General features: G+C 66.2%; 91 protein-coding genes (1 of these 91 cut by a window edge). 53 read left to right on the top strand and 38 right to left on the bottom strand.

The window, feature by feature from the left end:
- A protein-coding gene (locus tag PMO31116_RS02185; protein WP_150565255.1) for an ABC transporter ATP-binding protein crosses the window boundary here: on the top strand, positions 1-84 show its 3' end. 609 nt of this gene lie to the left of the window's left edge; the window shows 84 of its 693 coding nt (coding positions 610-693); the start codon falls outside the window, past its left edge; it ends in the stop codon at positions 82-84.
- Between the two features lie 133 nt (positions 85-217).
- Here the strand turns inward: PMO31116_RS02185 and pgi are convergent, their stop codons facing one another.
- The 3 genes from pgi to PMO31116_RS02170 all read right to left on the bottom strand — a co-directional run bounded on the left by pgi (position 218) and on the right by PMO31116_RS02170 (position 5,485).
- Positions 218-1,876 (bottom strand): glucose-6-phosphate isomerase, encoded by a 1,659-nt coding sequence (gene pgi, locus PMO31116_RS02180; RefSeq protein WP_150565254.1) that lies wholly within the window; start codon positions 1,874-1,876, stop codon positions 218-220.
- Between the two features lie 111 nt (positions 1,877-1,987).
- Positions 1,988-3,691, bottom strand: a complete 1,704-nt coding sequence (locus tag PMO31116_RS02175; protein ID WP_150565253.1) for an NAD(P)H-hydrate dehydratase — start codon at positions 3,689-3,691, stop codon at positions 1,988-1,990.
- A gap of 225 nt (positions 3,692-3,916) precedes the next feature.
- Positions 3,917-5,485, bottom strand: coding sequence for a D-amino acid dehydrogenase (locus PMO31116_RS02170; RefSeq protein WP_281350072.1), 1,569 nt, complete (start codon positions 5,483-5,485; stop codon positions 3,917-3,919).
- Between PMO31116_RS02170 and purL the strand changes: the two genes are divergently transcribed.
- On the top strand, positions 5,484-9,515 hold the full coding sequence (gene purL / locus PMO31116_RS02165) for a phosphoribosylformylglycinamidine synthase (protein WP_150565251.1): 4,032 nt from the start codon (positions 5,484-5,486) through the stop codon (positions 9,513-9,515). The genes PMO31116_RS02170 and purL overlap by 2 nt on opposite strands.
- A 188-nt stretch (positions 9,516-9,703) precedes the next feature.
- On the opposite strand, the gene PMO31116_RS02160 is transcribed toward purL, so the two are convergent.
- The 6 genes from PMO31116_RS02160 to PMO31116_RS02135 form a co-directional block, all read right to left on the bottom strand.
- Positions 9,704-10,498, bottom strand: coding sequence for a peptidylprolyl isomerase (locus PMO31116_RS02160; RefSeq protein ID WP_150565250.1), 795 nt, complete (start codon positions 10,496-10,498; stop codon positions 9,704-9,706).
- A gap of 62 nt (positions 10,499-10,560) precedes the next feature.
- Positions 10,561-10,824 carry a BolA family protein gene (locus PMO31116_RS02155; RefSeq protein WP_023595751.1) on the bottom strand — a complete coding sequence of 88 codons (264 nt, stop codon included), beginning with the start codon at positions 10,822-10,824 and terminating at the stop codon, positions 10,561-10,563.
- 29 nt (positions 10,825-10,853) lie between these two features.
- Positions 10,854-11,387 carry a septation protein A gene (locus PMO31116_RS02150; protein ID WP_023595752.1) on the bottom strand — a complete coding sequence of 178 codons (534 nt, stop codon included), beginning with the start codon at positions 11,385-11,387 and terminating at the stop codon, positions 10,854-10,856.
- Positions 11,388-11,543: 156 nt separating this feature from the next.
- Positions 11,544-11,954: a YgiW/YdeI family stress tolerance OB fold protein gene (locus tag PMO31116_RS02145; protein ID WP_150565249.1), complete on the bottom strand. Its 411-nt coding sequence runs from the start codon at positions 11,952-11,954 to the stop codon at positions 11,544-11,546.
- A gap of 171 nt (positions 11,955-12,125) precedes the next feature.
- Positions 12,126-12,548 (bottom strand): peptide-methionine (R)-S-oxide reductase MsrB, encoded by a 423-nt coding sequence (gene msrB / locus PMO31116_RS02140; protein ID WP_150565248.1) that lies wholly within the window; start codon positions 12,546-12,548, stop codon positions 12,126-12,128.
- 118 nt (positions 12,549-12,666) lie between these two features.
- Positions 12,667-14,184, bottom strand: a complete 1,518-nt coding sequence (locus PMO31116_RS02135; RefSeq protein WP_150565247.1) for a protein adenylyltransferase SelO — start codon at positions 14,182-14,184, stop codon at positions 12,667-12,669.
- 310 nt (positions 14,185-14,494) lie between these two features.
- Here PMO31116_RS02135 and PMO31116_RS02130 point away from each other — a divergent pair, with 310 nt between their 5' ends.
- The 9 genes from PMO31116_RS02130 (at position 14,495) to PMO31116_RS02090 (ending at position 24,693) form a co-directional block, all read left to right on the top strand.
- A complete protein-coding gene (locus PMO31116_RS02130) occupies positions 14,495-16,123 on the top strand; it encodes a 3-(methylthio)propionyl-CoA ligase (RefSeq protein WP_150565246.1) in 1,629 nt (542 codons plus the stop codon).
- A 273-nt stretch (positions 16,124-16,396) separates the two neighbouring features.
- Positions 16,397-17,350, top strand: coding sequence for a branched-chain amino acid ABC transporter permease (locus PMO31116_RS02125; protein ID WP_150565245.1), 954 nt, complete (start codon positions 16,397-16,399; stop codon positions 17,348-17,350).
- Positions 17,351-17,358: 8 nt separating this feature from the next.
- Entirely contained in the window at positions 17,359-18,612 is a 1,254-nt protein-coding gene (locus PMO31116_RS02120; RefSeq protein ID WP_246185101.1) for a branched-chain amino acid ABC transporter permease, read from the top strand.
- A gap of 20 nt (positions 18,613-18,632) precedes the next feature.
- The gene (locus PMO31116_RS02115) at positions 18,633-19,436 is read left to right on the top strand and encodes an ABC transporter ATP-binding protein (protein WP_150565243.1); all 804 of its coding nucleotides are present in this window, start codon (positions 18,633-18,635) and stop codon (positions 19,434-19,436) included.
- Positions 19,429-20,190: an ABC transporter ATP-binding protein gene (locus PMO31116_RS02110; RefSeq protein ID WP_150565242.1), complete on the top strand. Its 762-nt coding sequence runs from the start codon at positions 19,429-19,431 to the stop codon at positions 20,188-20,190. The genes PMO31116_RS02115 and PMO31116_RS02110 overlap by 8 nt, the downstream gene beginning before the upstream one ends.
- Positions 20,191-20,279: 89 nt before the next feature.
- Positions 20,280-22,376, top strand: coding sequence for a 3-hydroxyacyl-CoA dehydrogenase NAD-binding domain-containing protein (locus PMO31116_RS02105; RefSeq protein ID WP_150565241.1), 2,097 nt, complete (start codon positions 20,280-20,282; stop codon positions 22,374-22,376).
- An 89-nt stretch (positions 22,377-22,465) separates the two neighbouring features.
- Positions 22,466-23,071: a bifunctional nicotinamidase/pyrazinamidase gene (gene pncA / locus PMO31116_RS02100; RefSeq protein WP_150565500.1), complete on the top strand. Its 606-nt coding sequence runs from the start codon at positions 22,466-22,468 to the stop codon at positions 23,069-23,071.
- 126 nt (positions 23,072-23,197) lie between these two features.
- Positions 23,198-23,638 (top strand): PaaI family thioesterase, encoded by a 441-nt coding sequence (locus tag PMO31116_RS02095; protein WP_150565240.1) that lies wholly within the window; start codon positions 23,198-23,200, stop codon positions 23,636-23,638.
- 59 nt (positions 23,639-23,697) lie between these two features.
- Positions 23,698-24,693 (top strand): NADP-dependent oxidoreductase, encoded by a 996-nt coding sequence (locus PMO31116_RS02090; RefSeq protein WP_150565239.1) that lies wholly within the window; start codon positions 23,698-23,700, stop codon positions 24,691-24,693.
- Between the two features lie 62 nt (positions 24,694-24,755).
- On the opposite strand, the gene PMO31116_RS02085 is transcribed toward PMO31116_RS02090, so the two are convergent.
- The 3 genes from PMO31116_RS02085 to ygfZ are packed head-to-tail and all read right to left on the bottom strand — an operon-like array spanning position 24,756 to position 27,027.
- Positions 24,756-25,586, bottom strand: coding sequence for an NRDE family protein (locus tag PMO31116_RS02085; protein WP_150565238.1), 831 nt, complete (start codon positions 25,584-25,586; stop codon positions 24,756-24,758).
- The gene (locus PMO31116_RS02080; protein WP_150565237.1) at positions 25,577-25,891 is read right to left on the bottom strand and encodes a DUF4936 family protein; all 315 of its coding nucleotides are present in this window, start codon (positions 25,889-25,891) and stop codon (positions 25,577-25,579) included. The genes PMO31116_RS02085 and PMO31116_RS02080 overlap by 10 nt, the downstream gene beginning before the upstream one ends.
- A gap of 20 nt (positions 25,892-25,911) precedes the next feature.
- Positions 25,912-27,027: a CAF17-like 4Fe-4S cluster assembly/insertion protein YgfZ gene (gene ygfZ, locus PMO31116_RS02075; protein WP_150565236.1), complete on the bottom strand. Its 1,116-nt coding sequence runs from the start codon at positions 27,025-27,027 to the stop codon at positions 25,912-25,914.
- Positions 27,028-27,227: 200 nt separating this feature from the next.
- On the opposite strand from ygfZ, the gene mltG reads away from it, so the two are divergent.
- The 5 genes from mltG to PMO31116_RS02050 all read left to right on the top strand — a co-directional run bounded on the left by mltG (position 27,228) and on the right by PMO31116_RS02050 (position 31,607).
- Complete coding sequence (mltG, locus tag PMO31116_RS02070) at positions 27,228-28,223, top strand: endolytic transglycosylase MltG (protein ID WP_150565499.1); 996 nt, start codon at positions 27,228-27,230, stop codon at positions 28,221-28,223.
- Positions 28,220-28,891 carry a dTMP kinase gene (tmk, locus tag PMO31116_RS02065; protein WP_150565235.1) on the top strand — a complete coding sequence of 224 codons (672 nt, stop codon included), beginning with the start codon at positions 28,220-28,222 and terminating at the stop codon, positions 28,889-28,891. The genes mltG and tmk overlap by 4 nt, the downstream gene beginning before the upstream one ends.
- A 128-nt stretch (positions 28,892-29,019) precedes the next feature.
- Positions 29,020-30,060 carry a DNA polymerase III subunit delta' gene (gene holB / locus PMO31116_RS02060; RefSeq protein ID WP_150565234.1) on the top strand — a complete coding sequence of 347 codons (1,041 nt, stop codon included), beginning with the start codon at positions 29,020-29,022 and terminating at the stop codon, positions 30,058-30,060.
- Between the two features lie 29 nt (positions 30,061-30,089).
- Positions 30,090-30,872, top strand: a complete 783-nt coding sequence (locus PMO31116_RS02055) for a TatD family hydrolase (RefSeq protein WP_150565233.1) — start codon at positions 30,090-30,092, stop codon at positions 30,870-30,872.
- Positions 30,873-30,932: 60 nt separating this feature from the next.
- Entirely contained in the window at positions 30,933-31,607 is a 675-nt protein-coding gene (locus PMO31116_RS02050; protein ID WP_150565232.1) for an ankyrin repeat domain-containing protein, read from the top strand.
- Between the two features lie 29 nt (positions 31,608-31,636).
- Here the strand turns inward: PMO31116_RS02050 and PMO31116_RS02045 are convergent, their stop codons facing one another.
- The 3 genes from PMO31116_RS02045 to otsB are packed head-to-tail and all read right to left on the bottom strand — an operon-like array spanning position 31,637 to position 34,660.
- Entirely contained in the window at positions 31,637-32,446 is an 810-nt protein-coding gene (locus PMO31116_RS02045) for a crotonase/enoyl-CoA hydratase family protein (RefSeq protein ID WP_150565231.1), read from the bottom strand.
- Between the two features lie 55 nt (positions 32,447-32,501).
- The gene (gene otsA, locus PMO31116_RS02040; RefSeq protein WP_150565230.1) at positions 32,502-33,920 is read right to left on the bottom strand and encodes an alpha,alpha-trehalose-phosphate synthase (UDP-forming); all 1,419 of its coding nucleotides are present in this window, start codon (positions 33,918-33,920) and stop codon (positions 32,502-32,504) included.
- Complete coding sequence (gene otsB / locus PMO31116_RS02035) at positions 33,917-34,660, bottom strand: trehalose-phosphatase (protein ID WP_246185130.1); 744 nt, start codon at positions 34,658-34,660, stop codon at positions 33,917-33,919. The genes otsA and otsB overlap by 4 nt, the downstream gene beginning before the upstream one ends.
- Positions 34,661-35,103: 443 nt before the next feature.
- Between otsB and PMO31116_RS02030 the strand changes: the two genes are divergently transcribed.
- On the top strand, positions 35,104-37,701 hold the full coding sequence (locus tag PMO31116_RS02030; RefSeq protein ID WP_150565228.1) for a PepSY domain-containing protein: 2,598 nt from the start codon (positions 35,104-35,106) through the stop codon (positions 37,699-37,701).
- Between the two features lie 119 nt (positions 37,702-37,820).
- A complete protein-coding gene (locus PMO31116_RS02025; RefSeq protein WP_023595778.1) occupies positions 37,821-38,105 on the top strand; it encodes an acylphosphatase in 285 nt (94 codons plus the stop codon).
- A gap of 138 nt (positions 38,106-38,243) precedes the next feature.
- On the opposite strand, the gene PMO31116_RS24225 is transcribed toward PMO31116_RS02025, so the two are convergent.
- The gene (locus tag PMO31116_RS24225; RefSeq protein ID WP_281350071.1) at positions 38,244-39,875 is read right to left on the bottom strand and encodes a methyl-accepting chemotaxis protein; all 1,632 of its coding nucleotides are present in this window, start codon (positions 39,873-39,875) and stop codon (positions 38,244-38,246) included.
- A 218-nt stretch (positions 39,876-40,093) separates the two neighbouring features.
- Here PMO31116_RS24225 and PMO31116_RS02015 point away from each other — a divergent pair, with 218 nt between their 5' ends.
- Complete coding sequence (locus PMO31116_RS02015) at positions 40,094-41,827, top strand: ATP-binding response regulator (RefSeq protein WP_174970748.1); 1,734 nt, start codon at positions 40,094-40,096, stop codon at positions 41,825-41,827.
- Here the strand turns inward: PMO31116_RS02015 and trhA are convergent.
- The 3 genes from trhA to PMO31116_RS02000 form a co-directional block, all read right to left on the bottom strand.
- On the bottom strand, positions 41,818-42,483 hold the full coding sequence (gene trhA, locus PMO31116_RS02010; RefSeq protein ID WP_150565225.1) for a PAQR family membrane homeostasis protein TrhA: 666 nt from the start codon (positions 42,481-42,483) through the stop codon (positions 41,818-41,820). The two genes, PMO31116_RS02015 and trhA, sit on opposite strands and share 10 nt — an antisense overlap.
- Before the next feature lie 14 nt (positions 42,484-42,497).
- Positions 42,498-43,055 (bottom strand): peroxiredoxin, encoded by a 558-nt coding sequence (locus tag PMO31116_RS02005; protein ID WP_217424708.1) that lies wholly within the window; start codon positions 43,053-43,055, stop codon positions 42,498-42,500.
- A 162-nt stretch (positions 43,056-43,217) separates the two neighbouring features.
- Entirely contained in the window at positions 43,218-43,712 is a 495-nt protein-coding gene (locus tag PMO31116_RS02000; RefSeq protein ID WP_150565224.1) for an Lrp/AsnC family transcriptional regulator, read from the bottom strand.
- Positions 43,713-43,884: 172 nt separating this feature from the next.
- On the opposite strand from PMO31116_RS02000, the gene ilvB reads away from it, so the two are divergent.
- The 6 genes from ilvB to astA all read left to right on the top strand — a co-directional run bounded on the left by ilvB (position 43,885) and on the right by astA (position 51,024).
- Positions 43,885-45,705 (top strand): biosynthetic-type acetolactate synthase large subunit, encoded by a 1,821-nt coding sequence (ilvB, locus tag PMO31116_RS01995; protein WP_150565223.1) that lies wholly within the window; start codon positions 43,885-43,887, stop codon positions 45,703-45,705.
- 230 nt (positions 45,706-45,935) lie between these two features.
- Entirely contained in the window at positions 45,936-46,715 is a 780-nt protein-coding gene (locus tag PMO31116_RS01990; protein ID WP_023595785.1) for a basic amino acid ABC transporter substrate-binding protein, read from the top strand.
- Between the two features lie 150 nt (positions 46,716-46,865).
- Positions 46,866-47,618: an amino acid ABC transporter permease gene (locus PMO31116_RS01985; RefSeq protein WP_023595786.1), complete on the top strand. Its 753-nt coding sequence runs from the start codon at positions 46,866-46,868 to the stop codon at positions 47,616-47,618.
- Positions 47,602-48,324, top strand: a complete 723-nt coding sequence (locus PMO31116_RS01980) for an amino acid ABC transporter ATP-binding protein (protein ID WP_150565222.1) — start codon at positions 47,602-47,604, stop codon at positions 48,322-48,324. The genes PMO31116_RS01985 and PMO31116_RS01980 overlap by 17 nt, the downstream gene beginning before the upstream one ends.
- 212 nt (positions 48,325-48,536) lie before the next feature.
- The gene (locus PMO31116_RS01975; protein WP_150565221.1) at positions 48,537-49,778 is read left to right on the top strand and encodes an aspartate aminotransferase family protein; all 1,242 of its coding nucleotides are present in this window, start codon (positions 48,537-48,539) and stop codon (positions 49,776-49,778) included.
- Positions 49,779-49,983: 205 nt separating this feature from the next.
- The gene (gene astA, locus PMO31116_RS01970; protein ID WP_174970802.1) at positions 49,984-51,024 is read left to right on the top strand and encodes an arginine N-succinyltransferase; all 1,041 of its coding nucleotides are present in this window, start codon (positions 49,984-49,986) and stop codon (positions 51,022-51,024) included.
- A 6-nt stretch (positions 51,025-51,030) separates the two neighbouring features.
- On the opposite strand, the gene PMO31116_RS01965 is transcribed toward astA, so the two are convergent.
- The 4 genes from PMO31116_RS01965 to PMO31116_RS01950 form a co-directional block, all read right to left on the bottom strand.
- A complete protein-coding gene (locus PMO31116_RS01965; RefSeq protein WP_150565219.1) occupies positions 51,031-51,999 on the bottom strand; it encodes a Csu type fimbrial protein in 969 nt (322 codons plus the stop codon).
- Positions 51,996-54,431, bottom strand: coding sequence for a fimbria/pilus outer membrane usher protein (locus PMO31116_RS01960; RefSeq protein ID WP_246185129.1), 2,436 nt, complete (start codon positions 54,429-54,431; stop codon positions 51,996-51,998). Before PMO31116_RS01960 ends, PMO31116_RS01965 begins: the two co-directional genes overlap by 4 nt.
- A gap of 73 nt (positions 54,432-54,504) precedes the next feature.
- Entirely contained in the window at positions 54,505-55,263 is a 759-nt protein-coding gene (locus tag PMO31116_RS01955; protein WP_150565217.1) for a fimbrial biogenesis chaperone, read from the bottom strand.
- 15 nt (positions 55,264-55,278) lie between these two features.
- Positions 55,279-55,806: a Csu type fimbrial protein gene (locus PMO31116_RS01950; protein ID WP_150565216.1), complete on the bottom strand. Its 528-nt coding sequence runs from the start codon at positions 55,804-55,806 to the stop codon at positions 55,279-55,281.
- Positions 55,807-56,378: 572 nt separating this feature from the next.
- Here PMO31116_RS01950 and PMO31116_RS01945 point away from each other — a divergent pair.
- The 6 genes from PMO31116_RS01945 to PMO31116_RS01920 all read left to right on the top strand — a co-directional run bounded on the left by PMO31116_RS01945 (position 56,379) and on the right by PMO31116_RS01920 (position 64,357).
- Positions 56,379-56,951: an HdeD family acid-resistance protein gene (locus PMO31116_RS01945; protein ID WP_150565215.1), complete on the top strand. Its 573-nt coding sequence runs from the start codon at positions 56,379-56,381 to the stop codon at positions 56,949-56,951.
- Between the two features lie 131 nt (positions 56,952-57,082).
- Positions 57,083-57,568 carry a DNA starvation/stationary phase protection protein Dps gene (gene dps, locus PMO31116_RS01940; protein WP_023595796.1) on the top strand — a complete coding sequence of 162 codons (486 nt, stop codon included), beginning with the start codon at positions 57,083-57,085 and terminating at the stop codon, positions 57,566-57,568.
- A 324-nt stretch (positions 57,569-57,892) separates the two neighbouring features.
- The gene (locus tag PMO31116_RS01935; RefSeq protein WP_150565214.1) at positions 57,893-60,598 is read left to right on the top strand and encodes a bifunctional acetate--CoA ligase family protein/GNAT family N-acetyltransferase; all 2,706 of its coding nucleotides are present in this window, start codon (positions 57,893-57,895) and stop codon (positions 60,596-60,598) included.
- Between the two features lie 78 nt (positions 60,599-60,676).
- Positions 60,677-61,654: a magnesium/cobalt transporter CorA gene (gene corA / locus PMO31116_RS01930; RefSeq protein WP_150565213.1), complete on the top strand. Its 978-nt coding sequence runs from the start codon at positions 60,677-60,679 to the stop codon at positions 61,652-61,654.
- Positions 61,655-61,869: 215 nt separating this feature from the next.
- Positions 61,870-63,174, top strand: a complete 1,305-nt coding sequence (locus tag PMO31116_RS01925) for a CaiB/BaiF CoA transferase family protein (protein ID WP_150565212.1) — start codon at positions 61,870-61,872, stop codon at positions 63,172-63,174.
- Between the two features lie 238 nt (positions 63,175-63,412).
- On the top strand, positions 63,413-64,357 hold the full coding sequence (locus PMO31116_RS01920; RefSeq protein WP_150565211.1) for a sulfite exporter TauE/SafE family protein: 945 nt from the start codon (positions 63,413-63,415) through the stop codon (positions 64,355-64,357).
- 383 nt (positions 64,358-64,740) lie between these two features.
- Here PMO31116_RS01920 and PMO31116_RS01915 read toward each other — a convergent pair whose 3' ends face one another.
- Positions 64,741-65,025 (bottom strand): hypothetical protein, encoded by a 285-nt coding sequence (locus PMO31116_RS01915; protein ID WP_150565210.1) that lies wholly within the window; start codon positions 65,023-65,025, stop codon positions 64,741-64,743.
- Between PMO31116_RS01915 and PMO31116_RS01910 the strand changes: the two genes are divergently transcribed.
- From PMO31116_RS01910 to PMO31116_RS01900, 3 genes are all read left to right on the top strand, one after another.
- Positions 65,024-65,341 (top strand): hypothetical protein, encoded by a 318-nt coding sequence (locus PMO31116_RS01910; protein WP_150565209.1) that lies wholly within the window; start codon positions 65,024-65,026, stop codon positions 65,339-65,341. The two genes, PMO31116_RS01915 and PMO31116_RS01910, sit on opposite strands and share 2 nt — an antisense overlap.
- A 266-nt stretch (positions 65,342-65,607) precedes the next feature.
- Positions 65,608-66,282, top strand: a complete 675-nt coding sequence (locus PMO31116_RS01905; protein WP_023595804.1) for a response regulator — start codon at positions 65,608-65,610, stop codon at positions 66,280-66,282.
- A 29-nt stretch (positions 66,283-66,311) separates the two neighbouring features.
- Positions 66,312-69,695 (top strand): hybrid sensor histidine kinase/response regulator, encoded by a 3,384-nt coding sequence (locus tag PMO31116_RS01900; RefSeq protein WP_150565208.1) that lies wholly within the window; start codon positions 66,312-66,314, stop codon positions 69,693-69,695.
- 24 nt (positions 69,696-69,719) lie between these two features.
- Here the strand turns inward: PMO31116_RS01900 and PMO31116_RS01895 are convergent, their stop codons facing one another.
- The gene (locus PMO31116_RS01895) at positions 69,720-70,625 is read right to left on the bottom strand and encodes a LysR family transcriptional regulator (protein WP_150565207.1); all 906 of its coding nucleotides are present in this window, start codon (positions 70,623-70,625) and stop codon (positions 69,720-69,722) included.
- Between the two features lie 114 nt (positions 70,626-70,739).
- On the opposite strand from PMO31116_RS01895, the gene hmgA reads away from it, so the two are divergent.
- Both hmgA and fahA read left to right on the top strand, forming a co-directional pair.
- Positions 70,740-72,059 (top strand): homogentisate 1,2-dioxygenase, encoded by a 1,320-nt coding sequence (gene hmgA, locus PMO31116_RS01890; RefSeq protein WP_150565206.1) that lies wholly within the window; start codon positions 70,740-70,742, stop codon positions 72,057-72,059.
- Between the two features lie 104 nt (positions 72,060-72,163).
- Complete coding sequence (gene fahA, locus PMO31116_RS01885; RefSeq protein WP_150565205.1) at positions 72,164-73,438, top strand: fumarylacetoacetase; 1,275 nt, start codon at positions 72,164-72,166, stop codon at positions 73,436-73,438.
- Between the two features lie 696 nt (positions 73,439-74,134).
- On the opposite strand, the gene ydiK is transcribed toward fahA, so the two are convergent.
- Together ydiK and PMO31116_RS01875 are read right to left on the bottom strand one after the other, a co-directional pair.
- On the bottom strand, positions 74,135-75,370 hold the full coding sequence (gene ydiK / locus PMO31116_RS01880; RefSeq protein WP_246185100.1) for an AI-2E family transporter YdiK: 1,236 nt from the start codon (positions 75,368-75,370) through the stop codon (positions 74,135-74,137).
- A gap of 129 nt (positions 75,371-75,499) precedes the next feature.
- Entirely contained in the window at positions 75,500-76,627 is a 1,128-nt protein-coding gene (locus PMO31116_RS01875; protein ID WP_425494752.1) for a hypothetical protein, read from the bottom strand.
- A 156-nt stretch (positions 76,628-76,783) separates the two neighbouring features.
- Between PMO31116_RS01875 and PMO31116_RS24385 the strand changes: the two genes are divergently transcribed.
- Complete coding sequence (locus PMO31116_RS24385) at positions 76,784-77,035, top strand: hypothetical protein (protein ID WP_425494751.1); 252 nt, start codon at positions 76,784-76,786, stop codon at positions 77,033-77,035.
- 599 nt (positions 77,036-77,634) lie between these two features.
- Here the strand turns inward: PMO31116_RS24385 and astE are convergent.
- Positions 77,635-78,675 carry a succinylglutamate desuccinylase gene (astE, locus tag PMO31116_RS01870; RefSeq protein ID WP_150565203.1) on the bottom strand — a complete coding sequence of 347 codons (1,041 nt, stop codon included), beginning with the start codon at positions 78,673-78,675 and terminating at the stop codon, positions 77,635-77,637.
- A gap of 199 nt (positions 78,676-78,874) precedes the next feature.
- On the opposite strand from astE, the gene astD reads away from it, so the two are divergent.
- The 6 genes from astD to PMO31116_RS01840 all read left to right on the top strand — a co-directional run bounded on the left by astD (position 78,875) and on the right by PMO31116_RS01840 (position 83,642).
- Positions 78,875-80,356, top strand: a complete 1,482-nt coding sequence (gene astD / locus PMO31116_RS01865) for a succinylglutamate-semialdehyde dehydrogenase (RefSeq protein WP_150565202.1) — start codon at positions 78,875-78,877, stop codon at positions 80,354-80,356.
- A gap of 56 nt (positions 80,357-80,412) precedes the next feature.
- Positions 80,413-81,777: an N-succinylarginine dihydrolase gene (gene astB, locus PMO31116_RS01860; protein WP_150565201.1), complete on the top strand. Its 1,365-nt coding sequence runs from the start codon at positions 80,413-80,415 to the stop codon at positions 81,775-81,777.
- Positions 81,778-81,847: 70 nt separating this feature from the next.
- On the top strand, positions 81,848-82,414 hold the full coding sequence (locus PMO31116_RS01855) for an NADPH-dependent FMN reductase (RefSeq protein WP_150565200.1): 567 nt from the start codon (positions 81,848-81,850) through the stop codon (positions 82,412-82,414).
- A gap of 200 nt (positions 82,415-82,614) precedes the next feature.
- The gene (locus PMO31116_RS01850) at positions 82,615-82,917 is read left to right on the top strand and encodes a DUF1488 family protein (RefSeq protein ID WP_150565199.1); all 303 of its coding nucleotides are present in this window, start codon (positions 82,615-82,617) and stop codon (positions 82,915-82,917) included.
- A gap of 177 nt (positions 82,918-83,094) precedes the next feature.
- On the top strand, positions 83,095-83,304 hold the full coding sequence (locus PMO31116_RS01845; RefSeq protein WP_023595816.1) for a DUF2964 family protein: 210 nt from the start codon (positions 83,095-83,097) through the stop codon (positions 83,302-83,304).
- A 146-nt stretch (positions 83,305-83,450) separates the two neighbouring features.
- Positions 83,451-83,642, top strand: a complete 192-nt coding sequence (locus PMO31116_RS01840; RefSeq protein WP_150565198.1) for a DUF2964 family protein — start codon at positions 83,451-83,453, stop codon at positions 83,640-83,642.
- A 66-nt stretch (positions 83,643-83,708) separates the two neighbouring features.
- Here PMO31116_RS01840 and PMO31116_RS01835 read toward each other — a convergent pair whose 3' ends face one another.
- On the bottom strand, positions 83,709-84,458 hold the full coding sequence (locus PMO31116_RS01835; RefSeq protein ID WP_150565197.1) for a class I SAM-dependent methyltransferase: 750 nt from the start codon (positions 84,456-84,458) through the stop codon (positions 83,709-83,711).
- Between the two features lie 247 nt (positions 84,459-84,705).
- On the opposite strand from PMO31116_RS01835, the gene PMO31116_RS01830 reads away from it, so the two are divergent.
- Positions 84,706-85,998 carry a TIGR03862 family flavoprotein gene (locus PMO31116_RS01830; RefSeq protein ID WP_150565196.1) on the top strand — a complete coding sequence of 431 codons (1,293 nt, stop codon included), beginning with the start codon at positions 84,706-84,708 and terminating at the stop codon, positions 85,996-85,998.
- A 79-nt stretch (positions 85,999-86,077) separates the two neighbouring features.
- Here the strand turns inward: PMO31116_RS01830 and PMO31116_RS01825 are convergent, their stop codons facing one another.
- The 4 genes from PMO31116_RS01825 to PMO31116_RS23580 all read right to left on the bottom strand — a co-directional run bounded on the left by PMO31116_RS01825 (position 86,078) and on the right by PMO31116_RS23580 (position 90,163).
- Positions 86,078-87,238 carry a methyltransferase gene (locus tag PMO31116_RS01825; protein WP_150565195.1) on the bottom strand — a complete coding sequence of 387 codons (1,161 nt, stop codon included), beginning with the start codon at positions 87,236-87,238 and terminating at the stop codon, positions 86,078-86,080.
- A 104-nt stretch (positions 87,239-87,342) separates the two neighbouring features.
- Positions 87,343-89,268 carry an FUSC family protein gene (locus tag PMO31116_RS01820; protein WP_150565194.1) on the bottom strand — a complete coding sequence of 642 codons (1,926 nt, stop codon included), beginning with the start codon at positions 89,266-89,268 and terminating at the stop codon, positions 87,343-87,345.
- A gap of 22 nt (positions 89,269-89,290) precedes the next feature.
- Positions 89,291-89,941, bottom strand: a complete 651-nt coding sequence (locus PMO31116_RS01815) for an HAD-IB family hydrolase (protein WP_150565193.1) — start codon at positions 89,939-89,941, stop codon at positions 89,291-89,293.
- A gap of 6 nt (positions 89,942-89,947) precedes the next feature.
- A complete protein-coding gene (locus tag PMO31116_RS23580) occupies positions 89,948-90,163 on the bottom strand; it encodes a hypothetical protein (RefSeq protein ID WP_174970742.1) in 216 nt (71 codons plus the stop codon).
- A 287-nt stretch (positions 90,164-90,450) separates the two neighbouring features.
- On the opposite strand from PMO31116_RS23580, the gene bcsB reads away from it, so the two are divergent.
- The 8 genes from bcsB (at position 90,451) to PMO31116_RS01775 (ending at position 105,470) form a co-directional block, all read left to right on the top strand.
- Positions 90,451-92,820: a cellulose biosynthesis cyclic di-GMP-binding regulatory protein BcsB gene (gene bcsB, locus PMO31116_RS01810; protein ID WP_174970739.1), complete on the top strand. Its 2,370-nt coding sequence runs from the start codon at positions 90,451-90,453 to the stop codon at positions 92,818-92,820.
- Complete coding sequence (gene bcsZ / locus PMO31116_RS01805) at positions 92,821-94,068, top strand: cellulose synthase complex periplasmic endoglucanase BcsZ (protein WP_174970736.1); 1,248 nt, start codon at positions 92,821-92,823, stop codon at positions 94,066-94,068.
- A 29-nt stretch (positions 94,069-94,097) separates the two neighbouring features.
- Positions 94,098-97,958: a cellulose synthase subunit BcsC-related outer membrane protein gene (locus PMO31116_RS01800; RefSeq protein WP_174970733.1), complete on the top strand. Its 3,861-nt coding sequence runs from the start codon at positions 94,098-94,100 to the stop codon at positions 97,956-97,958.
- Between the two features lie 89 nt (positions 97,959-98,047).
- A complete protein-coding gene (locus tag PMO31116_RS01795) occupies positions 98,048-98,830 on the top strand; it encodes a cellulose synthase operon protein YhjQ/BcsQ (protein ID WP_150565190.1) in 783 nt (260 codons plus the stop codon).
- A complete protein-coding gene (gene bcsA, locus PMO31116_RS01790; RefSeq protein WP_150565189.1) occupies positions 98,827-101,484 on the top strand; it encodes a UDP-forming cellulose synthase catalytic subunit in 2,658 nt (885 codons plus the stop codon). The genes PMO31116_RS01795 and bcsA overlap by 4 nt, the downstream gene beginning before the upstream one ends.
- A gap of 12 nt (positions 101,485-101,496) precedes the next feature.
- Entirely contained in the window at positions 101,497-103,131 is a 1,635-nt protein-coding gene (bcsG, locus tag PMO31116_RS01785) for a cellulose biosynthesis protein BcsG (RefSeq protein WP_150565188.1), read from the top strand.
- A 148-nt stretch (positions 103,132-103,279) separates the two neighbouring features.
- Positions 103,280-104,275, top strand: a complete 996-nt coding sequence (locus tag PMO31116_RS01780) for an aldo/keto reductase (protein WP_150565187.1) — start codon at positions 103,280-103,282, stop codon at positions 104,273-104,275.
- Positions 104,276-104,531: 256 nt separating this feature from the next.
- Complete coding sequence (locus PMO31116_RS01775) at positions 104,532-105,470, top strand: universal stress protein (protein ID WP_150565186.1); 939 nt, start codon at positions 104,532-104,534, stop codon at positions 105,468-105,470.
- A gap of 97 nt (positions 105,471-105,567) precedes the next feature.
- Here the strand turns inward: PMO31116_RS01775 and PMO31116_RS01770 are convergent, their stop codons facing one another.
- Positions 105,568-106,833 carry an NAD(P)/FAD-dependent oxidoreductase gene (locus tag PMO31116_RS01770; RefSeq protein ID WP_150565185.1) on the bottom strand — a complete coding sequence of 422 codons (1,266 nt, stop codon included), beginning with the start codon at positions 106,831-106,833 and terminating at the stop codon, positions 105,568-105,570.
- Between the two features lie 281 nt (positions 106,834-107,114).
- Here PMO31116_RS01770 and PMO31116_RS01765 point away from each other — a divergent pair, with 281 nt between their 5' ends.
- The gene (locus PMO31116_RS01765) at positions 107,115-108,371 is read left to right on the top strand and encodes an MFS transporter (protein WP_150565184.1); all 1,257 of its coding nucleotides are present in this window, start codon (positions 107,115-107,117) and stop codon (positions 108,369-108,371) included.
- 90 nt (positions 108,372-108,461) lie between these two features.
- Here the strand turns inward: PMO31116_RS01765 and PMO31116_RS01760 are convergent, their stop codons facing one another.
- From PMO31116_RS01760 to PMO31116_RS01745, 4 genes are read right to left on the bottom strand one after another with little or no spacing between them, the layout of a single operon-like run.
- The gene (locus PMO31116_RS01760) at positions 108,462-109,163 is read right to left on the bottom strand and encodes a TetR/AcrR family transcriptional regulator (protein ID WP_150565183.1); all 702 of its coding nucleotides are present in this window, start codon (positions 109,161-109,163) and stop codon (positions 108,462-108,464) included.
- Positions 109,160-110,713, bottom strand: a complete 1,554-nt coding sequence (locus tag PMO31116_RS01755; protein WP_150565182.1) for an efflux transporter outer membrane subunit — start codon at positions 110,711-110,713, stop codon at positions 109,160-109,162. The genes PMO31116_RS01760 and PMO31116_RS01755 overlap by 4 nt, the downstream gene beginning before the upstream one ends.
- Positions 110,710-113,829, bottom strand: a complete 3,120-nt coding sequence (locus PMO31116_RS01750) for an efflux RND transporter permease subunit (protein WP_150565496.1) — start codon at positions 113,827-113,829, stop codon at positions 110,710-110,712. Before PMO31116_RS01750 ends, PMO31116_RS01755 begins: the two co-directional genes overlap by 4 nt.
- Before the next feature lie 59 nt (positions 113,830-113,888).
- Positions 113,889-115,064 (bottom strand): efflux RND transporter periplasmic adaptor subunit, encoded by a 1,176-nt coding sequence (locus tag PMO31116_RS01745; RefSeq protein ID WP_150565495.1) that lies wholly within the window; start codon positions 115,062-115,064, stop codon positions 113,889-113,891.
- Positions 115,065-115,343 lie beyond the last annotated feature (279 nt).

Here is a 115,343-nt window from a genome sequence, read left to right as displayed (position 1 = left end):
ACGCACGATCTGGCGATCGCACAGCGCTGCGATGCAACGGTTCAGCTCGCGGGCGGGCGGTTGGTCCAGCGCGAACCGAGCTGATCCGGCGACGCACGTCCCACCCCACGCAGCCCGGGTAATACACACGCTACGCGGCACGCCAGGGGCATGCGAGCCACGGATGTCGCTCATGTCGCGTCCGTCGCCACGGGCGCGGCGGCGGGTGCGTGAACCGTCAGCGTTTCCCCTTGAGCACCTCGCCGGCCAGGCGGATCAACGAGGCCGTCGAAGCGTCATGGGCATCGGGCCGGAGCGAATCCGGGTCGAGGAGCTCCGGTTCGATGGCGCGACACAGCGTCTTGCCGAGTTCCACACCCCATTGATCGAACGGATTGATATTCCAGATGGCGGCCTGAACGAACACCTTGTGCTCATAGAGCGCGATCAGTGCACCCAGTCGCTCCGGCGACAATTTGTCGATGACCAGCGTGTTGCTGGGGCGATTGCCGTCAAAACGGCGTTGTGCGGCCAGCGGACCGCCTGCCTGTTCCGCCGTCGCCATCGAACCGCCCTGCAGCAACGCCTCGCTTTGCGCGAAGCAGTTTGCGAGCAGCTTGCGGTGGTGATCGAGCAAGCCGGGCGCGTCGTACTGCGGCTCGAGCACGGCAATGAAATCCACCGGTACGAGCGTCGTGCCCTGATGGAGCATCTGGAAGTAGGCGTGTTGTCCATTCGTTCCCGGCTCGCCCCAGATGATGGGCGCCGTTTGCCACGCCACGGGGGTTCCGTCGACCTGTACCGACTTGCCGTTGCTCTCCATGTCCAGTTGCTGGAGATAGGGGGGCAGCTTCTGTAGCGCGTCGGTATAAGGCGCGATGGACAACGTCTGGGCGTCGAAGAAATTCCGGTACCAGACGCCGAGCAGGCCAAGCAACACCGGCATGTTGGCCTCGAGCGGCGCGTGCCGGAAGTGCTCGTCCATGGCATGGGCCCCGGCGAGCAGCGCCTCGAAATTCCGTGCGCCGAGATACAGCATGATGATGAGTCCGACGGACGACCACAGCGAATAGCGGCCACCGACCCACTCGCCGAACTCGAAAACGTTCTCCTTGCGGATGCCGAATCGCACGGCCTCTTCTGCATTCGTCGACACGGCGACGAAATGCCTGCCCAGTTCGCTTTCCGGAATACCATGGTCGACGAACCAGGCGCGAATCGTGCGTGCGTTCGTCATCGTCTCGAGCGTCGTGAACGTCTTCGAGCAAACGACGACCAATGTGCTTTCGGGGTCCAGTGCGGGAAGCGTACGGGCGAGTTCCGTGGGATCGATGTTGGCGATGAAGTGCGCGGACAGGTCGTGACGTCCGTAGACGGCGAGCGCGTCGCAGACCATGCGGGGGCCGAGATCCGAGCCGCCGATGCCGACATTGATGAGATGCCGGATGCGCTTGCCGGTGGCGCCTACCCACGCGCCGCTGCGCACGCTGTCGCTGAACGCGCGCATCCGGGACAGCGTGTCGCACACGCCTTGGCTGACGTCGCCCGAGGCGTCGCGAAAGGCCATCGAGCGTGGCGCTCGCAAGGCGACGTGCAGGGCAGCACGATCTTCCGTGACGTTGACGTTTTCCCCCGCCCACATGGCATCCCGCTTGGCAGGCAGCCCGCATTCGCGCGCCAGATGCGTGAGCAGCGTCAGCGTCTTGTCGGTAATTCGATTCTTCGAGTAGTCGAGATACAGGCCGGCCGCACGCAATGAAAAGCGCTCGACACGTGTGTTGGCCCCCGTGCCAGCGAACCAGTCGCGCATGTGCTGCCCGGCGATTTCGTCGCGATGTTCGAGCAGGGTACGCCAGGCGGGGAGTTGATCCAGACGAACGGATGACTTGTACGGCATGTGCGATAGGAACATTTCGATAAGGCGAAGTATAACGGGAGTCGCCGTGCATACGGCCCGAAATCGGGCGCGGGCGGCGCGGTTACAGGCTTTTGCGCCGCCGGGGCCGTCTTATCGGGAGCTGCGTGGCGTCCCACGAGCGGGCGGAACGCTTCGCGTCGCACGCGTCGAGTCGTTCAGCCGCAGTCCCAGTTCGGTACGGATGGCGGGCAAAAGTTCAGATGCCGTGAGCCCTGCCGGCCCCTGTCCCTCGCTCACGCACCGTTCGGCGGCCCGACCGTGAACCCAGACGGCGCCCAGCGCTGCGGGTGTCGCGGGCATGCCCTGGGCGAGGAGGGCGCCGATGATGCCGGTGAGCACGTCCCCCGTGCCTGCGGTGGCCAGTCCGGCATTGCCGGTCGTGTTGATCCAGGTGTCGTTGCCGTCGTCGATGACGGTGCCCGAACCCTTGAGCACGATCGTGGCGCCGAAACGTTGCGCCAGCGCGCGTGCGCACGCCAGCCGGTCGGACTGAATGTGCGCCACGTCGCAGCCTGCCAGGCGAGCTGCCTCGAGCGGATGCGGCGTCAACACGGTGGGGCCGGCACGGCGGCGCACTCGCTCGGCGAGCGAGGGCTCTATGGCGAGCAGATTGAGCGCATCGGCATCGATGACCAGCGGCGTATGCTCCAGCGCCAGGGCCCGGGCAAGACAGGCGGTTGACGCCGCCGAGGTGCCGAGTCCCGGTCCGATCGCGACGGCCTGCATGTTGGCCGGGTCCAGGCTTTCCGCCTGGCGCAGCATGAGCTCGGGATGAACGGGATCCCAGGCGGGGCCGTGCTGGGCGACGAAGCCGACGTAGACGCGCCCGGCGCCCGACATCAGCCCGGCGCGTGCGCAGAGCAGTGGCGCCCCGATCATGCCCTCGTGGCCACCGAACACCGAGAGTGATCCGTAACTCCCCTTGTGGGACGCATGATGGCGTTGCGCCAGATGCGACGCGAACGCATGCGGTGCGTTCGTGCGGATGCTGCTGGCGGCGAGCGCCTCGTCGGCCCCGAGCGTAGCCACGAGCACGTCGCCGGCCAGGTCGCGTCCGACACCCGTGAACAGCCCAGGGCAGGCGCCGAGCATGGCGATCGTGACGTCCGCCCGGATGGCGGGACCGTCGGTGATGCCGGTGGCTGCCATCAGTCCGCTCGGGATGTCGATCGCCAGCACCGGTGTGCCTTGCGCTTGGGCGTAGTCGATGTTCTCGACCAGCGTGGCGGCCGCACCGTCGAGGGCACGCGACAGGCCGATGCCGAACAGGCCATCCACGATCCACGCGTAGGTCGAAGGCGCCGGCCACGTCGTTGGCGCCGGGCGCACCGGCACGCCGGCGGCGATCGCTTCGTCATGCGCCCAGGCGGCGTCAGGCGCGGCGGGGGGCGCAAGCTGCCAAACGTCGACGAGCACGCCACGCTGATGCAACTCGCGCGCCGCCACGTAGGCGTCGCCTCCGTTGTTGCCGGGCCCGGCGAGCAATAGGACCGGATGGCGACCGGCCGTTGCGAGCGAGGGCAACTGGGCGTAGAGCCAGCCGGCGACGGCGGCTCCGGCGCGGGCCATCAGGGTGTGCGGCGCCAGTCCGGCCGCGGCGGCTCGTTCGACTTCGCGAAGGGCTGTGGGAAGATAAAGGTCGCAAGGGTCGAAAGGGTCGCAGGGGGCGCAGGCGGCAACGGTGTCGCCGAGCGCCACGGAAGTCTCGGGAAACCGGGGGCGACTCACGGGCCGCGCGAGCGGATTCGGGCTCGCGGGGGCGGCAGGGACGTTGGTGTGCAGAGGGTCGGACATGGCTGGCGAAGCTCCCGTGGGCCTGGGCATTACCGCATTACCGCGTTACCGCATTATCGCGCTGACGCGCGCTTGCCTTGCGCGGGCCGGGCGCCATGCGAGGCGCGGCGCCACGGACGCAATGGCTGACACCCCAGGTGTCGATCAACAGATTATGCCGATATTGCGCCATTCTGCCTGCCGGTGTGTCTCCCGAGTCCCTGTCGGCGGCATCCGACGGGCCGTTCAGCGATCGTACCGCGCGAGTGTCAGGCCGTTCAGGTCGATCTCGGGCGTCTGTCCGGAGATGACGTCGGCGAGCACACGCCCTGAACCGCAGGCCATGGCCCAGCCGGTCGAGCCGTGGCCGACGTTAAGGAAGATGCCCGGGAGGTGCGTTGCCCCGAGCAGCGGCGGTCCGTCGGGCAACATCGGCCGTGCGCCGACCCACGCCCTTGCTTCGCGATACTTTCCCGCGCCCGGGAACCAGTCGGTCGCCACCTTGTAGAGCGTGGCGATGGCGCGTTCGCGCAGCACCAGTTCGGTGTCGCCGAGTTCCGCCGTCCCGGCAATGCGCAGCCGGTTGCCCTGCGGCGTGATGGCGGTCTTGTACGACTCGTCCATGACGGCGATGCGCGGGCTGAAGAGTTCGTTCTTGACCGGGACCGTGATCGAGTAGCCCTTGATCGGCCAGAGCGGCAGATCGATGCCCAGCGGGCGCAGCAGTTCTGTGCTCGCTACCCCTGCCGCGATCACGACGGCGTCGGCGTCGAGCGTCGCACGCTGGCCGCCTTCGGCGTGGCTCGAGGTCTCGACGGTGACCCCGGCGCGCCCAAGGTTCGGGCGCACCGACAGCACGCTCGTCTCCGTCGCCAGCGTCACGCCCATGTCGCGAGCGATCTGGGCGAGGCGCTTGGTGAATAGCGGGCAGTTGCCGGTCTCGTCGCGCGGCAGGTGCAGGCCGCCCGCGAGTTCGGCGTCGGTGGAAATTGCGGGCTCGAGCTTGCGGCACTCGTCGGCCGTGAGCAGGCGGTGCGGCACCTCGTTCTCGGTGAGCATGGCGCGCGCCGGCTCGTTCATCTTGATTTCACGCTCGGTGCGGAACAGTTGCAGGTAGCCCTGCGTGTGCTCGTATTCGAACACGTGGACGTCGCGCAGTTCGTGAAGACAGCGCTGGCTGTAGAACGCCAGGCGCTGCATGCGCTCGCGGTTGGCGCGATAGCGTTCGAGCTTGCATTCCCGGAGCCAGCGCGAGGCCCAGCGCCATGTCCCCGCCGACAGGCCCGGACGGAAGATGAGCGGGCTGGCCGAGCTGAACAGGTAGCCGAGCAGCTTGCGCGGCATGCCGGGTGCCGCCCATGGCGTGACGTAGCCCGGCGCGATGACGCCCGCGTTGCCGAAGCTGCTCTCTTGCGCGACCGTGCTGTTGCGCTCGACGAGCGTGACCGTGTGCCCCGCGGCGGCCAGATAGTAGGCGGTACACGTGCCGATAACCCCGCCGCCGATAACGATGACCTTCATTCCCAACCGTCTGGTGTGTGGCGAACGCCCGTTCGTTCGCTTGTTAGTGTCGTATTGGTGTCTTGCCAGTGACGTTTTGTGCCGGGCCGCGTCCCCGGGGTGGCCGGGCGGCGCGAGCCGTGTTCCGATTTCGAGTTCGGTACGGGGCGCATAGGTTACCAGAGAGAGGCCGCGACAGGGCGGCAGTGGGCCAGAATACGTGTTGCGCACTCGGGTATAACCCGGGGTAAGCAGGGTATAATCCCGGTTTGTCGTTCCCCCGCGTTTTGAACGCCTCGCCTTCCGTCCTTCCATGAATCACATTGCCTGCTTCGCCGGCGCCTTGGCGCTCTCCGAATTCCGCCAGCAACGTCTTCTGCAGACCCTGCAAGCCATCGATAGCTCGATCGTGCGTGTCGACGCGCGCTACGTGCACCTCGTGGCCAGCGTCGAGCCGCTCTCGAGCGAGGATGTGGCCCGTGTCGCCGGTCTGCTTACCTACGGTGAGCCGGTACGTGAAGAGCCGGTGGGCGATCAGCTGCTCGTGATCCCGCGGCTGGGGACGATCTCGCCCTGGGCGAGCAAGGCAACGGACATCGCCCGCAACTGTGGCATCGATCATGTGCGACGCATCGAGCGCGCGGTCGAATACACGATCGGCGTGAAGTCAGGACTGCTCGGCGGCAAGAAATCGCTGCCGGCCGACGTGCTCGCCCGTGTGGCCGCCGTGCTGCACGATCGCATGACCGAGACGGTCGTCGCCTCGCGCAAGGACGCTGAAGCCCTGTTCGTCGAGCTGCCGGCCAAGCCGCTGCAGACCGTCGACGTGATCGGTGCCGGGCGGGGCGCGCTCGAGGCTGCCAACCGTGACCTGGGCCTCGCGCTGGCCGACGACGAAATCGATTACCTGGTCGATGCCTTCACGAGCGTGAAGCGCAATCCGACCGACGTGGAACTGATGATGTTCGCGCAGGCGAACAGCGAACACTGCCGTCACAAGATCTTCAATGCGCAGTGGACCATCGACGGCCAGGCGCAGGACAAGTCGCTGTTCCAGATGATCAAGAACACGCACCAACTGCATCCGCAGGGCACGGTGGTTGCGTATTCGGACAACGCTTCGGTGATGGAAGGCGCCGAAGTCGAGCGCTGGTATCCGCGTGGCGCCGACGGCAAGTACGGCCGCAGCGTGGAACTCACGCATACGCTGATGAAGGTCGAGACGCACAACCATCCGACGGCGATCTCGCCGTTCCCGGGGGCGTCCACCGGCGCGGGCGGCGAGATTCGCGACGAGGGGGCGACGGGGCGCGGCTCCACGCCGAAGGTGGGGCTGACCGGCTTTACCGTGTCGAACCTGGCGCTGCCCGACGCCCGCGAAGCGTGGGAGAACGATCTTGACGTGGCGGTTCCGCCGTCGCTGCGCAAGCCCGACGCCACCGGCGCGGACTATGGCCGTCCGGACCGCATCGCCTCGCCGCTGCAGATCATGATCGACGGTCCGCTGGGCGGCGCGGCGTTCAACAACGAATTCGGCCGTCCGAACCTCGGCGGCTACTTCCGCACCTACGAACAGAACGTGGGCGGTCGTGTACGCGGCTATCACAAGCCGATCATGATCGCCGGTGGCATGGGCAACATCGCCGCGCAGCACACGCACAAGCACGATCTGCCGGCCGGCACGCTGCTGATCCAGATCGGCGGCCCGGGCATGCGTATCGGCATGGGCGGCGGCGCCGCAAGCTCGATGGCGACGGGCACCAACACCGCGGAACTGGACTTCGACTCCGTGCAGCGCGGCAATCCGGAAATCGAGCGCCGTGCGCAGGAAGTCATCAACTGGTGCTGGCGCCAGGGTGAGGCCAACCCGATCCTGTCGATTCACGACGTGGGGGCGGGCGGTATTTCGAACGCCTTCCCCGAGCTGGTCGACGGTGCGGGCAAGGGCGCGCGCTTCGACCTGCGTCAGGTGCAACTGGAAGAGTCGGGCATGTCGCCGGCCGAGATCTGGAGCAACGAGGCGCAGGAGCGTTACGTGCTCGCGATCGCACCCGACAGCTTCCCCGCGTTCCAGGCCATCTGCCAGCGCGAGCGTTGCCCGGTGGCGGTGGTCGGGGTGGCGACCGACGAGCGCCAACTCAAGCTCGTCGATCCGATGCATCCGGAGTCGCCGGATCCGGTAGACATGCCGATGGATGTGCTGTTGGGCAAGCCGCCTCGCATGCACCGTGACGTGACGCGAGTGCAGGCGGCACTACCCCCGGTGGACGTCACCGGCCTGTCGCTCGACGACGTGGCGCGTGCGGTGCTGCGTCATCCGACCGTGGCAAGCAAATCGTTCCTCATCACCATCGGTGACCGCACGGTGGGCGGCCTGACCGCGCGCGATCAGATGGTCGGTCCGTGGCAGGTGCCGGTGGCCGACTGCGCCATTTCGCTGATGGACTACGCCGGATACCGCGGCGAGGCGATGACGATGGGCGAGCGCACGCCGCTGGCCGTGATCGACGCGCCCGCATCGGGCCGCATGGCGGTCGGCGAAGCCATCACGAACATTGCGGCGGCGCCGATTGCGTCGCTCGACCAGATCAAGCTGTCGGCCAACTGGATGGCGGCCTGCGGCACCGAAGGCGAAGACGCGGCGCTTTTCGACACGGTCAAGGCGGTGGGCATGGAGCTGTGCCCGGCACTGGGGCTGTCGATTCCGGTGGGCAAGGATTCGCTGTCGATGCGCACCAAGTGGGAAGACGCCGGTCGCGGCAAGGAAGTGGTGGCGCCGGTCTCGCTGATCGTGTCGGCGTTCGCGCCGGTGGAGGACGTGCGTGGTCATCTCACGCCGCAACTGCGCCCGGCCGCCGACGTTGGCGAGACAGTGCTGATCGCCATCGATCTGGGGCGCAACAAGCACCGCATGGGCGGCAGTATCCTCGCTCAGGTGACGCAGCAGATCGGCGACGTGGCGCCGGACCTCGACGATCCGGCCGACCTCAAGCGCTTCTTCGACGCTATCCAGAAACTCAACCGCGACGGCAAGCTGCTCGCGTATCACGATCGTTCGGATGGTGGTCTGTTCGCCACGGTCGCGGAAATGGCGTTCGCGGGTCATGTCGGTGTGTCGCTCAACGTCGACATGCTCACGCTCGACGACGGCTTCGAGTCCGATTACGGCGACGCGAAGGACTGGGCCAAGCAAACGGCCGGCCGCCGGGAAGACAAGACGCTGCGTGCGCTGTTCTCGGAAGAGCTCGGCGGCGTCATTCAGGTGCGTGCATCGGAGCGCGACGCCGTGCTGCAGGCGCTGCGTGAAGCGGGTCTGTCGGCCTGTACGAATGTGATCGGCAAGCCGAACACGACAGACGTCATCGAGATCTACCGCGACGCGAAGAAGGTCTTCGGCGCGCCGCGCGCGGAACTGCAACGAGTGTGGTCGGAGGTGAGCTGGCGGATCGCGCGTCTGCGCGATAACCCGGCCGCGGCCGACGCCGAGTACGAGGCACTGAACGACACCAGCGATCCGGGCCTCTCGCCGAAGCTGACGTTCGACCCGAGCGAAGACGTCGCGGCACCGTTCATCGCGACGGGTGTGCGTCCGAAGGTGGCGATCCTGCGAGAGCAGGGCGTGAACTCCCACCTCGAAATGGCTTATGTGCTCGACAAGGCCGGCTTCGACGCGTACGACGTGCACATGAGCGATTTGCTCGCGGGCCGTCACTCGCTAGAGGCGTTCAAGGGCTTCGTCGCCTGCGGCGGTTTCTCGTACGGCGACACGCTGGGCGCTGGCGAAGGCTGGGCCAAGACGATCCTGTTCAACCCCTCGCTTGCCGAACAGTTCGCCGGGTTCTTCAATCGCGCCGACACGTTCGCTCTGGGCGTGTGCAACGGTTGCCAGATGATGAGCAATCTATCGAACCTGATTCCGGGCGCCGCGGCGTGGCCGAAGTTTACGTACAACCAATCGAAGTACGAAGCGCGTCTGACGCAGGTCGAGGTGCTGCAATCGCCGTCGCTCTTCTTCAAGGACATGGCCGGCTCGCAACTGCCGATCGTGATCGCGCACGGCGAGGGCTACGCCAACTTCGGTCAGCAGGGCAACATCGACCAGGCGATTGCCGCAATGCGCTTTGTCGACCATCGGGGGCAGCCGACGGAGCAGTATCCGTACAACCCGAACGGTTCGCCGCGCGGGCTGACGTCGGTGACGACGGCCGATGGTCGCTTCACGGTGATGATGCCGCACCCGGAGCGCGTGTTCCGTACGGTACAGATGAGCTGGGCACCCGCCCAGTGGGGCGAAGACAGCCCGTGGATGCGCATGTTCCGCAACGCGCGTCGCTGGGTCGCCTGATCGGCGATTCGCGAGGGCGACGTGCTGTCGCCCTTGTCGGCATGCATGAAGGCCGCTTGCCTCGTTCGACAGGGCAGGTGTTTTTCCTGGCGCCGGCGTGGATAGCGGATCGCCCGGTCAAGCCGGGAAAGCCACAAAAAACCCGCCTGTCGGCGGGTTTTTTTCGTTCAGCGATGCCGTTGTGGCGGTTACTGAATCTTGGCCTTTTTCTCGAGGCCTTCGATGAAGCCTTGCAGCTTCTCTTCCTGCATCTGCTGCACGAGTTGCGGCTTGACGTCGGACAGCGGCGGGATTTGCGCATCGCGCACGTCGTCGAGCTCGATCACGTGGTAGCCAAACTGCGTCTTGACCGGGGTCTGGGTGTATTGGCCCTTCTGGAGCTTTTGCAGCGCATCGGCGAATTCGGGCACATAGGCATTGGCTGGCGACCAGTCGAGGTCGCCACCGTTCTTCGCCGAACCCGGATCCTTCGAATACTGTTTGGCGAGATCTTCGAACTTCGCGCCGCCCTTGAGCTTCGCGATGATCTCCTTGGCGGTGTCTTCCGCCGGCACCAGGATGTGGCGCGCGTGGTATTCCTTGTCGCCGAACTGCTTCTTCAGTTGATCGTAGCGGGCTTGCACTTCGGCGTCGCTCACCGGCGAGGTCTTCTGGAAATCGGCGATCAGAGCGCGGATGAGCACGCCTTGCTCGGCGAGCTTGAGCTGCGCCTTGACGTCCGGTTGCGAGGCCAGCCCCTTGCTGACGGCTGCCTGCGCGAGCACTTCGCGCTTGACCAGTTCTTCACGCACCTGCTGTTGCAGTTGCGGCGAGTTTGGCTGACCCTGACGGACCATTTCGCGCACCATGGCGTCAGCGCGCGACACAGGCACCGGCGTGCCGTTCACGACGGCGATGTTCTGGGCGAGGGCAGGGAGGGAGACGGCGGTCAGCGACACGGCGGCGCCGAGCGCCATGGCCGTGCGGGCGAGTTTCAATGCCATGCTGTTTTTCCTAACGAATGACGAAGGCAGGGTTAATCGACGGGGGACGCGTCGCATGCGGGTCACGCTTCACCGGGGGCGAGCGCGACGATGGCGAGGGCGTGAATGCCGTTCTGCATCAAATCGGCTAGCGCATCATACACCAGGCGATGACGGGCCACGCGGTTGCGTCCGGTAAAGGCCGCCGAGACGATGCGCAGATTGTAATGACCGCCCGAGGCGGCGCCGGCATGGCCTGCATGGCGGGCGCTATCGTTTTCCAGTGCGAACTCGAGGGGGGCGAGGGCAGCCGTGAGGCGCGCTTCGATTTGCTGTTCCATACTCATGACGGAGGCTTCCTGACGGACGTTGGACCTTATTCGTCCTGCTTGATGTACTTCGCGAGCCAAAGGCTCTGCACGACGATGAACACGACCATGAGGCCCATGCCGCCGAAGAGCTTGAAGTCGACCCAGGTATCGGTCGAGAAGTGATAGGCGATTACCAGGTTGAGCGCCCCCATGGCGAGGAAGAACAGCGCCCAACTGAAGTTGACGGCGCGCCACAGGTTCTCGGGCAACGCCATCTGCTTTTCCATCATCGCGCGGATCAGGTTTTTGTCGAACACGAGTTCGGCGACAAACAGCGTGATGCCGAAGAGCCAGTAAAGTGCCGTGGGTTTCCACTTGATGAAGGTTTCGTCGTGCAGCAGCATGGTGGCACCGCCGAACACCACGATGATCGCCAGACTGACCCATTGCATGGGCTCGACCTTGCGGTGTCGCAGCCACATCCACAGGACCTGAGCAATCGTCGTGGCGATGGCAATGCCGGTAGCGACGTAGATGCCGGCGAACTTGAAGGCGACGAAGAACAGGATGACCGGTAACAGGTCGAAAAGAAATTTCATGAAGTCTCGGCTTGGGGGCTTCGGGAGATTTGGCGTCCTGAGCCCGAGAATATCGGAGGGCCGGGCGCAAACCCGCATTATATTTCAAAGCCCCGGCGGGCGAGCGCGGCGACGCGCGAAACGTGCGGCGCGCACGCGCGTCGCGGTCGCCTCGAATTACTCGATGATCTCGATGCGTTTGACGTCGATATCGTTGGACTTGAGTTGATGCTTGTCGACTTCGCCCCAGATGCGCACGTGCGTCTTCTCGGTGATTTCGCGACCCGGCGGCAGGTGCTTGTCGTCGAGCTCGATCTCGATGGTCTTGCCGGCGGCGTCGCGGAAGGTGTAGTGCTCGTGCTTGAGCTTGTTGACGATGTAGCCCTCGATGACAGCTTCGACGTCGTTCGGTGCGGCGAGTGCCTGCTCGACGGTCACGGCGCGCGGCATGACGGCGGGCACGGCGACCGTGCCGCCGGCCGGCGGCACGTTGATCTGGGCCTGCGCCGGCGAGGCGAAGACGAACGCACCGGCGACGAGCGCGGCGGCGAGGGGCAGGATGGCGAAGCGATTCGATTTTCTGGGCACGACATGGACTCCCTATCAATTTGGGTGGACGCAAGCCTACTGCCAAAAAACGCCGATTCAGGGTGAAATGCCGTCGATTTCACGCCATTTCACCGGTATTTTGTGGCGCATGACCACTGTTTGAATGCCTCGAACCGCCAAAGTTCTGCGCTTGGCCGTCACGCATGGCGTTCAGTCTTCGTCCGGCGCCGTCGTCTGGCCGTCCTTGTCCTCGAAATCGAGCGAAGCGGAATTGATGCAGTAACGCAATCCGGTCGGCTGCGGGCCGTCTTCGAACACGTGACCGAGGTGGGCGTCGCAATTGTGGCAGCGCACTTCCACGCGCACCATGCCGTGACTGTAGTCCATCACCTCGTCGATGCCCGATTTGTCGATGGGTTTCGAGTAGCTCGGCCAGCCGCAACCGGCGTCGAATTTCTCGGTCGACTGGAACAGCGGCGCGCCGCAACACACACAGCGATACGTGCCGTCCTTCCAGTGATCCCAGTAGCGGCCGGTGAACGCGCGCTCGGTCGCGGCGTGGCGCGTGACCTGGTATTCGACGTCGTCGAGTTGGGCGCGCCATTCGGCGTCGCTCTTTTCCACTTTGCTCATGAGGTTCTCCTGATGGGTGACGACCGGTGGTTGCCGTCACGCGTCGTATGACTGCGCACTCGCCACAGATGGGGGCGGCGTGCGTGTTTTGCAATGCACCGCGCTGGCGCGAGGCCGCTCAGGACGAGCAACTGACCTCGAGTTGTCCGGCCCAGTCGGGGGGCAATTCGGCGTAGCGTTCGAATTCCGGCTGTTCGTCGTAGGGGCGCGAGAGCACCTTGAGCAAGGTGTCGACTTCAGAGAAATCCTTCTCGTTGGCACGCCGGATCGCCATTTCGGCCAGATGGTTGCGCAAAATGTACTTGGGATTGACCAGGCGCATGGCCACCGCGCGCTTCGCATCCGTGCTCCCCTCGTGTCGCAGGCGGGCGCGATAGTCGGCGGCCCAGACGTCGAAACCCTCGCGATCGATGAACATGTCGCGCAACGGGGTGTCGGCCGACGGGTCGTCGAGACGGAGCGTGGAGAGCTGGCGGAACAGATAGGTGAAGTCGACGCGTCCTTCGTGCATCAGCTTGAACAGCCGGTTGATGAGCGTCTCGTCATCCGCATGCGACTCGCGCAGACCGAGCTTGGCGCGCATGCGCAGATCGATTTCCTCGGCGAAGCGGGTCTTGAACACGGGCAACACCGACTGCGCCTGCTCGATGGCCGCGTCGCCTTCGCCGAGCAGCGGCAACAGCGCCTGCGCGAGGCAGAACAGGTTCCAGTAGGCGACGTTCGGTTGCGCCTGATAAGCGTATCTGCCCTGCGAATCCGAATGATTGCAGATGTGGTGGGCGTTGAATCCGTCGAGAAATCCAAACGGACCGTAGTCGATCGTCAGTCCGAGAATGGACATGTTGTCGGTGTTCATCACGCCGTGACAGAAGCCCACGGCTTGCCAATGCGCCACCAGTTCGGCCGTCGCGTCGCACACCGCCTCGAGCATCGCGAGGTATGGATTGGCGGCATCGCGGCAATGCGGATAGTGGTGATCGATCGTGAAGTCGGCCAACTGGCGCAGCGCCTCGTACTGATCGGCGGCCCAGAAATGTTCGAAGTGTCCGAATCGAATGAAACTCGGTGAAAGGCGCGTGACGACCGCGGCCGTCTCGATGGTTTCTCGACGCACGGGGGCGTCGGAGCCGATGACGCATAGCGCGCGCGTCGTCGGCACGCCCAGATGAAACATGGCCTCCGAGCCGAGAAATTCGCGGATCGACGAGCGCAGCACCGCGCGGCCATCGCCCATGCGTGAATAGGGCGTCAGTCCACCCCCCTTGATCTGAATTTCCCAGCGCCCCCCCGGACCGTCCGATTCACCGAGCAGCAGTGCACGACCGTCGCCCAACTGCCCGGCCCAGACACCGAATTGATGCCCGGAATAGACGCTCGCGAGCGGGTCGCCGCCGTTCAGCGGCGCGTTGCCCGCGAAGGTCGCGAGAAACTCGGGGTCGCGCGCCGCATCGGGCGACCAGCCGAGCAACCGTGCAGCCTCGGCCGAGAAACCGACCAGATACGGCTCGGGCAACGGTTGGGGTGACACGCGCGTGTAGAAATCCGTGCCGAGCGTGGCGAACCGGTTGATCAGACGAAGCGGTCCGAACGGTTCGAGCGAATGAGGCGCAGCAGTGCAGCGGTCGTTGGCCGGCATTGGGGACGTTCCTGATGGTGAACAAACATTCTACTTGAGGTATCCGTCGTGTGCTGCCGGGGCTTGGCCCCGGCGGGCTTGCACGTGACAAGTGCAGCTTTGGCGCAAGGTGTGTCGCGGTGTTGCGGCGCACAAGCGAAGGGCGTTGACCCGCCGCGCGCGCGCGTCAAGAATGAGTCTCCGCGGTGCTCACGAATGCACGCATCCCTCGTGCCAGCTCGCGCGTCATGCGCGACGCACGAATGTCGATCGCTGTTCCCGACGTATCCCCGTAATTCCGGTTTTTCCGACTTTTCTGGAGATTCGACGCATGGCAACACCGCTCCTCGGCCAGATGATGGCCGCGCCGCTGCTGATTTCCTCGCTGCTCACGCACGCTGCCCGTCACCACGGCGACACCGAGATCGTGTCGCGTCGCGTGGAGGGCGACATTCACCGCTACACGTGGCGAGATGCCGAGCGGCGGTCGCGGCAGCTTGCCCTGGCCTTGCGCCGGCTCGGCGTGGGCGACGGCGAGCGTGTGGGTACGCTGGCGTGGAACGGCTATCGCCATCTCGAGCTCTACTACGCCGTCTCGGGCATGGGCAGTGTGATTCATACCGTCAACCCGCGCCTGTTCCCGGAGCAGATCGCCTACATCATCAATCACGCCGAGGATCGCTTCGTCGCGTTCGACATCAACTTCCTGCCGCTGGTCGAGGCGATCGCGCCGCAGTGTGCGGGCGTCGAGGGCTGGATTGCCCTGACCGACCGGGCGCATCTGCCGCCGTCGCAGTTGCCGTTGCTGTGCTACGAGGACATCGTCGAAGCGGAAAGCGGCGACTTCGACTGGCCGGCGCTCGACGAGAACACGGCGTCGGGCCTGTGCTACACGTCGGGCACGACCGGCAATCCGAAGGGGGTGCTCTACAGCCATCGCTCCACCGTGCTGCATGCCTTCGGTGCGTCGTTGCCCGATGCGATGGCGATGTCGGCCCGCGATGCCGTGTTGCCGGTGGTACCGATGTTCCATGTGAACGCCTGGGGACTACCGTACTCCGCCGCGCTCGTCGGCGCCAAGCTCGTGCTTCCGGGCAAGGATCTGGACGGCAAGTCGCTTTACGAGCTGTTCGAGGCCGAGGGGGTGACGTTTTCGGCCGGGGTGCCGACCGTCTGGCTGGGGTTGCTGACGTACGTGAAGTCCATCGGTGCGCGTTTCTCCACGCTGGAGCGCACGGTGATCGGGGGATCGGCTTGTCCGCCGGCCATGCTCCAGACATTCGAGAGGGACTACGGCGTGCGCGTGATTCACGCCTGGGGCATGAGCGAGATGTCGCCGCTGGGCACGCTGTGTCATTTGCGCAAGCATCATCGTGACCTGCCGGCCGAGGCGCAGCAGCATATTCTGGAGAAGCAGGGCACGGCGATCTATGGCGTCGACCTGAAGATCGTGGGACCCGACGGCGAAGCGTTGCCGTGGGACGGCAAGGCGTTCGGAGACCTTTATGCCCGGGGGCCGTGGGTGCTGGAGCGTTATTTCCGCGCTGACGCGTCGCCGCTGGTCGACGGCTGGTTCCCCACCGGCGACGTGGCGACCATCGATGCCGAGGGATACGTTCAGATCACGGACCGGAGCAAGGATGTCATCAAGTCGGGCGGCGAATGGATCAGTTCGATCGACGTCGAGAACATCGCCATGGCGCATCCGGAAATTCACGAGGCGGCATGCATCGCCATGCCGCATCCGAAGTGGGAGGAGCGCCCGCTGCTCGTGGTCGTGCGCAAACCCGGCTCGTCGCTGTCGCGCGAGGACGTGTTGGCGTTCTATCAGGGGCGCGTCGTGAAGTGGTGGATTCCGGACGACGTTGTCTTTGTCGACGAAATCCCGCACACGGCCACGGGGAAGATGCTCAAGCTCAAGCTGCGCGAGAAGTTCCGCGACCATCAGGCGGCATCGTAGGTTCGAGCTTCGCGCCGCCACCCCGGCTGCCAGGGCCGGCGCCTGTCGGACTGGGGCGCCGACCGTGGTGGCCGGAGTGGCGGCGCGCCCCGACCGGTGACCGGGAAGGCGCTGATCGCCGCCTCGGACGCCTCCGAAATCCTGTAATGACGGCGCTTTTCGCGCGATTCGTCAGCGATCGCCGTGTCCGTCACCTCTATAATGTCAGCCTGAAATTCCCTCGACGCGGCGGCTTGCGCCGCGTCGTTCCCCGACAATTCCGAAGGAGACGCAGTGCATCTGCTGAGTGCCACCGCCGGCCTCGTGCTCGTGAATGGGGTGAGCTATGGCTTGCTGCTGTTCATGCTGTCCAGCGGACTCACGCTCATCTTCAGCATGCTGGGAGTGCTGAACTTCGCGCATGCCAGTTTCTACATGCTGGGCGCGTACTTCGCTTATGCGCTGTCGGCAAAGATCGGGTTCTGGGCGGCGCTCATCTCGGCGCCGCTGCTCGTCGGCGCTGTCGGGGCATTGTTCGAGCGCGGTGTGCTTCGGCGGCTGCGGGCACGCGGCGCGCTGGCGGAGTTGCTCGCCACATTCGGGCTGGCCTATGTCGTGGTCGAGCTGGTGCAGTTGGCGTGGGGCCGTGGTCCGGTGGACTATGCCGTGCCGGCCGCGCTCGACGGGACCCTGATCGGCATCGCAGGGGTGGCGGTACCTGCCTACCGATGGTTCCTGATGCTGCTGGCATGCGCGATTGCGCTTCTGGTCTGGGTAGCGCTGCGTGCGACGCGCGCCGGGCTCGTGCTGCAGGCCGCCCTGTCGCAGCCCGCGATGACGCAGGCGCTCGGCTACGACGTGCCTGCGCTATACACGGGCGTATTCGCCTGCGGCGCGGCGCTGGCGGCGCTCGCCGGCGCGGCGGGCGGCAACGTGCTCGTCACGGAGCCGGGGATGGCGGCAACGGTGGGCAGTGTCGTGTTCGTGGTAGTGGTCGTTGGGGGGCTTGGATCGTTGGGCGGTGCTTTCGTGGCATCGCTGCTCATCGGACTGTTGCAGACGTGGGCCGTCACGAGCGATGCGAGCCTGGCGGCGTGGTGGCCGTCAGCGCAGGCGGGCGCGCTCGCCCCTCTGGCACCCCTGGCCCGGCTGAGCGTGGCGCAGCTCGCGCCCGCGGTGCCATACCTGTTGATGGTGGCGGTGCTGTTATGGCGCCCGCGCGGGCTTCTTGGCGTGCGGGAGGGATGATGCGGGATATGTTCGCCGCAGCGGCTCCGATCACGCGTCGGGGCATCGCGTGGGTGTGCTTTGCGCTGGCACTGGGCATTGCTCCCCGGTGCTTTCCTTCCGACGCCGCCCTGACACTCATGACGCAGATGGGAACGGCGGCGATTCTCGCGCTGTCGTTCAATCTGCTGCTCGGGACGACGGGACTGTTGAGCTTCTGCCACGCGACCTATGCGGGCGTGGGCGCCTATGCCGCGGTGTGGTGCATGAATCGTATCGGCATGCACGGCTGGCCCGTGTCGATGGCGCTGGTGCCGTTGGTGGGCGCATTCGCCGGCGGCATTGCAGGGGCCACGCTGGGCTATGTCACCACGCGTCGCGCCGGCATGACGTTCGCCATGATTACGCTGGGTGTCGCGGAACTCGTCTGGGTGATGGCCGCCATGCTGCCTGAGTGGTTCGGCGGCGAGCGCGGCATACCGACGGACAGAACGCTCGGCGCGGCGTGGTTCGGCGCGACGTTCGCGACACAGCGCGAGGTCTATGGGCTGGTCGCCTTCTGGTGGTTCGTCTGCGCCGGGCTGATGTATGGCGTGACACGCACCCCGCTCGGGTTTCTCGCGCGCGCGGTGCGGGATAACGACGGGCGGGTCGCGTTTCTCGGACAGTCGCCGGCCGCGGTGCGTTACCGCATGCAGATCATCGCGGCGGCGTTCGCGGGTGTGGCCGGCGCCCTGGGTGCCCTGAATTTCGAGCTGGTCAGCGCCGATACGTTCAGCCTTGAGCGCTCGGGCGTCGTGCTCGTCTTCACGGTGCTCGGCGGCACGGCCTACTTCGTCGGACCGATGATAGGGGCCGTGATCGGGGTGCTGGCGACCGTGGTGCTCGCCACATTCACGCGGGCATGGCAGCTCTACGTGGGGCTGGGGTTTCTCGCCGTGGTGATATTCGCGCCTGGGGGCGTCGCGGGGTTGATGGCGGGGCACATACAGGCGTGGCGTTGTGGCGCGGTACGTCGGCTGTGGAAGCCCTACGCCGGCGTTTGCGTCGGCATGGCGCTGTTTGCCGGTGGCCTGGTCGCGATCGTCGAGATGACCTACGGTTCGCGTCTGGCGGCCGACGCCGGGTTGTCGACGAACGGCGGCGTTAGCACGCCGGGCGCTGGCGCATGGACGCTGGCCGCGCTGGCGGCCGTGGCGGGGCTGGCGGTGCTTGCGCGCGCGAGCGCTCGATTGCGTCGCGCCGTGGCCGCCGTGCGTCTGGCGGCGCAGGGGGGACAATGAGACACACGACGAGGCGCACGATGGCCGTCGAGACGCCCTCACCGTTGCTCAGCGTTCGTGGGCTGCACAAGTCGTTCGGCAGAACGCAGGTGTTAAGCGGTGTCGATCTGGCGCTGACGGCCGGGGAGCGTCTGGCCATCATCGGACCGAATGGCGCCGGTAAAAGTACGTTGTTCGACGTCATCACCGGACGGACGCAACCCGACAAGGGCCGTGTCTTCCTGCATGCGCGCGACGTCACCGGGCGCGCGCCACACGTGATCAGTCGTCGCGGGCTGTCGCGCAGTTTTCAGACGTCGCAGTTGTTCGGACACATGAGCGTGATCGACCATCTGCGTTGCGCGGGACTTTGGCCGAGCGGCCACCGCTACACCTTCTGGCGGCGCATGCGTGGACTCGACGACGTGACAAGGCGCAGCGAAGCGTGGCTGGCGCGCCTTGGACTGGAGGCTCGGCGCGACGTGCCGGCGGGCGCGTTGAGTTATGCGGAACAGCGCGTGCTCGAAGTCGGGATGTGCGCGGCGTCGGCGGGCAGCGTGATGTTGCTTGACGAGCCGACCGCCGGGATGAGTCAGTCGGAGTCCGCGCGCATGGTGGCGCTCATTGCGGAACTGAGCCGCGGGCGAGCGTTGCTGATGATCGAGCACGACATGCAAGTGGTTTTCTCGCTGGCAGACCGAATCGCCGTGCTCGCGCGAGGCGCGGTCATTGCCTGCGACACGCCGGAGCGAATTCGTCAGCATCCGGATGTTCGCACTGCGTATCTGGGCGACTATGCCGATGCGCTTGGGCCCGCCGGCGCCGGGGAGACCCGCGATGCTTGAGCTGATCGACGTCCGTGCGGGGTATGGGGGAAGCCGTGTCCTGCACGGCGTCACGCTGCGAGTGGCGCCCGGGGAGATCGTGGCGGTGCTCGGCCGCAACGGCGCGGGGCGCTCCACGTTGGCCAGGGCGATCATGGGGCAATTGCCGCGAGAGGGGGAAATTCGCTGGCACGGACGATCGCTGGTCTCGCTCGCGCCGCATCGAATCGCACGATTGGGCATTGGCTACGTGCCGGAAACGCGCGATGTCTTCGCACCCCTGACGGTGGCGCAGAATCTGCTGCTGGGCCAGCGGGCAAGTCGGGGGCTGGTGGGAGGATGGGGACGTCTGCGCGCAGCGTGGCAGCGCCCGGGTGAGGCCATTGCGCATGAGCGTCGTGCGCTTACGCTCGCGCAGGCATTCGAGCGGTTCGAGGAGCTTGCACCGCGCCGGGACACGCCGGCGGGGGCGCTCTCCGGCGGCGAGCAACAACTGCTCGCGCTATGTCGGGCCATGATGGCCGGGCCGTCGCTCCTGATCGTCGATGAGCCGACCGAAGGTCTGGCGCCTCGCGTCGTTGCGCGAATCGGGCGAATCCTCACGGATCTTCGGGCCACCGGCGTGGCGATCCTGCTGATCGAACAAAAGCTGTCGCTCGCGCTCACATGTGCGCAGCGGGTTGCGGTCATGGGCCGAGGCAAGCTCGTCTTCGAGGGCGAGCCGGAAGCATTGGTCGCCGCATCCGCAGTCCGGCGCGAATGGCTCGAGGTCTAGCGCTGCGCTAGAATCGAACGATCGTATTGCCGCGGCCGGCGCGCTCGCGGCACCCCCAACGAACGGACAATACAAGGAAAGAGACAACGATGAGCACGGCTTACGAGGTTCGCGACGGCATAGCGGTCATTACGCTGGAAAATCCCCCTGTCAACGGCCTGGGACATGCGACCCGCGCGGGTATCGCCGAAGGATTGGCCCGCGCCCAGGCCGACGCGCAGGTGCGAGCCATCGTGCTGATCGGTGCCGGCAAGGCATTTTCCGGCGGGGCCGATATCCGCGAGTTCAATACGCCGAAGGCCACGCAAAGCCCGCTGCTGGTGGACGTGATTGCCGCACTCGACGCCTGTGCCAAACCCGTGGTTGCCGCGGTGCATGCCGTTGCCATGGGCGGTGGCCTGGAGCTGGCATTGGCTTGTCACTACCGGGTGGCGCTGCCCGGGGCGCAGATCGCGCTGCCGGAGGTCAAGCTCGGGTTGTTGCCCGGCGCGGGAGGCACGCAACGACTGCCGCGCGCCATCGGTGTCGCGCGTGCGCTCGACATGGTCGTGACGGGCCGCGTGGTGAAGTCGGAAGCCTTGGTCGGCACGCTCTTTTCGAAACTGTTCGAGGGCTCGCATGACGACCTGCTGACTGGCGCCATTGCCTTCGCCAATGACGTGGCCGCGCGCGGCGAGACGTTGCCGAGGTTGCGCGATGTCGCGATCGAGGACACCGACGGCGCCGCGAAAGCCGCCATCGACGCCGCGCGAGAGAGAGTTCAGCGAGAGCAACCGCACTTCCCCGCGCCACACAAATGCGTGGCGGCCGTGGAGGCGGCACTGTCGCGTGCGTTCGACGACGGCGTGAAGTTCGAGCGCGAATGTTTCGTGGCACTGGTCAGCTCGCCCGAGTCCAAGGCCTTGCGCCACGCCTTTCTCGGCGAACGCGCGGCGGGCAAGATCGCGGATGTGCCGGACGATACGCCGGTGCGCACGATCGAGCGCGTGGCCGTGATCGGCGCCGGCACCATGGGCGGCGGCATCGCCATGGCGTTCGCCAACGCGGGACTCCCGGTCACGCTCGTCGATACGACCGACGCGGCACTGGCGCGCGGTCTCGAGACGATGCGCGGCAACTATGCGCGTGCGGTCACGCGCGGCAAGCTTGCTGCCGATGAGGCGGACAAGCGCCTGGCCCGCATTCACGGCAGCACGGATTTCGCGGCGGTCGCCGATGCCGACCTGATCGTCGAGGCGGTCTTCGAGGACATGGCGATCAAGCAGGTTGTCTTCCGCGAGCTCGACAAGGTGGCCAAATCCGGCGCGATTCTCGCATCGAACACGTCGACACTCGACCTCGACGCGCTTGCGCGGACCACGTCGCGGGCGCAGGACGTCGTCGGCATGCATTTCTTCAGCCCGGCCAACGTGATGCGCCTGCTCGAGGTGGTGCGAGGTGCCGACACCGCCAACGACGTGTTGGCCACCGTCATGAAGCTGGCCAAGCGGATCGGCAAGCTGGCCGTGGTGGCGCGCGTGTGTGACGGTTTCATCGGCAATCGCATGCTCGAGCCGTACTTCAAGCAGTCGCAGTGGATGGTCGAGCAGGGCGCAACGCCCGCACAGGTCGATGCCGCCATCGAGCGGTTCGGCTTCGCGATGGGGCCGTTCCGAACCAGCGATCTGGCCGGCAATGATGTGAGTTGGGCAATTCGAAAGCGTCGTCACGCCGAGCATCCCGGCATTGTGTATCCGAAGATCGCCGACGTGCTGTGCGAGGCCGGCCGTTACGGACAGAAGACGCACGCTGGTTGGTACGACTACGCCGAAGGCGACCGCACGCCGCGCGAATCGGCAAAGGTGGCGCAGATGCTCGACGACTACCGCCGCGCGAACGGTATCGCTCCGCGCGTCTATTCCGACGAGGAGATCGTCGATCGCCTGGTCTACGCGCTCGTCAACGAAGGCGCCAAGGTACTGGCCGATGGAACGGCGGCCCGCGCGTCCGACATCGACATGGTGTATTTGAATGGTTATGGGTTCCCCCTCTGGCGCGGTGGTCCGATGCTCTATGCCGACAGCGTCGGCCTCGATAACGTGCTGGCACGCGTGCGCGAGTTCGCCCAGGGCGAGCATGGCGAAGATTGGACCCCGGCGACACGACTCGTCGAACTGGCCGAGGCGGGCAAGCGTTTCAATGGTTGAGCGGCGCCCGGCAACGGCTGAGCGACACGATGCCGGGCGCCGGGTTCGCCGGATCGACGTGGCGCCATGACGGGACAAGGGACGTGGAAATGAAGCCAATGGACGAAGTGCTGCTCGTCATCGACGTGCAGAACGATTTCATGCCCGGTGGGGCATTGGCGGTGCCGAACGGTCACGAAGTGGTGCCGGTAATCAATGGGCTTGCGAGTCAGTTCGCGCATGTCGTGCTCACGCAGGACTGGCATCCGGCCGACCATGTCTCGTTTGCGCGGAGCCACGCTGGGCGGCAGCCGTTCGAGACGATCGCGCTGCCATACGGCGAGCAGGTGCTGTGGCCGACGCATTGCGTGCAGGACACGCACGGCGCGGCATTGCATGCGGATCTCCACGTTCCGCACGCGCAGGCCGTGGTGCGCAAGGGCTATCAGTCAAGCGTCGACAGCTACTCGGCATTTGTCGAGGCAGACCGGCGCACGCCGACGGGGCTGGCCGGATACCTGCGCGAGAAAGGTGTGCGACGCGTGCATTGTGCCGGCCTTGCTACGGACTTCTGTGTGGCGTGGAGTGCGCTCGACGCGAGGGCGGCAGGCTTTGATGTCTGCGTGATCGAGCGCGCGTGCCGGGCGATCAATCTCGATGGCTCGCTGGCCACCGCGTGGGCGTCGCTTGCCGCAGCCGGGGTGGCGCGGGAGTAAAAAATCTGGGCGCCGGGCGCGTGGCGTCGGCGATCAAAGGCATGACGGACGCTGCGTGCGAGGCGCGGTGCCGTCAGTGGGCAAAGTGACAATGAACAAGCAATTTCGGCAGTTTCGGAGTGGCCAATGAGCGCGGTGACGATTCACTCGGGTTTTATCGATCTTCTCGGCATTGAATTGCTGCGCGCCGAGAATGGCGAGTCGGAGTTGCGTTTGCCGCTCGCACCGAAGCATCTCAACAGTTGGGAGGTGATGCACGGCGGTGTGACGATGGCCCTGCTTGACGTTGCGTTGAGTACGGCGAGCCGCAGCGTGGCGCCAGAGGGCACGGGGGTGGTCACCATCGAGATGAAGACGAGCTTCATGCAGCCGGGCTCCGGCGAGATGCGCGCCTACGGTCGCTTGCTGCATCGTTCGACCACGATGGCCTATTGCGAAGGCGAAGTGCGTGATGCCAATGGCAAGTTGGTGGCCAAGGCGATGGGCACGTTCAAGTATCTGCGACGCCTTGCGGTAGGACGCGATGTGCGCGAGCAACGCCGACCCAGCGAGCCGCGAGGCGACTGACCGGCCGTATGGGCCTGGTGAAGCGTGCCTCGGAGCGCGCATGACACGGAGGAAATGCCATGACGATCAACCGTCAGATTCTATTGGTTTCGCGCCCGAAGGGCGAAGCCACGCTCGATAACTTTCATCTCGCGGCCCCCGAGCTGCCGGAACTGGGAGAGGGCCAGGTGCTGGTCCGAAATTTCTATCTGTCGCTCGACCCGTACATGCGGGGCAGGATGAACGACACCAAATCGTATGCGCCGCCGCAACCGCTCGATACCGTGATGATCGGTGCAACGGTCGGCGAAGTGATCGAATCGCGCCATCCCGAATGGCAGCCGGGCGACGCGGTTTCCGCGATGTTCGGCTGGCAGGAGTACGGCATCTCGGATGGCAGCAATCTTCAGCGACTTCGCGACTCGCGCGTACCGATGAGCGTGTATCTCGGGGCGGCCGGCATGCCGGGCGTGACTGCCTGGTACGGCCTGAACCGAATCATCTGCCCGAAGCCAGGGGAGACGGTGGCGGTCAGCGCGGCGTCCGGGGCGGTGGGAAGTGTGGTGGGGCAACTCGCCAAACGCGCCGGATGTCGCGTAGTCGGCATCGCCGGTGGCGAACAGAAGTGCGACTATGTCGTGCAGACGCTCGGCTTCGACGCCTGCGTCGACTACAAGGCCGGCAACGTGTACGAAGCGCTGCGCGCGGCGGCGCCGGACGGCATCGACGGATACTTCGAGAACGTTGGCGGCGAGGTGCTCGACGCCGTCATGCGCAACCTCAACGCCCATTCGCGCATTGCGTTGTGCGGCATGATCTCGGGCTACAACGGCGACCCGATTCCGATGAAGCATCCGGCGCTGCTGCTCACGAATCGGGTGCGTCTCGAAGGCTTCATCGTGACCGAGCACATGGACGTCTGGCCGCAGGCGCTCAAGGAACTCACGGATGCCGTCGCCGCCGGAGAACTGCGCTACCGCGAGACGATCACGCAAGGCATCGAGAACGCGCCGGCCGCGTTTCTCGGCCTGCTCAAGGGCGAGAACTTCGGCAAGCAGATCGTGAGACTGGTGTAGGCGCGCATCACGTCGGGCGCCCTGGCGTCGCGGCGCGCCCGATGTAACGCAGCGAAGGCGCATCAGGTTCGCGCAATCTGGAAGCGATACCGTCGCAAATCGTTCAGATCGTTGGCGCTTTGCCCCGGCGACACGGTCGACTCGGTGAGTTCGAGCGTGCCATCGCGGTGATAGCGCAGCAGCGTCGTGCACCGGGTGCCATAAGCAGGAGACGCGATGAAGGCGGCGGACAGCGCCTTCTCCCACGCGGGCGTCACGCCGGTTTCGGGCAACGCGTCGTCGGGCGCCTGAGTCGGATCGCGCATGAGCGTGAGCAACGTCACGTCATCGGCGCCTTCGGCCAGGGCGGCCCGCAGCGCGTGGCGACGGCTCACCAGCTTCGGCCAGGGCGTGTCCAGCAGGGCATTCGAAAGCCCATGAATGCCCGCGGCGATTGGGTGGGCGACGGGGAGCGCGCGCCTGGGGGAGTCGCCGTCCCGGCCGGTGCGAGCGTGGTCGCGATTGCCGAGCCAGAACAACTTGCCCGCGGGTAGGTCGCCGGTCAGCAGGTTGAAACCCGCATATTCATGGGCATGCTTCTCCACGCGAGCGAGATCGTCGTCAAACGGTGTCGCGTCGAGCATTGCCGACACCAGCAGTCCGCGCGAAGGCGCGTCCTTTGGCGCCATCGGCGCCCTGCCGTCGCGGAAGTTCGTGAGCGCGGCAAACCGTCCCGAGCGATTGACGCCCAGCCACGTTCCGCCACCGCGCAGGTCCCGTCCGGCCAGCACGTCGGTGCGATCGCGCCACCAGTGCATCGGCTCGGCGGGACGCTCGAAGAACTCGTCGCGGTTGGCCAGCAGAACCAGCGGGGTGGGGGCGTCGGGTGTCCAGGAAAAGACGATCAGGCACATGGGGGCGGGGCGTCGGTCGCGTCGACAAAACACTCGACATGGCGCTCGCCCTGCACCAGCGTGGCCAGGCCGGATTCGGCAACCAGCGAGGGCAGGGCGGCGACGAAGGCGTCATCGACCTGGTCGTAGCGCTCCATCCAGGTGGTGCACAGGGTGGCGGCGTGGCTTTCCGGCGCTCCCACCCGCCATTGAAGGCGGCCCCTCACACCGAAGCGTGCGGCCGCCAGCGCGAGCAGATGCGCGGCGGCGAGCCGTGCGGGGGCGGCATCGTGTGTCGAGACGCGGTAGTACACGTAACAGTCCATCGGTTGTCGTGGCGCGCCGTTCAGGACGCGGCTGTCGACGAGGCGGGAGCTTCGGTGGGGTCGACGATGTCGTAGGGCAGTTCGGCAAACGCAAGTGCCGGGCCGTCGGCCGCACCCAGGCGCACATCGTTCGCTTCGCGCGCGGCGAGCTTGAGTTCGACCAGCGCGTCGTAGCCGCCGTTCGGTGCGATGGCTGCCTGCACGACCATGCCGCACGGCTGCTCGGGGTCGCTTGTCTCGACGAGTTCCTGTCCCGGTTGCGGCGGTGCGCCGTCGATGTGGGCGAGATGCAGACGTCGCTTGATCGTGCCGCGATACTGACTGCGAGCCACGACTTCCTGCCCGGGATAGCACCCCTTGCGGAAATTCACGCCACCCACGACTTCCCAGTTGATCATTTGCGGCACGAACTGCTCTTGCGTCGCGCTCGTGACGCGTGGCACGCCGCTATGCACGTCCAGCCAGGCGGCGATGTCGGGGGCGACCGCCACGACCCCGGCCGCCTGCGTGAGCGATGCCCATGCGGCACCGGCCTGCGCGACCGGCACGCTCCACAGGAAGCGCGGCAATGCGCGGGCGGTGCCTGCGTCCGGCAGACGCACGAGGCTCGTCGGCGCATCGCCGAGCGTGCCGTGCACGGCAGCGAGCGCTGCGCCCGGCAGCGACGCGAACGTCTTGGCGAGCACGGCTTCGGCGGCCGGGCCTCCGACCTGGAACAGTACGTGGGTCGCCGTGCCGTCGCTGAGTTTTGCCTTCGCGCGCAGCACGAACATCGACAGACGCTTCTGGATGGCCGCCTGCACATCGGCATCGCATGCGAGGTAGATCGTCGCGTCGGCGGAGGTGTCGCGCCACATCAGGAACGTGGCGAGCAACCGACCCTTCGCGGAGCAATAGCCCGCCAGGCGAGCCTGCGCGGGTGCGAGCCGCTCGACGTCGTTGGTCAGTTGTCCATGCAGGAAGGCGCCGGCGTCGGCGCCGTTCACGGCAATCAGTCCGGTATCGCTCGCGAGCGACACGAAACTGCCGTTGCGCATTGCGTCGAACTGGGCGGCGAGCGCGGCGGCGTCAAGCAAGCGTTCGGTGGAAGATGCGGCTGCCGCATGCGGCAGAAGGTCACGCCATTGGGAGGTCATAAACGAGGGTGCCTGTCAATCTGTGAGGGTTCGGCAAGTCAAAGTATTATATTGGGTCTTCCGCCAGGACGTGCGAGCCCGGTTCGATGCGCGAAATGCGCCGCGAGTCACCCGTGCGGCGCATTTCGCCCCGGCTGACCGAGTCCCCCCCGAACCCGCGGTCGCCCTCGATTGGCGCACGTGGCTTACTCATGCAATTCATGTATTTCATCAAACGCCTGTTGGTATTGTCGATCGTCGCGGCGCTGGCGGCGGGCGGCGCCTTTTACTATTGGGCGCAGACGCCGCTGCAATTGGGCAAGCCGACGCTCGACGTCACGATCAAGCCCTACAGCTCGGTGCGCAGCGTGGCCGCGCAATTGCGCACCGGTGGTGTACCGGTGCACCCGCTGCTGTTCAACCTGCTGGCACGGGTCATGGACGTGGGAACCCGTCTGAAGTCTGGCAACTACGAGTTCGCCACGGGCGTCACCCCCATCGAAGTGATGGAAAAGCTCGCGCGCGGCGACGTCAATCAATACGTCGTGACGATCATCGAGGGCTGGACCTTCAAGAAGATGCGCGCCGAGCTCGACGCGAACCCGGCGCTGCGTCACGACACGACCGGCCTGCCGGACGCCGACATCATGCAACTCGTGGGCGCCGACCGGGCCGAAGCCGAAGGCATGTTCTTTCCGGACACCTACCTGTTTCCGAAAGGCACGAGCGATATCGACATCTACAAGCGCGCGTATCGCCTGATGCAGAAGCGTCTGGACGAAGCGTGGGCCGCGCGCGCACCGGGGCTGCCGTACACCACGCCGTACGAGGCGCTTATCATGGCGTCGCTCGTCGAGAAGGAGACGGGGCAGGCGGTGGAGCGCGCCCAGGTGGCGGCCGTGTTCGTGAACCGTCTGCGCAAGCGCATGCTGCTTCAAACCGATCCCACAGTGATCTACGGCATGGGGGACCTGTACACGGGGCGTCTGCGCAAGCGCGACTTGCAGACGGACACGCCCTACAACACCTACACGCGCGCGGGCTTGCCGCCGACACCCATCGCACTGCCGGGCGTGGCGTCGCTCGCGGCGGCGCTCAACCCCGCGCCGACCGACGCCTTGTACTTCGTGGCGCGCGGCGACGGCACGAGCCACTTCTCGACGAACCTGCAGGAGCACAATCGCGCCGTGGACAAATATCAACGAGGTGAGCAATGACGCATTCTCCCGAAACGCCGGCCGTCGCGCCGGGCAAGTTCGTGACGTTCGAAGGGATTGACGGCGCGGGCAAGAGCACGCACGTGAACGCGTTTGTCGACACCTTGCGTCAGGGACTTGCCGCTGCGGGGCGTCATGTTGTCGCCACGCGCGAACCGGGCGGCACGCCGCTGGGTGAAGCGCTGCGAAAGCTGGTGCTCGACGAGCCGATGGAGCTCGAAACCGAGGCCTTGCTGATGTTCGCCGGACGCCGCGAGCATCTGGCCAAGGTGATCGAGCCGGCGCTCGCGCGCGGCGACTGGGTCGTCTCCGACCGTTTTACCGATGCCACGTTCGCTTATCAGGGCGGCGGGCGCGGGCTGTCACAAGAGAAGCTCGCGATTCTCGAACGCTGGGTGCAGGGCACTCGCCAGCCCGATCTGACCATTCTCTTTGACCTCGATCCGGCGATTGCCGCCGCCCGCCTGGCGGGCGCTCGTGCGCCGGACAAGTTCGAGCGCGAATCGGCGGCATTCTTCACCCGGGTGCGCGAAGCGTATCTGCGCCGTGCCGAGGCATCGCCCGAGCGGTTCGTCGTGATCGACGCCGCCCAGAGCATCGACGCCATCGCCGCACAGCTCGCCGGCATCTTCGCCCGCCTGGGCGTGCCCGCGCACGGGACGCGCTGACGCGCTGACGCGCAATACGCGCGATAATCCGGTCATGTCGCCGACGGGTGCGGCACGACCGGGGCGTTGACGCCCAGACCGGCGTGGCAATTTCGCGCCGCTTTCGCTCTCCCGGCCAAGGAGCTCACATGCTTTATCCGTGGCAGTCACACGACTGGACACGCCTGAACGACCTGCGCGCCCAGATGCCGCATGCCTTGCTGCTGCAAGCCGTGCCCGGCATCGGCGAGATCGCGCTGGCCCGTACGTTTGCACAGGGCTTGCTTTGCGAATCCCCGCGTGACGATCGCCTGCCGTGCGGTACGTGCGGCGCCTGCCAGTGGTTCGCCAGCGGCAATCATCCGGACTTTCGCGCCGTCTGTCCCGAAGCGCTTGCCGACAGCCTGCCCGGCGCCGAGGCGCGCGCGGATGGTGACAGCGAGAAGAAGACCAAGACACCGAGCAAGGAAATCAAGATCGAGCAGGTGCGCGAAGTGATCGACTTCGCGAGTCTGGGCTCGCACCGGCAAGGGCGTCGCGTCGTGCTGCTGTATCCGGCCGAGGCGCTCAACGTACATGCGGCGAATGCCTTGCTCAAGACCCTCGAAGAGCCGCCCGAGGGGCTCGTGTTCCTGCTGGTGACGACGCAGCCGGATCGTCTGCTACCCACCATCCTCTCCCGCTGCCGGCGCTTGGTGCTGACCCGTCCGGACGCGCAACAGGCTACGCAATGGCTGATGGGAGAAGCGGGGCTCGATGCGGCCACGGCCGCTGCGGTGCTGGCCGAGGCGGGCGGTGCGCCGCTGGCGGCGCGCTCGCTCGCGGAGCCCGACGAGCGCGGCTGGCGCGACTGGATGCTAGGCCAGCTCGCGCAGGGCGCCGCCATCGACGCGTTTGCGTGCGCCGAACAGCTCCACAAGGGCAATTTGCCCGGCATTCTGGAGACGCTCCAGCGGTGGTGCTTCGACGTGCTCGCCGAGCGCATGGCCGCAACGGTACGCTTTTTCCCTGGGCAGGCGCAGGCGTTGCGTCGCTGCGGTGAGGCCACGGACGACGTTCGTCTGCTCGGGTTCCTGCGCGAGCTCGCGCAGCAGCGTCAGGTGCAGAACCACCCGCTCAACACGCGCGTGCTGCTCGAGGCGCTTTTCCTGCAATACAAACAGTTGTTCGGTGGACCCGCGTCGCTTTGACGCAGGGCACCGACAACCGATCGCACATCATGTTCATCGATTCGCACTGTCATATCAATTTCCCCGAACTGGCCGAGCAAATGCCCGACCTGCTCGCGCGCATGCGCGAGAACAAGGTGAGCCACGCGCTGTGTGTGAGCGTGGATCTGCCGACGCTGCCGCAAGTGCTGGCGATCGCTGCACAGCATGAGAATGTGTTCGCGTCCGTCGGGGTGCACCCCGATTACGAGGACACGCCGGAGCCGAGCGTCGACGATCTCGTGCGACTGGCCGCCACGCCGAAGGTCGTGGCCATCGGCGAGACGGGGCTCGACTACTACCGGCTGGAAGGCCGCAGCATCGAGGACATGGCGTGGCAGCGCGAGCGCTTTCGCACGCACATCCGGGCCGCGCGCGCAACGGGCAAGCCGCTCATCATTCACACGCGCTCGGCGGCCGAGGACACCTTGCGCATCATGCGCGAGGAACACGCTGGCGAGCCGGCGGGCGTAATGCATTGCTTCACCGAGAGCTGGGAGGTGGCCCAGGGCGCGCTGGACCAGAACTTCTATATTTCGTTTTCGGGCATCGTCACGTTCAAGAGCGCCCGCGATTTACAGGACGTGGCGCGCCGCGTGCCGCTCGAGCGCATGCTGATCGAGACGGATGCGCCGTATCTGGCGCCGGTGCCGTATCGCGGCAAGCTCAATCAACCTGGCTACGTGCGCCATGTGGCTGAATTCATTGCGGACTTGCGCGGCGAGCCGCTGCAGAAGATTGCCGAGGCGACCACGGAAAACTTCTTCCGGCTGTTCGCCGCGGCCAGGCCCTGATCGTCAGGGCGATCCGACATACCCTCCATCCCATTCACGAACGACCGACAGGAGCACCCGATGCGCAAATTTTTGATGGTCCGAGCCTGGATGTTGCTTAGCGTGCTTTCGCTGACGGCATGCGCGACAGCGGCCACCTCCAACACGGCGCTGGTCAAGGCGGTCGTATTCAACGACACCAAGGCCGTGGCGCAGGCGCTCAAGGCGGGCGTCGACCCGAACACCCGCGACGAGAAAGGCAATCCGCTGCTCGTCATCGCCATGCGCGAAAAGTCCACGGATGTGGCGAAGCTGCTCATCAACGATCAGCACACCGACCTCGATGCGACCAATGCCGCTGGTGAGAACGCGATGATGATCGCGTCGCTCCAGGGCCTCACGCCCATGGTCAAGCTGCTGATCGACAAGGACGCCGAGGTCAACAAGAAAGGGTGGGCGCCGTTGCACTATGCCGCGACCAACGGCCACGACGACATCGTGCAGATCCTGCTCGACGCCTCGGCGTATGTCGATGCCGAATCGCCGAACGGCACCACGCCGCTCATGATGGCCGCGCGCGGCGGCCACATCACCACCTGCAAGGTGCTGCTGGACGGCGGTGCCGATGTCCGCCTGAAGAACCAGCTCGGCATGACGGCCATTGATTTTGCAATGCAGTCCAATCAGAAGGAAATCGCGGACGGCTTGCGCAAGCGGCTGGAGCAGGTCAACGCAGCGCGTCCGGCGGGCAAGTAAGCGCGAGCAAGCCGGCGCGGCACTCGCCGTCAGGAAGGGTCGCGCGGCGCACCGTGGCGCCCGGCGCCGCCGAGAAAGGCGCGGGCGCCCGCGATGCCTTCCGAGAACACCACGTCATGCCCGGCGGCGCCTTCCTGGCGCAAGGCCGCGTCAAGCGACAGATCCCACTGCGCGTAGGCCGCACGACGGTCAGCGCGCAGCGCCCCCTGCGGCAGCGCGGCGAGTTGTTGCGCCAGGGCCAGTGCCCCCTGGCGCGCCATGCCTTCCGGCACCAGCCGGTTCACCAGCCCGATCTCGAACGCTTCTTGCGCGCCCACGGCGCGGCCGGTGAGGATCATGTCGAGCGCGCGGCTCATGCCGATCAGGCGCGGCAGGCGTACCGTGCCGCCGTCGATGAGCGGCACCCCGAAGCGGCGGCAAAAGACCCCGAACGTTGCGGAATCGTCCGCAACGCGCAAATCGCACCACAAGGCCAGCTCGAGGCCGCCCGCCACCGCATGACCGCTGACGGCGGCAATCACGGGCTTGTCGAGGTGGCGGCGCGTGAGCCCCATCGGGCCGTCGCCGCTGCCATCGGGCGTCACCTCATTGCGTCGCTCGGGGTCGTCGAACGCCGAAAGATCAGCGCCGGCGCAAAACGACGCGCCTTGTCCGCACAACACCGCCACACTCGTATTGGCGTCCTGCTCGAACGCAAGCAGCGCATCGCGCAGGGCGGTCGCCATCACGCGATCCACCGCGTTGCGCCGCGTGGGGCGCGCGAGGGTAATGATCGTCACAGGCCCGTCGGTCTCGACTTCCAAGCACGGGGCGGCTGGACGCGAGGAACGTTGGCGCATGGCATCTCTCCTTGCGAGGGTTTGCCCGGTGCTCCCGGGCGGCCTGAGTCTCCGGTCAGGCGGCAGCGGGTTGGGCGCAGCGCAGCAGGGCCGGTGTTTTGGCCGCCGGCGCGCGCAGGTCGGTAATGAAGCGATCGCGCCAGGCCGACAGGTCGTGTTCGCGCAATATGGCCATCATGCGTTCATGGCGGGCTTGCCGCTCGGACAGCGACATGTTCAGCGCAGTGCGCAGCGCTTCGGCCATGCCGTCGATGTCGTAAGGATTGACGATGAGCGCGCCGTCGAGCTCCTGCGCGGCGCCGGCGAAGCACGACAACACGAGCACGCCCGGATCGGCGGGGTCCTGCGAAGCGACGTATTCCTTGGCGACCAGGTTCATGCCGTCGCGCAACGGTGTGACGTAGCCCACCTGAGATGCCCGGAAGAACGACATCAGTACCTCATGGTCATAGCGCTTGTTGATGTAGCGCAGCGGGGTCCAGGCCAGATCGGAAAAGCGCCCGTTGATATGACCGGCCTCGGCTTCCAGCTGACGCCGAATCTCGCCGTAGCCGGCCACGTCGGAGCGGCTGGGCGGCGCCACCTGCACGAAGCTCACCGTACCTTGCTGGTTGGGCCACAGTTCGAGCATGCGCTCGAACGCACGGAAGCGCTCGAGCATCCCCTTGGAATAATCGAGCCGGTCCACGCTCATGATGAGCTTGCGTTCCTGCAGGCCTTGCTTCAGATCGAGAATGTGCTTGACAGTGGCGCGCGCGGTCGCCTGTTGCTGAATCTCGTCCGGATAGACGCCGATCGGATAGACGCCCGTGCGCAGTGTGCGTCCATATGCGGTGATCACGTCGTCGTCGTGACGTGTCGCGTCGGCATGACGCAGCAGGTAATCGGTGAACGCGGTGCGGTCGGTCTCTGTCTGGAAGCCGACGAGATCGTATTCGCACATGGCGCGCACGAGCGCTTCGTGAGGCGGCACGGTCATCAGGACCTGCGGCGACGGGAATGGGATGTGCAGGAAGAAGCCGAGCCGCTGTTGCAGCCCGATCTGCCGGCATGCCTGTGCGAACGGGAGCAGATGGTAGTCGTGGACCCAGATCAGGTCGTCGTGCTTGAGCAGCGGCGCGAGCAGCGAGGCGAACCGCGCGTTGACGTGACGGTACCCGTTGTAGTCGTCGCGCTGGAAGCGTGTGAGGTCGTCGCGATAATGGAACGTGGGCCAGAGCGTCGCGTTTGAGAAGCCGCGGTAGTACGTGTTGTAGTCGCGCCGCGTGAGCGGCACGGTGGCGAAGGTGACGTTGTTGCGATGCGCTATCTCGGGCGCGGTCGCCGGTTCGGCATCGATTTCTCCGTTCCAGCCGAACCACATGCCTCCGGTGTCCTTGAGCGCGTCGAACACGCCGATGGCCAGACCACCAGCCGTGGGCTTGCCCTCGGTGATCGGGGCAACCCGGTTCGACACGATGACTAAGCGACTCATACTCCATCCTCCTGTTGGGTTTGGCGCGGGGAGCCCTCACGCAAGGTGAGCAGCCAGGACGTGAGCGCATCCGGCGAGGGCAGCCGGTAGCGGGCGCAGGTCTCCCCCTCGCCGATCTTGATCGTGACGCCACCCAGGGCGTTCACGTCGGCAAATCCGGCCTCGTCGGTCAGGTCGTCTCCGGCGAACAGTGGCCTGCGTCCGGCGAACGGGGCTTCCCTTAGCAGTGTAGTAATCGCGTGTCCCTTGCTGACATGCCGGGGGCGCAATTCGAAGACGAGCTTTCCAGGCTGAAGGGCAAAGCGTTCGTCATGCAGTGCGGCAAGCGCCTGCATGGTCTCGCGCGCCACGCCCGCGAGCTCAGGCGCGCCGCGGTAGTGCAGTGCGAGCGCGCTGCCCTTGTTCTCGAGCAACAGGCCGGGATGCTGGGCAACGAGCGCCTGCAGCGGCGCGACCATGGCCTCAATGGCCGTCGTGTCGGCGGCATGACCCGGGGCGCGCACGAGTACGCCGTCGCCATGCCGGATTTCGGCGCCGTGCAGACCGGCTGCGGGTATGCGCAGCGGGGCGAGCAGGCCGTCGATATTGTCGATGGCGCGTCCGGAAACCACCGCCACCGCGCCGCGGGTGCGTTCGAACAGACTGGCCAGCACGCGGGTGGTGTCGAGCGGCAGCCTCACGGCATCCGGGCGCGGGGCGAGCGGGGCGAGCGTGCCGTCGAGGTCAAAAAAGAACGCCATCGCGCTGACATCGACATCGCAATGATCGGCCGGCGTGGTGACCTGCGGGGCGGGAGGGGAAGACGCAGTGGGTTGCATGGCTCTCCGTCGCTGTCGTGCCGCAGGTCGACAGGTCATATCCGGGGCCGGGCGTCAGGCGCGGGGGAGGGAAGACGAGATGTGACTTGCGGCGATTCGGTGGGCGGGAGCGCGGACATCCGCGCGGATAAAACCATCGTAACGCTTCAAAAAGCGGTAGGGCGTCGTCCGATGTATGAAATTCCTGTCGGATGATACCTACAACAATCGGAAAGTTTAATTGGTATTGAATATGAGAATCGTTTGCAATACCATTCGTTACTTTCCGTAGCACGCTCCATCGGGGACGCGGCATACGGTACACCTGCCGCGCGCGCGTGCCGGGCACGTCCTCTCGGCGCCCGGACGTGCGCTGCACGACAACAATGATGAAAAGACTGTGGTTTCAATTGCATTGGTGCTTCGGCATCACTGCCGGGCTGGTGCTGGCGGTGGTCGGCCTGACCGGCGCACTGCTTTCTTACTATGAGGAACTGACGCGGACTTTCAGTCCGGGCGTGATGACGGTCGCCGTGCGTGACACGGCGCCGCTGTCCGTGCCCGAACTGGTCGCGCGCGTGCACCACGCCGAACCCGGGCGCCGAATCCTGCTCATGACCCTCGCGCGCTCGCCCGAAGACGCGGTAGGGGTGCGCCTGGCCGTTGGCGACGGGCGACGTGGCGAGACCTACTTCGTCGACCCCTACACCGGGCAGATGCTCGGGCGCTCGACGGCCGATGTCGTGTTTCGCTTCATCATGGACATCCACCGCTTTCTGACGGTGGATGGCATCGGCAAGCAGATTACCGGCGCGGCGACGCTGCTGCTGTTCCTGCTTGCGTTGAGCGGGCTGTACCTGCGCTGGCCACGCCGTATCGGCAACTGGCGCGCTTGGCTCCACATCGACTTCAAGAAGCGCGGCCGGCCGCTCCTCTGGAACTTGCATGCGGTGATCGGCACCGTGGTGCTGGTACCGTATCTGCTGTCGGCCACCACGGGGCTTTACTGGTCGTACGACTGGTGGCGCGGCATGCTGTTCACGATGGCCGGCGTGCCGCAACCGGTGCGCAACAAACCGTCCTCGCCTCCGGGGACGGCGGGCAAGGGGGCCGAGACCGAGCCCGCGGGCGGAGGTGCGGGGCGCAAAGCCGCGCTGCCGGACCTGGCGGCGACGCCCGCGTCGGATCTGGCCACCGCGTGGCGCCAGTTCACCGTGCGGGTGCCCGATTACACGAAGGTGTATCTGCGCCCGGCGCAGAAGCCGGGCGGCGCTCTGCAAGTGACCTGGCTCGACACCTCGGCACCGCACGAGCGCGCGTTCAGCCGCATGGACATTGCACCGATATCCGGTGAGATCCGCAACGAGGAGCGTTACGCGTCGAAGACGACCGGCGGCCAGTTGATGACAAGCATTTACGCACTGCATCGCGGCAGTTTCTTCGGTCAGGCGGGCATCGTCGTGATGCTGCTCTCGAGCCTGATGATGCCGGTGTTCTTCGTCACGGGCTGGATGCTCTACCTGGACCGTCGCAGAAAGAAACGGGCGCTGGCGGCGGCGCGGCCGCCGCGCGGTGCCAAGGTCGGCACGGCGCCGGAGGACGGCGTGCTCATCGGCTACGCGAGCCAGAGCGGTGTGGCCGAGGGCCTCGCGTGGCAGACGGCCGGCATGCTGCAGGGCGCGGGCGTGCCGGCGCAGATTCAGCCGCTCGCCCGCATCGGTCAGGCCCAATTGGCGGGCGCCCGGCGGGCGCTCTTCATCGTCAGCACATTCGGAGACGGCGAGCCGCCCGACAGCGCGCGCCGCTTCGCGCAGCAATTGATGAACCAGGCGATGGCCCTGCCGACGCTTCGCTTCGCGATGCTGTCCCTGGGCGACAGTCATTACGACCGCTTCTGCGGATTCGGACGCAAGCTTGACGACTGGCTGCGGGCGCAGGGCGGTGTGGCTGCGTTCGAGCCGATCGAAGTCGACCGCGGCGATCCCGGCGCATGGGCCCGCTGGCAGGCGCGCCTGGGAGAATGGCTGGGGCGTCCGCTGATCGCTGACCGGGCCGCCGGTGTCCCTGGTTTTCAGTCATGGCCGCTGGCCGAGCGCAACGTCCTCAATCCCGGTAGCACGGGGCTGCCCGCCTATCATCTGGCGTTCACGCCGCCCCCCGGTGCCCACTGGGTCGCCGGCGACCTGGTCGAGATGCTGCCGCGCCATGCCGAGGCGCGCATCGGCGCGTTCCTGCGATCAAGCGTATGGACTGCCGACGTGCGTGTGAGCGTTGCCGGGTGCGACACCACGTTGGGTGAAGCGCTGCGAGACCGTGTGCTGCCCGAGGCGCCGCCGCCGGCCGGCATCGATTTGCAGGACTGGCTCTCGCGTCTGCCGCCGCTGCCGCAACGCGAATACTCGATCGCGTCCACACCGGCCGAGGGCCGCCTGATGCTCCTCGTGCGTCAAGCGCGCAATGCCGACGGCTCGCTCGGTTTGGGTTCGGGATGGCTTACCGAGGGCGCCGCGTTGGGCGAGGCGGTCACCATGCGCGTGCGTCGCAATCCGGGCTTTCACGCGCCGTCCGACGCGAGCGGCATGATCCTGATCGGTAACGGCACCGGGCTGGCGGGCCTGCGGGCGCATCTTGCACAGCGCATCGCTCAAGGGCATACCCGCAATTGGCTGATCTTCGGGGAGCGCCAGGCCGCTCACGACAGCTTTTACGACGCGACGCTGCGCGAGTGGCGGGCGCAGGGCGGCATCGAGCAACTGGATCGGGTGTACTCGCGAGATCAGGCGCAGCGCGTCTACGTCCAGGATCGTGTGCGCGAAGTGGCGCCGGAGATTGCGCAATGGGTGGCCGACGGCGCGTCGATCTATGTCTGCGGCAGCCTCGCCGGCATGGCGCCCGCAGTGGATGCCGCGCTGTCCGACGCCCTCGGCGCGGAGGTTCTGCTCGATCTCGGCGCGCAGGGCCGCTATCGGCGCGATATCTATTAGACGTGAACCAGTGGTGTGCTAACGTAACGCAAGGGCTCGACGTCGATCGGGCCCTTTTTCCATGACGCGGCATGGGGATCCATGGTTCCTGGCTTTGGGCCATCGCACGAGGAGGGGCAATGACGGCAACTTGGCAAATCGTGGTGCATGGGCTGGTGCAGGGCGTCGGCTTCCGCGCGGCGTGCGTGGTCGAGGCGCGCAGGATTGGTTTGGCCGGATGGGTGCGCAACCGGCGCGACGGCACGGTCGAGGCCATCGCGCATGGCGAGGCGGAACAGTTGCTGGCGCTGTGCGAATGGATGCGTCAGGGGCCCCCCGGCGCCCAGGTGTCGTCGTGCGATGTCGACCGGACGTGGGTGGCGGAGTTGCCGCTCAAGGGCTTTGAGCAGCGCGCCAGCATCTGATGCGTGGGGGCAGGTCCCTTCGCCGCCATCGGGGCGCCCGGCATGCCGACAGAGCGCCCGATGGCGGATGCCGGGCGAGGCGCCGGGCGCAGGCGCCTGTCTCCGGTGCCTCGCGGGCGGGAACCGGGGCTCGGGCGTTCAGGCTGCCAGGGGCAGGGCGCCGGCGTGGGCGCCAAGAGCCGGCTCGCCTCTGGCTCCGGCCGGGGCATGCGCCGTTTCGTGGGTCGAGAGGCGGAACAAGGCGACCGACTCGCGAAGCCGTGCGGCCTGGGCTTCAAGCGCGGCTGCGGCTGCCGAAGCCTCTTCGACGAGCGCGGCGTTCTGCTGGGTCATTTCATCCATCTGGGTGACGGCGCGATTGACCTGCTCGATGCCGCTCGACTGCTCGACGCTCGCCGCCGAGATCTCGCCCATGATGTCGGTGACGCGCCGCACCGACTGCACGACCTCCACCATGGTGGCCCCGGCGCGTTCCACGAGCCGCGTGCCGGTCTCCACGCGATTGCCCGACGCTTCGATCAGTCCCTTGATTTCCTTTGCCGCCGACGCACTGCGCTGGGCCAGCGTGCGCACTTCGCCCGCGACCACGGCAAAGCCGCGGCCTTGTTCGCCGGCGCGCGCGGCTTCCACTGCGGCGTTGAGCGCGAGGATGTTGGTCTGAAACGCGATGCCATCGATGACCGTCAGAATGTCGGTGACCTTCTGCGATGCATCGGCGATGTCGCGCATCGTCGTCACGACTTCCTGGACGACGTCTCCGCCGCGTGTGGCGGTCTCCGAGGCCGTCACGGCCAACTGGCTTGCCGCACGGGCGTTATCGGCGTTCTGCTTCACCACCGCGGTCAGTTCCTCCATGCTCGCGGCGGTCTGCTCCAGCGACGAGGCCTGCGATTCGGTGCGTTGCGAGAGATTGGCGTTGCCGTCGGCAATTTCCCGGGCGCTGGCGTGGATCGCTTCCGTGCTCTCGCGTACCGTTCCCACCGTGCTCGCGAGCCCGTCGCGCATCCGGCCGAGCGCCCCGAAGAGCTGTCCCATTTCGTTGTTCGTGCGTTGTTCGACGCGCTGGCTCAGATCCCCGGCGGCCATACGCTCGAAATGCGTGATGACTTCCCGAATGGGACGCAGCACCGCGCGCGCGAGCATGGCGCGGCCCCATAGCGCGAGCAGCAGTGCCACGGCCAGCGTGGCGCCCAGGGCGATGCGCATCACGTTGTAGCGTGACTGCGCGGCTTCGAAGCGGGCCTTCTGACGCGCGATCTGGATGTCCTGCAACTCACGCATCAAGCCATCGAGAGCGTTGTATGCGGCGGGGGCGATGCGCGCCTGAATCTGATGAAAGCCGGCCACGTCGCCCTGCTTCAGGGCATTCTGGGCCGGCGTGATGACCTTGTCGAAAAAGGCACGACGCTTGTCGTCCGCCGCCTTGGCGACCTCCGCTTCATGCGCATCCTCTTTGGGACGATTCAGATAGCGCTTCCACAGCGCGTCCGACGTGGCGACATATTCCGCGCCACGCTTGAGAACTTTTTCTGATTCGTCCGGATCAGCGCCGAGGCTTACGTAAGACGCATAGGTCGCCATCGACATCCGGGTACGCAGAATCTGCTCGCCGGTTCCCTTGAGTTCCGCCAGCGCGGGGGTGTCCTCCTCCGCCATCTTGCTCAGGGATTGGTTGCTGGAACCGAGTGCCTGAAGGCCGAGCACGCTGACGAGAACGAGTAGTGCACCAAGCAAACCGAGGACCAGTGTCAGGCTGGTCCGAATCGTCATGTTCTTATACATATGGATTGGTGGATTGAATGCCCGGGTCGCGGATTGAGAGCGTGCGGCCTCCCCGTCGATCGGTGTGTGCAAGGCGGGGCATAGGGAATATCGGCAGATGAGAGGCAGAACTTGAGTCATTCGGCTCGGGCGATTCCGAAAACGCAATGCCGGGAACGGAAGTTCAGAATTTGCGCAGCCGCACAAAACCGGCAAAAGGCGAGACTTTGAAGCTCGTTTGGTTTCTTCAGTACGCCGAAGCGCGCGAGCCGCGACTTGGCGTCAACGATGCGATGAATCTTGGTAAATTCAACAGCCCGCAAGATCCGGCCTGCGCCGGGCGGTGCGAAGTGGGCGGCATGCAGGCGCGGGGCGCCGACAGGCACGCCATGCCGGATCCCGATACGTTTCGGCTGGCGCTGGTGCACGAATTGCGCGCACCGCTCCAGGTGCTGCAGGGACACCTGGAGGCGCTGCGGGCGGAGGCGTCGGTGCCGGTGGCAGCGGAATGCGGCGGCCGCACCGCCGACGGGGTCGACGACGGCGGCCGGCTGCGGCGCTCGAGACTGAACGCCATGGGCAGCATGCTTCGCGTGGCCGCCGGAGTGGTGGACGACGTGCTGCATTTGAAGTGCTTCGGGGACGGCGGGGCGGACCTGCCGCTTCAGGCGTCGGAGTTCGAAATTCGGGCCTGCCTGGACGAGGAAATCCATGCATTCGGCGAGATCGCCCGCCTCAAGGGCCTTGCGCTGGAATGCGACATCGCGGATGACGTTCCCCTGTGGGGGACGGGCGACGCGGTGCGGTTGCGTCAGATCGTGCGCACGCTGGTCGACAACGCGCTGAAATTCACCGTCTGTGGCGGTGTGGCGGCGACCGTGTCGTGGCGGGCGGACGCCCCGGAAGCCCAGGGCGTACTCGACGGCCCGCTCGGGAAAGACGGAACGGGCAGCGCGGGCAGCGCAGGCAGGACCGCTGGATCGCCGCAGTCAGGCTGGTTGACCGTGCGCGTCAGCGACACGGGGCCGGGTATTCCCGCCGGCATGGAAAACACGGTGTTCGCCGCATTTTCCCGGGTCGATCAGGCGGTGCCGGGCACGGGCCTTGGATTGTGGATCGCACGGCAATGGGCGCATCGCATGGGCGGGGCTTTGTGCGTCGAGCCGTCGACGACGGGCGCCCGCTTCCGGTTGTCCCTGCCGTTGGCCACGCCTTGCATGTCGCCTCTGCGGCGCTCGATGCCCACGCCGGTCGACATGGCGCTCGCGCCCGTGAACGTGCGTCCGGGGTTGCACGTGCTCGTGGTCGACGATCATGTGATGAATCGCGCCGTGCTGGCCGACCAGCTGGCGTCGCTCGGTTGCCGTGTCGAGCGCGCGCAGGACCTTACGCAGGCGTTGCTGCAATGGGTATCGCACGAGATCGACGTGGTGCTCACGGACGTGCAACTCGGCGGGGCCTGCGGCCTGACGCTCGCGAAGACACTTCAGGCACTGGCGCCGGTGCTCGGCCGTCGGCCACCCGTGGTGTTTGCCGTGACGGGGTCGATCATTGCCGCGCGGGCGGCCCGGGAGGCCGGCATCGATGCCGTGCTGACGAAGCCGGTGTCGCGCGCGAAGCTGGGGCGGGTGCTGGCGCTGCGCTGGCCGTGCGAGACGGGGGAATGGTCTTCGTCGCCAATTCCCGTGGCGTCGCCAGCGGTGAGGCGGTCGCCCCTGTCCGAGGACCCGTGCGCCCGACGTCTGATGCGTGACGAGATGGCCAAGGATCTGGCGCGCTTTCGGCGCCTGATGGGCCGGCGCCGCCGGGAAGACCTGGATGCGGCGCAGGCGTTGCTCCATCGCATGCGCGGCGCCTGCCGCATGTTTGGCGATCCGGCGTTGACTGCGCGCTGCGACCGGTTGAGCGCGAAGCTGGCGGACTGCCGGCGCCTATCGGTCGATGGCGGGGGTCAGAGGTAGCGGCATACCGCGAGGAAATGGCAGGCAGTACCGCCGATGGCGAACAAATGCCAGACGAAATGCCCGAACTTGATGTGGCCGTCGAGCGAATAGAAGACGGCACCGATCGTGTAGGCGGCGCCACCCGCGTAAAGCCATCCGGCGCCGGGCCCCGGAATCGCCGCCAGCACCGGGCCCGCGACCAGTACCGCCATCCAGCCCAGCCCGATGTAGAGCAGCGTCGAGACCAGCGGCCGGTCAAGCAGGCCGAACGCCTTCGCGAGCAAGCCGGCGATCGCCATGGTCCACACGCCGGTGAGCAGAGGCAACCCCCACGGATCGTTCAGGATCTTGAGCGTGAAGGGCGTGTATGTGCCGGCGATGAACAGAAAGATGGCGCAGTGATCGACGCGCATGAACAGCCGCTTTGCGCGTCCGTCCGGCAGCCCGTGATAGAGCGCCGACGCGAGGTAGACGACGACCATCGTGACGGCAAACACGCCCAGGCCGATTTGTTCGGCCGTGTTCGGCAACGGCAGGCGATTGGTGCCGAACAGGAAGGGAATGGCTGCGAGCGCGGCGAGGCAGGCGACGCCGTGACTGATGCTGTTGGCGAGCTCTTCGCTGCGGGTCTGTTCTCGTGCCAGTGCCTTGGCGCGGGATTCGGCAGTGAGCATGACGACGGAAGTCCTTATGCGGGATGCGTCTTGCGCCACTGGCGAACGGCCTCGAGCGTGTTGGCGACATGTTTGTCGGGATTGAGACTGACGTAGCTGTAGATCACCTTGCCGTCGGGTGCAATCACGTAGGACACGCGATTGGCATAGTCCGGTTTGAGCGACAGCACGGCGTCGTAGGCGCGCATGATGTGCTGGTCCGTGTCGGCGGCCACGGCGAATTTGCTGCGGCACTCGGACACGGAGAACTTGTTGAGCGTGTCGATGTTGTCGTGCGACACGCCGATGACCGTCGCGCCGAGCGACTTGAAGGTGTCGGTGGCTTCGGCGAAATCGTGCGCCTCGATGGTGCAGCCCTGGGTGAATGCAGCCGGATAGAAGTACAGCACGACAGGGCCTTTCTTCAGGGCGTCGGCCAGCGAGAAGGTGAAGACCTTGCCGCCCAGCGAGGCTTGCGCCGAGAAGTCCGGTGCGGGCGATCCGTTCTTGAGTGCCGCGTGGGCAGGGATGAAGCACCAGGCCGTGACACCGATGATGGCGGCGGCGGCCGTCAGTCCGAACCAACGTTTCATTCGAGGCTCCCGGAGTGGATGCTTAAGGATAGAGACTTGTGCGCGCCCTGTCCAACGCGGCCCTCGCGCCCGACGGAACGCGCGCGCCGCTCCCATCCGCGCACCGACGCCCCCGACGCGTTCGATGCTCGCAGTGCTGGCGAAGCCTGTGCGCCTGCGACGTCACGACGCCGAGGAGCTGCCGCCCGTTTGGCCGTCGCCGATCGGCAGGACGGTGGTCGACTTGATCTGCGACAGGGCGATCATCGAGTTCACCTCCTGGACCATCGGCAGTTGGGAGAGGCGCTCGAAGAAGAAGCGCTCGTAGGCATCGACGTCGCGCGTGACGATGCGCAGCAGGAAGTCGACATTGCCCATGAGCACATGGCATTCGAGCACCTCCGGGAACGCCTGAATCGCCTTGGAGAACTCCGGCAGGGCGTTGCGGTTGTGGCCTGCGAGCTTCACGTGCGCGAAGAGCATCACGTTCAGGCCAACTTTCTTCCGGTCGACCAACGCCACCCGACGCTCGATCACGCCCTCCGCGTCGAGGCGGTCGATTCGCCGCCAACATTGCGACTGCGACAAACCGATGCGCTCGCCGATTTGTGCCGCGGAAAGCGAGGCATCTTCCTGCAGGATTGCGAGGATTTTTTCGTCAAATTCGTCGAGATGCATGATTCATTCCTGGAATTTCCAATATTTGAATGAATCATGTGAAATTAATCGGGAATTGTCAACGATACGCGAAGCATTTACCGGGAGGTTTCCGTAAGCTGGAGCTTCATCAGGCAAATTTGCCGCAACCATCCGTCGTCTTCCGACGGAACCCGCAGGAACACAAGACATCATGAAACTCGATCTGACGCTGCCCGCCACCGAAGCCGCAACCGGAGCCGTTGCCCAGCCTGTCGCCCCGTTGTCCGCCAAGGGCGCCGACCTGATTGCGCGCACGCTGGTCGAGATTGGCGTGCGGACGGTGTTCTGCTACCCCGGCGGCGCAAACCTGGAGATGCTCGATGCGCTCTCGCGCGTGGCCATCACGCTGGTGCGCACCGAACACGAGCAAGGGTCGGTCTTCGGTGCACAGGGTTACGCGCGCGCCACCGGCAAGCTCGGCGTTTGCCTGGCGACCTCGGGCCCTGGCGCAACCAATCTCGTGACGGGTATCGCCGACGCCGCCAGCGACTCCGTGCCGGTGCTCGCGATCACCGGCAACGTGGCCACGCATTGGCTTGGCAAGAACGCGTTCCAGGAAGTGGACATCGTCGCCATCACGCGGCCGGTAACGAAACTGGCTCGTCAGGTGCGTGAGGCGCGCGACATTCCGGCCGCCATCCGCGAGGCGGCCGCCTGCGCGCTGGCCGGGCGTCCCGGTCCGGTGCTGCTCGATTTCCCGAAGGACATTCAGCAGGCGCGTCCCGAGCAGCCCACCGACAAGCGCTTCACGGCCGCCGTGCCCGCCGGCATGAGCGATGAGACCGCGCAACGCATCGCCGCGCTGCTCGCGCAAAGCGAGCGTCCCGTCATCTATGCGGGCGGCGGGGTCATTGCGTCGGGCACCGGCGCCCGGCTCGTCGCGCTTGCCGAGGCGCTCGACTGCCCGGTCGCACTCACGATGATGGGGCTTGGCGCCATGCCCGATGACCATCGTCTGCTGCTGGGGCCGCTGGGCATGCATGGCGCCCATGCCGCGAACGTGGCCGTCAACGAGGCGGATCTGGTGCTGGCGCTCGGCGTGCGCTTCGACGATCGCGTCATTGGCGATCCGGCCGCGTTCGCGCGTCACGCGAAGATCGTGCATATCGATGTCGACGCCGCGGAGATCGGCAAGAACAAGCCCGTGACGCTCGGCGTCCACGCCGATTTGCGAGATGCGTTTGCGGGGCTGCTGGCACACGCGAAGCGCCGCGACGTGCCGGGCTGGCACGCGTATCTGCGCGAGCGTCGCGAGGCGCACCCGCTGCGCGCGCCGACAGGCGTCCCGGGCGGCAGTGCGGGCGTGCTTACCGGTGTCGACGTGATTTCGGCGCTTGCGGTGCGGCTTCCGCCCGAAGCGGTTGTCACGACAGGTGTGGGCCAGCATCAGATGTGGGCGATGCAGCACCTGCGCCTGCGCGCGCCGCGCACGTTCCTGTCCAGCGCGGGCTTCGGCACGATGGGCTTCGGTCTGCCCGCGGCCATCGGCGCGAAGGTCGCGCTTCCCGAGGTGCCGGTGATCGACATCGACGGCGACGGCAGCCTGAACATGTCCGTCAACGAACTGTCGACTTGCCGCCGCTACGGACTGGGGGTCAAGGTGCTGGTCATCAACAACCAGTGGCTCGGCATGGTTCGACAGTGGCAGGACATGATCTACGCGCGCAATCGCGTGGCCTCGTCGCTGGTCGATCCGAACGCGCCCGACGGTGCCGACGACGGCCGTCCGTACCCGGACTTCGTGACCATTGCTGCGGGCTACGGGGTGGCGGGCGCCCGGGTCACGCGGGCCGACGAGTTGTCAGGCGCCCTGGACCGCATGCTGGCCGATCCGAGCGAGCCGTACCTGCTCGATGTGCTGGTCGCTCGCGAGGACGACGTCTATCCGATGATTCCCGCAGGCAAGACGTATCGCGACGTGGTGTTCGGTCCGGGGCAGGCCGCCGGGCCAATCGCGGCGGGCGCGTTCTGACGCGCGCCGGGCAGGCGGGGCGCGGGACGCCGACCGGCGCGACGAGAACGACCGGGGAGCGCCAGCGTGGCGGACATCTGCGCGTGAGCCAGGCATTACCGTCCGGTGAGAATTCGATGTCTCGTCGCGAGATCACAACGACAAAACCCGCTTCGGCGGGTTTTTTTCGTTTCCCGGTCGGCCAGGAGTATCATTGCGCTCTTTCAAGAATTCTCGCCAAGGAAATCAACATGTTGACGAAGCGCCTCGTGCTGGCCGCCGCCTGTTTTCTGACGACCTTCGCCGCGGTGCCCGCAGCGCAGGCCGCCGAACCGACCTACACGGTCGGCGCCGGCGGCACGTATCGTCCGTTCGAATTCGAAACACCGCAAAAGGAACTGGTGGGTTTCGACATCGATGTGATCAAGGCGGTCGGCAAGGCAGGCGGTTTCAACGTGAAGCTGGTCAGCACGCCGTGGGAAGGCATTTTCGCCACGCTCGACCAGGGCGACCGCGACATCATCATCTCGGGCATCACCATTACCGACAAGCGTCGTGAGATGGTCGACTTCTCGGCCCCGTACTTCCCGGCCGACCAGGTCATCATCACCGCGCCGGGCGCCAAGGTCGCGAGCCTGGCGGATCTCAAGAAGCTTCAGGTGGGCGTGGTCAACTCGAGCACGGGCGACATCGCCGTCTCGGAGGAACTGGGCCGTGCAAGCACCGCGATCCGTCGCTTCGACAACACGCCGCTCATGCTCGAAGAGCTGTATCGCGGCGGTGTCGACGCCGCCGTGGGCGACGTCGGCGTGATCAAGTTCTATATCAAGAGCCATCCGGAAAAGCCGTTCAAGCTGGTGTATGACAGCAAGTTCAAGCGCCAGTACTTCGGCATCGCCGTGAAGAAGGGCAACAAGGTGGTCCTCGACAAGATCAACACGGGCCTGAAGAAGATCGTGGCCGACGGCACCTACGCCAAGATCTACAAGCAGTGGTTCGACTCGGAAGTACCGACGCTGCCGCAGCAATAAGCAACGCGTGTAAGATTCGCGCCACGCGCGCCAGATAGCTGGCCTCTCGCGGCCCGTGAGCTGATCGTCGAATTCCGACGTCAACCCCCGGGCCGCGAGCGTTTTTCTGCCGGGCAACCGGTTCGTTTCATTTCGTGAGAAAGGTGCTTCATGGGTGGGTTCCAGTGGAACATCATCAGCGAGTACATGCCCCTGTTCGTCGAGGGCACGCTGATGACGCTCAAGTGCACGGTGATCTGCGTGATCGCCGGTACGCTACTTGGGCTCGTGCTCGGCGTCGGCCGTCTGGCCGAGGCGCGTCACGGTTTCTACAAGTATTTCCTTCGCTACGTGGTGCAATACCCCGTACGCTTTTATGTCAGTTTCTTCCGCGGCACGCCGCTGTTCGTTCAGATTCTTCTGATTCACTTTGCGTTGATGCCTGTGCTGATCAATCCGTCGGAGGGATTGATCGTGAGCGGCGATCTCGCGCGTGAAATCCGCTCGCAGTACGGCGCGTTCATGTCGGCGGTGCTGGCCATCTCGCTCAATGCCGGCGCCTACGTTTCCGAGATCTTCCGTGCGGGCATCCAGTCGATCGACCGCGGGCAGGCAGAGGCCGCGCGTTCGCTGGGCATGACCTACATGCAGACGCTGCGCAAGGTGGTGCTGCCGCAGGCGTTTCGCCGCATGCTGCCACCGCTGGGCAACAACGCCATCGCCATCGTGAAAGACTCGTCGCTCGCGTCGGCCATCGGTCTGGCGGAACTGGCGTACGCGGCGCGTACCGTCTCGGGCGCGTATGCGCGCTACTGGGAGCCGTACCTGACGATTTCGCTCATTTACTGGGCGATCACGCTGGTGCTTTCGGCTTTTGTTCAACATCTGGAAACGAGGTACGGCAAAGGTGATCGTCGTCAATAACCTGCAAAAGCAGTACGGCGATGCGCACGTGCTGCGCGGCATTTCCTGCCGCATTGAAGAGAAGGAAGTGGTGTGCGTGATCGGCCCGTCGGGCTCGGGCAAGAGCACCTTCCTGCGCTGTCTGAACGGGCTGGAGGACGTGAGCGGTGGTGAGGTGCTCGTGAACGGCTTTCACGTGGAAGATCCGAAGACCGACATGAACGCCATGCGTGCGAGCGTCGGCATGGTGTTCCAGCGCTTTAACCTGTTTCCGCACATGTCGGTGCTCGAGAATCTGATTCTTGCGCCGATGCAGGTCAACGGCATCAAGCGTGCAGAAGCCGTGACCATTGCCGAGCAACTGCTGCGAAAGGTCGGCCTGATCGACAAGATCGACGCCTTTCCGAACCAGCTCTCCGGTGGCCAGCAGCAGCGCGTGGCGATTGCCCGCGCGCTGGCCATGAAGCCCACCGTCATGCTCTTCGACGAGCCGACCTCGGCGCTCGATCCGGAACTCGTGGGCGAAGTGCTCGAGGTCATGAAGTCGCTCGCCGACGAGGGCATGACGATGGTCGTGGTCACCCACGAAATGGGCTTTGCGCGCGAAGTCTCCGACCGTGTCTTTTTCATCGACCAGGGGGTCATCATGGAAGAGGGCAAGCCGGACCAGATCTTCTCGGCGCCCAAGCACGAGCGCACGCGCGAATTCCTGCGAAAAGTTCTGTAAATCTCGCGGTGACGGGGCGCGCGAAGGTATATGCGCGCGCCGCATCTGATTACAATGCGAGGGTACGCGCGTCGAGTGCCGCGAAGGCAGCGGCACCCGTCACCCCGCAGGCACCCTGAGCGCCCAGCCAGGATTTTTTCTCACAGGGCAGTGACCCGTCTCCCGGACCTGCCCCGCAATCCCAGATTGCATTCCGATTTCACGAGGAAGTCATGAGCCAGCCAATCGCTGTGACCCGCCAGACGTTCGACGACGTGATGGTGCCCAATTACGCTCCCGCCCAGATGGTGCCCGTGCGCGGCGAAGGCTCGCGCATGTGGGACCAGCAGGGCCGCGAGTATGTCGACTTCACCGGTGGCATCGCCGTCAATGCGCTTGGCCATGCCAATCCGGAACTCGTGAAGGTCATCGAGGAGCAGGCGCGCAAGGTCTGGCATATTGGCAATGGCTACACCAATGAGCCGGTGCTGCGTCTGGCCAGCGCGCTCACCGAAGCGACCTTCGCCGACAAGGCGTTTTTCTGCAATTCGGGGCTCGAGGCGAATGAAGCCGCGCTCAAGCTCGCGCGCCGCTACGCGTACGACCACGCCGCCGAGCGCGGCGGCAAGGAAAAGAGCGAGATCGTTTCGTTCTACAACTCGTTTCACGGTCGCTCGTTGTTTACCGTCAGCGTGGGCGGCCAGGCGAAGTACACCGAAGGTTTCGGTCCGATTCCGGCCGGCATCATGCATCTGCCGTACAACGACCTGCAGACGGCCGAAGCCACCATCTCGGACGCCACGGCGGCCGTCATCGTCGAGCCGGTGCAGGGCGAGGGCGGCGTGCTGCCGGCCGATCCGGAGTTCCTGAAAGGCCTGCGCGCCCTGTGCGACAAGCATGGCGCGTTGCTGATCTTCGACGAAGTGCAAACGGGGGTGGGTCGCACGGGCACGTTGTATGCCTATGAGCAATACGGCGTCACGCCGGACATCCTGACCACGGCGAAGGCGCTGGGCAACGGCTATCCGATCGGCGGGCTGCTGACCACGAGCAAGATCGCCGCGAGTTTCTCGCCGGGCACGCATGGCTGCACCTATGGCGGCAATCCGCTCGCCACGGCGATCGCCGGCCGCGTTCTCGAGCTCATCAATACGGCCGAGATGCTCGGCGGCGTGAAGACGCGTCACGATCACTTCGTCAAGGGCATCGAGGCAATCAATGCGCGTCACGGCGTGTTCGCGCAGGTGCGGGGCATGGGGCTGCTCATCGGCGCCGTGCTCAAGCCGGAATTCGCCGGTCGTGCGAAGGACATCGTGGCCGAAGCCGAGAAGCAAGGGCTGATGTTGCTGGTGGCGGGCGGCGACGTCGTGCGCTTCGCGCCGTCGCTGAACATTCCATTCGCCGATATCGACGCCGGCCTGGCCTCGCTGGAGAAGGCGGTGGCTGCCGTGGCCGCCACGGCAAAGGCAGCCTGAGCGCGCTCGGGCGCCGACGTCCACTCGCGCCAGCCCTTGCCGCAGGCTCGGGACTTCGGGCCGGGCCGGCGGATCGCGCCGCTCCGGCCCGTGCCTTGACGGCGTGCCCCAGTCTTCCTCTTCGCCGGATATGTCCATGAACCGTCAATCGAAACTGGTCGCGCCGACACAGGCGCCGGACGAGGCACACGATGCGTCGACATCGCTGCGCGTGGTGCGTCTGGCGGGGCCAGCGGATCTGCCGGCGTTGTTGACGCTCGCGGCGCTGGCCGGGCCGGGCATGACGTCGTTCAAGCCCGACCGGGCGGCGCTCGAGGCCCGCCTCGCGCGGGTGGCAGCCACGCTCGACGGTCGGGCCCCGACGGCCGAGCAGGGCTACCTGTTCGTGATGGAGGACGTCGCGACGGGCGGCATTACGGGCGTATGCGGGCTGGAAGCCGCCGTTGGGCTCGATCAGCCGTTCTACACGTATCGCAAGGATACGATCGTGCACGCCAGTCGCGAGTTGAACGTGTGGTCGCGCATGCTCACGCTTTCCCTGTCGAACGACCTCACGGGATACAGCGAACTCTGCTCGCTGCTGCTGGACCCGGCCTGGCGCGGGCACGGCAACGGCGCGCTTCTGTCGAAGGCCCGTTTTCTTTTCATGGCGCAGTTCCCGGAGCGCTTCGGCCCGCACGTGTGCGCCGAGTTGCGAGGATTCTTCGACGACGACGGCCGAAGTCCCTTCTGGCAATCGCTCGGGCAGCATTTCTTCAAGATCGACTTCGATCAGGCGGACTACCTGACGTCGATCGGCAAGAAGTCGTTCGTGGCCGAATTGATGCCCAAGTACCCGATCTACGTCGACTTTCTCTCGCCGCAAGCCCAGGCGGCCATTGGCGTCACCCATCGCGATACGTTGCCCGCCCGCCGTCTGCTCGAGCAGGAAGGCATGCGCTCCGGCGCGCATGTCGATATTTTTGACAGCGGCCCGGTGCTCGAGGCGCGCGTGGCCGATCTGCGCGCGGCGCGCGACAGCCGATATCCGAGTGTGAACATTGCGCACGACGCCAACGTCGCCAATCCGGAGCCTTATCTGGTGGCGCGTCTGGGGCTCGCCGACTTCCGTGCCACGTTGGTCAACGGGCGTCCCGAGCGGCGTACGTTCACCCTCAGTCCGATGGCGGCGCAGGCACTTGGCGTCGCACAGGGCGAGCGAATCCAGGTGCTGCCGCTTAAGCCGCCGCGTGCCGAAGCCGTGTGAGCGGTCTCAGAACTGGATCGTGGCGGTGACGGTGTCGGTGTAGACGCCCGGCAGCGGCGTCGATTGCGAGGGCACCCGGGCATAAATCGGAATGAACTGGATCAGGCCCGAGCCGATCCCCGTCAGTGTTGACGTGCCGGACGTGCCGTCGCCCCAGATCGTCGTGCGGGCGCTGTCCAGATAGAGTTGATAGTCCACACTCGCGCCCGTGGCGCCGGTCATCCGGCGCGCGCTCACGCTGCCCGAGAGCCCGCCCGAAAGCGCTACGCGATACGCATCGTTGTTCGTGCACTGGAGGGTCAGTTGTCCGCTGCCGCTGACGTCGGAGGTCAACGTCGATTGCGAGTCGAAGGTAATGTTGGTCGCCGCGATGGTGCAGTTGTTGATGACGGTCACGTTGCTCGTGAACGGTACGCCCGGCGCCGCTGTCATGGCACTGCCGCACGCCGGGGCGGGCGCGAGCAGTGCGTAAGACGCATATTGCAGACTCATGTCCGCCGGACCGAACGCGCGTGAATACACCGTGTTGGCGTTGCCGCGGGTGGGCACGGTCGTTTGCGCGGCATCGATTTTGCCGTAGAAGCTGACGTTCTGCGTCAGTGTGCCGCCCAGCAGCGGGGCTGTCATGGTGAGCGCGATCATGCTGCCGGGGCTGCTTCCCCAAGTGTTGGCGTGAGCGGCGTCGACGAAGAGTCCGAAGCGGATCGCGTTTGCAGCATTGGTGAGGGTGAGCGGCTGTGCGGCGTTCAACGCCAGGCATACCTTGACATTCGGGTTGGCGCCGAGCACTGGCCAGGTACATGTAACCGGAATCGTGCCGGTAGCGTTGAGCGCGGCGCCGGAAATCGGGCTGAACGCGGTGAAGGCGAGCGTCGGCGCGCCGACGGAGCACGTCTGCGCCGCGGCGTTCGCGCTGATCAAGGCGATGGCCGCCGTCACTGTCCGGCAGCGTTGCGCAGTTGGCTCGAGCTTCATGACGGCGCCTGTGTGGCGGGCACGCGGACACGGGTGGGGCGCCGCTCGGCAAGCGCGCCGAACGCCACGCACTCGATCGGGCCGATGCGGGCGATATCACCCTTGGGCGGCGCGGACCATTCGAACGTGGCGCGGCATCGCTGTGAACCGTCGTGCGCCTCAAGCGTATTGCGCGTACCGAGGTCGTCGACGAAGACTTCGCCGTCGTAGCCAACGACCGTGACGAATCCGCTTTGTACGTGATGCACCGGGGTGCCGGGGCGCAGGGGGCGGCCCGTCGACCCGACGAGGGTGACCAGTGCGGCGCGATAGCGCCGCACGGGAAAGCGCACCAGCACGCCGCTGCCCGATTGCGGCGCGATGCGGCGTTCCGTCGTCGTCACCTCCAGGTCGGCGGGCAGGTGCATGGGGTCGATGCCGATCCTCGTGGCTTCATAGCCGCTCAGATCCGGCACGAGATGGTATCCGTGCGAGTCCGTGTGACCGACGCGCACCGATTCGCGCAATACCGGGACGCCCGCCTGGCCGTCGGCGCTCACGAGCGCGAAAGCGTCGTAGGCGCGTCGCGTGGCATGCACGCCGCGGTCCATGACCACGAGCGCGCCCTTCATGCCGATGCCGGTGCCTGTCTCGCGTCCCACCCTTTGCGCCAGCGCGGATATCTGGCCGTGCCGGCCGAGGTATTGCAGTTCCCCCTGAGCCGTGTCGCGCGAGAAGGCCCGTCCCGCGAGCACCTGCCACCCCCAGCCGCCGTGGTAGTCGGGCGTTCGGCTCGCGCCTGCCCAGGTTTGCGTGCCACCATCCTGGCTGGTGAACGAGGCGCTGCCCAATGCGTTGCCGCCAAGCAGCACGCTGAGCATGGCGAACACACCGTGCACCCCGCGTCGTGCGAAGTCGCGAAAGCCGCCCAGCGACACCATGCCGCGCGTGCCCGCCGGGAACGTCAGGCTCGCCGACAACACGCGGGTGGCGGGCTGACGCCGCATGCGCTGGGCGAACCAGGCGAGCGAGGCGGTGCTGCCACCGCCGAGCGGGAGGGACAGGCTCACGCGGTCGCTCGCGCTCGGCACGGGCGTGCCGTCGAGCGACGCGATGTCGCGATAGTGTCCGGCGACGCGAACCATGCGGGCGTCGACGCTCAGGTGTCGAGACAGATACTGATAGCCCGCACTCCATTGCGCGCCCGTGCCACGCCCGCTGGAGGCCGCGACCGACACGCCGGCGACCCCGGCATGTCCCAGCGCAGCGAGCGCGCCGACGCCGCCGAGCACGAGACGGCGGCCGGCCTGCAACTGGGTCTCGACAGTCACCGCGTCGCTCGCGCCGTAGCGGGCGGCGATCGATGCGACGGGATCGCGTCGATACGCGAACGAGCGCATGCCGTAAGCCTCGCGTGGCCAGCCGGCTTCCACGGAAAAGCTCGAAAGCCCGCGCGCCAGCAACCGCGGATCGATGTAAAGCGGCACGCGGGTGATTTGCTCGCGTCCTAGCGCATCACGGGTGACCACGCTCGCCTGCAGGTCGCCGGTCAGGCCGGGGGCTTCCTGAATGACGAAAGGGCCCGGTGGTACGCGTCCTCCCATGCGTCGCACGCCGTCCAGATACAGGTCGACCGACGACGGCACCACGGCGCTGCCGCGCAACGCCGGTACGGGAAACGTGACAAGATCCGGTCGCAGACTGAAATTTCGCCGCCATTGCACTCCCGCGATGCGCAGCGATCGCGTCCATGACAGCGAGCCCGTGATCAGATCGCCCGCCGTCCAGCTCGTCAGATGTGCCGGATCGTCATGCTGCCACCAGGTGTCGTATCGGCGATAGCCGTGCCGCCAGCGCGAATGTTCGGTCACGCCGGTCTGCCGCAGCGTGCCGCCCGGCCAGAAGCCGCGAAACTCGCTCCAGATGGACGCGCGCGTGAACCGGTCGCGCTGCACGTAGCCATCGTAATTGATGACGACCCCGGTGCCCGCCGTCGCGCGGATCGGCGCCGGTGCCGGACCGCCCAGCGCGTAAGGGGCGAGCCACCGGTCGTCCACCGTCAGTTCGAGTGTCTGTGTGGGGGCGTCGTAGGTGTAGCGAATGCCGCGCAGCGCGTCGAGCGCGACTTCGCTCGCGTCTTGCGTCGATAGCTCGGGCGAGCTCAGCCCCAGCGTCCGAAGGTCGCCCGCGCGCACGAACCAGCGTCCCCTTCGGCGCACGAAGGGCGCAATCAGCCCGGTGGGCTCGCCGTTGACGACTACGGCGAGTACATAAGGGCCGTCGAGACGTGCCAGGCGCGGCGCATTCGTCGTGCTCGCGGGGGCCGAAGACGGTGACGCCGACGGTGCCGGCGGACTCGAGGAAATCTGTGCGACGCGATGCGCCGATGCCGCGTGCACGTCCGTCGCCCTTCCCAGCCATGTGAGCGGCGTCACGATCGCGGCAACGGCCATTGCCACGGCGGCCCTTCGGGTCGGCGAGGATGGGACCGCGAGGCCGGTGGGGCGCGCGGCGTAGTCGGCACCCCTAGCGCGTGCCATCCGACGCTTCGTCAGCGGCAAATCGCATCGGGACGGCATCGATGCGCGATTCGATCGTAAATGGCGCGATGGGCGGCGAACCCGAGGGCCAGCGCACGGCAAAGCGCCGTGTTTGTCCCGCGAGGACGTAGCCGAGCAAGCCATGCGCGAGCTCCACGCTGCGTCCGGTCGCATCGCGCACGCGCGTCTCTCCAAGTTGCGCGTGCCGGGCGCCGTCGTTGCGCACCGCCAATTGCCGTCGCGCGATGTCGAAATCGAAGTGCAGTTCGGGGCCGTGCTCGAGACTTGCCTGGACGAACACCGGCACCGAGTAGCGCAAACGAATCGACACGCCTTCACCCGGAGGCGATCCGGCCGGCGGCAATTCGTCGACCAGGAGTCGGTAGCTTTGCTCCCGTTGCGCGGGGCTTCGCGCCGTACGCACGAGACGCACGATCTGTCGCTCGCCGGGTTCGATGCGGAGGATCGGCGGGCTGGCGATGAGCGCACGCGTGGGCGTGAGTACGTTTTCGCCGTTGCGCTGTGCCCAGGCGTACAAGCGCAACTGCCCGTGAATCGGCAAATCGCCGGAGTTGCCCAGCGTGAGCGTCGCGGCGGGCTGCGACGGCAAGAGGTTGACGATGACCGGCGAGACTTGCAGTGTGGCGCCATGCCCGATGGGCACGCACAGCGTGAGCAGTGCGAAGAAGGCGCCTTGGCATGCACGGGCGACGTGGCGGGGCGGGGCAAGTCTCGGAGGGCGCATGATCGACCCCGCCGTTCAGAAGTAGACGGTCGCCGTGACCGTGGACGAATAGACGTCGGGCTCGGGCATGGTCGCCGAGAGCGTGGCCTGGCCATAAACGGTATAGGTCTTCGCCACGCCGCTGCCCGAATCGCTCAACGTGTTCGATCCCTGCGTATTGCCCCAGGGCGTGGCATAGGCCGCATCCTGGTACAGGCCGAACGGAATCGTCGTGGCGTTGCCGGTGATCGTGCCGGCGAGCAGACGATTGGTTTCGGTCGAGTTCGGTACGGTGCCCGCGTTCAGGCCGATGTTGTAGCCCGTCGATGCGGTGCAGACGACCGTGAGGGACGACGTGCTCGCGACCGGTCCGGTTGCCGATCCCTGGACGGCGTTGAACGTCATCGGAGTGGCGGCGATCGTGCATCCTGGCAGGATCGTCAGTTGCACGCGCATCTGGGCCGTCGCCGACCCGTTGGTGTACACGGCCGCCCGGGCCGGACCGGTTTGGCTCAACGTGCCGACGACAGCGCACAGGGCGAGACACAACAGGCAACGATTCATTGTCATTCTCCTTAGTATTCCTATCCGTTGGTGCGGCGGTCACGCAATTGAACGACTTAATGGATGACAAAGCCGATGGCAAAATGGACAGCAAAGCGTCGCGCTTCTTTCGCACGCTTTTTGCGTAGTTTAGGAGGGCATTGGGCCGAAATGTCTTCGAGTCAAATGCTTTCGGAATACTCCTATGCGGTGTGGGAGCCATCCCAGGCGGCCGGGACGGACATACGCGCAAAGCGCATGTCGGACGGGTCCGCAATGCGCATGGGCAGACCCGGGGGGCGCCCGCGCGAGGCGACCGGGGCGCGTGCCGGTAGTGGGCTTTGCGCAGCGCCGATCGGGAGGTCGGGCAGGGATTCGACGTGTGTTTTCGGAGAGAAAAATCGCGCCGGGATGACGTCAATCAAAAGGCGTGCCAGCGGCACAAGGCGACGCGCAATTTTCACTTGATCTTGCGACGACGCAGTCTCTAGAATGACTTCTTGTCGCATACCGGACGCCATTCACGCCACACGTGTGATAGGCGTCCCGGTGGCCGTGTTCGCTACCTGCGGATATTTCACGAGAGGGATGCCATGCTCAGACTTCTGTCGAAATACTGGTGGTTGCTGGTGCTGCGTGGAGTGCTGGCCGTTGTCTTCGGGATCGCGGCCTTTGCCTTGCCTGGCGTGACGATTGCGGTGCTGGTGCTGTGTTTCGGCGCGTTTTCGTTTGTCGATGGCGTCTTCTCCCTGGGCGGTGCATGGAGTGCGCGCAAGGAACATGCCGACTGGTGGCTGCCCTTGCTGCAAGGCATTGCGGGCATCGTGATCGGCGTGCTCACTTATCTCAACCCGGCGTTGACCGCCGTGGCGTTGCTTATCTATATCGTGGCCTGGAGTTTCGTCACCGGCGTTTTGCAGGTGGCTGCCGGGATCGCGCTGCGTCGCGAGATCCAGGGCGAGCTATGGGTCATTCTCTCCGGTGTTTTCAGCATTCTGTTTGCCATCTTCATCATGTGGCAGCCGGGTGCGGGCGCGCTTGCGCTGATCTGGGCGATTGGATCGTGGGCCATCATCTGGGGCGTGCTGCTCGTGATGGCAGGTTTCAGGCTGCGGGGCGCCACGCATGGCGCTTCGCACTCGCGCGCGGGTTCGCTGCGGTCCTGAGCACGCCTAACCATGTTCCGCGCGGCGATGGCGGGACGCGTTCGTTTTCTTTCGTCCGCAAGGGCTGCAGTGGCCTGTTGCCGACGGCTTTCCCTGGCAGCCTGCCGGCTGCCTGACGTCAGGAGTGTCAAATGGCTCTGAATCATACGCGTAACACCCTCGGTGAAAAGATCCGCATCGAATCGGTCAACCAGCTCAATCGCGGGTTGGTCAACGGCATCGACGTTCAGCGCCAGGCCAAGCAGGCGCACTGGAATGTGCACGGTCCGGGCTTCATCGAACTGCACCTGTTGTTCGACGAGGTCTACAACGCTGCCATCGAATGGACGGATCTTTGCGCCGAGCGTCTCGTGGCCCTGGGCGGCGTGGCCGACGGGCGCGTGCAGACGGTTGCCAAGGCAACCGAGCTACCGGTCTACAAGAACGAGTTCAAGCGAGGGCTCGATCACGCGGCGGCGCTCGCCGAGGCCCTGGCGGCTTACGGCGAGATCATCCGGGGCCTGATCGATGCGTCGGCCGAGATCGGCGATGCCACCACGTCGGACGTCTTTACGGAGATTTCGCGCGGCGTGGACGACCATCTGTGGAAAGTCGAGGCGCACCTGCGCGGCGAGTGATCCCGGCGTCGCCGGGGCGCCGCAGGTCCCCGGCGCAGAAGCGACCGTGCGGCGTCGCACGGCGCGAATCGTCGAACGCGCGCACCTGGTGAGTCCGGGGTGCGCGTTCGCGCGTGTCAAATGCGCTCTTACGCGTTCTTGCGCGCTCGTTCGGGTTGGTCTGGGTTCGCACCCGCGCGCCCGCTTGCATGACCGCGTGCATGGCCGCGTGCGTGGCCTCTCGCGGCGATGTCTCGCCGCGGCGGTTCCGACACGTCTTTGCTCCGTCTCCGAATTCGCCTGACGGCCCGCGCGTTGCTTCCACGACCATCCCCCGGAGTCACCATGACCACCCGCAATCTGAGTCAGATGTTCCAGCCGAAGTCGGTCGCTGTCATCGGCGCGTCCCAGCGTGAGCGACGCGTGGGCACGACAGTGCTGCAAAACGTCATCGCCGGAGGGTTCACGGGGGAGATCTACCCGGTCAATCCAAAGTACGCGTCGCTCGCGGATCGCAAGTGCTATCGCGACGTGAGCGATTTGCCGCAGGCACCGGATCTCGCCATCGTCTGCACGCCGCCAGAGACAGTGCCTGGCCTCATACGGGACCTCGGCGAGCGCGGGACACGCGCCGTCGTTGTTCTCACCTCGGGACTCACTCGCGAACGCGACCGCCATGGCGTTACGTTGCAGGAGCGCATGCTCCAGCATGCCAAGCCGCATGTGCTGCGAATTCTCGGACCGAACTGTATCGGGCTGCTGAGCCCGGGCATCGGTCTGAACGCGAGCTTCGCGCACATGGGCGCGCGCCCGGGCAAGCTGGCGTTCGTCTCGCAGTCGGGCGCGCTGACGACCGCCGTGCTCGATTGGGCCGATGCCCGCGAGATCGGGTTTTCGCATTTCGTCTCGCTGGGCGACAGCGCCGACGTGGATTTCGGCGATATGCTCGATTACCTCGCGAGCGACCCCGGTACCGACGCCATCCTGATGTACATGGAGTCCATCCGCGACGCACGCAAGTTCATGTCGGCCGCACGGGCGGCCGCGCGCAACAAGCCCGTCGTGGTGATCAAGTCCGGCCGCGTGCCCGAGGGGGCGCAGGCCGCCGCCTCGCATACCGGGGCGCTGGCGGGGGCGGACGATGTCTACGATGCCGCCATCCGTCGCGCCGGCATGCTACGCGTCGATACCACCGATGAACTGTTCGCCGCGGTGGAGACGCTCGCGCGGCTTCGGCCCTTCTGGGGCGACAAGCTCTCGATCATGACGAACGGCGGCGGCGCGGGCGTGATGGCGACCGACGCGCTGGTGCTCGCCGGCGGTAAGCTCGCCCATCTGTCCGACAAGACGCGCGCGGCGCTCGACGCCGCGTTGCCCGCGACACTGGGCCGCGTCAACCCGGTCGACATTGGTGGCGATGCGGACCTGGCGCGCTATACGGCCACGCTGGCAGCGTTGTGTGAAGATCCGGAAACCGCCGCCGTCCTGTTCATTCAGGCGCCCACGGCGGTCATGCCGAGCCTCGACGTGGCCAATGCGCTCGCCGCGTTGCCGAAGCCGTCGAAGAACGTTTTCACGTGCTGGCTGGGTGGCGAGACGGCGGAGCGCGCCCGGCGCATTTGCCGTGAGGCGGGGCTGCCGACGTACGACACGCCGGAAAATGCCGCTCGCGCATTTCTGGAGGCGGTCAATTATCGCCGCAACCAGTCGTTGCTGATGGAAACGCCGCCCTCCATTCCCCCGGGCTTCGCCCCCGATGTCGGCCGGGTACGCGCCATTGTGGACGGCGCGATGCGCGAGGGGCGCGCGTTGCTCTCGGAGCCGGAAGCCAAGGGCGTACTGGCCGCGTACGGCATTCCGGTCGTGGAGACGCTCGTGGCCGAAACGCCTGAGCAGGCGGGCGAACTGGCGCGGGGCATCGGTTTTCCCGTGGCCGTCAAGCTTGTCTCGCCGGACGTTACGCACAAGTCCGACGTCGGGGGTGTGGTGCTCAACATCGAGACCGCCGAGCAGGCATGCGATGCGGCCCGCCAGATCTGCAAGCGCGTGCTCGCCGCGAAACCGGACGCACGCGTGACGGGCTACTCGGTGCAACGCATGGCCAACGGGGCCGAGGCTTTCGAACTGATCGTGGGTGTGGCCACCGACAGCGTGTTTGGGCCGGTGCTGATGTTCGGGCAGGGCGGCACGGCCGTTGAAGTGATCGCCGACCGGACCATCGGCCTGCCGCCACTCAACCTGAACCTCGCGCGCGACATGGTGGCGCGCGCCCGGGTGTCGAAGCTGCTCGCAGGCTACCGAAACCGCCCGCCGGCAGATCACGAGGCGATTTACCTCACCCTGGTCAAACTCTCCCAACTCGTATGCGACGTGCCGGAGATCGCCGAGCTCGACATCAATCCCCTGTTCGCCGACGCGCACGGCGTACTGGCGCTCGACGCCCGCATCGTGGCACGCAAGCCGGTGTCGGCCGGGCACGCGCGCCTCGCAATCCGACCCTACCCGCAGGAACTGGAGAGCACGGTCGACGCGGGCGGCAAGCCGGTGCGCGTGCGTCCGATCCGGCCCGAGGACGAGCCGGCCTACAACGCCTTTTTCCACACGCTCACCCCGCAGGACGTGCAGTTCCGCTATTTCGGCCTGATCAAGGAGCTGTCGCACTCGCAAATGGCGCGCGTGACACAGATCGACTACGACCGCGCGATGACGTTCGTGGCGACCGAGCGCGACGCCCAGGGCAACACGCGCCTGCTCGGGGTGGTGCAGGCGCTGGCCGACCCGGACAACACGGTCGCCGAGTTCGCCGTGACCGTGAGTCCGGCCGCGCAGGGCAGGGGCCTCGGGCGCGCGCTCATGGAGCACATCGTCGACTACAGCCGCAAGCGCGGCACGGGCGAGCTCATCGGCTATGTACTCACGGCAAATACGCGTATGCTGACACTCGCCCGCCATCTGGGCTTTGTCGAAGACAAGGAGATGGAGGCGGGCGTTCTTCATATCCGGCTGCCGTTGCAACAGACAGCGCAGGTGCAGGAGACACGCAAGGCGTAGCGGCCACGGCTCGGCGCCGACGCGTTGTCGGCCTGCGCCCGCGTCGGGGCAGGGCGGCCGCCTCGACCAGGACGACGAATGCTAGTGAATTGCGTGGCCTATGAGGATGGCCGCAAGATTGCCGATCTGCACCCCGATGAAATCTCCGATTACCTGGAGCGCCCGCATTGTTTCGTATGGGTGGCGCTCAAGGATCCCGGTCCAGGCGAGCTCGCGCAGATGCAACATGAGTTCGGTTTGCACGACCTTGCCGTGGAAGATGCGCAGCACGGACACCAGCGCCCGAAGATCGAGCAGTACGGCGACTCGCTCTTCGCCGTGCTGCATGTGCTGAACAAGGACGCCGACGGTGACTTCTCGCTCGGGGAAGTGGCGATCTTCGCCGGGCACAACTATGTGCTTTCCGTGCGCACGAACGCCACGCAGGGGCTCGGCACCGTGCGCGCGCGCGCGGAGAAGGAGCCACACTTGTTGCGGCAGGGCTCGATCTTCGTGCTCTACGCGCTCATGGACGCCATCGTCGACAGTTACTTTCCCGTATTCGACGACCTCGAAGCGCAGCTCGAGGCGATCGAGGCGCAGATCTTCACGCCGAGTGCACCGGCCAAGGGGCGCGCGATCATCGAAGACCTGTATCAGCTCAAACGACGCCTCATTACGCTGCAACATGCCTGTGTACCGCTCATGGAGGCGGTCAGCAAACTGTTCGGGGCGATGGCGCCGAAGCTCTGCGGCGGCATGCAGGAGTACTTCCGGGACGTATTCGACCACCTTCAACGCATCACCAAGAATGTCGATATGCTGCGCGAAATGGTCACGACGGCACTGTCGGTCAATCTCGGCATGATCTCGCTGTCGGAGAACGAGACGACGAAGCGTCTGGGGTCGTTTGCCGCACTCTTTGCCGTGCCCACCATGATCGCCGGCATCTACGGCATGAACTTCGCCGACATCCCGGAATTGAAATTCCGGTACGGCTATCCCCTCTGCATCGGGGCCATGATCCTCATCGATTTGCTCCTGTACCGGAAATTCCGCAAGGCCGGCTGGTTGTGACGCAGCGCCGCGCAACGCCCGCGCGATCTGTGTCAGGGGCGTGTCGCCGCATGCCCGGCGGCGCGCCGTGTTGCCCCGTGGCAACGGGTCGCCTCGCGCACCGTTTTCCGTCGTGACCGGCGTAGAGTAATTGCACTAGAATTCCCCAACGCCGCATCAGACGGCAGCCAAGGGTTAAGAAATACAACAAACACCAGGCGCTTAGGGGTCAGATATTGAACGCACCACTCTCGGGGATCCGCGTCATCGAGTTCTGTCGAGGCGCCGCGGGCGCTTATTGCGGCTTGCTGCTGGCCGACATGGGCGCCGATGTCATCATGGTCGACGATCCGGTCGACGATCTTTCCAACGATAGCCAGCGGCCGCTCGGCGAATCCGCCCAGCTCGGCCTGCGACGCAACAAGCGTTCCGTGGCGCTGGACTTGCTGACTCCCGAAGGCCGTGGCCTGGCGCACACGCTCGTGCGCGGTGCCGACGTCGTCATCGAGTGCCTGCCGCCGGGCACGCTCGCTCGCGCCGGCCTTGGTTATGACGCACTGTCGGCCGCACAACCCCATCTCGTCTACGTCTCGATCTCCGCGTTCGGTCAGGAGGGGCCTCGCACCGTGGCGCAGCCCGCGGGCGTGCCCGCCCTTCAGGCCCTTCGCGGAATGCTTGGCGCGGCGCCGAGTGGTCTGGAGCCGCCGCGCGATTTGCCGGTGGCGGACCTCGCCGCGGGACTGTATGCGGCGTTTTCCACTTCGGCGGCGCTCGTGGCCGCACGGCTGCAGGGGCGGGGCGTTCATATCGACGTGCCGATGCTCGGCGCCACGCTTGCCATCGCGGCATTGCGTGGCGGCGACGCAGGTGCCGAGGCAGCGCACCGCGCGGGGCTGGTGCCGCCCTCGGCCATGGCCAGCGATCGTGAGGATGTCGTCGACGAGAATCGCCCCATTGCGGGTGGCGCTCACGGCGCGCAGAGCGGCGCCGCCTCGGTGCCCACCGACGCCGATGGCGAGGAATCGCGGTTCGGCGGGCCGTCGGCACCCTGGCCGACTTTCCGTGCCCGCGACGGCTATTTCGGTATGGATCTCGACGGACAGACGCACTGGCAAGCGATTTGCGCGCTGGTGCACCGCGTCGATCTGCTCGACGACTCCCGTTTCGTCAACGCGCGTGAGCGTGCCCGCCATCAGGCCGTGCTGCGCGACGTGCTCGAAGCCGTCTTCGTCCACGAGGATCGTGGTGTATGGCTTGCCCGGCTCGTCGCCGTCGGTGTGCCGTGCACGGCCATCAGCACCTATTCGCGGGTGCTCGCCGATCCGCAGGTGGCACACATGGGCTGGGTACGGACCATGGTCCTGCCTAATGGAGAGACGACGCACACCATTGTCTCTCCCGTTCGTCTGAACGGGCGCAGCCCGGTAACGCCGATGGATCCGCCCGCACCCGGCGAGCACACGAGTGACATTCTTGCTGAGCTGGGGGCGGACGAGGGCGGCGTGACCGGTTGGCCCGTGAGAGATGCCGGCCGCTTTTGACGCTGGCCGCCTCGGCGCGGACAGACGTTTGCCATGACGGCGCCTTCGGGCGCCGTCGGCGTTTTTGCGCTCTGCGGGACGGCGCCTCCCAACGTCGGATACTTCCCGGGCTCCTTTGCCAGGCGGGGCTTTCGCGTCGCTCGATGTCCCTATATAATTCATGGTCATAAGCTTATGACTATTAGTGATTAAGGCGCGTGCCAGTCACTTTCGCTGATTTCTTGCTGGATTCCGACCCATGATTGCCGATCTTTCGAATGTGTCTCCCACGGCTGCGTTGCTTGGCGCCGCAGTCGGGCTGGTGCTGGGCTTGACGGGGGCGGGCGGGGGCATCTTCGCGGTACCGGCGCTGGTCTTCGGGCTGGGGTGGGGCGTGTCGCAGGCCGGTCCGGTTGCGCTTCTCGCGGTGGGTGCCGCTGCGGCCGTGGGCAGCGTGCAAGGGCTGCGCGCCGGTCTGGTGCGCTATCGCGCGGCCATGCTTATGGCCGGGATCGGTGTTGGTGTGGCGCCGTTGGGAACCTGGCTGGCGCATCGGCTGCCGGAGCGCTGGCTGGTTGGGCTGTTTGCCCTTGCCATGCTGATTGTGGCGACTCGCATGTACCGGGCATCGCGCGGGCTGGCGGCAAACGCCGCGAAAGCCGTGTCGGTGGTGAATCAGCCTGGAAGCGAGGCGGCGAACTCGTCGGACCATCAGGCCGCGACCGAGGTGGCAAATCAGGCGGCAAATCGGGCTGCAAATCGAGCGGCAAGCAAGACGAGCGAGGCGATGCCTCCATGCCGGTTGAATCCGGCGACGGGGCGTTTGCACTGGACGCCGCGTGTCGCGGGCGTTCTGGGGGCGATCGGTGCGGTGTCCGGCTTCGCCTCCGGCTTGCTTGGCGTGGGCGGCGGCTTCGTCATCGTGCCGGCCTTGCGCCGTTTCACCGATATCACAGTGCATGGCGTGGTGGCCACATCGCTGTTCGTCATCGCGCTAATTTCCGCGGGCACCGTGGCTAACGCCTGGTGGCAAGGTATGCATCCGGGCGCTCAGGGCTGGGTGTTCGTCGTGGGCGCCGTGGCCGGCATGCTGCTCGGACGCGCGCTCGCGCCCCGGCTGGCGGCCTCACGCCTGCAACAAATCTTTTCGACGCTCATGGCCGCCGTTGCCATTGGCATGCTCGTCAAGGCGTTCGGCGCCTGATTCGCCGCGCGCCGACGCCACTTGCAATCTCCAAATACTTCGATCGTCGCAACGTCTTTCGAGTGATCTTCAATCGCGGTCGCCATGTTGTTCCGCGCGATCGCGCCACGCCGTGAATTCCCATTCGTGACGCGACAATGAATCTTTTCGTCACGGGACTGTCCATTAGAACGCTGCCCGAGCATCACTTCTCGCTGAATTGACTGCATTGCGCATGGAATTGCTTCAATGTGCGTGATGCTTGCAAGACGCGAATGGTATTGCTCTTAAATTGGACTAGGATGATTCCTATAAACAGATCCAAAACGGCAGGATTTTGTAGATTTATCCTATATTTCCGCTGGTCGTAAAACGGCGCGTAACGACGTCGCCTCGCCGATGTGTCACGCGGCGTTGCGATCGGCTTTGGCTTCGATGACCACGACACACATTGCGACTTCCACGACCGTCTTGCCTGGCCACCCGGACGCTTGCACACCGGCGAGCCGCCGCGTCGCCGCGATCCGACAACGCTTGATCGTCTCGATCGCGATGGCGTTGTTGGCGGGGTGCACCGAGTACCAGGCGTCGACGCCCAGTGTGTCGGGTGCCGAAGCGGCGCACGAGGGGGCGTCGTTATCAGCCTCGGCGCAACCGGCGGCGGACGCGAAAGTGGTGGAAGCCCGCATGCGGCCGGTCGCGGCGGCCGTGGCCATGAGCGGCACGCCGGAGGTGGGGCGCGTGGTGAGCGGGACCTATCGGTGGATGGCCGATTGGCCGGAGACCGACAGCGTGCATCTTTGGGAGGCCGCGCCTGGCCCGACACGCATTCGTGTGGTCGGTCGCGCACGGGAGATGATGCCGTCGGCGGGATTGCGCGGTGTGCGCATTCGCTACTGTGTCAAGCCGGTGATCGGCGCGGGCGCCTCCCGGTTGACCGGGCACAAGGCGTGCTCGGCGTGGACAACCGTCGACGGGCCGAAAGCGGCCCGTGACGCCGGATAACCCTCGCATTGCCGCCAGATCGGCACCGGATAGTGCCGGATGCCCGACAGCGTCGACGAGCGACGAGTTACGCCGAATAACGTAGCCGCGGCGGCGCGGGGGACGATTCCGTCCACCCGCGCCGCGCAGCAGCAACGCGGTCACGCCTTCGTGACCAACGAGTGTGTCGGCAAGACGCACATTCCTCTTTCTGGAAGCCATGACGCGTAGACACGGCGGAGAATCGCGCGCGCCCACGGCTGACTTCTTTTAAAAGGATTCCGCACATGATGGTGAAAATTCTGATTGCCGACGATCACCCGATCGTTGCCTCGACGCTGCGTGAAATGCTTTCCCCGGATCCGGGCTTTCACGTGCTCCCGCCGGTTTCGAATTCGACCGAGCTTTTCAAGGCGCTCGAGACGAATTCCGTCGACGTCCTGATCACTGACTATTGCATGCCGGGCGGTGCGTTCGGTGACGGTCTGGTCATGATCAATCGCGTGAGACGCAAGTATCCCGACGTGAAGATCATCGTGTTCACGTCGATCGAGCAACCGGCCATTATTCACGCGCTCGACAGTTGCGGCGTGCTCGGTGTGATGACCAAGTCCGACGACCTTCGCGAGATCACCGTCTGCGTCGAGCGCTGCCGCCGGGGCATGAGCTATCGCGGCGGGCGAGCCGAGCAGATTCTCGAAGAACAAATGCGTCGTAAGCCGACCGCACGCCGTCCGCTGTCTCCCAAGGAGATGGAGGTGCTGCGAATGTACCTGGACGGTCAGAACGTGTCGCAGATTGCAGGCGCGCTCAAGCGTTCGGCCAAGACGATCAACAACCAGAAGCGCATGGCCATGTGCAAGTTGGGCTGCCGGACCGACATGGAATTGTTCAAGCTCCACGTGTCGAGCCCGGTGCAGTTTTCGCGTGACGGCGAGACCGAAACGCCGAGTGCCGCCTGAGCGCGTTACCCCATCGGACATTGGAGCATATGCCCGCCAGAACGATGACGCGTGACATCGCGATCGCCGGCCGCCTGCTGCGTATCGGCGGCCTGCTCGCACTTCTTTTCGGCTTGTCGGTCTGGGTGGCGGCGGTCTCTTACGCGTTGTTCGGCACCTTGTGGCAAAGCGGCCAGAAGACCGAGTCCTTCTTCGCCGCCGTCGGCCGTGAAATTCGCGATCTCGAGATCTTCAACGAGCAGGCCCGTGCCATGGCGCAGGCCACCCAGGCCAGCAAGGTGCGTCAGGGCGGGGCCACGCAGGCACTGACCGATCGCATTTTGCAGCCGCTGCTCGGCATGAGCGCCGGCAGCGCACGCCGAATCAGCGGCGTGGGATGGGACAGCGAGTTCGAGATCGTCAAGCTGGCGGACATTACCCCCGAACGCGCCGAACGCTACGCGCGCCTGACGCTGCGACTCATGGTGCTCGACGCCAACTTCTGGAGTCCGCTCGACGGTCAGGACGAAACCTTCATCATTTCCGCGGACGGGGCCTTCGCGGCCTATCGACCGGCGATCGGGCGCGCGTCGTTCACGCCATCGAAGCTGGCGAACGACACGCAGGCGATGATCGCCGAGATCAACAAGGTGGAGCGGTATCACGCGCGCATCCGGGGCAACAGCGAAGGCCCGTTCTGGACCTACAATTACGAACATCCTGTCACCCATCTGAAGACCGTATCGAGCTTCGTGCCGATTCGCGATCTGGATGGCCACTTGGTGCTCTACGTCGGTACCAGCATGTCGCCGGACATGATCGTGCCGCCGCGCATGCGCAATCTGGAACGCTCGGGCGAAGCGCTGCAGCTGATCTCGGAAGACGGGCTCATCATTGCGAGTGCCGGCCAGCCGCTCGCCTCGCTGGGCAATCTGCGAACGCTAGTGACATTGCCGCTCTTCGGCGGCGCACAGATGACGCTGCGCTCCGACGGTCAACGCCTTGTCTTCGAGCGTCGGCTGTCGTCCACGCCGTGGTTCGTGCGCTACGCGGTTCGTCCGAAGGAACTGCTGCGCGAGAACGCCACGCTGCTGCTCGGCGCAACCCTCTTGCTGTGTCTCTACGCGGCGGGCGTGTTCGCCGGGATGCGATATATGCGACAGCGCATCATCGAGCCGGCGCGCCAGCGCACGAAGGCGCTGCTCGAGCGAGACGCCTTCACCCAGACCCTCATCGAGACCGCGCCGGTCGGCATGGCGATCATCGACCCGTTCGAGCCGGCCGTGGTCATGAGCAATCCGGCGTATGCCGGCACCGTCGATCTGTTGCGTCATCTCGGTGACGGAGAGCTCACGCGCATGTACCGCCAATTGCACAGCGGCGTGGTCGCGCGGCCCGTGCGACGTTTGCTCAGTGCGATGGACGACGCGGGAGAGCGCCACTATGCCGTGAGTTTCGTCGATACGGTCTTTCGCGAGCAGCCGGTCCTGATCGGCACGCTGTCGGACGTCACGGAGCAACGCCGGTTCGAGCTCGAGCAGCGCAAGGCGCGCCTGGCGGCGGAAAGCGCGAATCGCGCGAAAGACGTCTTTCTGACCACGGTGAGCCACGAAATGCGTACGCCGTTGTATGGCACGCTGGCGTCCCTTGAGCTGTTGAGTGCACAGAACCTGGGCGACGATCATCGATATTACGTCGACGTGATGGAGAGCTCGACGCGCAACCTGCTCGATCTCATCAACGACCTGCTCGACTACTCGCGCATTCAGGTGGGGCGCTTCGAGCTGAACTCGCGCGACGGTTCCCTGCTCAAGGAGCTCGAAGCGGTCGGGTTGTCGTTCACCGGCCGTGCGCGATTGCAGGGGCTGACGCTCGACTGGATGATCGATCCCCAGTTGTCCCGCGCAGTCCACACCGACGCGCTGCGCCTTGGCCAGGTCGTCACGAATCTCGTCGGCAACGCGATCAAGTTCACCGAGAAGGGCCACGTGGCGTTCAGTGCGATGATCACGCGCGCCGACATGCAGGGGTGCGACGTCGCGTTCGCTGTCAGCGACAGCGGCGTCGGCATTGCGGCGGCGGATCTCGCTGACTTGTTCAAGCCCTTCGGCAAAAGCACGACGGAGCCGGGCATGCAGCACGGCACGGGATTAGGGTTGGCCATCTCGCATCAGTTCGTCGGCATGCTGGGTGGCGTGCTTCAGGTCGACAGCAAGGAAGGCGAGGGCACGACGATGCGCTTCACGCTGCGCCTGCCGTGGGCACCCGACAGCGAGGCGCCGGCCGTCGTTGCCGCGGGCGAAACGTTCGCGTATGTCAGCGCATTACCCCGCAGGCATTGGTATCTCGAAGCGCTGATTCGCCGCGCGGGCTATGAGCCCATGCAATACAGCGACGCCGTGACTTGGTCCACCGGCCCCGGGCGCTCGCAGGACGCCGGCTTGCTCCTGTTCGCCGACGAATGGCCGGTGCGGGGGATGGCCGGCGCACAGGTCTATCTGCTGCGGGCCACACCGGTGGACCGCCCGGCGGGCAGTATGCCGTCATGGCCGAAGGACATTGCGTTGCTGCAACAGGCGGAGCTTTGGGAGGCGTTGGGCGCGGTGCCACGTCGAGGGCATGCGGCATCCGGCGGCATGCAGGACGCCGCCCATGCACAGACGCGTGTGCGACCACTGGCGGGGTGGTATGTGCTCGTCGCCGACGATCATCCGATCAGCGGCATGTTGCTCTCGCGTCAACTTGAGGGGCTTGGGGCGATGGTCGACTGCTACCACGATCCGCGCGAAGCGCTCGATGCGTTCGACGCGGAATCGCACATGCTTGTCATCACCGACGCGAACATGCCGCATGTGTCGGGCCACGCGCTGGCCACCGAGATCAAGTCGAGGGCGCCGCACGTGCCGGTCGTGGTGGCCACGGCGGATGTGACGCTGCGCAACGATCGCGATGCGAGGTCGCCCTACGACGCTGTCGTCTACAAGCCAGTGGACGCCCGTTCGTTGCTTCGCGTGATCGAACTCGTGCGCACGCGCTATCCGGCGCTTTGCGTCGACATTACCCCGTTGCCCGATTCGGCGCGCCCGGTGGAAAGCACGCCCGAGCCGGCGCCAGAACCGGCGGCGGCCAAGGAGTGGCGCTTGCCGCTCTCGGACATGCTTGATACGTTCGTGAAGATCGCGGATCAGGACATAGCGAACTGCCGGACGGCATTGACCGAACTGTCGCGCGAGACGCTGCGGCATTCGGCGCACAGGCTGCGTGGCGGCTTCATGGCGTTCGGCCTGAGTTCACTCGCGTCGCTCGCGGCGCAGTTGGAACATTTGGCGCCGCAGGCGTCGACCGGACAGATGGAGGCGGCGTTCGATGCGCTCGACGTCGCGTGGAATGACTGGCTTCGCGCGCAAGCGCACGCCATCACGAGCGACGCCTGACGCGACCATCGCGAGGCGTTGCGGCTATTCCACGAAGTGTTCGGAAATCAACTGCCGCAGCCACTGGTTGCCGGCATCCTGATGGTATCGCCGGTGCCAGAACACGTTCGTCTGCAAGGCGGGAAGACGCACGGGCGGCTTGACGAATCGCAAGCCGAACGGGGCAGCGGCACGCTCGGCGAACTTCTGCGGTACCGTGACGACGAGGTCGTTCGCGCTCACCACATACGGCACGGCGATGAAGTGCGGTACCCAGAAGTTGGCGTCGGCACCGAAGCCCGCTTGCGCGAGCAATTGGTTGACGCGTGCGTATGGATTGTCGCCCGTGGCGACGAACAGGTGTCGGGCCGCCTGGAACTCCTTGAGTCCTGCGCGTCCGCTGTCCAGCGCGTGGCCGATGCGAAACATGCTCACGTACCGTTGGCTGAACAGCCGGCGTTGGTAGAACGGCCCGGTCAGATCGTCGAACGCCCCGACGGCCAGGTCGATGCGCCCGGCCGCCATGGCTTCCTTCAGGTCGGGCAGGGTCGTTCGCACAGTGCGCACCCTTACCCCCGGTGCCAGCCGCGTGCACAAATCGACCAACGCCGGCATGAAGTACACCTCCCCGACGTCTGTCATCGCCAATGTGAATTCCCGCTGACTGCTTGCCGGATCGAACGCTTCCCGGTGGTTGATCGCCCGCGAAATACCCGAGAGCGCCGCGGAAACGGGTTCGGCAAGTGCCTCGGCAAACGGGGTTGGCTGCATGCCGGCCCCGGTGCGCGTGAACAACTCGTCGTCAAAGGTCTGGCGCAGACGCGCCAGGCCATTGCTCACGGCCGGCTGCGACAGACCCAGTTCGCGTGCTGCCTGGGAGATGCTCCGATGCGTCAGCACGGCGTGAAAAACGACCAACAGGTTCAAATCGACGTCACGTAAGGAAATCATGGCTCGGCGATTGATATTCGCATTATGAATAGAGTGGATTTGTCTATTTATATCGCAAAATTTGGTGGCATGTCGGACAATAAGCGCATTCGAAATCAGGAGACGAGGCCATTCATGCGCCAAGCAGACCAAATCCAGGGGGAACTGGGCTATCTGTCCGGTTTTGCCAACGAGTTCGCGACCGAGGCGCTTCCCGGAGCATTGCCGATCGGGCAGAACTCGCCGCAACGGGCGCCGTACGGCCTCTACGCGGAACAACTCTCCGGCACGGCATTCACGGCGCCGCGCGGCCATAACCGCCGTTCGTGGGTGTATCGGATTCGTCCGGCCGCCATGCACAAGCCCTTTTCGGCAATGGAGCAGACGCGTTGGCTGAGCCGTTTCGACGCGGTGCCGACGCCGCCGAATCAGATGCGCTGGGATCCGCTGCCGATGCCCGATGCACCGACCGATTTCGTCGACGGCATGGTGACGATGGCAGGCAACGGCGGACCGGATAGCGGTCATGGCTGCGGTATCCATATCTACGCCGCCAACAAGTCGATGGACGGCCGATTCTTCTACAACGCCGACGGTGAATTGCTGATCGTGCCGCAGGAAGGGCGTTTGCGCATCGCCACCGAATTCGGCGTACTCGAAGTGGAACCGTACGAGATCGCCGTGCTGCCGCGTGGCGTGCGTTTCCGCGTCGCGCTGCCGGACGGCCGCGCCCGCGGGTATGTGTGCGAGAACTACGGTGCCCTGTTCCGTCTGCCGGATCTGGGCGTGATCGGCTCGAATGGCCTGGCAAATCCGCGCGACTTTCTCACGCCGGTGGCGGCCTACGAGGACGTGGAAGGCGACTTCGAACTGGTGGCGAAGTTCGGCGGCGCCCTGTGGCGTGCCGAAATCGGCCATTCGCCACTCGATGTGGTCGCCTGGCACGGCAATTACGCGCCGTACAAGTACGATCTGCGTCGCTTCAACACGATCGGTTCGATCAGTTACGATCACCCGGATCCGTCGATTTTCCTGGTGTTGCAATCGCAGAGCAATGCGCCGGGGGTGGACGATATCGATTTCGTGATTTTCCCGCCGCGCTGGTTGGCGATGGAGCATTCGTTCCGTCCGCCCTGGTTCCATCGCAACATCGCCAGCGAGTTCATGGGCCTGATCCACGGCGTGTACGACGCCAAGGCCGAGGGGTTCGTGCCGGGCGGTGCGAGCCTGCACAACTGCATGTCGGGCCACGGCCCGGATGCGGATACGTTCGAGAAGGCGTCCGTCGCCGATACGAGCAAGCCGCACAAGGTCGACGCGACCATGGCATTCATGTTCGAGACGCCCGCGGTGATCCATCCCACGCGTTTTGCGCTCGAGACCAAGCAGCTGCAGGACAACTACTACACCTGCTGGCAGGGCCTGAAGAAGCACTTCAACCCTGACCAGAAGTAAGCCGCGCCTGTCGCGCCACGACATTACTGAACCCTGAGACGGCCGGCTGCCTGCACCTTGTGCGGGTTGCCGGCCGCAGCGCTCCCTCGAAGAAGGAACTCCACATGTCTGCACTTCCGCAAAGCTGGGTCGCGTCTGCCAACACCGGCAAGACGGATTTCCCGCTGCAAAACCTGCCGTACGGCGTATTCAGCACCGTATCGCAACCGACGCCGCGTGTTGGCGTGGCCATCGGCGACCAAGTGCTCGATCTGGCTGCGCTCGAATCGGCCGGCGTACTCCAGGCGGGGCCCTCGCCGGTCTTCGCGCAATCGTCGATCAACGCCTTTGTCGCGCTGGGCAGCGCTGCCTGGCGCGCGACGCGAGCACGGCTCACCTCGCTGCTGGCCGCCGATGGCGACGCCGCACTGCGTGAGAATGCCGCGTTGCGCGCGAAAGCGCTGGTGCCGCTCGCCGAAGCCACGCTGCATCTGCCGGTGCAAATCCCGGGCTACACCGATTTCTACTCGTCGAAGGAACACGCCACGAACGTGGGCAGCATGTTCCGCGACCCTGCCAACGCATTGTTGCCGAACTGGCTCGAGATCCCGATCGGATACAACGGCCGTGCCAGCTCGGTGGTGGTGAGCGGCACAAACATCCACCGTCCGAACGGGCAGATCAAGCTGCCGGATCAGCCGCGCCCGATTTTCGACGGTTGCCGCAAGCTGGACTTCGAACTCGAAACCGGCTTCATCGTCGGTCGCGAGACGGCGCTCGGCGAATCGCTGAGTGTGGATGCCGCCGAGGCCGCCATCTTCGGCATGGTGATTCTCAACGACTGGTCGGCTCGCGATCTGCAACAGTGGGAATATGTGCCGCTCGGCCCGTTCAACGCCAAGACGTTCGGCACGTCGATCTCGCCGTGGGTCGTGACGATGGAGGCGCTCGAGCCGTTCCGCGTGGCGGGTCCCGAACAGAATCCGGAGCCGCTGCCGTACCTCCGCCAAGCCGGCAAGCATGCCTTCGACATCGAACTCGAGGTGCTCATGCAGGCCGAAGGCGATGCCCAGCCGACTTCCATTTGCCGCACCAATTTCCGCCACATGTACTGGAGCATGGCGCAGCAATTCGCGCATCACACCGTCTCCGGCTGCAATGTGCGTGTGGGCGACCTGATGGGCTCGGGCACGATCAGCGGGCCGACGCCCGATTCGTTCGGCAGCCTGCTCGAGTTGACCTGGAACGGCAAGAACCCGATCACCCTCGCCAGCGGCGCCAAGCGTACCTTCATCGAGGACGGCGATACGGTCGTGATGACGGGTTGGTGCCAGGGCGACGGCTATCGCATCGGTTTCGGCGAAGTCGCGGGCAAGATTCTGCCTGCCAGGGCGCAATAACGAGCGAACCGGAACGTGAGACCCGTCATGCGTCAATAGACCCGGTCAGGTCTCATCGACGCTCGTCCAGAGCCGTCGCGGCGCCGGGACTCACACCGGTCGCCGCGTTCGGGAACGCACAGCGCGCTGCGCCGGTTCGCCGGCCGGCGCGCTTGTCTTTTCCGCGCACGCCATGGACGTCCGCACTTGAGGCGGCGAGATGGGGGGCGACGGAAAGCGCAGCCACCACGGATTGACGCGCGCGACGAGCAGGCTGGCGCTCACGCGGCAACGGGTAGGGGTGTAGGCAAGTTCGTTGCCGACGCGGCGCAATAGCGGTGGGTCGCCGAGGCGTGCCCTGCGCGGAACGCGCGGCGCGCGTGCCTTGTGCTGGGCGGGTGCCGTGCCTCGTCGCCCTGACGATGGCGATGGCGCGGATCGGTTGGCCGGCATTGGACCTGCCTGCGAGAGGTGCACGGACGACGGGGCTTGCGACGCGTGTGGGGCGTTGGAGGCGCGGCGGGCGCGAGAGACATGCGAGGCGCGCAAGGAATCCGCTGCGTTGTGTGACATTCAAGCTCTCCTGAATCGTATGAGTAGGAGAGCATTTGGCCACGTCCAGGCAAAGTGCGACAGGTGAAGCGATCTGAAAAAACGGTCCGATTTGCGTGACGAGGCGGCTTTTCGGGGCACGCAAATCGGCTGGCAGGGGCAGGGTTACGACCTCGGATCGCCGGGGCGCATCCCGGTCGTCGGCGCCTTTGCGACGGCGTCGGTGCCAGACGCATCGTCGTCGCTCGACTTACCCGGCGTGACCGGCACGGCCGTCGCAGCGGTGGCTGCCGCCGAAGACGACGAAGAAGACGATGAGGGCGCCCCGCTGGGCGCCAGCGGTGGGCGATTCAGCCCTTCATTGATCCACGCCGTCAGCAACGTATAGGTCACGGCGAGAATCACCGGCCCGACGAACAGGCCGACGATACCGAACGTCAGCATGCCGCCGAGCACGCCGGCGAGAATCAGCGTCATGGGCAGGTCGGCGCCACGGCGGATGAGCATGGGGCGCATGACATTGTCGAGCATGCCGATGAACACCGAGAGCACCAGCAGAAGCGTGGCGAGGGTGGGGCTGTCCTGCCAGTAAAGCCAGGCGACGCTCGAGAGCAACACCGGAAACGGCCCGATCTGCGCGATGCACAGCACGAGCATCAACGCGGTCAGGAAGCCGGGAAGCGGCACACCCGTGAGCCACAATCCGAGCCCGCCGAGCAGCGATTGCGTCACGGCGGTCACGACGATGCCCAGAGCCACCGCGCGAATCGACATGCCGGCCAATCGCACCGACTCCTCGCCGCGGTCACCGCCCAGTCGACGCGCCATGCGAATGAGCGCGCGCGCCGCACGTTCGCCTTGCATGAACAAAATGCCGGAGATGATGAGCGTCAGGCCGAGGTGGACGACGAGCAATCCGATCGACCCGAGTTTTGCGAATCCCCATGACGCCGCCTTGGCTGCGTAAGGCTGAATCTTCGCGACCAGCCCGTCGGGCCCCGCAGCGGCCAGGGTCTGCCACTCCTCGCTGGCGCGCTGGCCAATCACCGGCAGGCGGGCTAGCCAGTCGGGCGGCATCGGCAGGCCGCGCTGACCGAACGCATGCACCTGTTCGCTGATATCCGACGCATGACCGATCAATGTGCCGATCGCGGCCGATAGCGGTGCGACGACGATGATGAGCATGCCGATGATCATGACTGTGGTCGCGAGCCAGCGCTTGCCCCACAGTCGCTTTTGCAGGCCGACCAGCAGCGGCCAGGTCGATGCGACGATCGTGACCGCCCAGATGAAGGCTGGGAGGAAGGGCAACAGGACCCATAAGGTGCCGATCATCAACAGGCTGAGCACGAGGATGACCAGCAGGTTACGGGCGAGTTCGCTCGGGGTGGTGGAAAGCATAGGCGCTCCGGCAGGCAGGGGGTGACGCGTCGTGCGGTGCGTCCGGCAAGGGATTCATGCGCAGTGATTGCGCTCTGGGAGCAAGATGCCACGCCGGGCCGGCCACGGCAAGTATGCTGCAACACTTCGTCACAAAGGCGTCGAGCGGGGCGCCTCGTCCGTCGACGAAGACGAAGATCGTCGACCCGGCGCGACGCAGGTGCCGTGCCTGCGCGATTGGGACTTCGACACCGGCGGCGCACGAAGCGCGCGCTGCGAGGGCGCGGCGAGGGGAAAGCATGGGATGGCGTCCGCGATGTCGGTGCTGGGCATCGGCAGGAAGACGGAATCGTCGCCCGACGTGTCGCCGGGGTCAGTGAGCGAGTCGCTTGCGTTGCCGGGGAGCGCGGGCCGGCCGAGCGGGCTGTCAGGCGTCTCGGCATACGAACTGGCCGACGCGCGGCCCGAGTCGGCCAGCGATGTCACGGTGGTGGTGCTGACCTTCGGACGACCGCGCCGGCGAGTGTATGCGGTGGCCATGTCGTCGTTTCGCCCGGCCATCGTTTGCAACGCCACGATGCCGCCGATCAGTCCGTACAGCACACCGAGCACGGACAGGCCGTGCCAGTCGACGTCGGTCCCCTGCTGGCCCGATGCGGCGGGCGCCGATGTGGCGTTGGCCGGTAGGGGGGCACCGAACTCGGCCATTGCCTCGCTATCCTGAGCCGTTGCTGCGCTGTCGTGCAAGGTCGACAGGAAATAGAAGCCCAGTGTCAACGTGACCCATATCGCTTTCGGAGCGGTCGAGCGTACCAGTCCCGAGAATTGATGCCAGACGGACGGCCAGCCGCCGATGGCGCCCGAGTCGGCGGTGGTGCGACAGATGAGGTCGGCAAAGCGGTCCTGGATGGCGATTTCCAGCGCCGCGTACTCCTGCGGCATCGAGAGACGGTCGATGGCGGGGCCGAGCACGGCCCCGGGAATCGGGGCGAGCAGAATTTCGAGCGCGGAGTGAATCGTGTTGCCGAAACGGTGCGACATCAGTCCCGGAACGCACGCCGTCAGTCCGGCTTCGGCGACCACGCGTGCCAGGTTGCGCAGCAGTCCGTAGCACAGCACGAAGGCGCCAACGTGCCCGAGCACTTCGCGCACCGGACAACGAAGCATGCGCGCCAGGGCCTCTTGCGCCTGCGCTGGCGTGGCACGTCCCAGACGACTGGCGAACGTGGGATGGGCGGCGCTGAAGCGCGCCATGCCAATCAGATTGACGAGTACCACGCCCAACGCTTCCACCGGTGGCCATAATGCGGACCGGGAACGCCCCGGATCGACGAGATCGGCGAGCATCGACAGCAGTGTCGAGCCGAGCGCAAACGGCAACGCGTCGCGCTCAAGCCCTATACGCGTGGCGCGCCATGAAAGTCCGGGGTGCTCGTGGCGAATGAGCTCGCCCAGACGCTGCCGGAACTTTTCGGCGTCCAGTCCGCGCTGCGCCAGGATCTGCGCCTCTACCCGCAGGTGCGGCTGCAGATTGTCGAACCAGACAGGATTGGGCCGGTTGTCCGACGCGCGGCCCGTGTTGCCGCTTACCGGCGCCGCACGGTAGCGGTGCAGGCGTTCGAACCGGCGCAGGGCGGGCAGCGCGACGTCGTCGCGAAGCGCGGTGTAGATCTGCTCGGCGCGTAAAGCACTGTCACCGCCGACGCGCCGAATCGTCGGGCTTGCCGCCGCCTCGCCCGAGACTTGCGGCGGTGCAGGGCGACGCGCCACCAATTGCCTCTCGTCATGCCGCGCCCGCACGCGTGACGCCGCTGCTGCAGGGCTCGGTCGACTGGCCGACGTGCCAACCGTCGTCTGCCGCGCGTGTGCGAAATCGTCGGCGAGGCCGACATGGCGGGCGACGTTCGGCGTCGAGGGGGCGTGATTCGCGTAGATGTGGAGGGGCGTCGAGCTTGCGGATTGCGAGGAGAACCATGAGTTGGGCATGTCGTCGATGGACAGCCGGGCACACGCAAATCCCTTTGCCCGCGCCGCTTGCCGCCATTTCGCAGATGAAAAGATGTCGGCGATGGTACCTGCATCCCCTGGCCGCGACGACGCCCATTCGCGCGTTTGAAAACGTTCATGCGCGAAGCTGCGTAGTGAGCTGCGTAGGGAGCCGCGTAGTGAGCTGGCCAGGGGTGCGGCCCCGCGAGCGTGTGCATCGCAGGCCCACATGCGCTTCGCTTTCCTCCTGGCGGCCTGGTGTCAACGCGATCCGTCGCCCCGTTGTCCCGTGTGCGGGCTCAGTCCGGCACGACCATCACGCCGGCGCGCAAGCCGTTGGCGACATTCGGATTGGGAAACACGATGCGCTCTTCCGGGTGCGAGACGATGTACGTGTTCTCGCCATCGCGTGCGAGCACCGTGCCGGCCGGGTAGGGGGTGAAATTCGGCGTGTCGGCGGGGACGTCGAGCACGAACGCGTCGGTGTGTCGAACGATTTCCGCCGCGACGCGAAAACGCTGCGCCTGCCGGGTCTGGCCATCGTCGCGTGTCCCCATCTCCTCGCCCGAGAGCCAGCGCCGCAGCGCGGCATCGATGCCGGCGAAGTCGGCGAGCCGGTTCTGGCCGAAAGGCGCCACCTTGCCGAGTTCGAGCGTGCAGCTCTCGGCGCCGAAGCGCGCGCAGGTGTAATAGGAGAACGTCGCGGAGGGTTGCTCGGTCAGCATGATGGCATCGATGTCGGCGGCGGCGAGCGTGTCGAGCCACTCATCGTCCGGCGTATGCCGCGCGGTGCCGGGCACCACCGCGAAGCGCGGAAACAGCGAGGCGCGGATCGCCGTGTGCATGTCCACATGGCGGCGCTTGCGGCGCACCCCGTCGACGCCGGAGAAGAACTGCGCCACCACGACCTCGAGCTCTCTCGCGCGCTGTACGGCCGGGGATTCGGCGCGCGTGGCGTGAGCGCCCTGGAACAGCCGGTTGAGGTCGTACTCGAGATAGCGCTTGCCCGCCCGCACGGCGTCGGGGTTGCCGAGGACGACGAGCACGCGCTCGCGCAACGTCAGGCGTGCGTCGGCGATATCGCGCAATATACCGTCGACGATTTCGATCGGCGCCGTTTCGTCGCCGTGTATGCCGCAAGACAGAATCGCATCGAAGCGATGGCCGTGCGTCGGATCACCCGTCGCGGCCGGAGTCAGTTCAAGCACGCCCTCCGCGTGGCGTTGCCAGCGAACGCCGCAGGGGTCGATGCCTTCGCCGTGAGGGGCATCTGGCGATTCATGCGAATCGCGTACGTCGCTTAGCCAACGACGCAGGGGCGAGCGATCAGCATCGGTCATGGTGGGGAATCTCCGGAAACTCAGGCCCTCATTCTATGCGTGTCTTCGCGATGACCGTGATCTGACGCGGATGATGTCGGTCTGACGCGGGCTTGGCGCAACGTGCGACGCGCGCGCATTGTTCCGGCTGTCGAATCCGTGTCATCATGGTCCGCATTGCACGCCACATTATCGGGCGTGGCCTCGGGAATTGACGTTCATGGCCGATCTCTATATCGAAGGTCTTTGGCGCGGCGCCGGCGGGGCGGAACTCCAATCGGTCGATCCCGTGTCGGGCGACGTCGTCTGGCGCGGGCACGCGGCCGATGCGGCGGATGTCGATGCCGCCGTGCAGGCCGCGCGACGCGCACAGCACGATTGGTCGCGTTGGCGACTCGAAGAGCGACTTGCGGTATTGCAGCGCTTTGCCGCGCTAGTGACGGAACGAACGCAGTCGCTGGCGGATGCCATTGGCCGAGAGACCGGCAAGCCGCTGTGGGAAGCGCGCACGGAAGTGGCGACCATGTCCGCCAAGGTTGCGCATTCGGCGAAGGCCCATGAGGAGCGCACGGGAGAGCGACGCAGCGCCGTCGCGGACGCTCGTGGTGTTGTTCGACATCGCGCGCATGGCGTCATGGCGGTCTTCGGCCCCTACAACTTCCCCGGGCATCTGCCTAACGGGCACATCGTGCCCGCGCTGCTCGCGGGCAATACGGTGGTGTTCAAGCCTAGCGAACTGGCGCCCGGCGTGGCCGAGCAAACGGTGCAATGCTGGATCGACGCCGGCGTTCCGCCCGGTGTGCTCAATCTTGTGCAGGGCGCACGCGATACGGGTGTCGCGCTCGCCGCGCACGACGGGATCGACGGCGTGTGCTTCACCGGAAGCTCCGCCACGGGGCGCGCGCTGCACCAGCAATTCGCGGGACGTCCCGAGAAGATCCTGGCACTGGAGATGGGCGGCAACAATCCGCTGGTTCTCGACGTCGTCGGCGATCTCGATGCGGCTGTGCACGTCGCCGTTCAGTCAGCGTTCCTGTCGGCCGGGCAACGTTGCACCTGTGCACGCCGCCTGATCGTGCCGCGCGGGGCGCAGGGCGATGCTTTCATCGAACGGCTGGCGTTCGTCACCCGGCGCATCGCCGTCGGGCGCTACGATGCCGACCCTCAGCCGTTCATGGGGGCCGTCGTCTCGTTGCAGGCGGCGCGCCGCATGATCGCCGCGCAGGCGGAACTGATGGGGCTTGGGGCGCGTATCGTCGTGCCGCTGGTGCAACCCGACGGGAGAAACGCATTGCTCTCCCCCGGCATCATCGACGTGAGCGCGCTCGCGGCGCGCGATGCGCTGCCGGACGAAGAGTATTTCGGCCCGCTGTTGCAACTGCTGCGCTACGACACGTTCGACGAGGCGATCGCGCTGGCGAACCGCACGCGCTACGGGTTGGCCGCGGGCCTGTTGTCGGACGATCCATCTCGCCATGCGCAGTTTCTCGCCGAAATCCGAGCGGGCATCGTCAACTGGAACCGGCCGACGACCGGGGCCGCCGGCAGCGCCCCGTTCGGCGGCATCGGGGCGTCGGGCAATCATCGGCCCAGCGCCTGGTACGCAGCGGATTACTGCGCGTACCCAATCGCATCGATGGAGGCCGATCACCCGGTCATGCCCGAGGCCCTGAGCCCGGGGCTGGACTTCGCGGCGGCCTGACCGCATGCTCGCTCCACGACGTCGCTTCTCCGTTACTTCGTTATTCAGGAATCGTCATGACGCGTTTTGCCATCGAAGCCAACTTCGACGGATTGGTCGGCCCCACGCATAACTACGCGGGGTTGTCGTTCGGCAACGTTGCTTCGGCGAACAACGCCAATCGGGTCTCCAACCCGCGCGAGGCGGCCTTGCAGGGGCTGGCCAAGATGAAGGCGCTGGCCGACCTCGGTTATGCGCAGGGAGTATTGCCGCCTCAGGAGCGTCCTTCGGTGGCGTTGCTTCGCACGCTGGGGTTCTCCGGCAGCGACGGGGCGATCATTCGCGAGGCCGCGCGCACCGCGCCCACGTTGCTGGGTGCCGCGTGTTCGGCGGCGAGCATGTGGACGGCGAACGCGGCAACGGTGAGCCCGTCGGCCGACACCGCCGACGGCCGGGTGCATTTCACGGCGGCCAACCTTTGCAGCAAGCTGCACCGGGCTATCGAACACGACACCACGTCGTGCGTGCTGCGCGCCGCGTTTGCCGACGCCTCGCATTTCGCGCATCACGACGCCCTTCCGGGCTGGCCGTCGCTGGGCGACGAGGGGGCGGCCAATCACACGCGCCTGTGCGGCACCTACGGTGAGCGCGGCGTCGAGTTCTTCGTGTACGGCCGTGACGATCTCTCGAGCGCGCCCGCACCGCGCCGCTTCCCCGCGCGTCAGACACTACAGGCCAGCCAGGCGATTGCGCGGCTGCACGGGCTGGCCGAGGACGATGTGGTGTTCGCGCAGCAACATCCTGACGCCATCGACGCCGGTGTTTTCCACAACGACGTGATCGCCGTGGGCAACGGCAACCTCCTGTTCTGCCACGCGCAGGCGTTCGTCGATCAACCGGCGGTGCTGGCACGGCTGCGCGAGCGGCTTGCCGCGCGCGGTACCGAGTTGGAGGTGATCGAAGTATCGTCCGACGCCGTCTGCCTTGAAGACGCGGTCGGGAGCTATCTTTTCAACAGCCAGTTGCTTGCCCGCCCCCTGGCCGCAGGGGGTGGAATGCGACTGGTCGTGCCGCAGGAGTGCCGCGAGCGTACGCCGGTCTGGCGCTACCTCGAATCGCTCGTGGCCGGCGACAGCCCGATTCGCGAGCTGCATGTCTTCGATCTGCGCGAGAGCATGCGCAACGGCGGAGGGCCGGCATGCCTGCGGCTTCGCGTGGTGCTGACGGAGCAGGAGCGACGGGCCGTGCACGCCGGACTTTGGATCGACGACGCGCGCTATGCCGCGTTGACCGACTGGGTCAAGCGCCACTATCGAGACCGGCTGGCCGTGAGCGATCTGGCCGACCCGGCGCTGCTCGACGAATGCCGCACCGCGCTCGACGACCTCACGCGCCTGCTGGGTCTTGGCACCGATTTCTACCCGTTCCAGCGCAACGCCTGATGCCAAGTCGGGGGCGCTTGTGCACGCGGTTCCGTTTGCTGTGTGTCTTTATCTCAGAGGAGTGGATTCGATGACCACGATCATTGGTTTGTCCGGCAGCCTGCGCAAGGGCTCTTTCAACACGGCGCTGCTGGAGGCAGCCAAAGCGGTGACGCCGGCGGGCGTCACGCTCGACATTCGCACGCTGCACGGCATTCCGCTTTACGACGGCGATGTCGAGGCGAGCGAGGGAATTCCTGCGGCCGTCACCACGCTCAAGGACGCCATTGCGCGCGCCGACGGCGTGCTCCTGTCGACCCCCGAGTACAACAACGGCATGCCGGGCGTGTTCAAGAATGCCATCGATTGGCTATCGCGACCGCCTGCCGATAGCGCGCGGGTGTTTCGCGGCAAGCCGATAGCGATCATGGGGGCGTCGCCCGGCGGCTTCGGCACGATCCTCAGCCAGGACGCATGGCTGCCGGTGCTTCGCACGCTCCAGACGACCCCGTGGTGGCAGGGCCGGTTGATGGTGTCGCATGCCAACAAGGTCATCGACGCCGACGGCAAGCTGCAGGACGATGCGGTGCGCCAGCAATTGACCGCCTTCGTCGAAGGCTTCGTGACGTTCCTGAGGCAGGGAAATGCGCAGGGTTGATTAAATGAATTTAAATCAATGATTTGCGCGGATATTGTGAGGTGATTTGTTAGATGTGCGGGTGACGCGAACCTACCCCAATCGCCGTGGCCGAACGGATAAGGGATGCGATTTACCCATTGTCCGGCGATGCACTATGCTGGATGGAACGTGTCGGCCGACACGTCGATCGCGTCCTGCCATCAACCCGGGGTATCGCCATGCAAATCGAGTTTCCGGATCACCGTCCCGTGTTCAACTATGAGGACCTGACGATCGAATTTGCGGTGGTCGTGAATGGCCGCCCGATCGATTGCGCGGTATCCGCCGAAGCGCTGGAGGATCATTTCGGCGCTTATTCGGCGCGCGCGGACGATCTGCTCCATGCCTTCGAACACGGTCGCAGTCATATCGAGGCGCTAACGCGTCAGTACTTGTCGATGGGGCTTGCCGGCCCAGTGCTGCTGCGCAGCGGGCATTTTCGCTGGGTGCGCGAGGCTCGGCGCCAGGAGGCGGGGCGATAGCCAAGACGGGTGCCGCCTTGTCGTCGACGATGTTGACATGCGTCAAAAAACGGAATGATTAGGCATGCGACTCAATTGGCGAGGCAAAGGGACCGGCGTAGACTCGAATTGTCGTTTGGGTGAACGCGCCATGCATATCCCGAACGTCACCATTGCCGGTAACGATAAGGAGTCGCCATGGGTTCGGAATTCCGCGTCGTCATTGCCTCGATCGCGGCGTTCATGACGCTGGGCGGGGCATTCGCCACCATTCATGGGTTGCTGTACGACAAATCGCAAGTCATGCACGGCGGCGTGATCACCGTGCTGTTCGGCATTCTGTTCATCGTCGTGATGCTCACGCCGTGGCCGCGCGACGAGGAGCGCGATACGCCGTCCAAGCCCTGAATGGGCTAACGTTCCCGTCAATGGCGACCTACACTGCTAAGTGAGGGGCGCCGTCGAAGTCGCCCGAGCGCCGCGTGAGCGCCGCTCGCCCCAATCTCCCACATGAAGCGCTTCGCACCGGGCGTGCCCTCGTGGTGAGGTGACGTATGTGTTCCGATCTGCGCGTCGCAATCGCCTCCGTGGCGTCATTCGTGATGCTCGGAGGCATTTTTGCCACGATCCACGGGCTGCTGTTCAACTTGCCCGACGTGTCGCGCTACGGCGTGGCCGCCGTCCTGGTGGGGGCGACCTGTACCGCGACCATGCTGATTCCCTGGGGCGCTCGCGACGAGACGTGACAGGCCTGAAGCCGTTGACATGCGGTCCTTGGCACTCGGTGTCGTCCGCCAGACTGGGTTTCGGCGTCAGCGGGCCGTCGGACCGAGGCTTGCGCGCAGGCACATGAACGCCGGGACCTGGGAGAGTTCGTCGTAGAGCCGGCGATCGACGGCTTTCATTTCCGGTTGCGGCAGAGGCTCGACCATGCGCTCGAACTGCCAGCCGGCGCCTGCGGCGGCGTTCAAAATGTCCGCCAGCGGGCGACGGAACGACTCGACGTACGGCTTGGGTTCGCCAAATCCGCTCCAGTACATCCCGAACTTCGTGGTGTCGAAGTACGGACGATTGCGGCGGGTGCGCTCGTCGAGCCAGTCGCGCATCGGATGTCCCATCGACCAGACGAGCGTGGCGCCCGGGCGTGCCACGCGGGCGAACTCGCGAAACGTCGGCACGAGGTCTTCCACGTAATCGAGGGCGAGCGCACTCACGATGGCGTCGAAGCTGTCGTCAGCCAGCGTTTCGAAGCGGGTGCCGAGATCCTGGATGTCGAACTTGGCGTTCATCCCTTCGCAGCGTCGACGGGCCAGCGCGATCATCTCCGGCGTCACGTCGATGCCGTGCACCGTCGCGCCCTGTTCGACCAGCCAGGCGCTGTTGATGCCCGGGCCGCAACCGGCGTCGAGCACGTGAAGCCCGTCCACGCTGCCCAGCAACGCGCGGGTCGCCGGGCGCTCGTAGAGCGCATTGTGCGGTTTCGTGACGGCAATTTGCGCGTAGCGCTCCGCGAAGCTGGCATAAGCGGTGCGTCCCATCGACGCCGAATCGGATGACGACATGCGTGACTCCCTGAGCGAACGGAAAAAGGGGGGGCGATTGTAACGCCAAAGCGTCCGATGTTCATGGCAGACGTCACAGCGCGACGGCACGCGGGCGCCGGGGGCATGGCAATGCGGGCCGGGCCTTCGATGTGGGACAATATCGGCCTTCGACGCCGCCCGTCGACCGAATCGCCCTTGTTTCCGGGCATTCGGCATGTGTGGCGGCTGCCGTGACACCGATATCCTGCCATTCCGATCCCAGCGCATGACCCCGACCCACGTTTCCCGGACCTCGCCCGATCTTCCGACATCGACGAGCGTCGACCCCATCGATGTCGCCGTGATCGGCGCCGGCCCGGCGGGGCTGATGGCCGCTGAAGTACTGGCGGCGGCCGGGTGGCGTGCCCAGGTGTATGACGCCATGCCGTCGGTGGGGCGCAAGTTTCTGATGGCGGGCAAGGGTGGCATGAACCTCACGCACAGCGAAAGTGCCGGGCAGTTCGTGGCCCGCTACGGCGAGCGCGCGCACGAGGTTGGACAGTGGTTGCGGCGCTTCGGTGCCGACGATGTGCGCACCTGGGCGCACCGGCTGGGCATCGACACTTTCGTCGGCTCCTCGGGGCGCGTGTTTCCCGTCGACATGAAGGCGGCGCCACTCCTGCGGGCGTGGCTCGCACGCCTGCGCGCATCGGGCGTCCGCCTGCATGTGAGACATCGCTGGTTAGGGTGGGAGTCCTGTGCGACGTCGGACGGCGTGCATGGGCTTCGATTCGCCACGCCCCACGGCGAGCTCGATGTCCGCGCCAGAGCCGTTGTGCTGGCGCTGGGGGGCGCGAGCTGGCCGCAGTTGGGCTCGGACGCCGCATGGGTGCCCTGGCTGCGCGAGCGCGGGGTGGAAGTCGCGCCGATGCGCCCAGCCAATGCCGGGTTCGAGGCGGACTGGACACCGCACATGCGTGAGCGGTTCGCGGGTCAGCCCGTCAAGTCGGTGACCTTGTCGTTGCCCGGCGGGCAGGTGCGCCGGGGCGAGTTCGTGATTTCGGAGCATGGCATCGAAGGCAGCCTGGTGTATGCCATGTGCGCCCCGATTCGCGATGCGATCGCCGCCGATGGCCATGCGACGGTCTACCTCGATCTGCTGCCGGACTGGCCGCTGGAGCGGGTGGTCGGCGAAGTGAGTCGTGCGCGCGGATCGCGCTCCATGGCCAGCCATCTGCAAAGCCGGCTGGGGATCGCGGGCGTGAAGGCCGGTCTGCTGCGCGAATGCCTGCCGCGCGAGACGTTCGATTCGCCGGCGGCGCTCGCCGCCGGCATCAAGCGGCTGCCATTGACGTTGCTGCGCACGCGCCCCATTGCCGAGGTCATCAGCAGCGCCGGTGGCGTGGCGCTCGAGGCGCTGGACGCGCGCCTGATGATCGGCGCGTTGCCAGGCGTGTTCTGTGCGGGAGAAATGCTCGACTGGGAGGCGCCGACGGGCGGGTATCTGCTTACCGCCTGTTTCGCGAGCGCGTGCGTGGCGGGCGACGGCGCGATAACCTATCTCGCGTCGCTGCGCTGAACGCTCCCCGACACTTCGGGCCGGGGGCGCGACCGATCGGCGCTAGCGCGCTGCCAGGGGCTAAGGGGGGCAGGGGGACTCAGGCGGGGCGAACGCCCAGCCGCCAGAGCGACGTGACTTCTGCACGGCGTGCCGCGTGCAACGGATCGTTGGCATCGCCCGCTTTCGGGTGGTGCGGCCGCACGTCGTGGCGTGCGAGCACGACCAGTCCGGCCCCGTGAATCCACGAAAGCAGGGTTTCGCGCGTGCGCAGGCCCAGATGCTCGGCCAGATCCGACAGGATCAGCCAACCTTCGCCGCCGGGGCTCAGGTGGGCCGCCAGGCCATTGAGAAAGCCCTTGAGCATCTGGCTGTCGGGGTCGTAGATCGCATGCTCGATCGGTGCGTTGGCCTTTGCGGGCAGCCACGGGGGGTTGCAGACGATCAGGGGGGCATGGCCTTCCGGGAACAGGTCGGCCTCGACGATCTTCACGCTTCGCTCGTATCCCAGTCGCGCAATGTTCTCTCGGGCGCACGCCAGTGCGCGGGCGTCCCGATCGGTGCCTATGACCTGCTTCACGCCGCGACGCGCGAGCAGGGCGGCGATCACGCCCGTGCCGGTGCCCACGTCGAACGCCACCGACTGATCAGGGAGCGGCGCCTGATCGATCAACTGGAGATATTCGCCGCGCACCGGCGAGAACACGCCGTACCACGGGTGGATGGACGCGCCGAGCGCGGGGATCGCCACGCCTTTCTTGCGCCATTCGTGCGCGCCGATCAAGCCGAGAATTTCGCGCAACGAGGCCACGGATGGCATGCCGTCGGGCGCGCCCCAGGCCTCGGTGCACGCCTCGCGAACGTCGGGCGCGCGACGCAGCGGAATGCCGTAATCGGCATCGAGCGGGATGAGCACCATGCCGAGAATGCGTGCGCGTTGCGCCTGTGCCATGCGGTGCTTGTGGAACGCGTCGGCCGGGCCGGTTGCGGCGTCCGCGTGGCCGGAGGCTTTGCGGCGCTGGCGATGCGGCGGACGATCCACGCGCCGGGCCATCGCCTGCATCAACTGTCGAGCATTCTGGTAATCGCCGCGATAGAGCACGGCGGTGCCGCCACAGGCGAGGTGGTAGGCCTCGTCGGCGGTGAGCGTGTCGTCAACGACTTCGACGCGACGCGGCGCCGCCACACCCGCTTCGGAGCGCCAGCGCGCTGTCACGGGGCGACCGTCTTCGGTCCAGGCAAGCGTCGGGGTGGTATTCATGCGGTGTCTTCTGTCATTCGTGACGGCGCCATTGCGCCGGAAGCCCGCATTATGCCTGTGTTGACGGGCCGGCGTTCGGAATTGGCGCCGCCGGGGCACGGGCATTACGTCGCGTGGCCGGGGGCGTCGAACAGTAAGGCGATGGCGTTGCGCAACACGCCGTCCAGTATCGGGTCGATGCCTTGCACCGGGCCGTCGGGCATGGCCGGCGACGGCCCGCCGTGGCGCAGCGCGGCAGCCATGTGCGTGAGGATCGACGCGGCGGGGTGCACGGGCGCGGTGTGATCATCGCCGTGCGGTACGGTGTCGGTGATGGCGTTCGCCACGCGCTCCAGCCCGATCAGTGCCGGCCACCAGCGCGCGGCACGACGGCTCACCAGCGGCGGTTCGGACAGGGCGCGTTGCAGTGCCACGCGGGCGTCTTCGAGCGATTTGTAGGCGGCGCGCCGGGCCGCGAACGCCGCATCGGCGTCGCGGGTGTCGGCCAGCGCGGCATAGCGCCCCAGCGCGTCGACGGCGTTGGCCACGCGCTCGTCCAGTTGCCGACGCTCCCACTTCGCCCACGGCAGATAGCCCACGAGCAGCACGATGGCGCAGGCCGCGACGGCGTCGACGAAGCGCGCGATCGCGATGTCCTGACTGCCTGGCTGTAGCGCGCCCATCACCAGCATCAGGATGGGCAGCAGCAGCGCGCTGAACAAGCCGTAGTTCCGCCGCAGGGCCCACGGCAGGCAGGCCGCGAGCGGAATCAGGGCGGCCAGGCTGACCATGCCGTTGCGATCCACGGCCACGACCGCGGCCGAAACGGCCACCCCGACGATGCTGCCCACGCCGCTTTGCAGCGCGCGGGCAAACACGGAGCCGAAGTTCGGCTTGAAGATCACCACGACGATCAGAGGTACCCAGTAAGAGCGCGGCAACTCGGTCACGGCGATGAATAGCTGGGCGGCGAGCACGCACAGACCGATGCGCAGCAAATAGCGCCAAACGTCGGGCCACGGCCACTTGGGCACCCAGCGAGGATGCGCGACTGCCCGTGCCTGATGTCGTGCCAGCGCCTCGAGCGGCGCCTCGGCGGTCCGCACGGTGCCGCTGAGCAGGGGTTCGGCGCGGTGCAGCGCGGCGGCCAGCGATGGCGCGTGATGGTCGCTCGCCACGGCGGCGGCCGCTTCGACATCGATGGGGCGGTCACGCGCGATGCTTCGAGCGATGCCATACAGTGCACGTCCGAGCGGTGCGGGCACGGGTTGCCCCCCCTGCGCCAGCGCGATGACCGCCGAAGTCATGGGTTCGGCCGCCAGCACCTGGGCGGCGCGACGCTCGAGCACCTCCTGGCCGCTTGCGGTGCTCGCACGCGCCGTAAGCAGGGTGTCGCAGGCGGCGGCGATGGCGTTCTCGAGCGAGCGGCGCGCCAGCCGCACGCGTGGCGTGCCGCTCGCATCGAGAACGTTCGCCAGTTGTTGGTAAATGGCGGAGACGGCGTCGCGTTCGGCTGCGCCCGGATGTCGGAGCCAGTGAATGGCCATGAGCAGCACGCTGAAGACACCGCCGGCGGCCAGTAGCAACGGCGCTCGCCATTCAGGCGGCGGCAGCGCCAACCCCCATCCCACCAGAAGGTAGATGGCGCCCTGCAAGGTCGCCGCCGACGCCACGTTGCCGAACGTGCCCGCAAAGCTGAGCAACAGGACCGCCAGTTGCAACAGCACATGCGCCAGCCACGGGTGCGTCAAGCCCACGTCGTGAATCAGCATTCCCGTATGGAAGCCCACCACGCCGGTGGCGATGGTCAGGAGGATGGAGCGCGCGCGCGAGCGGTACGGCCCGGTGCGGTCGCCGGTGATGGCGGGCAGTGCACCGAGGGCGACGAGGGATGCGTCCGCGCCATGGCCGATTGCCGCGCCGATGGCCGTGGGGACGGCAACGGAGAGCGCGGCGTGTAAGGCATCCCAACGCGAGAACGCGACAGGCTCGAGCCGAGCGAGACGTGAGATCCAGGCAACGCGGCGGCCGGGTTCGGTGGAAGCGGACATGATCCGGGCGTGCGCGCTGGCTTCAGGACGCGCGCGGCGAGGCGTCGGCGTCCGTGAGCGGCATGAGCCGACCCTGGCCGCGAATCCACGCGTGATCGGCTCGTGCGGCCATCTCCTTGTCCCCCCGGCTGTCGCCGTAGGCGAACAGCACGCGCGGCGGATTGTCGCCCCACCAGGCTTCGAGGCGTCGTACCTTTTCGGGACCCCAGCAATTGGGTTTCGAGAATTGACCGGAAAAGCGTGCCTGTTCGTCGTAGGCCAGCTCGGTACTCAAGACGGCTTCGAACCCGACGGACGCCGCCCAGGGGCGCAGGTACAACCCTGGCGACGCACTCACGAGTACTACGCGATGGCCGAGCGCACGATGCTGCCGCAGTCGGGCGAGCATCTCAGGACGCAGCAGTCGGGGCAGGCGGTGGGCGACGAAATGTTGTGCGTCGCGCTCCAACTGGACCTTCTCGCGAGCACCGAGCGAGGCGCGCAGGAACGCTGCCTTGGCAGTGCCCCGGTCGACGATGCGCAGGGCGGCGCCGATGAGCCACGGCGCGGCGAGCACGGCGCCGGCGACGAATCGCGGCGTGCCGATCGTGTCGCGCACGAACACGCGCAGGCTGTCGGTGGTGGAAATCGTGCCGTCGAAATCGAATGCGGCGACGATGGAGGTGTCCGGCATGCGAGCTCAGAGCGGCGCGCGCGAATTGGCAACGGCGACGAGGTGCGGCCAACGCTCGCCGGCCCGCCGATAGGCGGCCACGGCCTGCTCGTCCCGATAGAAAGGCAACACGTCGCTGCCGACCACGTCGCGCAGCCGATCGACGTCCGAGGGGTGGCGTCGCTCGATCATCGTGCCAGCGTTGTCTGACATGGGGGTGTGGGACGGATCGTTCAGGATCATGTCGAGCATTCTATACGGTGGCGCAGGCACGCGGCAATGATGGCTGTCGACCCGTCGGCCGTTGTACCGGTGGCACGACACGCGGAGTGAAATGTGCGCTTGATTACTTGCGTGAAGGCAAGCTAGCATGGCGCAACGTACCGTTTCCTGAGATACGGGCAGCGCTATCCCGCCGGACCCGCGCAACCTTCGGATTGCTGCACGACGACGCAGGGCGTCGGGTCGATCAGGCGAGGCGCGCGTCGAGATGGCGAGAATGCAGCCCACGAACAGATGAGGCATCGACAATGCGGCTTCGAGAGTCTGGCTCGCGCTACAACAACGTTACAAAAGTCACCGCCGTCTGTCTGATGGCCGTTGCGGCGATGGGGCCGGCAGGCGCCGGACCCGCGCAGGCGGCCCCCACGGCTGCGAGCAAGGCGGGCAAGCCCGGTGCGGGCGCTGCCGCGGTCGTAACCCCGGATACGGCGTCCGGTGCCGCCGCGGCATCCGATGCCGGCGCAGTCGTATTGGCGCCGCCCGCGCCCGGCACGAGCCAGCGGACGGTCACGTTCGCGCAACTGGGGCAGACCGACGGTCTGCGCCTGCGCGGCACCGAAGGCTCGGGCGACGTAAGCTTCGGTATCCGACTCGATCAGACCGTGGCGTCGGCGCTGCTGCGTCTGCGCTACGCGTATTCTCCCGCGCTGCTTCCCGATCTCTCGCAACTCAAGGTATATCTGAACGAGGAGTTGATCGCCACGCTGCCCTTCAACAAGCAGGACGGGGGCAAGAACCTCGTGCGCGAGATTGCGCTCGATCCCCGCATGCTCTCGGGCTTCAACCGCGTGCGTCTCATGCTCATCGGGCATTACACGATGGAGTGCGAGGACCCGATGCATTCCAGTCTCTGGGCCGACGTGAGCCCGCAAAGCGAGATCGTCACAAGCACGCAGCCGCTGACGCTGCGCAACGACCTGGCGACGCTGCCGTCGCCGTTCTTCGATCGTCACGACAATCGCGATCAATCGATTCCGTTCGTGTTCGGCGCGCCGCCGTCGCTGGCCGTGGTGCACGCCGCCGGTGTGGTGGCGACCTGGGCGGGGGCGATCGGCGACTATCGCCGCACGCGCTTCCCGGTCACGGTGAATACGCTGCCGTCGAAGCACGCCATCGCGTTCGTCACGAACGACACCCTGCTGCCGGGGTTGGCGCTCGCGAAGGTCGATGCGCCGACGCTGCGCATGATGTCGAACCCGAACGACCCGTCGCTCAAGCTGCTGGTCGTTCAGGGGCGCGACGCCAAGGATCTGGAGACGGCGGCACTCGCGCTCGTCTCCGGGCGCGCCGCGCTGTCGGGCGACACCGCGCGCATTGCCGCGCTCACGCCATTGCCGCCGCGCCCGGCCTACGACGCACCGCGCTGGGTTCGCACCGACCGTCCGGTGAAGTTCGGGGAGCTGGTCGAGAACCCCAACGAGCTTCAGGCGAGCGGTTACATGCCGTGGCCGATCCGCATCCCGCTGAACCTGCCGGCCGACCTGTTGACATGGCAAAACACCGGCGTGCCGATGGAGCTGAAGTATCGCTATACGCCGCCGGTCAAGGCCGACGACTCGTCGCTGAGCGTGTCGATCAATGACCAGTTCGTGCGGGCGTATCGTCTGCGTGAGGCCGGCGCGAGCGCCGATCGAAGCCATATGCTTGTCGACCTGCTGTCCGACGGCACGATGGCGGATCGCAAGTCGGTGCGCATCCCGGCGTTCCAGGTGGGCGCGCGCAACTCGCTGTCGTTTCAGTTCGCGATGGAGCCGCACAAGGAAGGCCTGTGCAGCCAGACGATCACCAATGCGGCGCGCTCGGCCATCGACGCGGATTCGACGATCGACTTCAGCGGTCTGCCGCACTACGCCGAGATGCCGAATCTGAACTTCTTCGTCGGCAGCGGCTTCCCGTTCACGAAATACGCCGATCTTGCGCAAACCGCCGTCGTGATGTCGAAGACGCCCGACACCGCGGAACTCGAAACGGTGTTCTCGGCGCTGGGCCAGTTCGGCCGCTCCACGGGAACCTATGCCGACCGCTTCGAGGTGCTCGATACCACGCAGACCGACCGCTTCAAGGATCGGGACCTGTTGCTCGTGGGCGGCAAGGACGTGGCTGCGCTGCTCAACAAGTGGGGCAAGAATCTGCCCCTGATCATCGACGAGCAACGCCGCGTGCTGTCGGCGCAGCCGCAGGGTTTTCGCGGTGATGGCGCCACGGGCTCGGCCATGGCGGCGAGCCGTGTGGGTCCGGAGCGCATGGATGCGCAGTCCGACGGGATGTTGGCTGCACTGATCGGCTTCGAATCGCCAGTGAGTTCGTCGCGCTCCGTCGTGGCGATCAATGCCTCGAACGATGCGGCGCTGCTCAAGGTCGTCAGCGCCATCGACGACAACGTGCGCGGCTCGGGGATTCATGGCGATCTCGCGGTCGTGACCGACAATCGCACCGAGTCCTATCGGCTTGGCAAGACCTACTTCGTGGGCGACGTGAGCTGGTGGACACGCATTCGCTACCACCTTTCGAGTCACCCGATCCTGGTCGGCCTTGTGGCCTTGCTCGCGGCATTTGCGATCGCGCTCAAGTGCTTCGGCTGGTTGCAGCGTCGCGCTGCACGTCGTCTGGAGAAGTAAATGGAACGCGCCGAGAGCTACGGCCGGCGCCGTCGTGCCGTGTTGCGTGCGCTCGCCGCTTGCGGCGCGGGGCCGATGCTCGCCGGCCTGTCGCAGACGGCCCACGCCACGCCGCCGGGTGCGGCAGGTCCGCGGACATCCGGCAATGTGGCGGGCAATGTCGCGCTCGCGCGGTCATGCGCGGGTACCGACTGGCCCGACTGGACGCGCTTCAAGGCGGGCTTTCTGAGCGACGACGGGCGCGTGATCGACCATAGCGAGAGCGATCAGCGCACGGTGTCCGAGGGGCAGGCCTATGCGCTGATGTTCGCGCTCGTGGCCAATGATCGCGCCGCGTTCGACAAGGTGCTGGATTGGACCGTGAACAACCTTGCGAAGGGCGACCTCACCGCGCATCTGCCTGCCTGGCTTTGGGGCCGAAAGGATGACGGCCAGTGGGGCGTGCTCGATACCAACCCTGCGAGCGATGCCGACATGTGGATCGCTTACGCGCTCGGCGAGGCGGGCCGGTTGTGGAAGGAGCGTCGCTACTTCGCGCTGGGTGCACTGCTCGCCCGGCGCATTGCCGCCGAGGAGACCGATTTCGTACCGGGGCTCGGGCGCACGCTGCTCCCGGCGCCCGTCGGCTTTCATCCGGCCAAGGATCTCTGGCGACTCAACCCGAGTTACGTGCCGATGCAGGTCGTCAGGCGTTTGGCAGGGCTGTTCCCGGACAGCGGATGGGGGCAATTGATCACGTCCTCGCTCAAGCAGATCGCGCTGACGGCGCCGCCGCTGGGCTTCGCGCCCGAATGGGCGATCTATCGCGCCGGTCGCGGCTTCGAGATCGATCCGGAGACGAAGGGAGAAGGCAGCTACAACGCTATCCGCGTTTATCTCTGGGCAGGCATGCTGGCGCCGGGAAGCGATGACTTCCGCGCGTTGGCGCATAGCTTCGGCGGCATGCTGAAGTACGTGGCGCAGCATGGCGCGCCGCCCGAGCGGGTGAATACCCGAGACGGCACGGCGAACCGCGATGGAGGGGCCGGCTTCTCGGCGGCGCTCGTGCCGCTGCTGCATGCCGTGGGCGACACGGCTCAAGCACAGGCGCAGGCGGCGCGCGCACGCTCGCTCGACGCGCAATCGGCCCCGGGCTACTACGGTTCGGTGCTTTCGTTGTTCGGTCTGGGCTGGCAGGACGGTCGCTACCGCTTTGCCGCCGACGGCACGTTGCAGGTGCCATGGGAGGCGGCTTGCGCCACACGCTGATCCGCTCCGCATGCATGACATGCCTGTTGATGGCCGCAGGCGCTGTGCACGTGCGCGCGGCCCCGGGGCCGACGTCGTCGACTGCCGGCGCCAACGGGGCCAACGCCGGGGCCAACGCCGGGGCCAACGCCGGGGCCGGCGGCGCGGTCGCGGCCAATCGCGACGTCGGCAATCTGCTCGCCAGCGCCGTGCTATGGCAGGCCCGACATCGCAACGATCTCGCGCGTGCCGCGCTGGAAAAGGCGTTGCTCGTGCAGCCCGACCAGCCGGATGCCCTGTCGCTGCTCGGCCAGATCGAGATCGAGGAAAATCATCCGCAGCAGGCAAACCAGGCGTTGCAGAAGCTTCGTGCGCGTTATCCGAACGCCCCGGCGACGAAAGCACTGGCGGATGTGATCCGTGTGAACACGGTCGACAAGTCCCGCATCGCACGTGCGCGATTGCTTCAACGCAGCGGCCAGGCCGACGCCGCGTTTGCCGAATACAAGGCGCTGTTCCCCGACGGCCCGCCGACGGGCCAACTGGGCGTGGAATACTTCCGGGCGCAGGCCAATGCGACGAATGGCTGGCCGGCGGCGCAGCAGGGGTTGGCCGATCTGGCCAGACGCTCGCCGAACGATACGCGCGCTGCCCAGTCGCTGGCCGAGCTCATGATCGACCGTCCTTCGACGCGGCTGGCGGGCACGCGCATGGTGGCCGAGCTCGCGGCGCGCCCGAATGCCGACATGAACGCGCTGCTGCCGCTCTGGCAGAAAGGGTTGTCCAAGGCCGACGGCAACCTCGCCTGGCTGCCGCTGTATCAGCGTTATCTAGCGCTGGCGCCGAACGATGCCGACATCCGTGCGGCATACGACAAGCTCAACGCGCAGCAGGCCGCCCGCACGCGCATGCTCAACGATCCCGCATACCAGTCGCGGCAGGCGGGCATCAAGGCGCTCGATCAGGGGCGCCTGGGCGAGGCCGAGAAGTCGCTCGATGCGGCGCGGGCCAAACGGCCGAACGACGGCGAGTTGCTCGGCTCGCTCGGGCTCGTGAAGATGCGCCAGGGCGATCACAAGGCGGCCCAGGCGCTGTTTGCCGAAGCGGTGCGCAAGGATCCGGAAAACGCTGGCAAGTGGCGCAGCCTGCTCAAGACATCGCAGTTCTGGGGCGCCATGTCGGCCGCGCGCGACGCCCGCGACGCCGGTCGACTGGCCGAAGCCGACCGTCTGGTGCGCAGCGCGCTGGCGAGCGATCCGCGCAATCCCGACGGACTCGCATTGCTCGGTGACATTGCGCTTGACGACAAGCGCGATGACGACGCCGAGCGACTTTTCCAGCAGGCGCTGAAGATCGAGCCCGACAACGATACGGCGCTGCGCGGAATGATCACGCTGTATTCGCGCCAGCAACGCCGCACGGAGCTTGCGAATCTGCTCGGCGACCTGCGCCGCCGCTTCCCACAGGACAAGGCGCGTTTCGACAAGGCAGAATCGGCGGCGCTCGCCGACGACGCCGAGCGCCTCATTGCCCAGGGGCACAACGGCCCGGCACTCGCGGCGCTCGAGCGTGCGGTCGCGCTCGATCCGGGCAACGCCTGGACGCGTTATTCGCTCGCCAGCCTGTACCGGAAATTACGTCTGCCGCAAATCGGCCGTGAGGTGATGGCCGAAGGCATGCGAGCCCCGCTCGACCCTGACGACCGGGCGCAAATGCTGTATGCGCAGGCGATCTACCTGAACGTGATCGACGACGAGGCCGGCGCGCGCGCTTCGCTTGCACAGATTCCGGCGGCGAACGTCACGCCGTCGATCAGACGCATGCAGACGACACTCGCCATTCGCGATGCGGCGCGCGAGGCACGCGAGGCACGAGCGGCCGGTGACGACGCACGGGCCGAAGCGCGCTATCGCGAAGCGTTGGCCATGGCGGGCGACGATCCCGAGCTGATCGGCGAAGTGGCCCGGGCGCGCGTGGCGGCCGGTCAGCCGGAGCAGGGGCTGGCGCTCATGCGCGATTGGCTCGCCGCGCATGCCGACAAGCCGCAGCCGGAAGCCCAACTGCGCTATGCCGAGTTGCTCAACACCGCGGAGCGGGATGCGGAGCTCGGCACGTTCCTGGCCAGCATGGACCCGGCCGTCCTCGGCACCGATCAGCGCGACGAGTGGCAGGACCTGCAGGATCGGCTCGCGCTGCGTCAGGCCGACCGCGCGCGCGCGCTGGGCGACTTCACGACGGCACGCGCGAAGCTCGACCCGTTGCTCTCGCGCCAGCCGCCCGACACGCGCGCCTTGTCGATGCTGGGCGACATCTATTTCGACGAGCGGCGCTATGACGACGCTCGCAAGATCGCCGAAGATCAGCTCCGTCAGGACCCCAACGATCAGGATGCAAGGCTTTCTCTCGTGCGCGTGCTCTACGAGATGCAGGACGACGAGGCCGCCAATCGCGAGCTCGATCGCGCGCTGGCCGAGGCGCCGCCCGACGACGTCTGGACGCAGCTGGCCGCGGTACGACGCCTGAATGCGATGCAGCGCTACGACGAAGCCATCGCGTTGAACGACAGGCTGCGTGCGCAGTTTCCCGATACGCCGGCGGTGACGGTGCAACGCGGTCGAATCGCGCAATCGCAACGCCACTACAACGAGGCCAAGGCGTGGTACGACCAGGCACGCAAGGAAGAGATCGTGCAGGGGGCATTGCCGGGCTATGACGGCATGACATCGGCCGAATCGGCGATCGATTCGCTCGAGGCGCGGCGCAACAGTTATGTTGCGGCGGGCTATGAAATCGACCAGAAGAAGGGCGACGGCGGCATTTCGATGTTCAACGCGCGGGCCGTGCCGCTGTATGGTCAATATGCCGTGGGTTACGACGGCCATGTGTTTGCCCAGACCGATTACGTCAGCGCGGACTCGGGCGACCTGCCGCTCAATGGCACTTCGGAATTCGGCACGCTGCCGTTGCTGAACGTGCCGTCGTTTCGAGCGGCCAATCCCGGGGTGCTCGCCGACTATGGCACGAAGCGGCAGAAGGCGCACGGACAGGCGCTCATGCTCGGCTACGAGAACGACTGGATTCGCGCCGACATCGGCCACACGCCGATCGGCTTCCCCGTGTCATATGTGACGGGCGGCGTGCGACTGTTCGGCAATCTGGGGCGCTACAACTATTGGGTCGACGCGTCGCGCCGCCCGATGACCGGCAGCATGGTGTCGTACGCCGGGGCTTATCTCCCGTTGCCCGAGGTCTTCGGCGACGGCAAGTGGGGCGGAGTGAGACGCGACGCGCTCACGTTTCACGCGTCGCGCGACTTCCCCAAGTGGGGCGTCTTCGGCGAGGCGAGCGTGGCGCGTCTCACCGGCGAGAATGTGCTCAACAATACGGAGGTGTCGGCCCGCGCCGGCGTGGATCTGCCGCTCATCTACAAGCGCGACATGCGCATGAACACGGGCGTGACGCTGTTCTTTGACAGCTTTGCGCAAAACGAGCGCTTCTACACCTATGGCCACGGGGGCTATTACAGCCCACAGACCTACGTGTCGCTGACACTGCCGCTGGAATGGTATGGCCGCACCCAGCGCTGGTCGTACTACCTGCGCGGCTCGGTCTCGTTCTCGCAAAGTCAGGAGAAGTCGATGCCTTACTTCCCGACGAACGGCGCGCTGCAAGCGGCCAGCGGCGACCTCACGTACGGGTCCGGTGGTGGTTTTGGCGTCGGTTTCTCGCTGCTCGGACGTGCCGAATACTGGATCAACCGACACTGGGTGATCGGGGGACAGGTACAGTTCGAACGCTCCGACTACTATGCACCGAACCGCTTCCTTGTCTATATGCGTTATCACTTCGATGCCCGTCGCGGCGATGTCCCGATGCCGCCGTCGCCGGTTCGCCCGATCTGGAGTTACTGACCTATGCGCGACTGCATCGATGTCACCTTCAAGGCGCCTGACGTGCGCGCACCTCGCCCGGCATCCGGTGCCACCGCTCGGGAGGTCGCATGCTGACGCTCATCGCCGTCGTCTCGAGCGCGGGGGGCGCCGGGCGCAGTACGGTGTGCGCGCACCTCGCCACGCAACTGGCCCATGCGTCGCATCCGAGCGCCGTGATCGAATTCGATGCGCAGAACAGCCTTGCCGCGCTGCTCGGGTTGCGCGAAACCTGCGAGACGGGCGTACTGACCGGGGGTGTGCCGCCCGACGGTTGGCGCACGGTCGTGCGCGAAACGCCGCCCGGCGTTGCGCTGCTGCCGGCAGGACGCAACAATGCCGCGAGCGTGGCAGCCATGGCGAAGTGGCTGCGTGACGACACCAACGGCCTGCGTCGCCAGCTTGGCGAGGCCGGATTGCCCGAAGGCGCCCGGGTGTTCATCGACACGCCACGACTGCCGGACACGATGACACAGGCATTGGTGGCGGCCGCCGATCTGGTGCTGGGCGTTGTGCCGGTCACCACGACCGGCTGTGTCACGCAACCCGATCTGATGGCCGCGTGTGCCGGACGGGTGCAAATGGTGCCGAATCTGGCCGCCGCCAGCTCGCCGCTCAACAACGATTTGCTGCACCTGATCCAGGGGCGCGGTGGCGATGCCGTCGTGCCGTTGCGCATTCATCGCGACGACGCCGTCGGCATTGCCGCCGCCGCCGGCGAGCCGCTGGCGAAGGCAGGACACGGCTCTCAGGCCGCGCTCGACTTCGTGGAGCTCGCGGCCTGGGTGCTGCGTGCCACGACGCCCGACGGCGGTACCGGCTCGCCGGGCTCGGCGGGGAGGGTGTCGCCATGATCCGCGACTCCCTGGTCTCCGTGTATGCGCTCGGTCGCGAAATCTTGGCTCGGCGGCTGGCCGTGCCGCATCGTCCGGATGGACGCCCGCCCGGTGTCATGCAGTGGCTGCTCGCGGCGACACTGCGAGCGCCGGGACACCGCCTGTGGATCGCGCGGCGGGGCGATCATGTCGTGGCGCGGCTGGCCATGCGGCTCGACGTGCGCCAGCTCGACCAGTGGCGCGACTGGTGGTTGCGGGCACTGTTCCAGCCGCCGCGCAGCGGACGTCCGGACTATCCGGGGCGCGCCTTCGCATGGATCAACGAGCGCGTCACACAGCGACTCGATCTCCCGGTCGACGCGGGCTTCTGGCAGATGGTGCGAGCGCTGCTGTGGCGTCGCGCGGACCGGCGCCCGACATTTCCGCCATACTCGGCGTGGCTCGCATTTCGCGCGTGCAATGAACGCCTGCGGTTGTGGGTGGTGCAATCGCTCTTCGGTATTCCCCCCGACACGCCGGCGCAACTTGCCCACCGATTCGACATGCGACTCGAGCGTGTGATGGCCTGGCGCCTGACCTCGACGGTCGTCGCGCTGTTCGGCCTGATGGGCGTGTTCTGGATCGTGACCACGCCGTTCGATCCCTTCGAGCAGTTGCTGTTCTCGCTGTGCACACTCGCGCTGGCACTGGTATTCCGACGTCTCGACAGTCAGTACTCGGTGCTGGTGCTGATCGGCTTGTCGCTGATTTCGACGATTCGCTATGTATGGTGGCGTCTGACGCAGTCGCTCGCGTTCGACACGCTGCCCGAGGCCATCGTCGGCTACACGCTTGTCGCCGCCGAGATGTATACGTGGATGATCCTGCTGTTCGGCTACATCCAGACCGTCTGGCCGTTGCACCGCCGTATCACGCCGCTGCCGCCGGACACGCGCCTATGGCCGACCGTGGACGTCTACATTCCGACCTACAACGAGGGGCTCGATGTGGTGCGCCCGACCGTGTATGCCGCGTGCGGGATCGACTGGCCGCCGGAAAAGCTCAACATCTATCTGCTCGACGACGGGCGTCGCGACGAGATGCGACGGTTCGCCGAGCAGGCCGGAGTGCATTACGTCACGCGCCCGGACAATCGTCATGCCAAGGCGGGCAATATCAATCACGCGCTCGGCCAGACGCAGGGCGAGTTCATCGCGATCTTCGATTGCGACCACATCCCCGTGCGCTCCTTTCTGCAAACGACGATGGGCGCGTTCCTCAAGGACGAACGTTGTTCGCTCGTGCAGACGCCGCACCATTTCTTCTCCGACGACCCTTTCGAGCGCAACCTTGCCACGCGCGGCGCGGTGCCCAACGAAGGGCGGCTTTTCTACGGCGTGGTGCAGGACGGCAACGACTTCTGGAACGCGTCGTTCTTCTGCGGCTCCTGCGCCGTGCTGCGCCGCACGGCGCTCGATGAAGTCGGCGGCGTGGCCGTGGAGACCGTGACGGAGGACGCCCATACGGCGCTCAAGATGCACCGTCGCGGCTGGAATACCGTGTATCTGAAGGTGGTGCAGGCGGCGGGGCTCGCGACTGAGTCGCTCTCGGGGCACGTGGGGCAGCGCATTCGCTGGGCGCGCGGCATGGCGCAGATCTTTCGCGTGGACAACCCGCTGTTCGGGCGCGGCCTGAAATTCGGTCAACGGATCTGCTACGCGAACGGCATGCTGCATTTCTTCTATGGCATTCCGCGCATTATTTTCCTGCTCGCCCCGATCTGCTACCTGTTCTTCGGTCTGCACATCGTGCAGGCCGCGGCGCTGAGCATTTGCGCCTATGTGTTGCCGCACATCGCCCACGCGAACATCGCCAACTCGCGCATCCAGGGCAAGTACCGGCATTCGTTCTGGTCGGATGTCTACGAGGCCGTGCTAGCGTGGTACGTGGCGCTGCCGACCACCGTCGCGTTCATCAATCCGCGCTACGGAAAGTTCAACGTGACCGCCAAGGGCGGGCTGATCGAGCAGAGCTTCTTCGACTGGAGCATCTCGAAGCCCTATCTGGTGCTGCTGGGCTTCAACCTGCTGGGCTTTCTCGCCGGCATCCTCCGGTACTTCTACGGGCCACCGGGCGAGGGCGGCGCCCTCGGGTTCAATCTGGCGTGGGTGACGTTCAACCTGGCGGTGCTCGGCGCGGCCGTCGCGGTGGCGACGGAAGTTCGGCAGGTGAGGCGTACGCACCGCGTGACGATGCGCCTGCCCGCCACGCTCTATCTGCCCGACGGCCGTGCGATGGCTTGCCATACGCGGGATTTCTCGGGCGGCGGCCTGGCACTGCAATTGCCGGTACCGCTCAGCCTGACGGCAGGTACCGAGGCGCAGGTCGCGCTCACGCGCGGCGAGACCGAATACGGCTTTCCGGTAAGCGTGGTCGGCGCGCGAGGACACGACGTGTTCCTTGCCTTCTTGCCCCTCACGCCGGAGCAGGACAAGCATCTGGTGCAGTTCACCTTCGGACGTGCCGACGCGTGGCGCGACTGGGACGCGGAGCGTACGCGCGACGAACCGATCAAGGCGCTCTTCGAAATGCTGGCGATGGGCCTGCGGGGCTATCAGGTGCTGGCGAACTATTTGCTGAGCAAACTGGTGACACGCTGGCAGAATCGTCTGCGCAGCGAACGTCATACCTGAGGAAATCCCACGATGGGTATCTGGAACCTCTATTTCATTCTGAAACTGTTGCTGCTGTGGGCGGGCATCATCGGCTTCCATGTGCTGCCGAACCTGATCTTCGCGTTGTTGCTGGTGATTCGCCTGCGGCCACGCTGGGCCCGCATCACCCGGCAGGTCATCGCCATTCCGGTGGGCGCGGCATTGCTCTACTACGACTCGAACCTGCCGCCGTTCGGCCGCTTCATCGAGCAACTGCCCGCGCTCCTGCAGTTCCGATTCTCGTACATCGTCGAATTGCTCGGGCGCTTCGTTTCCGCGCGTGACTGGCTGGTGCTGGCGGTCCTGCTGCTTGTCTACTGGATCGTGAACCGTTGGGTGCGAGTGACGACATTCGTGCTGCTCGCGCTGCTGATCGTGCCGGCCGTGCTGCGCGTGGGCTCGCTGTTGTCTGTCCCGCCGGTGGTTGCCGCGCAGGGCGATACCTCGGCGGTGGCGACCGGCTCGGCCGCCGACGCGAACAGCGCCGCTGCCGGGACAAGCGAGTTCGTCGTCGGCGACGGCGAGGTACCTCCGGGCCCGACGCCGAACGCCGCGCTCAGCAGTTTCTACGCGCGCGAGCTCACCCGTTCGGTCTCGTTGCCCGCCCAGGCGGGCGCGGGGCCCGACTACGACATCATCTTCCTGCACATCTGCTCGCTCGCGCAGGACGATCTGGACGTCGACAATCTCGAAAACCAGCCGCTGCTCTCGCGCTTCGATTTCATCTTCAAGAACTTCAACTCGGCGGCGAGCTACAGCGGCCCGGCGGCCATCCGAGTATTGCGCGCCGGCTGTGGTCAACCGACGCACAAGGCGCTGTATGACCCGGCCGGCCCGCAATGCTATGTCATGAGCGATTTGAAGAATCTCGGCTTCACGCCCGAACTCGCCATGAACCACGACGGGCATTTCGACAACTTCATGCAGGAGGTGCAGCAGAACTTCAATGTGCCCGGTGTCACGCCGTTCGACAATACGCGCTCCCGGGTGTCCATGCGCGCCTTCGACGAAACCCCGATCCGCTCCGACGGCGATGTGCTGCAAGCGTGGTGGAAGCAGCGCACCGCGATGCCGGACAAGCGCGTGGCGCTTTACTACAACACGATCTCGCTGCACGACGGCAATCGTCTCGAGGGCTCGAAGCTCTCTAGCGTGCAGAGCTATCCGATTCGCGCGAAGGCGATGTTCGACGACTTTGGCCAGTTCATCGACACCATCGAGAAGTCGGGGCGCAAGGCGATCGTCGTGTTCGTGCCCGAACACGGAGCGGCACTGCGCGGCAGCAAGCTGCAGATTTCCGGCATGCGCGAGATTCCGTTGCCCGAAATCACCCATGTGCCGGTGGCGGTCAAGCTGGTGGGCTTCGGCGCCGGCGCGACGGCCTCGCATGGCAAGCCGATCGCGATTTCTACGCCGACGAGCTATCTGGCGCTCATGACGCTCGTCTCGCATCTCGTCGCGAACAACCCGTTCGCCGGCGCACCCGACCTGGCGCCTTACGCCAACGATTTGCCGCAGACGGCCTTCGTGTCGGAAAACGAACAGACGACCGTCATGAAGTACGGCGGCAAGATCATGATTCGCGGCGTCGACGGTGTCTGGCTCGATCTGAAATCCCTCGAATAGGGCTCAAGCGGTCCTTGAACCGCTCGCACACCGGTTTTTCCGGAATCGCGCATACTGTGCGTTTCGCCCGAGCCTGCTTGCTCGGGCGCGTGCGCGCGGACGGTACCGCGCAGTGCCATCGCCAGAATCGAACCTTCCGGGAGTTACCGTGCAATACACGAAATTCGGCCACACCGGCCTGACCGTTTCCCGCCTGTGCCTGGGGACCATGACGTTCGGTCTGCAGACCGAAGAGGCGGCAAGCCACGCCATCCTCGATCGCGCCGCCGACGCGGGCGTAAACTTCATCGACGTCGCCGACGTTTACCCGCTTGGCGCCGACACCTCGCTGGCGGGCCGCACCGAAGAGATCGTCGGCCGCTGGCTCAAGGGGCGTCGCGACAGGTTCATCGTGGCCACGAAGGCCTGCGGCCAGATGGGGCCGTCACCGTGGGACAAAGGGGCGTCGCGCAAGCATCTGCTCGATGCGATAGACGCTTCGCTGGCCCGTCTTGGGACGGACTACGTCGATCTGTATCAACTGCACTCCGACGACACGGATACTCCCATCGACGAGACGCTCGAAGCCCTCGACACCATCGTGAAATCGGGCAAGGCGCGCTACATCGGCGTGTCGAACTACCTGGCGTATCGTCTGGCCCGGGCGTTGGGCCGCGCCGACGTGCTGCGCACGGCGCGCTTCGTTTCGGTGCAACCGCGCTACAACCTGCTGTTCCGACAGATCGAACGCGAACTGCTGCCGCTCGCGAGCGAGGAAGGACTTGCCGTGATTCCCTACAATCCGCTCGCCGGCGGACTGCTCACGGGCAAGTATCGCCATGACGCCGCGCCCAGCGAAGGGCGCTTCACCGCCACGGTCGGCAAGGCCGGCGCGATGTACCAGCAGCGCTACTGGCATGAGCGCGAGTTCGAGACCATCGAAGCGCTCAAGGGCATCGCGAAAGACGCCGGCGAGTCGCTCACGCGACTTTCGCTCGCGTGGGTGCTGGCCAATCCGGTCGTCACTTCGGCCATCATCGGTGCGAGCCGCGTCGAGCAGTTGACCGAGACGCTCGGCACCATCGATTACGTCCTGGACCCGGCGCTCAAAGCGAAGCTCGACGACGCCTCGCACGCCTATCGCTGGGGCGACGCCGCGCGATGATGCGCGTGACAGCGCATGAATGCGCATCAAGGTGCGTTAAGGCGGGGCAAGGCGGGGCAAGGCGTGATAAAGCGCCGTGAGCGGCCGTCGTGCGGCGACGCTTCCCGCCGTTTGGCGATCCGCGCCGGCGCTGGCTCGTGCCACGCTGGCGCAGGTCGGTCATCGGGCGTTATAGTGGAAGCGGCGCGCGGCCGGTTTGTCAGTCGAAACATTCGGGCGCGCGCGATTGTTCGTCACTTTCCACGCGAGGCCCTCCATGACAAAACGCATTCTGCTGGCCACCGACGGTAGCGAGTCGTCGCGCCGGGCATTGCGCGAGGCCGCCGCCTTTGCCCGCAAGGGCGACGTGATTCGCGTCATCCACACTGTCGAAGACCCCGTGACGCTGCTCACGTCGGCCTTTGGCAAACTCATCGATCTGGAACAGGTGCGCCGGGACATGCAGCGTGAGGGCGAGGAGCATCTCGCACGCGCCGTGCTATCTCTGCGCGAAGAAGGATTCGATGACGCCCAGGCACACCTGATCGATCTGCGGACGACGGGCGAGACAGTGCCCGAAGCCATCAGGCGCGAAGCCCTCGAGTTTGGCGCCGACATCATCGTCGTTGGCACGCACGGCCGCAGCGGCGTGCGGCGTGCCATGCTGGGCAGCGTGGCCGAACAGATCTTGCGCAGTGCCGAAGTGCCGGTCATGCTCGTTGCGGGCGAGGCGCGTCCGCATGCGCCACTGCGCGCGGGCGGGCATTATGAACAGATTCTCGTCGCGCTCGACGACAGCGAGACGGCGCGCCGCGCTTTCGAGTACGCGCTGTCGCTCGCTCGCAAGCACGGCGCATTGCTGCGCGTGGTGCATGTGCTCGATCTGCCGGGCCCGTTCATCGCCGGCTTCGACCCGGAACCGTTGCTCCATGCGGTGCGCGCCGTCGGTGACCAGGTGCGCAACTGGGCGCGACAACGAATGCACGAAGCGGGCGTGCCGGGCGAGGTGGAAATGCGGGAGATTCAGCCGGTCGGCGAAGGCGTTGCCGATCAGATCGTGGCCTCGGGCAAGGATGCCGACGTCGATCTGATCGTGCTGGGTACGCATGGACGTCGCGGTTTCCGCCGCTTCGCGCTGGGCAGCGTGGCGGAAGATACCGCCCGCAACGCGGGGCGGCCGGTGCTGTTGTTGCCCGCCCACGCGAGCCATGTCTGACGTGCAGTGCGGGGCGGCTGGCCGGGACGTCCCGGGCGTGCGGGCCGTGGGCCGCAACGTCTGAGCGCGTTGCGGCACCGCGGCAAACCCGCGAACCTCAGGCAGTCGGGCCGAGTTCGGCGAGCAGCGTCTTGAGGGGCGTCGTGGCGTCTGCCAGACGTGCCGGGTCGATGACCGCGCGCCGGCCGACCAGTTCGCGTGCGGCCAGAAACTCCTGCGCACGGTTGATGCTTGCCGCTGCGACCATGGCGCCCTCGCGCAGATAGAACAGCATGAACACGGCCGCGCCCTGTGCATCCGGCAATCGGCGCTCGACCACGGCGTCGTGACCCTCGGTCATGCCGACCATCTGCAACTTCGCATTGAATTGGTCCGACCAGAACCACGGGGCGGTGGCAACGGCCTTCGGCGCTTCGCCATGGACCACGCTCGCCGCCACCTTGGCCATCTCGCTGGCACTGGGCACCGACTCCAGACGAATGCGGCGGCCCAGGGCCGGGTGCGCGTGATGTGCGCAGTCGCCCACGGCCAGAATCGCCGGGTCGCTCGTGCGGGCGAACTCGTCGACGACGATGCCGTTGTCGACCTGCAAGCCGGCGGCCCGCGCCAGTTCGGTGTTGGGGATCAGGCCAATGCCCACGACGACGACGTCCGCCGGCAGGCGCTTCTCGCCGGCGATGACTGCCACGACATTTCCCGATGCATCCTGCTCCATTGCCGTGACGCCGACGCCGGTCTGCACGTCGACGCCGTTGTCGCGATGCAGCGTGGCGAAGAACCCGGCGAGGTCGGCTTCCGCCACACGTGCGAGCAGGCGTGGTGCCGCTTCGAGGACCGTCACCGACGCGCCGGCCTTGATGGCGCTGGCCGCCACTTCCAGACCGATGTAGCCACCGCCGATCACCACGACGCGCCTGCCGGGCGTGAGCGCCTCGCGCAGACGTTGTGCGTCGGCGATGTTGCGCAGGTAATGAACATTCGGCGCCTGCGCGCCCGGTACTGGCAGCGCCCGTACTCGTCCGCCCAGTGCGAGCACCAGGTGGTCATACCCAAGTGTCTCGCTGTCGTCAAACGTCACGGTGCGTGCGGCACGGTCGATGGCGGTGGCCGTCACGCCCAGCCGCACATCGATATCGGCCTTCTCCCAGGCGTCTGCCGGACGAATCAGTAAGCTGGCTTCGTCGGCCTGACCGGCGAGAAAGGCCTTCGAGAGCGGCGGGCGACGATACGGCAGATGCGTTTCGCTGCCGGCGAGGACGATGCGGCCGGCGTAGCCGAGTTGGCGCAGGGCGAGGGCGGTTTCGCCGCCAGCCTGGCCGGCGCCGAGAATGACGGTGGTGGAAATGGCTTCGGACATGGACATGAGAGCTGAAGAATTCGGCCGCCAGTGTAATGCATCGGCACACCGGCAGCGTCCCGGATAACGCCAAGACGGCATTCGCGTCCGATGCCCCTGCGGCCGTCGCCGCCCGCGACCAGGTACGCCGCGCCGGGCCGAGTCCGCCTGTTGCGACAGATGAAACCTTCGTTGCAAAGGTGTTGGCCCAGTATTCATGCGGGTTTGCGGCCCGTTTTGCTTTCCCGGGAGGATTCAGGAGTAGAGTGAATCGGTCGCGCAATACTGCCGCCGATGAAGGAGACACCATGTCCTGGACAAAAGAACAGAAGCATGTGGTAACGGCAAGCTATCTTGGGTGGACGCTGGACGCGTTCGATTTCTTCCTGATGGTGTTCGTGCTCAAGGACATCGCGAAGGAGTTCAACACCGAGTTGGGCAGCGTGGCGTTCGCGCTGTTGCTCACTCTGGCGATGCGTCCTCTCGGCGCTTTCATCTTCGGCCGGTTGGGCGACAGGGTTGGGCGACGACCGGCGATGATGGCCAGCGTGCTGCTTTACGCGCTGCTCGAATTGGCCTCGGGCTTCGCACCCAGTCTTACGATGCTGCTGATTCTGCGCGCGCTGTTCGGCATCGCGATGGGGGGCGAGTGGGGGGTTGGCGCGGCGCTCACGATGGAGAGCGTGCCGACGCATTCGCGCGGTATCGTGTCTGGCTTGCTGCAGGCGGGCTACCCGAGCGGCTATCTGCTGGCATCGATCGTGTACGGCCTTTTCTACGAGAGCATCGGTTGGCGCGGAATGTTCTTCGTTGGCGTGTTGCCGGCATTGCTGGTGTTCTACATCCGTCGGCATGTTCCGGAGTCGCCGGCGTGGGCGAAAGGCACGGCACAAAGCGCGGCGCCACGTGCCAACTTCGTGCAGGTGCTTACGCGCGACTGGAAGCTCGCGCTCTATGCGATCGTGCTGATGACGGCGTTCAACTTCTTTTCCCACGGCACGCAGGATCTCTACCCGACGTTCCTTCAGGTGCAGCACAAGTTCGATCCGCACACGGTGAGCTGGATCGCCATCACCTATAACATTGGCGCGATCATCGGCGGCCTGTTCTTCGGTGCGATTTCGGAGAAGATCGGTCGTCGGCGCGCGATCGTCATTGCCGCGCTCATCGCGTTGCCGGTGCTGCCGTTGTGGGCGTTTTCCAGCGGCGCGGTGATGCTGGCGATTGGCGCGTTCCTCATGCAGATCTCGGTGCAGGGCGCGTGGGGCGTGATACCCGCTCACCTCAACGAACTCTCGCCAGACGAGATTCGCGCCACGTTCCCGGGGCTGGTGTATCAACTGGGAAATCTGTTTGCCTCGGTGAACGGCAATCTGCAGGCGAGCATCGCGAAGGCGCATGGCGGCAACTTCGGCCTGGCCATGGCGCTCGTTGCCGGAACGGTGGCGGTGGTGATCGCGGTGATGATCTACTTCGGTCGCGAACGTCGCGGCGTGGTGCTGCACACGGGCGCGCAGACGCCAGGCGCCGCCGGACTGCCGCCGGGGGCGCCGGCTACGAGATAGCGAGGCGGCGCGCCGGCGCGAGCCTGTCCGGGGTGTAAAAAGGGCTCAAAGGGCTCAACGGACTGAACGGGCAAACAGGGCTGACGAGCGTCAGCCCTGTTTGCTGTCCGGCTTGTTTCGCAAATGGGCGAGCAGCCCCTCGCAAGGCGGTGACGCAGGCGGCGCGAAGAAAAGCATCTCGACTTGATGGATGAGGGCCGGCGCGAATGCGTCGCCACCGACCTGCGGGGCGATCAGTTGCATGAGGACCGGTGAGCCTGGGGGCGGATGCAGCGCGTGCACCAGCAGGCAGAAGTACATGGCGGGGTGTTCGGCGCGGACCACGCCGGCCGCCATGCCTTGCTCGATCAGCGGTTCCATGCAGTCATACACCGGCATGACCAGATGGCCGTGCAGGATCGCGCCGCGATCGCCGGTCTCGGAGGCATGCTGCGCAATGAATTGCTTGTGCTCGGGGTGCTGCACCGCGTGCGCGGCAATGATCTCGATGGCTTCCTTGAGCCGGTCGGTCACCGGCCGCGAGGTATCGATGGACAGCGCGCGCAGGCGTTCGGCGGGTTCGGCCAGCGCGGCTTCGAGCGTGTCGACGCAGGCCCGCCACAATTGCTCCTTGGAGCCAAAGTGCACGCGAACCAGGCTGGCGTCGACCTTGGCCGCACGGGCGATGCCGCGCAGATTGGCGCCGTCGTAACCATGTTGCGAAAAGGCATGGATGGCCGCGCCGAGCAGCGCGGCACGGCCATCGGGCAGGTGTTTGGGGCGTCGGCCCCGGGTGGTCGGTGTGGCAGTCATCGAGTGGCGACATCTTGCGATGCGGGCGCGGGCCGCGCCCGGCTCTGCGTCGGCGGCAGGGCGTTCCCGTGTGCGGAAGCACCCTGGCCTGCCGCGTCAGCGGCGGTCTCGGGCGGCACCCCCATCGCGTAAAACAGTAGCGCAGTATCCGACAAACGTGCGCCGGTTGCACGCACTGTCGTCAAATAGGCGTTCCAGTACTGCTGCTCGCGCCCGCGTGCCGCCGACACCGGCAGCGCCCCCAGACGCACCCGCGCCGCCGTATCGCGATAGATCTGCTCGGCCGCCGCACTCGCATTGTCCGCGTGCAACAAGGCGGTATTGTCGGCTTCGAGCGAGGCGAGCGTATCCGCCACGTTCCTGAACGCCGCGAGCACGGTCTGCTTGTATTGCTCGACGGACGCCTCGTACGTCGCCATCGCGGCACGTCGCTGGGCTAGCAGGGCGCCGCCGTGGAAGATCGGCTGCGAAATCGACGCGGCAATGCTCCAGAGCGACCCCGCCCCGGAGAGGACGGTCGGCCAGTTGAACCCACCCTTGCCCATCGACGCGGTGAGCGACAGGCTCGGGAACATCTGCGCTGTTGCCACGCCCACCTCGGCCGATGCCGCCTTGAGCGCCATTTCCGCGGCCTGGATGTCAGGCCGCGATTTCAGAAGTGTCGACGGGACCGCAACGGGCACGCGCTCCGGTACCTTCAGCTCGCCCAGCGCGAGATCGTCCGGTGCCTGGTCGGGCGTGCGCCCGAGCAATACGGCCAGCGCGTGACGCGTGGATTGCCACTGCGCCCTGAGGCCGGGCAGCGACGCAGCCAGCGACTCGGCGTTCTGGGCCGACGCGAGGGCGTCCGAGCGCGAGACCGCGCCGAGCGCCTCGCGTCGCGCCATGTCGTTGGCGTCGGCCTGGGCCAGCGCGACGAGGCGCTCGGTCGCCTTCACCTGCGCGCCGAGAACGGACGCGCCGATGGCGCCCGAAACGATGTTCGCCGCGAGCGCCTGGCGTGCCGAGGCCAGCTGGAGCGCCTGCTGGTCGACCCGCGCGGCGAGCGACGCATTGGCGAAGCGCGACGCGCCGAAGAAGTCGAACGTATAGCGCGCCTGGATCTGTCCTACGAACATGTTGTACAGCGCGGTCGGCGGCCCGAACGTGGGAATGCCGAGATTGCGCTCGCGCGCGGCCTGGCCACCGATGTCCACCTCGGGGAAGAGCGACGCCCCCACTTGCGCTTTCAACTGTTCACGCGCGGCCTGCAATGCGCGCTCGGTCGACGCGAGGTTCGGGCTGTTGCGCAAGCCTTCGTCCACGAGTGCGTCGAGCTTGTCGGAGCGATAGGCGTGCCACCATGCCTCGACGGGGGCCGCGCCGATGTCGAATTGCTGCGACGCGCCCTGTGCGCTGACCGTGCGCTCGGGCGGTGCGCTCACGCCATAGTGGGTGGGCGAGGGCATGGCGGGCGGCGTGTCGCCGGGCGTGAAGGCGCAGGCGCCCAGCCAGAGCGACAGCACGGGAACGAGCGGGGCGCACCAGTGCGACTTGAGACGCGGAATCATGAGCGGTCTCCTTGCGGGGTGCCAGCGTGCGAGGCGCGTTCGTCGTGACGCACGCGGAATGCCGTGGCGTACAGCGCAGGCAGGAAGAACACGGTCAGGATGGTCGCGCTGGTGATGCCGCCCATCAGCGCGGTCGCCATCGGACCGAAGAAGTTACTGCGCAGCAGCGGAATCAACGCCAGCACGGCCGCGGCCGCGGTGAGCGTGATCGGGCGGAAGCGCCGCACCGTGGCGCTGACGATGGCGTCGAAACGCGGGTGACCGGCGGCCACGTCCTGTTCGATCTGATCGACCAGGATCACCGAATTGCGCATGATGATGCCGAACATGGCGATCACCCCGAGCATGGCAACGAAGCCGAACGGCTTGCCGAACAGCAGCAGGGTGGCCACTACGCCGATCATGCCCAGCGGCGCGGTGAGCACCACCAGCATGGTGCGCGCGAAGCTCTGCAACTGGATCATCAGTAGTGTGAGCACGGCGATGATCATGATCGGCATCTGCGCATTGATCGAGGACTGGCCCTTGGCCGACTCTTCGACCGATCCGCCGATCTCGATGCGATAACCGACCGGGAGCGCCTTGCGAATGTCGCCGAGCTTCTTGTCGACGGCGTCGGTCACGTCGATGCCCTGCTTGCCGGGGCGCACGTCCGAGCGCACGGTGATCGTCGGCTGGCGGTCACGTTCCCAGATCACGCCGTACTCGAGGTCGTCGACCACGTGGCCCAGTGTGGCGAGCGGCACGGGGCCGTTGGGCGTGGGCATGGCCAGCGTGGCGAGTTTTGCCGGATCGACGCGCTCGGCCTTGGGCGCGCGCAACGTGATCGAGATCAGTTTGTCGCGCTCGCGGTACTGGCTGATGTCGTAGCCAGTGAGCGTCATGGCGATGAAGTTCGCGATGTCGGTCGAACTCACGCCGAGCGCGCGCGCCTTTTGTTGATCCACTTCGAAACGCACCGAGCGCTGCGAAGGTTCGTCCCAGTCGAACTGCACGTCCACCGTGTCGCCGTTGGCCCGCATGACGTCGGCGACTTGCTCCGAGATCTTGCGCACGGTGCCGATGTCGTCGCCGCTCACGCGGAATTGCACCGGGAAGCCGACGGGCGGCCCGTTTTCGAGTCGCGACAAACGGGTGCGCACACCGGGCAGGGCGTCGCGCAGCTTCGGCTCCAGCCATTGTGCGAGCGCCTCGCGATCTTCCACCGATTTGGCGGTGATCACCAACTGGGCGAAGTTCGGCGTGGGCAGTTGCTGGTCGAGCGGTAGATAGAAGCGGGGCGCGCCGGTACCCACGAAGCTCACCGTGTGATCGATTTCCTTGCGGCCCTCGAGGAGCTTTTCTACGCGCTGCGTCTCGCGCAGGGTCGCCTGGTACGACGCCCCTTCCTGCAGCCGCAAGTCGACCATCAGTTCCGGGCGGTCCGAGCTCGGGAAGAATTGCTGCGGGATGAGCGAGAAACCGGCCATCGCGATCAGGAACAACACGACCGTGATGACGAGCACGACGAGCTTGCGCTCGATGCACCAGGTGAGCCAGCCGCGCAAGCGGTTGTAGAACTTCGTGTCGTAGACCTCGTGCTCGTGATCGTCGCCGTGATGGGCTTCGCGCGGGCGCTCGGGCAGCAGCTTGTAACCCAGCAGGGGAATGAGGACCACGGCGGCGAGCCACGAGGCGAGCAGGGCGATGGCCGAGACCTCGAAGATCGAGCGCGTGTACTCGCCCGTGCTCGACTTGGCCAGCGCGATGGGCAGGAAGCCCGAAACGGTCACGAGCGTGCCGGTGAGCATCGGAAAGGCCGTGCTCGTGTAGGCGAACGCGGCCGCGCGCTTGCGGTCCCAGCCCTGGGCGAGCTTCACGGCCATCATTTCAACGGCGATGATCGCGTCGTCGACGAGCAGGCCGAGCGCGAGGATCAACGTGCCGAGCGAGACCTTGTGCAGGCCGATGTCGAAGATATACATGAACAGCGACGTGACGGCGAGCACGACAGGAATCGAAATCACCACCACCATGCCCGTGCGAAATCCCAGCGACACGAGACTGACGATCAGCACGATGGCGACGGCCTCGGCGACGGCCTCGAGGAAATCGTCGACCGAATGCGACACCGACTGCGACATGCTGGCCACTTCCGTGAGTTTCAGGCCGGCGGGCAGTTGTGCACGCAGCGAACCCATGGTGCTTGCCAGTGCCTTGCCGAGGTGCACGACGTCCTGCCCGGTCTGCATGGTGATGCCGATGCCGAGCACGGGCTTGCCGCCAAAACGCATCTCCGAGACCGGCGGATCGACGTAGCCGCGCCTGATCGTGGCAATGTCGCCCAGGCGGAACGTGCGATCGTTCACCCGGATGAGCGTGTCGGCGAGTTCCTGCACGTTGCGGAACTGACCGCTAGGACGCACCACCAGGCGGTCGTTGGGGGCTTCGATGGTGCCGGCGGGCGACACTGCGTTCTGAGCGTTGACCGCCTGCGCGATCTGGTTCGGCGAGATGCCAAGACGCGTGAGCTGCGTGTTGCTGATCTCGACATAGATGCGTTGGTCCTGATCGCCGAAGTAGTCCACCTTGGCCACACCCGGCACGCGCAGCAGCACCGTGCGCAGCGAATCGGCGTAGTCGCGCAGCTGAGCCGGGCCGAAGCCGTCGCCCTCGAGCGTGAAGATATGCGTGTAGACGTCGCCGAACTCGTCGTTGAAGAACGGGCCCTGAACGCCGGGTGGCAACGTATACGCGATGTCGCCGACCTTCTTGCGTACCTGGTACCACTCTTGCGCCACTTCGCTAGCGGGCGCCGAGTCCTTCATCGCGAAGAACAGCAGCGACTCGCCGGGGCGCGAATAGCTGCGCTGGAAGTCGATCGCGGGCATCTCCTGAAGCTTGCGCGCGAGCCGGTCGGTGACCTGCTCCTGAACCTGCTTCGCGGTGGCACCGGGCCAGAACGTGCGGATCACCATCACGCGGAAGGTGAACGGCGGGTCTTCGGATTGCGCAAGTCGCGAGTACGCGAGGATGCCGAAGATCGTCGCCATCGCGATCAGGAAGACGACCAGCGCGCGATGGCGCAGCGCCCACGCCGAGAGATTGAAACGTCCCTCCTCGTGACGGTAATCGATCGGTTCCGCAGGGGGCTGGGGCGTTGTCTGGGGCACGGGCGGCTTCCCGTCCTGCGTGCTCATGACGCGAAGTCCTCGGGGTGCAACGGGGCGATGACGCGGACCTTCTCGCCGGCCGTCACCGTATGAACACCCTGCCAGACAATGCGCTCGCCCGGCGTGATGCCGCTCGCGACCGTGACCGTGCGCTCGCCATAGCGCGCGATTCGCACGCGGCGCAGCACGAGCGTGTCATCCGGCTTGACTACCCATACCGCCGGCTGGTTGCCGTCGTGGAAGAGTGCGGTCGAAGGCAGCGTGATGGGCTGTAGCGATGGTGCCTGCGCATCGCCGGCGGCGCTCGCCGTTGACGCCGGCGAGGTGAACGGCTGCGCAAAGGCGACGTTGGCCGTCATGCCGAGCTTCACATCGGGACCCGGCGACAGGAGTGACAGCTTGGCGCGGTAGGTCCGGCTTTGCGGATCGGCCGCCGGTGCGATCTCGCGCACGCGCGCCTCCCACGTCTTGCCCGGCACGGCGGGAAGCGTGACGCTTGCCGTCTGGCCCGCGCGGAAGGCGCCGAGCGCGACTTCGGGCACATCGACGATCACGTCGACATCGCCAGTCCAGGCCAATTGATATACCGGCTGCCCGGCGCTGACATTCTGTCCGGTGTCGGCCTGTTCCGCAGTGATCACGCCGTCGCGAACGGCCATGAGGGTGCCATAGCGCAACTGGTCGCTCGCCAGCGCAGCCTGCTGGCTGGCCTGATTGCGTTGCGCGAGCGCACTCGCATAGGCGTTTTCCGATTGCTCGAGTTGCGCCGGGGCGATCAGGTTCTCGCGTGCCTGCGCGCGGTCGCGAGTCACGGTTTGCGTGGCGTAATCGAGTTGATGCTGTGCCGCGTCGAGCTGTGCGCGGGCGCTGGCGGCGTTCTTCGACAGGTCGGCCGGATCGAGCCGGGCCACGACCTGGCCGGCTTTGACCGCGTCGCCCAGGCGCACCGAGCGATCGATGATCTTGCCCGCGACGCGGAACGACAATGGCGTGGAATAGCGGGCCTCGATCTGTGCGGGCAACGACGCGATGGGCGTTTTCGCCGCCAGCGTCGCGGCGACCGCGACGACCGGGCGCGGCGGCGGCTCGGGCGGGGCCTTGCGTGAACAGGCCGCCAGGGCGGCCGCGGCCAGCGCCGTGGACGCGAGCGCCAGCGTGAGCCGGCGGCGGCGTGGTGCGATATCGGAATGGAAGGGCATCATGCGCTCGTGACTCACAGGGGGGGTGAGAAATTAAATCTACGGGCGATGATATATGGATTGTCCATGCCCCGCAACGGGGCGTCACCGACTTTTCGCGCTGACCTGTGACTATCGAGAGGGGGGCTTCATTGGTTTGTTTTGAAGCGGCGTGCCGCGCCCGACCGTCGAAATATTTTGGAGTACGATGCCTGTGAACGATGCGCCCCGAGTGCGCTTCGAGCGCACGTGTCATGGTGAAGCGCCCTCCTGGCGCGCGAGGCTTGACCAAAGTCAAGC

It is taken from the genome of Pandoraea morbifera, from assembly GCF_902459575.1.
GTDB lineage: Bacteria > Pseudomonadota > Gammaproteobacteria > Burkholderiales > Burkholderiaceae > Pandoraea > Pandoraea morbifera.
Note: the sequence above shows the minus strand (reverse complement) of the source record. Positions and strands in the feature narration are given on the sequence as shown.

Coding starts and splice junctions, on each gene's coding strand:
- PMO31116_RS01950 (WP_150565216.1), bottom strand. CDS start 55,806: ATGAATCGTTGCCTGTTGTGTCTCGCCCTGTGCGCTGTCGTCGGCACG.
- PMO31116_RS23580 (WP_174970742.1), bottom strand. CDS start 90,163: ATGATCCTGAACGATCCGTCCCACACCCCCATGTCAGACAACGCTGGC.
- bcsZ (WP_174970736.1), top strand. CDS start 92,821: ATGGAACGCGCCGAGAGCTACGGCCGGCGCCGTCGTGCCGTGTTGCGT.
- PMO31116_RS01770 (WP_150565185.1), bottom strand. CDS start 106,833: ATGTCCATGTCCGAAGCCATTTCCACCACCGTCATTCTCGGCGCCGGC.
- PMO31116_RS02115 (WP_150565243.1), top strand. CDS start 18,633: ATGGCCGTCGAGACGCCCTCACCGTTGCTCAGCGTTCGTGGGCTGCAC.
- PMO31116_RS02085 (WP_150565238.1), bottom strand. CDS start 25,586: ATGTGCCTGATCGTCTTTTCCTGGACACCCGACGCCCCCACCCCGCTG.
- PMO31116_RS02175 (WP_150565253.1), bottom strand. CDS start 3,691: ATGTCCGACCCTCTGCACACCAACGTCCCTGCCGCCCCCGCGAGCCCG.
- astE (WP_150565203.1), bottom strand. CDS start 78,675: ATGACCGATGCTGATCGCTCGCCCCTGCGTCGTTGGCTAAGCGACGTA.
- PMO31116_RS02110 (WP_150565242.1), top strand. CDS start 19,429: ATGCTTGAGCTGATCGACGTCCGTGCGGGGTATGGGGGAAGCCGTGTC.
- PMO31116_RS02005 (WP_217424708.1), bottom strand. CDS start 43,055: ATGAAACGTTGGTTCGGACTGACGGCCGCCGCCGCCATCATCGGTGTC.
- PMO31116_RS24225 (WP_281350071.1), bottom strand. CDS start 39,875: ATGACGATTCGGACCAGCCTGACACTGGTCCTCGGTTTGCTTGGTGCA.
- astB (WP_150565201.1), top strand. CDS start 80,413: ATGACGCGTTTTGCCATCGAAGCCAACTTCGACGGATTGGTCGGCCCC.
- PMO31116_RS01935 (WP_150565214.1), top strand. CDS start 57,893: ATGACCACCCGCAATCTGAGTCAGATGTTCCAGCCGAAGTCGGTCGCT.
- PMO31116_RS01965 (WP_150565219.1), bottom strand. CDS start 51,999: ATGAAGCTCGAGCCAACTGCGCAACGCTGCCGGACAGTGACGGCGGCC.
- PMO31116_RS01835 (WP_150565197.1), bottom strand. CDS start 84,458: ATGTCGTCATCCGATTCGGCGTCGATGGGACGCACCGCTTATGCCAGC.
- PMO31116_RS01990 (WP_023595785.1), top strand. CDS start 45,936: ATGTTGACGAAGCGCCTCGTGCTGGCCGCCGCCTGTTTTCTGACGACC.
- PMO31116_RS01830 (WP_150565196.1), top strand. CDS start 84,706: ATGACCCCGACCCACGTTTCCCGGACCTCGCCCGATCTTCCGACATCG.
- PMO31116_RS02025 (WP_023595778.1), top strand. CDS start 37,821: ATGACGGCAACTTGGCAAATCGTGGTGCATGGGCTGGTGCAGGGCGTC.
- PMO31116_RS02090 (WP_150565239.1), top strand. CDS start 23,698: ATGACGATCAACCGTCAGATTCTATTGGTTTCGCGCCCGAAGGGCGAA.
- PMO31116_RS01840 (WP_150565198.1), top strand. CDS start 83,451: ATGTGTTCCGATCTGCGCGTCGCAATCGCCTCCGTGGCGTCATTCGTG.
- PMO31116_RS02120 (WP_246185101.1), top strand. CDS start 17,359: ATGTTCGCCGCAGCGGCTCCGATCACGCGTCGGGGCATCGCGTGGGTG.
- PMO31116_RS02160 (WP_150565250.1), bottom strand. CDS start 10,498: ATGGCATTGAAACTCGCCCGCACGGCCATGGCGCTCGGCGCCGCCGTG.
- PMO31116_RS01910 (WP_150565209.1), top strand. CDS start 65,024: ATGCGGCCGGTCGCGGCGGCCGTGGCCATGAGCGGCACGCCGGAGGTG.
- hmgA (WP_150565206.1), top strand. CDS start 70,740: ATGCGCCAAGCAGACCAAATCCAGGGGGAACTGGGCTATCTGTCCGGT.
- PMO31116_RS02080 (WP_150565237.1), bottom strand. CDS start 25,891: ATGGACTGTTACGTGTACTACCGCGTCTCGACACACGATGCCGCCCCC.
- PMO31116_RS01825 (WP_150565195.1), bottom strand. CDS start 87,238: ATGAATACCACCCCGACGCTTGCCTGGACCGAAGACGGTCGCCCCGTG.
- bcsG (WP_150565188.1), top strand. CDS start 101,497: ATGGGTATCTGGAACCTCTATTTCATTCTGAAACTGTTGCTGCTGTGG.
- dps (WP_023595796.1), top strand. CDS start 57,083: ATGGCTCTGAATCATACGCGTAACACCCTCGGTGAAAAGATCCGCATC.
- ilvB (WP_150565223.1), top strand. CDS start 43,885: ATGAAACTCGATCTGACGCTGCCCGCCACCGAAGCCGCAACCGGAGCC.
- PMO31116_RS02130 (WP_150565246.1), top strand. CDS start 14,495: ATGGCAACACCGCTCCTCGGCCAGATGATGGCCGCGCCGCTGCTGATT.
- PMO31116_RS01920 (WP_150565211.1), top strand. CDS start 63,413: ATGATTGCCGATCTTTCGAATGTGTCTCCCACGGCTGCGTTGCTTGGC.
- bcsB (WP_174970739.1), top strand. CDS start 90,451: ATGCGGCTTCGAGAGTCTGGCTCGCGCTACAACAACGTTACAAAAGTC.
- purL (WP_150565251.1), top strand. CDS start 5,484: ATGAATCACATTGCCTGCTTCGCCGGCGCCTTGGCGCTCTCCGAATTC.
- PMO31116_RS01815 (WP_150565193.1), bottom strand. CDS start 89,941: ATGCCGGACACCTCCATCGTCGCCGCATTCGATTTCGACGGCACGATT.
- astD (WP_150565202.1), top strand. CDS start 78,875: ATGGCCGATCTCTATATCGAAGGTCTTTGGCGCGGCGCCGGCGGGGCG.
- PMO31116_RS01755 (WP_150565182.1), bottom strand. CDS start 110,713: ATGATTCCGCGTCTCAAGTCGCACTGGTGCGCCCCGCTCGTTCCCGTG.
- PMO31116_RS01845 (WP_023595816.1), top strand. CDS start 83,095: ATGGGTTCGGAATTCCGCGTCGTCATTGCCTCGATCGCGGCGTTCATG.
- ygfZ (WP_150565236.1), bottom strand. CDS start 27,027: ATGACCTCCCAATGGCGTGACCTTCTGCCGCATGCGGCAGCCGCATCT.
- PMO31116_RS01855 (WP_150565200.1), top strand. CDS start 81,848: ATGACCACGATCATTGGTTTGTCCGGCAGCCTGCGCAAGGGCTCTTTC.
- PMO31116_RS02155 (WP_023595751.1), bottom strand. CDS start 10,824: ATGAGTATGGAACAGCAAATCGAAGCGCGCCTCACGGCTGCCCTCGCC.
- PMO31116_RS02055 (WP_150565233.1), top strand. CDS start 30,090: ATGTTCATCGATTCGCACTGTCATATCAATTTCCCCGAACTGGCCGAG.
- PMO31116_RS01945 (WP_150565215.1), top strand. CDS start 56,379: ATGCTCAGACTTCTGTCGAAATACTGGTGGTTGCTGGTGCTGCGTGGA.
- PMO31116_RS02095 (WP_150565240.1), top strand. CDS start 23,198: ATGAGCGCGGTGACGATTCACTCGGGTTTTATCGATCTTCTCGGCATT.
- PMO31116_RS02050 (WP_150565232.1), top strand. CDS start 30,933: ATGCGCAAATTTTTGATGGTCCGAGCCTGGATGTTGCTTAGCGTGCTT.
- PMO31116_RS01765 (WP_150565184.1), top strand. CDS start 107,115: ATGTCCTGGACAAAAGAACAGAAGCATGTGGTAACGGCAAGCTATCTT.
- PMO31116_RS01985 (WP_023595786.1), top strand. CDS start 46,866: ATGGGTGGGTTCCAGTGGAACATCATCAGCGAGTACATGCCCCTGTTC.
- PMO31116_RS02135 (WP_150565247.1), bottom strand. CDS start 14,184: ATGCCGGCCAACGACCGCTGCACTGCTGCGCCTCATTCGCTCGAACCG.
- PMO31116_RS01760 (WP_150565183.1), bottom strand. CDS start 109,163: ATGACTGCCACACCGACCACCCGGGGCCGACGCCCCAAACACCTGCCC.
- tmk (WP_150565235.1), top strand. CDS start 28,220: ATGACGCATTCTCCCGAAACGCCGGCCGTCGCGCCGGGCAAGTTCGTG.
- PMO31116_RS01900 (WP_150565208.1), top strand. CDS start 66,312: ATGCCCGCCAGAACGATGACGCGTGACATCGCGATCGCCGGCCGCCTG.
- otsB (WP_246185130.1), bottom strand. CDS start 34,660: ATGGCGTTCTTTTTTGACCTCGACGGCACGCTCGCCCCGCTCGCCCCG.
- PMO31116_RS02150 (WP_023595752.1), bottom strand. CDS start 11,387: ATGAAATTTCTTTTCGACCTGTTACCGGTCATCCTGTTCTTCGTCGCC.
- PMO31116_RS01745 (WP_150565495.1), bottom strand. CDS start 115,064: ATGCCCTTCCATTCCGATATCGCACCACGCCGCCGCCGGCTCACGCTG.
- trhA (WP_150565225.1), bottom strand. CDS start 42,483: ATGCTCACTGCCGAATCCCGCGCCAAGGCACTGGCACGAGAACAGACC.
- PMO31116_RS02105 (WP_150565241.1), top strand. CDS start 20,280: ATGAGCACGGCTTACGAGGTTCGCGACGGCATAGCGGTCATTACGCTG.
- PMO31116_RS01960 (WP_246185129.1), bottom strand. CDS start 54,431: ATGGCCGTTGCCGCGATCGTGACGCCGCTCACATGGCTGGGAAGGGCG.
- PMO31116_RS01850 (WP_150565199.1), top strand. CDS start 82,615: ATGCAAATCGAGTTTCCGGATCACCGTCCCGTGTTCAACTATGAGGAC.
- PMO31116_RS02045 (WP_150565231.1), bottom strand. CDS start 32,446: ATGCGCCAACGTTCCTCGCGTCCAGCCGCCCCGTGCTTGGAAGTCGAG.
- PMO31116_RS01895 (WP_150565207.1), bottom strand. CDS start 70,625: ATGATTTCCTTACGTGACGTCGATTTGAACCTGTTGGTCGTTTTTCAC.
- fahA (WP_150565205.1), top strand. CDS start 72,164: ATGTCTGCACTTCCGCAAAGCTGGGTCGCGTCTGCCAACACCGGCAAG.
- PMO31116_RS01975 (WP_150565221.1), top strand. CDS start 48,537: ATGAGCCAGCCAATCGCTGTGACCCGCCAGACGTTCGACGACGTGATG.
- PMO31116_RS01775 (WP_150565186.1), top strand. CDS start 104,532: ATGACAAAACGCATTCTGCTGGCCACCGACGGTAGCGAGTCGTCGCGC.
- PMO31116_RS01905 (WP_023595804.1), top strand. CDS start 65,608: ATGATGGTGAAAATTCTGATTGCCGACGATCACCCGATCGTTGCCTCG.
- otsA (WP_150565230.1), bottom strand. CDS start 33,920: ATGAGTCGCTTAGTCATCGTGTCGAACCGGGTTGCCCCGATCACCGAG.
- PMO31116_RS01955 (WP_150565217.1), bottom strand. CDS start 55,263: ATGCGCCCTCCGAGACTTGCCCCGCCCCGCCACGTCGCCCGTGCATGC.
- corA (WP_150565213.1), top strand. CDS start 60,677: ATGCTAGTGAATTGCGTGGCCTATGAGGATGGCCGCAAGATTGCCGAT.
- PMO31116_RS02030 (WP_150565228.1), top strand. CDS start 35,104: ATGATGAAAAGACTGTGGTTTCAATTGCATTGGTGCTTCGGCATCACT.
- bcsA (WP_150565189.1), top strand. CDS start 98,827: ATGATCCGCGACTCCCTGGTCTCCGTGTATGCGCTCGGTCGCGAAATC.
- PMO31116_RS01795 (WP_150565190.1), top strand. CDS start 98,048: ATGCTGACGCTCATCGCCGTCGTCTCGAGCGCGGGGGGCGCCGGGCGC.
- PMO31116_RS01915 (WP_150565210.1), bottom strand. CDS start 65,025: ATGCGGGCTTCCACCACTTTCGCGTCCGCCGCCGGTTGCGCCGAGGCT.
- holB (WP_150565234.1), top strand. CDS start 29,020: ATGCTTTATCCGTGGCAGTCACACGACTGGACACGCCTGAACGACCTG.
- PMO31116_RS01800 (WP_174970733.1), top strand. CDS start 94,098: ATGGCCGCAGGCGCTGTGCACGTGCGCGCGGCCCCGGGGCCGACGTCG.
- pgi (WP_150565254.1), bottom strand. CDS start 1,876: ATGCCGTACAAGTCATCCGTTCGTCTGGATCAACTCCCCGCCTGGCGT.
- PMO31116_RS02170 (WP_281350072.1), bottom strand. CDS start 5,485: ATGGAAGGACGGAAGGCGAGGCGTTCAAAACGCGGGGGAACGACAAAC.
- mltG (WP_150565499.1), top strand. CDS start 27,228: ATGTATTTCATCAAACGCCTGTTGGTATTGTCGATCGTCGCGGCGCTG.
- msrB (WP_150565248.1), bottom strand. CDS start 12,548: ATGAGCAAAGTGGAAAAGAGCGACGCCGAATGGCGCGCCCAACTCGAC.
- PMO31116_RS01820 (WP_150565194.1), bottom strand. CDS start 89,268: ATGTCCGCTTCCACCGAACCCGGCCGCCGCGTTGCCTGGATCTCACGT.
- PMO31116_RS02000 (WP_150565224.1), bottom strand. CDS start 43,712: ATGCATCTCGACGAATTTGACGAAAAAATCCTCGCAATCCTGCAGGAA.
- ydiK (WP_246185100.1), bottom strand. CDS start 75,370: ATGCTTTCCACCACCCCGAGCGAACTCGCCCGTAACCTGCTGGTCATC.
- pncA (WP_150565500.1), top strand. CDS start 22,466: ATGAAGCCAATGGACGAAGTGCTGCTCGTCATCGACGTGCAGAACGAT.